A 114,270-nucleotide genomic window follows, 5' to 3' on the forward strand; every position below is an offset into this window, starting at 1 on the left:
GATTCCGCGTTCTCGCCGTCCATGTACTGGAGCGGCAGGACACCCATGCCGAGCAGGTTGGAGCGGTGGATCCGCTCGTACGACTCGGCGATCACCGCCTTGACTCCCAGCAGTGCCGTTCCCTTGGCCGCCCAGTCGCGCGACGACCCGGAGCCGTACTCCTTGCCGCTGAGCACGACCAGCGGGGTCCCGGCGGCCAGGTAGTTCTCGGAGGCCTCGTAGACCGAGGTGACCTTCGCGTCGTCACCCTCACCGGTGGTGAAGTCGCGGGTGAAGCCGCCCTCGGTCCCCGGCGCCAGCTGGTTGCGCAGCCGGATGTTGGCGAACGTGCCCCGGATCATCACCTCGTGGTTGCCGCGCCGCGAGCCGTAGGAGTTGAAGTCCTTACGCTCGACGCCGTGCTCGGCCAGGTACTTCCCGGCCGGCGAGTCCGCCCGGATCGAGCCGGCGGGGCTGATGTGGTCGGTGGTCACCGAGTCGCCGACCTTGACCAGCACCCGGGCGCCGTCGATGTCGGTGACCGGCGCCGGCTCACGCTGCATGCCGTCGAAGTAGGGGGGCTTGCGGACGTAGGTGGACTCGGGGTCCCAGGTGAAGATCTGGCCCTGGGGGGTGGGCAGCGACTGCCAGCGCTCGTCGCCGGCGAAGACGTCGGCGTAGTCGGTCACGAACATCTCGCGGGCGATCGAGCCGCTGACCACTTCTTCGATCTCGGCGGTGCTGGGCCAGATGTCGCGCAAGAAGACGTCCTGGCCCTCGGGGTCCTTGCCCAACGGCTCGTTGAACAGGTCGATGTCCATCGTTCCGGCCAGCGCGTAGGCCACCACCAGGGGCGGTGAGGCGAGGTAGTTCATCTTGATGTCGGGGTTGATCCGGCCCTCGAAGTTCCGGTTGCCCGACAGCACCGCCGTGACGGCCAGGTCGGCGGAGTTCACCGCGGCGCTGACCTCGGGGATCAGCGGTCCGGAGTTGCCGATGCAGGTGGTGCAGCCGTAGCCGACCAGGTTGAAGCCGAGCTTGTCCAGGTACGGGGTCAGGCCGGAGCGGTCGTAGTAGTCGCTGACCACCTTGGAGCCGGGCGCCAGCGAGGTCTTGACCCACGGCTTGCGGGTGAGCCCCTTCTCGACGGCCTTCTTCGCCAGCAGCGCCGCGCCGATCATCACCGACGGGTTCGAGGTGTTGGTGCACGAGGTGATGGAGGCGATCGTCACCGCGCCGTGGTCCAGGTCGAACTCGGCGCCGTCGGCCAGCCGCACGCGGGTCGGCGAGCTCGGCCGCCCGCTGCCCCCCGCTGACCCGGCGCCGGCCGAGATCAGCTGGTTGGGGTCGGGCTCGGAGTCGCCGGAGGTCTGGCTGGGCGGGTCGCTGGCCGGGAAGGACTCCATCGACGCCTCGTCCTGCCCGGCGGCGCCGGCGGCGACCGGGTTGATCGGGTCATCGACGTAGGCGCTGAGCGCGGTCCGGAACGCCGGCTTGGACTCGGTGAGCGACACCCGGTCCTGCGGGCGCTTGGGGCCGGCGATCGAGGGCACCACGGTGCCCAGGTCGAGTTCGAGGTACTCGGAGTACTCGGCCTCGGCGGACGGGTCGTGCCAGAGGCCCTGGGCCTTGGCGTAGGCCTGAACCAGCGCGATCTGCTCGGGACTGCGTCCGGTCAGCTCGAGGTACTTGACCGTCTCGTCGTCGATCGGGAACACCGCGATGGTCGAGCCGTACTCCGGGCTCATGTTGCCGATCGTGGCGCGGTTGGCCAGCGGCACCGCCGCCACCCCCTCGCCGTAGAACTCCACGAACTTGCCCACCACGCCGTGCTTGCGCAGCATCTCGGTGATGGTCAGCACCAGGTCGGTGGCGGTCGTGGCCTCGGGCAGCTCACCGGACAGCTTGAAGCCGACCACGCGCGGGATCAGCATCGAGACCGGCTGGCCGAGCATCGCCGCCCCGGCTTCGATGCCGCCGACGCCCCAGCCGACGATGCCGAGGCCGTTGATCATGGTGGTGTGCGAGTCGGTGCCCACCACGGTGTCGGGGTAGGCCATCAGGACCTCGCCGTCCGCGGTCTCGACCGAGCGGCCGAACACCACCCGGGACAGGTGCTCGATGTTCACCTGGTGCACGATCCCGGTGCCCGGCGGCACCACCTTGAACTCGTCGAAGGCGGTCTGGCCCCAGCGCAGGAACTGGTAGCGCTCGAAGTTGCGCTGGTACTCCAGGTCGACGTTGCCGGCGAAGGCGTCCGGGCCGCCGAACAGGTCGGCGATGACCGAGTGGTCGATGACGAGTTCTGCGGGGGCCAGCGGGTTGATCCGGGCCGGGTCACCGCCCAGCTCGGCGACGGCCTCGCGCATGGTGGCCAGGTCGACCACAGCCGGAACGCCGGTGAAGTCCTGCATCACCACGCGGGCCGGGCTGAACTGGATCTCGGTGTCCGGCTCTGCGTCCGGCTTCCATTGCGCCACCGCCCGCACCTGCTCGGCGGTGACGTTCAGGCCGTCCTCGGTGCGCAGCAGGTTCTCCAGCAGCACCTTCAGGCTGTACGGCAGCTTGTCCGAACCGGGCACCTTGTCAAGCCTGAAATAGGTGTAGTCCGTGTCGCCGACCTGGAGCTGGGCCTTGGCGTCAAAGCTGTTCGGGTGGCCTGCAGGCACGATGTTCTCCCTCGTCCGGTTCTCGGCCGCCATTCTTCCGCACCGCCGGCTAAGCCATGCCATCGGTAGGCCGATAGGTACGAGCTGAGTGCCCCGCAGCCGGTTTCGGCTGCCGTTTTCCGTTTCGCGATGAAACCCATGTGACTGGCGGGACCAGTGGCGCTTATGGGACTCAACTGGCAGTGTGTCCCACAGCACTGGCACAACAGAGGGGTTGACGGTGTTCAGAAAAGCCCAACTGCGTGCCCTGCTGTGCGCCACCGCGGTGACCGGGTCGCTGCTGTGCGCCCCCGGCGCGGTGCTGGCCGCGCCCAAGCCGCCCAACCCCTCCGACGCCCAGCTCAGCGCCGCCCGGTCGGCCAAGGCGTCACTTGCCCACACCGTCGGGGTGCTGTCCGGTCAGATCGCCCAGGCCCAGGCGACGCTGCACTCCCTCGACGCCAAGCTGGAGCTGGCCGAGCAGAAGGTCGCCTTCGCGATCTTCAAGCTCAACAAGGCCAAGTACCAGGCCGCCCAGGCTCAGGCCGAGGTGAACTCGGCCCACCAAGGCGTCCAGACCGCTCGTGCCAAGCTCACCGACTACGTGCACGACAGCTATGTCTCACCCTCGCTGGGCTCCTCGACGGTCGGCCTGCTGAGCGCGAGCGACCCCAGTGCCCTGCTGCAGGGCGGGGACTACCGCAACTACGTCTCCTCCCGGCACCTGGACGCCATGAGCGTCCTGGACCGGGCAACCGTGGCCAGGTCCAACGCCGAGGCCAAAGCCAGGTCGCTGGTGACGCTGCAGCAGCAGCTGACCGTCGCCGCCGCCGCCGCCCAGCGAGCCGCCCAGCAGGCCTACGCCAACCAGCAGGCACAGGCCGCCCAGCTGCGGGCCAGCGAAGCCGGCTATCAGCGGCGACTGCTCGCTGCCCAGACCCAGCTCGCGGTCCTCAACGGCCAGCGCGCCCGGTTCGTCGCCTACCAGCAGGAGCAGGCCCGGATCGCCGCCGAGCGAGCCCGGCAGGAAGCCCTGGCCCGGGCTCGGGCAGCCGCGGCGGCCGCCGCCGCGGCAGCCCAGGCCCGCGAGGAGCAGGAGCGCCAGCAGCGTGCCGAGCGGGAGCGCCAGCAGCGGCAGGAGCAGGAGAACAGCAACAACAGCGGCGGCAACACCAGCGGCGGCGGCAACACCAGCGGCGGCGGCAACACCAGCGGCGGCGGCAACACCAGCGGCGGCAACACCAGCGGCGGCAACACCAGCGGCGGCAACAACAACAGCGGCGGCGGTGGCTACGTCCCGCCGCCACCGGCCGCCACGACCGGAAGCTGGACGGCCAGCAAGGGCCAGGCAGCGGCCAATCGGGCGCTCAGCCGACTGGGCGTCGCCTACGCCTGGGCCGGCGGCGGCTACGACGGCCCGACCTACGGCGTCGACTCGCCCGGCACCGCAGGGGCGCACGACAGCCAGGTGTTCGGCTTCGACTGCTCGGGTCTGACCATGTACGCCTGGGCGCCTCAGGGGCTGTACATGGACCACTTCGCGGCCTCGCAGTACTACGCCGGCTCGGTCCACCCCCAGCCCGGCCAGTTTCTGCCGGGCGACCTGCTCTTCTGGTCCGACGGCGGCATCGGCGCCATCCACCATGTCGCGCTCTACATCGGCGGCGGCAACGTCGTGCACGCGCCCCACTCCGGTGACGTGGTGCGGGTGGCGCCGTGGGATCAGGTGGGATCCGACTTCATCGGGGCCACCCGGCCGTTGACCTGACCTCTTGAGCCCGGCAACGTCTAGGCTGAACTGATGAACCCGGAGATCGAGCCCCCGTCCGGCGCGGTGCTGCTTGACACGTTCGGGCGGCAGGCCGAAGACCTGCGCATCTCCCTCACTGACAAATGCTCGCTGCGCTGCACCTACTGCATGCCCGCCGAGGGGCTGGCCTGGTTGCCGGCAAAGGCGGTGCTCTCCGACGACGAGATCGTGCGGCTGGCGACGGTGTTCCTGGGCTTGGGCGTGCGGACGATCCGGCTGACCGGCGGCGAGCCGTTGGTCCGGGCCGGGGTCGCCGGGCTGATCCGCCGGCTGGCCCAGCTGCAGCCCAGGCCCGAGCTGTCGCTGACCACGAACGCGATCTCGCTGGCCGACAAGGCCGAGGAGCTGGCCCGGTCGGGTCTGGACCGGGTCAATGTCTCACTCGACACCCTGGATCGGGAGAAGTTCCACAGCCTCACCCGACGTGACCGGCACGCCGACGTGCTGGCGGGGCTGGCCGCCGCCCAGAGCGCCGGGTTGAGCCCGGTCAAGGTGAACGCGGTGCTGATGCGCGACCAGAACCTGGCCGAGGCGCCGCAACTGCTGGAATGGGCGCTGCGGGCCGGTTACCAGATGCGCTTCATCGAGCACATGCCACTGGACGCCGAGCACCTGTGGACCCTGGCGGACATGGTGACCGCCGACGAGGTGCTCGAAGTGCTCGGGCAGTCCTTCACGCTGCGGCAGACGGCCAACCGGGGCCACGCTCCGGCCGAGGAGTTCGAGGTGCTGGACGGCCCCGACCGGTCGCACTGGGCACAGGCGCCGGCCGGCGGGCACCGAGTAGGCATCATCGCCTCGGTCAGCCGGCCGTTCTGCCGCGACTGCGACCGGCTGCGGCTCACCGCGGACGGCCAGCTGCGCACCTGCCTGTTCGGGCATCAGGAGACCGACCTGCGGGGGGCGATGCGGCAGGGCGCCACCGACGCCGAGTTGGCCGAGCTGATCCGGGTGGCGGTGCGCGCCAAGCCCGCCGGCCACGGCATCAACGCGCCGGGGTTCCGCCAGCCCGAGCGGCCGATGTCGGCGATCGGCGGCTGAGACCGCTCAGCATGCTCGGTTACCGTTGCGGGTGGCAGCCACCGGCGCCTCGAGGCGCCAGTGCGCGCGAAGACGCAAGACCAGTGCGAGGAGACATATGACCGAGCGGGTTTCCACACCCACCCCGGCCGCCGACGCCACCGCGCTCGAACGGGCGATGTTCGAGGTCAAGCGGGTCATCGTCGGCCAGGAGCGGATGGTCGAGCGGTTGATGGTCAGCCTGCTCGCTCGCGGGCACTGCCTGCTCGAGGGTGTGCCCGGGGTGGCCAAGACCCTGGCCGTGGAGACCCTGGCCCGCACGGTCAGCGGATCCTTCGCGCGGCTGCAGTTCACCCCCGACCTGGTGCCCTCCGACATCGTCGGAACCCGGATCTACCGCCCGGGCCGTGAGCAGTTCGACACCGAGCTCGGCCCCGTGTTCGCCAACTTCGTGCTCGCCGACGAGATCAACCGGGCGCCGGCGAAGGTGCAGTCGGCGTTGCTGGAGGTGATGGCCGAGCGCCAGGTGTCACTGGGCGGCAAGCGCTACCCGCTGCCCGAGCCGTTCCTGGTGCTGGCCACCCAGAACCCGATCGAGAGCGAGGGCGTCTACCCGCTGCCCGAGGCGCAGCGCGACCGCTTCCTGATGAAGATCTCGGTGGACTACCCGTCAGCGGCTGAGGAACGCGAGATCGTCTACCGGATGGGCGTCGAGCCGCCGGTCGCCCAGGCGGTGATCAGCACCGACGAGCTGATCGAGTTGCAGCGCCGCGCCGGCCGGGTCTTCGTGCATCACGCGGTGGTCGACTACGTGGTCCGGCTGGTGGTCGCCACCCGGCAACCGGCCGAGTTCGGCATGGCCGACGTTGCCGGCTGGGTCGCCTACGGCGCCAGCCCGCGAGCCAGCCTGGGGCTGATCGCGGCGGGCCGGGCGCTGGCGTTGCTGCGCGGGCGTGACTACGTCCTGCCGCAGGACGTCCTGGACCTGGCGATCGACGTCCTGCCGCACCGGATGGTGCTGTCCTACGACGCGGTGGCAGACGGCGTGTCAGCGGCCCACGCGGTGTCCCGGGTGCTGCAGACCGTGCCGCTGCCACAGGTCGCCCCGCGGCAGCGGGCCAGCAGCGGCTTCATCCCGGCCGCCGCCACCGCCGCACCCAACGCCAGCACCGCCGGTTACCCCAACGGCGCGCACGCCATGCCCTCCGGCCAACCAGTGAGCCAGCCGTTGAGCCAGCTCCCTGACCAGTCGCGGCAGTCCGGAAACTGGGCGCCGCCGGCGTGAGCAGGCACCGTGGCCCCGCCGGGGACGCGAGCCGTCCCGCGGCTCCCGGCCAGGCGATGCCGTCCGGTCAAGCGGGGCCGTCCGGCCAGGTGGCGCTGTCCGGTCAAGCGGGGCCGTCCGGCCAGGTGGCGCCGTCCGGCCAAGCGGGGCTGTCCGGCCAGCCGGAGGCGGTGCTGCGCCGGCTGGAGTACGCCGTGCGCAACAAGCTGGACGGCCTGCTGCTGGGCAACTACCTCGGCCTGGTCCCCGGCCCTGGCAGTGAGCCGGGGGAGTCGCGGCAGTACTACCCCGGCGACGACGTCCGCCGGATGGACTGGCCGGTCACCGCCCGGACGATGACCCCGCACGTGCGGCAGACGGTCGCCGACCGGGAGCTGGAGACCTGGTTGGTGGTGGACCTGTCGCCGAGCCTGGACTTCGGCACCGTCAACATGGAAAAGCGCGAGCTGGCCTTCGCCGCCGCGACCGCCATCACGCACCTGACCGCCAAAGCCGGCAACCGGATCGGCGCGGTCATCACCACCGGCGAGCAGACCTACCGGATCCCGGCGGTGGCCGGCGCCAACCACGCCCGCTACCTGATGCGCAAGCTGGCCAGCACGCCGCGGGCCGCCGAGGGCCGTCGCGGCGATCTGGCCAGGGCGCTGGAGCAGGTGCGGCGCCCGCCCCGGCGGCGCGGCATGGTGGTGGTGATCTCGGACTTCCTCGGCGACCAGGACTGGGAACGGCCGTTGCGCGGGCTGGGCGACCGCCACGAGCTGCTCGGCATCGAGGTGATCGACCCGCACGAGCTGCAGCTGCCGGCCGCCGGCCTGGTGACCTTCGTCGACCCCGAATCCGGTGAGCAGTTGGAGGTGCAGACCTCTGACCCCCAGCTGCGGCAGCGTTACGCCAGCGCCGCCGTCGAGCAACGCGAGCAGATCGCCTCGATGCTGCGCCGGGCCGGCGCGGACCAGCTGCGGCTGCGCACCGACTCGGACTGGCTGTCCGACATCGTCAAGTTCGTCGTCACCCGTCGCCGGGGGGTAGCGGTGCGACCGCCCTCGCGCGCCGGAATGATCGGGGTGCACTGATGCATTTCAGGTCGCCGTACTGGCTGTTCATCCTGCTGGCCGTCGCCGCCGTCGCGCTGGCCTACCTGCTGGCGCAGCTGCGCCGCCGCAAGTTCACAGCGCGGTTCAGCAACACCCAGCTGCTGGCCAGCGTGGTTCCCCGCCGGCCGGGCTGGCGCCGGCACCTGACCTTCGCGCTGCTGCTGACAGCTCTGACGGTGCTGTCGCTGGGGGTGGCCGGCCCGACCGCCTCGGTCCGGGTGCCGCAGGAGAAGGCCACCGTGATGCTGGCGATCGACGTCTCATTGTCGATGCAGGCCACCGACGTGCTGCCCAGCCGGCTTGAAGCCGCCCAGCAGGCGGCCCAGGAGTTCGCCGACCTGCTTCCCCCGCGGATCAACCTCGGCCTGGTCAAGTTCGGCCGCTCCGGCAACGTTCTGGTGCCGCCCACCCTGGACCGCGAGGTCGTCAAGCGGGCGATCGCCGGCCTGCAGTTGGAGCAGTACACCGCGATCGGCGAGGGAGTCTTCGCCTGCCTGGACGCGCTCAGCACCTTCAGCCGGTCGAGCACCGTGACCAACGACAAGCCGGCGCCGGCGCGGGTGGTGCTGCTCAGCGACGGCTACAACACCGTCGGGCGCAAGGTGTCCGAGGCCGCCGCTGAGGCCAAGAAGGCCAGCACGCCGGTGTCGACGATCGCCTTCGGCACCGACAGCGGAACGGTCGAGGTGCAGGGCACCGTGCAGTCGGTGCCCTCGGACAAGGTCACCCTGCGTGGCCTGGCCCAGTCGACCGGCGGCTCGTTCCACACCGCGGCCTCGGTGCAGGAGCTGAGGACGGTCTATGAGGACATCGGCTCCCAGATCGGCTACACCACCGCGCAGCGCGACATCAGCTGGCGGTTCATGCTGGCCGGCCTGCTGCTGGCCATGGCCGCCGGGGCGAGCTCGTTGCTCTGGTCGGGCCGGCTCAGCTGACGCCGCGCTCGCCCGTTGCCCGGTCCCGGGGCCGGATCTGCTCGGCCATCGGCTAGCGTGAGCCGCGTGAGCCGATCTGTGTTGGTGACTGGTGGTAACCGTGGAATCGGTCTGGCGATAGCCCGGGCGTTCAGCGAGGCGGGTGACAAGGTCGCGGTGACCCACCGCGGCAGCGGCGTCCCGGACGGGCTGTTCGGGGTGCGTTGCGACGTGACCGACGAGGCGTCGGTGGACACGGCCTTCAGCAAGGTCGAGGCCGAGCACGGCCCGGTGCAGGTGCTGGTGGCCAACGCCGGCATCACCGATGACAAGCTGCTGATGCGGATGAGCGAGGACTCCTTCACCCGGGTGCTCGATGCCAACCTGACGGGCGCCTACCGGGTGGCCAAGCGTGCCACCGCGAGCATGCTCAGGGCCAAGGGCGGCCGGATGGTGTTCATCTCCTCGGTCGTGGCGCTGACCGGCGCGCCCGGGCAGGCCAACTACGCCGCCAGCAAGGCCGGCCTGATCGGCCTGGCACGCTCGATCGCCCGCGAGCTGGGCAGTCGCAACATCACCGCCAACGTGGTGGCGCCCGGCTTCATCGAGACCGATATGACCGCGGCGATGACCGAGGCACGCAAGACAGAGGTGCTGGGCAGCGTGCCGCTGCGCCGGTACGGGTCGGTCACCGAGGTCGCCGGGGTGGTCCGGTTCCTGGCCTCCGCCGACGCCGCCTATGTCAACGGAGTGGTCCTTCCGGTCGACGGCGGCCTGGGCATGGGCTTCTAAGCGCGGTCGGCTCGTCATCAGCTGAGAGGAAATTGAGGACATGGGACTTCTGGACGGCAAGCGGCTGTTGATCACCGGCGTCATCACCGAGTCTTCGATCGCCTACGCGGTCGCCAAGGTCGCGCAGGAGCAGGGCGCGGAGGTGGTGCTGACCGGCTTCGGCAGGCTCTCCCTGGTCGAGCGGGTGGCGGGCCGGTTGCCCAAGCCGGCGCCGGTGGTCGAGCTGGACGTCACCTCCTCGGAGCACCTGGCGGCGCTGGAAGGCCGGGTCCGTGAGTATGTCGACGGCCTGGACGGGGTGCTGCACTCGGTCGGGTTCGCTCCCCAGTCCTGCCTCGGCGAGGGCTTTCTGGACGCGCCGTTCGCCGACGTGGCCACCGCGGTCGAGGTGTCGGCCTTCAGCTTCAAGTCACTGGCGGTGGCGACGCTGCCGCTGTTCGGCCCGTCCGGCGGCTCCATCGTGGGAATGGACTTCGACGCCACGGTCGCCTGGCCGGCCTACAACTGGATGGGCGTGGCCAAGGCCGCCCTGGAGTCCACCTCGCGTTACCTGGCCCGGGAGCTGGGCCCGCGTGGGATCCGGGTCAATCTGGTGGCGGCCGGCCCGGTGCGCACGATGGCGGCCAAGAACATCCCTGGCTTCATGCAGTTCGAGCAGGCATGGGAGGGTCGCGCTCCGCTGGGCTGGGACATCAACGACGCCACCCCGGTGGCGATGAGCTGCGCCGCGTTGATGTCGGACTGGTTTCCGGCCACCACCGGCGAGATGATCCACGTCGATGGCGGCTTCCACGCGATGGGCGTGTGACCCAGACGGCCTGGCAAGGACTAGCTTGCTAGGAGTGAGTGAATCACCTGTCGACTCGTTCCTGTTGCTCTCCTTCGGCGGCCCTCAGGGGCCCGATGAGGTCATGCCGTTCCTGCGCAACGTGACCGCCGGGCGCGGGGTGCCCGACGAGAGGCTGGAGGCGGTCGCCGAGCACTACCAGCACTTCGGCGGAGTCTCGCCAATCACGGCGCAGAACCAGGCGCTGCTGGCGGCCCTGGGCACCGAGTTCGGCCGCCGGGGCATCGACCTGCCGCTTTACTTCGGCAACCGCAACTGGCGCCCGTTCCTGACCGACACCGCCCGTCAGATGGCAGCTGAGGGCCGCCGGCACGCGCTGGTGCTGGCCACCAGCGCCACCGGCTCGTACTCCGGCTGCCGGCAGTACCGCGAAGACCTGGCACGCGCCACCGCTGAGCTAGCCGGGTCCGAGGTAGCCGGGCCTGAGCTAGCCGGATCTGAGCCGGCCGGGTCTGAGCTAGCCGGGTCCGAGCCGGCCGGGGCCGAGCTAGCCGGGTCCGAGCCGGCCGGCGGCGCGCCCCGGTTCACCAAGCTGCGGCACTACTTCGACCATCCGGGCTTCATCGCCGCCAATGCCGTGGCGGTGCGCAACGCCCTGGCCGAGCTCTCGCCGGACGCGCGGGCTGCCGCCCGGCTGGTGTTCACCGCGCACTCGATCCCGGTGTCGATGAACGACACCGCCGGGCCGGCCGGCGGGCTCTACTCAGCTCAGCACCGCGAGACGGCCCGGCTGGTGGCCGAGACCGTTCGCGGGCCCGGCGCGGACTTCGACCTGGTGTGGCAATCGCGTTCCGGGCCGCCCCAGACGCCGTGGCTGGAGCCGGACGTCAACGACCACCTGCGGACGCTGGCGGCGGCGGGTGTGCCGGGCGTGGTGGTGGCGCCGACCGGCTTCGTCTCCGACCACCTCGAAGTGCTCTGGGACCTGGATAACGAGGCTAGTGACACCGCCGCGGAACTGGGGCTGGAGTTCGCCCGGGCCAGCACCGCCGGCACCCATCCGGCGTTCGTGGCAGGACTGGCAGACCTAGTGCAGGAGCAGCTGGCCGCCCGCCCGCCGGCCTACCTGGGTGGGCTGGGGTTGTGCGGGCAGGACTGCCCCGCGAGCTGCTGCCCGGCGCCGGCCCGGCGTGGTTCACCGGCCGGCTGAGCCTCGGCGGCGTTGTGTGACGGCCCAGGCCCGGTCACGGTCCGGCTGAGACCTCGGCGGCGGCGTTGTAACCGGCCAGCAGCGCCCGGCGCACCGCCAGCCGTAACGGCGCCAGCGCCAGGTCACGCTCGGCCACGGCCGAGGCGGTGAGCTGGGCGGTGTCGTCGGTGTCGACGACGAGCAGCACCGCCGACAGCCGTTCGGCCTGGGCGATCAGCCGGACCGCCCGGGGCGGATGGCTGGCGGGCAGGTGCAGCCGCTCGCCGGCGCGCCTGGCATTGGACAGAGCCGGTGAGATGTCGGTGAGCCAGCTAGTGACACCACGGCGGGCGAACAGCGACGCCGTCTCACGGATCGACTCGGTCAGCTCGTGCTCGGCGTCGGCCATGCTGATCGGGTCCGGCGGCAACGCGCTGACCTCGGCCCGGTGCCAGATCAACTCCCGGCCGGCGCTGCTGGGGGTCTCACGGCCCGGCAGCAGGGTGAGCCCGAAGTCCCGGCCGTAGACCGCCTCGCCGGCCGCCAGCGCGGTGGCGCGAAACGGCGCGGGGCCAGCCAGCCCGCGGACGTCGCCGGGCACCGGCAGGACCAGCGTCAGGACTGAGGAGCCGGTGCGCTTCCACTCGGCCAGCGCCGCGCCGACCGGGTTGGGGCCGGGCCCGAAGCCGGCGCCGCCGACATGACGGCCCGAGCCCGTGACGGCGTCGAGCACGTCATCGAAGGCTGCGGCGCCTGCCAGCCAGGCAGAGCCCCAGGCGGCGAGCTGGGCACATCGTCGTTCATTCGGCACAGCTGCCTACGGTACCGAACGGGAACGGCCGGCGTGGGCTTCCCCGCTGCTGCCCAGGCAGATCTCTAAGCTGCTCGGCGTGTACCCCGACGACGTGCTGGCATCGCGTTCTACCCATTCGCGTAAGGCTGTTCGGCAGGTCCCCGCCGACCTGGAGCTGGTGGTGGAGACGCTGGACGGTTACTGCGGAGCGGTGGTGGCGCTGGGCCGCACGATCGTGGCCGGCGAGCAACGTGACACCGTCATCCTGGCTGACCGCCTGGAACGGCGTCGGGAGTTCCCGATGCTGCCGGCCAGCTTCCTGCTCGAGGGCGAGCTGGTGACGCTGGTCCGGCCGGTTCGGGCAGCGACCGGTCCCGCCCGGCCCGGCCGCACGGCCTCCGGCTCGGTCGCGGTCGCCGGGGTCAAGGCGCAGGTCGCCAAGGCCAGCCGGATCTGGGTCGAGGGAGCGCACGACGCGGCCCTGGTCGAGCGGATCTGGGGCGATGACCTGCGGATCGAAGGGGTCGTGGTGCAGCCGCTGGGCGGAATCGATGACCTGGCCGAACAGGTTCACCAGTTTCAACCCGGTGCCGGCCGGCGGCTTGGAGTGCTGGTGGACCACCTGGTGCCCGGCTCGAAGGAGACCCGGATCGCCGCGAGCGTCACCTCACCGCATGTGCTGATCAAGGGCCACCCTTACGTCGACATCTGGCAGGCGGTCAAGCCCACCGCGCTGGGCATCAAGGCGTGGCCGGTGATCGGCCGCGACGTCGAGTGGAAGGACGGCATCGCCGCCGCGCTGGGGGTGTCGGACACCCGTGAGATGTGGCGGCGGGTGCTGGCCTCGGTGAACAGCTTCGCCGACGTCGAGGTGCCGCTGCTGCGCTCGGTCGAGGAGCTGATCGACTTCGTGACGGGCTGACTCCGCAGCCTCGGGGTGTCAGGCCGCCGAGCCCGGACGCCGCTCAGAAAGGGGTGGCGTTCCAGGGCTGCTGAGCGGTCCAGAACATCGACTCCAAGCGAGCGGCCGCGCCCGGCGTCTCCTCGTCGACCAAGCCGGCCAGCTGCTGCGAGGCGACGGTGTTGCCGCCGAGGTAGACCCCGGCCAGCGCTCGCTGCGACAGCCGCAGGTCCGCGGTGGCCGCCGGGGTGGCCCGGCACTCGGCATGCGTGGGACCCCCGTCCAGGGTGTAGCGGCCGGCCGCCCAGCCGCCGTCGCGGTCCACCACCTCCAGCACCAGCCGGTCGGTGCTGGCGTAGCGGCGTGCCGACAGGGCCGCGGGCACGTCCAGCAGCCGCAGCCAGTCGTTGTCACCGATCCAGGTGCGTTGCGCGGCCCGGCCGTCGGAGAGCAGCCACTCCAGCGGCTCGTCCACTGCGTAGGCCTGCAGCAGCAGCACGCGGACCAGGTCGAGGTTGAGCAGGTAGTGCCACAGCGCCCGGTAGGCGTCGTCGGTGGCGGCCAGCACCTCGTCGATGGTGACCTGCACCTGGTCGGGGTGCAGTAACAAGTCGCCGTCGTTGGCGCGCCAAAGGGCGTAGCCGTCCACCCGGCCGTCTGCGTTGCGAGCCAGCACGCACACCGGTTCGCGCACCCCCGACGGGCGCAGGCCGCTCAGTCCCAGCCTGCGCTGCCAGTCGGCGGGGGTCCGGTCGATGTGGCCGGCGCGCCGCATCCGGGCCCGGCGGTGCACCTCGGCCGCGGGCGCGGGCAGCAGCTCTGGATCTATGCCGACGAGCTGGTGAGCGGTCGCCGGCGGCAGGACCTGGGGCCGGCGCATGGACAGGATCCGGTAGTTGGCGCCCATCGCGGCCGGCCAGTACCCGAACCGGCCGTAGATCGGCCACTCCGCGGCCCGCAGCAGGCTGGCCGCCTCGCCGCGGTCCTTGGCGTTCTGCAGTGACTGGGTCAGCATCCGGGTGAGCAGTCCCTGACGCCGGTGGGTGCCCGCGACCGTCACCTGGGTGAGCGCGTCGATCGGCAGCTCGGCGCACTCGGCGGGACCGGACGGGACCGTCAAGGTGGTGGGAAACGTCCGCAGGGTGGCCACGCAGCGGCCCTCGGCGTAACCGCCGAATACCCGGTCGGGGTCCCACACCTCCTGCCACCAGGCCAGCGAGCGTTCATTGCCTGCAGCCGGGTTGATCAGCAAGGTGGCTCGCAGGGCGCGCAGCCACGGCGCGATCTCATCCTGCTGAACGTGTCGGATCTCGGCGCTCGACATCATGACCCGACCCTGTCACAGTGCTCGCTGTCCGTCGCGCCAATATGGCTTCTGCGCTGATGAGCTGGGCAGGCAAGTCCTGGCGGAGGCGGCTTGGCTGTGAGGCTCATCGCATAAGGCCGCAGCGTGGTCTGCCTCAGAGCCAGCTGAGCCGGTCGTGCAGCGCGGCGTAGCCGACGAAGCTCACGATGTCGATCACGCTGTGCGCGATGACCAGCGGGAGCACCCGCTTGGTCCGGGCGAACCACCAGCCGAACAGCGCTCCCATGACGAGGTTTCCGACGAAGCCGCCGATGCCCTGGTAGGTGTGGTAGCTGGCGCGGATCAGGGCGCTGACCAGGATGGCCCGCCCGACCGGCCACCTCATCGCCTGCAACCGGGTCAGCAGGTAGCCGACGATCACGATCTCTTCGAGCACGCCGTTCTTGACGCCCTCTGCGATCAGCACCGGGTAGCGGTACCAGATCTCGGCCAGGCCCGAGGCCTGCAGTTCGGCGTTGACCCCGAGGCGCCGGGCCAGGATCACCAGCCCCAGGCCGGGCAGCCCGATCAACGCGGCCATGCCCAGTCCCTGCAGGCTTTCGCGTCTCCACCGCGAGCGGTCCAGTCCGATGCCGAAGCCCGCCAGGCCCGGCAGCCGGCTCAGCAACAGCAGCGCCAGCAGCGCCGGAACGAGGCCGTTGAGCAGTCCGAGCAATTGGTAGGACAAGTCGACCCAGGCACGCGGGCTCTCCGCCGGATTGAGCGTGGCGGTGGCGCCGCGAAAGCCGCCCCGGGTCTGGATGTCGAGGAAGTTGACCCAGGAGTAGAGCGCTGAGATGCCCAGGGACACCCCGAGCACCAGCAGCACCTCAAGGCCCAGCCGATCGGTGCGCCGGGCCTTGGCTGAGGACTCCGAGCCGGCAGGCGGTCGGCCTGAGCCGGCGGCTGAGCTCGAGTCAGATCCGAGATCAGCTTCAGGCACCGGCGAGGCGGAGGTCACCTATCCATTCTGGCCATAGCGCAGCCTGACGTCGTCACAGGCCTGGCAGACGTCGGGCGAGAGAACGCCGGCTCGCATCAACTGGCCGAACAGCACGCAGCCCAGGCACAACGCGAACACCGACTCCAGCAGCGCGGCCAGCACGATGAGGGCCAGCAGCGCCTGGGCCAGCCCGCTCGCGCCGAAGCCGAAGTGGGCCAGCGCGGCGGCGGTGCTGAGGCTCGCGCCGATGGCTTGGGCGAACCGCTTGGGCGGTCCTGGCACCAGCTTCGGCGCTCCCAGCCTCGGCGCGATCAGCCGGGTGGCCAGTAATCCCAACGGACTGAACCGAGGACCAGAGGCCACCCGCAGCGCAAAGCCGACCGCGATCGGCAGCGACAACCAGGTCAGGTCGGGGAGCAAGGCCAGCAGGCTCAGCGAGGCCACACCCGCGGCGACCACCCGAGCCGCCTTCTCATTGACCGGGTTAGGAAAGCTCAGCAGCTCGATCACCGGTTCAGGGTAGCGGTAAAATTCGGACAAGACACCCTGATCAGGCGCCGGTCCGCGGCGGAGACAGGGCACAGTGAATGGCCGTCAATGGCCGCGGGCGATCCATTCGTCCAGATGCGGCGCTTCCGCGCCGACCGACGTCGAGTCGCCGTGGCCGGTGTGCACCACGGTGTCGATCGGCAGGGTGAACAGCCCCGAGCGGATGGTGTCCAGCAGGGTGCCGAAGTTGGAATAGGACCGCCCGGTGGCGCCGGGACCGTCCTTGAACAGCGTGTCGCCGCTGAACACCACCCCCAACTCGGCGACGTAGAAGCAGACCCCGCCGGGGGAGTGCCCCGGTGTGTGCCTGACCTCGATCGAGACCCCGGCGACCTCAAGCTGCTCACCGCCGGCCAGTGGCACGAAGTCGAAGTCCGGATGCGTCTGGCGCCACAGCACCTCGTCAGCCGGATGCAGCCGGACCGGCGCGCCGGTGGCCTCGCTCAACTGCCGTGCCGCCGTCACGTGATCGTCGTGCGCGTGCGTGCACAGGATGGCCCTCAGCTGCCGGTCGCCGATCAGCTCGAGGATCGGCGACAGCTGATGCGGAGCGTCGATGACGACGCACTCGGTGTCGTCTCCCACCAGCCAGACGTTGTTCTCCACCTCCCAGCTGCCGCCGTCGAGGTTGAACGTCCCCGAGGTCGTGGTGTGCTGGACACGCGCGCTCATCGAACCTCCTCGCTCTTCGCGCGAGCGCTCATCGCCTGATGAGGTCCGCTCCTCGGCGCTGCGCGCCTGCGATGCTCCCTCATCGAACCTCCCTCACTCGAAGACAACCACCGAACGCAGCACGTCGCCGTGGTGCATCTTGGTGAAGGCCGCCTCGACGTCGTCGATGCCGATGGTCTCGGTCACGAACTTGTCCAGCGGCAAACGCCCTTGCAGGTAAAGCTCGATCAGCATAGGGAAGTCGCGAGAGGGCAGGCAGTCGCCGTACCACGAGGACTTCAACGCGCCACCGCGGCCGAAGACATTGGCCAATCCCAACTCGACCCTGGCCTCGGGACTGGGCACGCCGACCAGCACCACCGTGCCGGCCAGGTCGCGCGCCAGGAAGGCCTGCTTGTAGGTCTCGGGCGTGCCGACCGCGTCCACCACCACGTCGACGCCGAAGCCACCGGTCGCCTCCCGGATCGCCTCCACCGGATCGGTGGCCTTGGAGTTCACCACGTGGGTGGCGCCGAACTCGCGGGCGGTCACCAGCTTCCGCTCGTCGATGTCGACGCCGACGATGGTGGTGGCGCCGGCCAGCCGCGCCCCGGCGATCGCCGCCATGCCTACCCCGCCGCAGCCGATGACGGCGATCGAGTCGCCCCGGCCGACCCCGCCGGTGTTGATCGCCGCGCCCAAGCCGGCCATCACGCCGCAGCCGAGCAGGCCGGCCACTGTGGCCGAGGCCCGCGGGTCGACCTTGGTGCACTGGCCGGCGGCGACCAGCGTCTTGTCGGCGAACGCGCCGATGCCCAGCGCCGCCGACAGCTCGGTGCCGTCCTCGAGGGTCATCTTCTGGGTGGCGTTGTGGGTGTTGAAGCAGTATTGCGGCCGTCCCCGGCTGCAGGCGCGGCACTGACCGCAGACCGCCCGCCAGTTCAGGATCACGAAGTCGCCGGGCGCGACCTCGGTGACGCCCTCGCCGACGCTCTCGACGACTCCGGCGGCCTCATGGCCCAGCAGGAATGGAAAGTCCGAGCTGATGCCGCCGTTGCGGTAATGCAGGTCGGTGTGGCAGACCCCGCAGGCGCCGATCTTGACCACCGCCTCGCCCGGACCGGGGTCCGGAACGTTGATCGTGACCAGTTCGACCGGCTGGTCCTTGCTGCGGGCGATGACGGCGCGGACTTGTTGGCTCATGCTTACTGTCTACCGGACACCGGCGTTGGACTGCAGCACGGACAGCGCTACGCGCCGGGGTAGTGCCGGCTGGTGGGCCCGGTGTAGAGCTGACGCGGCCGGCCGATCTTGGTGTCCGGGTCGTTGATCATCTCGTGCCACTGGGCGATCCAGCCCGGCAGCCGGCCGATCGCGAACAGCACCGTGAACATCTTGGTCGGAAATCCCATCGCCCGGTACAGCAGGCCGGTGTAGAAGTCGACGTTCGGGTACAGCTTGCGGCTGACGAAGTAGTCATCTGCCAGCGCGTAACCCTCCAGCTCCATCGCGATGTCGAGCAGGTCATCGCGCTTGCCCAGAGCCGAGAGCACCTCGTCGGCGGTCTTCTTGATGATGGTGGCCCGGGGGTCGTAGTTCTTGTACACCCGGTGCCCGAAGCCCATCAGCTTCACGCCGTCTTCCTTGTTCTTCACCCGCTCGACGAACCGCTTCACGTCGCCGCCGTCGTTGCGGATCGACTGCAGCATGTCGAGCACGGCGCTGTTGGCGCCGCCGTGCAGCGGGCCGAACAGCGCGTTGATGCCGGCCGAGACCGAGGCGAACAGGTTCGCGTTCGATGAGCCGACCAGCCGGACGGTCGAGGTCGAGCAGTTCTGCTCGTGATCGGCGTGCAGCATGAACAGCAGGTCCAGGGCGCGGACCACCGCCGGATCGGCCTGGTACGGCTCGGCGGGGAAGCCGAAGGTCATCCGCAGGAAGTTCTCGACCATGCCGAGGGAGTTGTCGGGGTAGAGGAACGGCTGCCCGACCGACTTCTTGTAGGCGTAGGCGGCGATAGTCGGCAGCTTGGCCAGCAGCCGGATGGTGGACAGGTCCACCTGCTCGGGGTTGAACGGGTCCAGGGAGTCCTGGTAGAAGGTCGACAGCGCCGACACCGCCGAGGACAGCACCGGCATCGGGTGCGCGTCGCGGGGGAAGCCGTCGAAGAACCGCTTGAGGTCCTCGTGCAGCAGGGTGTGCCGGTTGAGCCGGGAGGTGAAGGCGGCCAGCTCGTCGGCTGAGGGCAGCTCGCCGTAGATCAGCAGGTAACTGACCTCGGCGAAGTTGGACTTTTCGGCCAGCTCCTCGATCGGGTAGCCGCGGTAGCGCAGGATGCCCGCGTCACCGTCGATGTAGGTGATTCCGGACGCGCATGAGGCGGTGTTGGCGAAGCCGGGGTCATAGGTGACCAGACCGGTGCTGGAGAGCAGCTTGCTCACGTTCACCCCGGCCGATCCCTCGCTCGAAGGAACGACCGGCAGCTGCAGGTCCTCGCTGCCGCCGGCGCGCAGCACCGCGACCTCGGCGCTCGTAGAGGTCTCAGTCATTTGTCAGACTCCCTTGTCCTGGTGTGCCTCAAACCCTACTTCGCGGCCCATTCGGACCCGGAACCGCCAACCCGGAGACGACCATAGGATCGGAGGATGGCCCGAATCCGAACCGAACTGCCCGTCCAGGCCTCCGCTGAGGCGGCCTGGGCGCTGGTCACAGACTGGCCGGCGCAGAGCCGCTGGATCCCGCTGACCACCGTCACCGTCGATCACCACGGCCCGTCCGGCCCGGGACTGGGCACCCGGTTCACCGGCCGCACCCGGCTGGGGCCGATCCGATTCGATGACCCGATGGAGGTCACCGAGTGGCAGCCGCCGGGCGAGGGGGCGCCGGGCCGCTGCCAGGTCCGCAAGCTCGGGCCGTGGCTGACCGGGAGCGCCGAGATCGAGGTGCGGCCCACCGCCGACGGCGCCCGGGTCCTCTGGTCTGAAGACATCCGCCTTCGCTGGACGCCCCGCGTGGCCGACCGGCTGCTGGGCCCGGTGATCGCCGCGTTCGGCTCGGCGCTGTTCGGCCTTTCCCTGCGCAAGATGGGGGCCGAACTCGCAAGAACTCCTGGCAAGTGATGTAGTGAAGCCATGACCGAAACTGATGACACCGCCTTCGGCGACGACGTCTACGCCGCTGGCGACGACGACGCCGAGTACCTGGACCCGGCCGAGACGCTGACCGGCGAGGGCGCCGAACTCGACGAGCCGCTGGACACCAGCTACTCGCCGCCGGACAACAGCCCCGTCGCCACCCGCTTCGGCAACACCGCCGCCGAGCAGGCCGAGGGTGAGAGCCTGGATCAGCGGCTTGCCCAGGAGATCCCCGACATCACCCCCGAGGACGTCACTGAAGAGGCCGCCCCGCGCGCGGGCCGGCTGGTGGCGCCGGACGAAGGCGCCCACTCGGTCACCGAGGAGGTCGCGGCCTTCGACGTGGGCAAGGCAGGAAGCGCCGCCAGCGCCGAAGAGGCAGCCATGCACGTGGTGGGCGAGGACGAGCTGAACCAGCAGGTCAGCAACGAGGACGACGTGACCGCGGACTCGGTGGACGAGTTCCGCTGACCGGCTGCTCGAACGCCGGGCGGCTGCTCCGACGCCGGAGCAGCCGCCCCTCGCGCGCTGCCGGTTGAGCCCCGGCTACGGTCGCGGGCCGTGGCCGCCGCCCTCGGCGGGGCCGATGTCCTCCTCGCCTCCCGGGTACACGAACGAGTCGCGCGGGGCGTAGAAGGACGAGCCCGCCACCACGTCCAGTGGCGAGGCGGGACGCAGCGCGTACACCGGGTGCTGGGGGTCCAGGAACTCGATGGACTGCACGTTGAACGTGCTGACCAGTTCCCCGATATAGGGGTAATTCCCTGCGATCAGCCGGTTTTCCACCCGTGTGACGTAACGCAGGTGCCCGGCCAGGACGATGTCGGCCGTGTCGCCGACCTGGGCGCGGGTGCGGATGATCGGCCGCCCGTCCACCGACGTGGTCGCCGTCGCGATCCCGCCTTCGACCTCCAGGGTGGTGGCGCCCGACCCCGCAGGCACGCCTCGCTCCGCCGCGTACTCCCGCATCACCTCTGAGGAGTTGAAGTAGTGCGTGAAGAAGCGCGCCGGCGTCACGCCGTCCGGCGCGAACAGGTCCAGGTCCAGTCCCAGGTAGGTGAGCGAGTACGCCCCGAAGCCGGTGGTCTGCTCGGCGGAGTCCACCACGTACTGGTTCATGTACACGGCTCGGTTGGCCGCCGGATTCGCCGCGGGCGGCAGGAGCCGCTCGCAGGCCTGCGGGTCTTCGGGAATCCAACTGGTGTAGAGCATTCGGCTGTTCAGCACCAGCTGGGGTGCGGCGAGTTTGCTGGTTGCCACGGCGAGATCCTTTCGGGCTGCAACCTGCGGGAGGGTTCGTCTAACCCGTTCCGACATAGTGTCGTTCCCGCATGTCGTGCCGCAAGCACGTCCGGCGAACCCTTTTCGCGCCGACGGGTCAGCCGACCAACGCCTGCAGAAGATGCCGCAACTGCCGGGCTGGATCATCGGTCACACCGCCGTGAATCGGCCCAGGCTGGACGACGGTGCTGCGTGGAGCGGCCAGCCAGCCGAACCGCTGACCCAGCGTGATCCCGGCGGCTGTCGCCGGCGCCGCCTGGCCGCAGCAGACCGCCTCGATGGCGGCCAGCGCCGAGCGCGTCGCGTCCAGATCGAGGTCTGGCGCCAGCGCCAGCAGCCGGGCCTCCTGCAGCCGGCTGCTCGAGCACAGGTAGTCCGCGCTCTGGCTGTAGAGCACCACGCCGACGTTGACGAACTCCTCGCGGTCCACCCGCGGCACGCAGCGCAACACCACGTACTGGAAACCGTGCCGGCTCATGCGGTCCTCGCTCGCTGGCGCTCGCTGGCGCTCGCTGCGATCCTCACTCATGCCGCGATCCGCTCTTCGCGCGAGCGCTCATCGCACCGATTCGCTCCGGTCCTCGCTCGCTGGCGCTCGCTGCGATCCTCGCTCATGCCGCGACCGCCCGCGGCAGCCAGCCCCGCCCGCCCGACACCCGGGCCAGCAGGTAGTCCAGATAGCGCTCGCGCACCGCCGCCGGCCCCGCGTCGTCGGGCTCCAGCCACTCATCGGGAACCTGGTCCAACACCTCTTCGAGCAGCTGGCGGTCGATTCGCGCCGCCAGAGCCCGGTCGGCTTCGGCCACTCCGGCGACGTAGGAGACGAGCACGTGATCAGAGGCGTCGTAGGGCTGCTGGGCGAAGCGCTGCGGATCGGCGCCCGGCCGGGACCAGCCGTGATGGAAGTACAGCGCGGCGCCGTGGTCGATCAGCCACAGCCGGCGGTGCCAGATCAGCAGGTTCGGGTTGCGCCAGCTGCGGTCCACATTGGCGGTGAACGCGTCCAGCCACAGGATGCGCGCTGCCTCTGCAGGGTCGGCGGGGTGCCCGGCGTCCCAGCCGAAGGAGCCCGGCAGGAAGTCGACCGCCAGATTCAGGCCGACACTGGCGTTGAGCAGGTCCTGCACCTCCTGGTCCGCCTCGTAGCGCGCGATCATCGGGTCCAGTTCCAGAGCCCGCAGTTCGGGGACCCGCAGACCTAGCCGGCGGGCGAGTTCGCCGACCACCACCTCGGCCACCAGCGCCTTCAAACCCTGACCCGCGCCCCGGAACTTCACCACGTAGGTGCCCAGGTCATCGGCCTCGACGATGCCGGGCAACGAGCCGCCTTCGCGCAGCGGGGTCACGTAGCGACTCGCCTGCACAGTGCCGATCACGCCTGCAGCCTAGGCCAGCCCCCGGCGGCCGGGGGCTGCCGGTGTGACCGCACAACTTCACCGCCTCGCCGGGGACCTGGTCGTTGACAGTTGTGACCCAGGTCACTAGTAAGGAATCGAGTAGCCGGCCGACGCCACCCGCGCTGCTGAACTCCACGAAAGGACCATCATGAAAAGAGCAATCTCCGCTGTGCACGCCGGACCCGCCCGAGGCACGGCCAGGGCGCGGCGGCGGATCTGGGCGGCTGTCGCGGTGGCCGCAGGCGCGGTGACCGTGGCCGCGGCGTCGGTGACCGCGGTCGGCGGCGCCACGGCGGGCGCGAGCGCCAGTCAGGCCGCCGGCGCGAGCACGGCCGCTGCCGCGAGCCGGGCCGCAGGCCAGCTCAAGCGCGACGTGATCGCCAACCTGTGGGAGTGGAACTGGGTCTCCATCGCACGCGAATGCAAGACAGTGCTGGGCCCGAAAGGCTTCGGCGGCGTGCAGGTCGCCCCGCCGCAGGACTCGCTGTCCAAGACCGACGGGCCGGTGCACCCCTGGTGGGAGGTCTACCAGCCGGTCCGCTACCAGCTCACCAGCCGGATGGGCAACGAGGCGCAGTTCAAGTCGATGGTGAGCACCTGCCGCAAGGCCGGCGTCAAGGTCTATGTCGACGCGATCATCAATCACATGACGGGGCAGGGCACTCTGTCCTACGGCGGCGTGAGCTACTCCAAGTACGAGTACCAGGGCCTGTACACCAGCGCGAACTTCCATCACGCCCCGGCTGACTGCCCCAGCCCGAGTGGCGACATCGAGGACTTCAACAACTACCTGCAGGTCACCAAGTGCGAGCTGGTGAGCTTGTCTGACCTGCGCACTGAAACCGCCTATGTCCGCAACCGTCTGGCGGCGTACCTGAACAAGCTGATCAGCTATGGCGTGTCGGGTTTCCGGATTGACGCAGCCAAGCACGTTCCGCAGGCCGACCTGGTCGCCATCGAGAAGCTGCTGCGCCGGACCGTGGACGGCGCCCGTCCCTACGTCTTCCTTGAGGTGCCGCCGGGCGGTCCGGGCAAGTTGTCGCCCTGGGCTTTCACCGACAGGAACGACGTGCTCGGGTTCGACTTCGCCGGCCAGGTCCGGGACGCGTTCAAGAGCTACACCACCCCGCCGGGCGGCAACATCACCGACTTGTCAGTCTTCGGCGAGCGGGCCGGCCTGCTGCCCAGCGAGAAGTCAGTGGTGTTCATCCAGAACCACGACACCGAACGCAACGGCTCGACCCTGAACTACAAGGACGGCGCCACCAACATCCTGGCCCACGAGTTCATGCTCGCCTACGGCTACGGCACCCCGCAGGTCTACTCCAGCTTCGCCTGGACCGACCCGGAGGGCTCGCCGCCCGCCGACGCGCGCGGCTTCGTCACCAACACCGACTGCGACGCCGGCTGGATCTGCACCCACCGCGCCAAGGGAGTCGCCAACATGGTCGGCTGGCATAACTACGTCGGCGACGCCAAGCTCGCCAACTGGGCCGACGACGGGGTCAACCTGATCGCCTTCAGCCGTGGCCACCGCGGCTGGATAGCGCTGAACAACGGCGCCGCCGCCAAGACCATGAGGTTCCAGACCGGGCTGCCGCGCGGCACGTACTGCGACATCATCCACGGCAGCCTGACCGCCGGGGACTGCACGGGACGCACCTTCACGGTCGACAAGCACGGTTACGCCAGGGTGCGCGTGCCTGCCAAAGACGCGGTGGCTTTCACCGCTAAGGATCTAGAGCGCCGCTAGCCACAGCGTGGTGTGCAGGCCAACCCAGCTGGCAAGGACACCCGCTACCGGGTGTCCTTGCCAGGAGCGGCCGCGCCAGCGCCTGTCACCGGCTCGCCTGGTCAACCTGGTAGACCGAGCATCCGACGGCCCTCCGCGTCAGAGGCGGCGGTCGATCGGCCGTGGGCCGCGGGATACAGGCTCGCGATGAAGTTCGCGAGCGCGATCGAGTCGTCGGTGGCTGCGCGCACCACTTCAACGCTGCGAAACGGCAGCCCTGCCACAGGGATGGCCACCACCCCGGCATTCTTAGACGCCAGGTCCAGGGTGGCCGGCGCCACCGTGACGCCGAAGCCGTTCAACACCAACTCCACTGCCGCCTCGTAGTCCTGGACTCGCGCCGCCACTCGGGGCTCGAAGCCCGCCGCCGCGCATGTGCGTAGCAGCGCAGTGCTCTCGTCGCTGGTTTCGGGGCCGGTGATCCACCATTCGTGCCGCATGTCGCTGACAGCTGTCCAGGGTCGGGCGAGCGGATGGCTGGCTGGTAGTAGCACCACCAGTGACTCGTTCGCCAGCAGGCTGTTGGCCAGCTGTCCCGGCCAGATGCGTGGCACCAGGTTGTAGCGGCATACGACCGCCACGTCGAGGGCGCCCACCGCGACATCTTCCACCAGCTGAGATGACTCACCGGCAGTCATGGACAAGGCCACCTGTGGGCTGTCTTCGGCCCACTGGCGCAGTGCCGGCCGTATGTAGTGCAGACCGCCTGCGCAGGTGCCCAGCCGCAGCGGCGTGACGTCGTCACCGGTGTCTTCGGCCAGGTCCAGACTTGACAACATGGCCAGCGGCGCTGTCGCGCGCTCTGCGAGCCGAATAGCAGCCGAAGTCGGAATAACTCGGCGTCCATCGCGGGTGAACAGCGGTGCGCCGATACTTCGCTCTAAGCGGCTCATCTGTTGAGAAACCGCTGAGGGCGTATAGCCGAGCTGACGCGCGGCGTCGGCGAACGACCCGAATTCGATCACAGCCTGCAGCGTTTGCAGCCACACAGGGTTCAGCATGTCTGGATAGTAAGCCTGGCGTGGATATCTGGATAGTAAATCCTGGGAACGGGCGCGGACACTTTTGAGGGGTCAATTAGGGCTCGATTACCCGCTATCGGCGGCAGCGGGCAATACGAACCAGGAGGCCCTGATGATCTTTTCCGGCGCCATTGCAGGACCGGTCGGAGCATTCGGTTGCTTACTACTTCGTAAGAAAAACTTACCGGTCGCTTTCGCTGGCTGTCTTGACAGGTCAACCTCGCGCTATGGTACGTTTGCTCCAGATGATCTTTTTGTAATATTTGCCCGAGTTTGACAGGGTTCACAGTTGCAGTCAAGCCCTCAACCTATGCGTTTTTGAGCTCAAGCGCGCAGATCGCGAGCCTTGGAGTCCTATGGCGAGTCACATCATCTCCTGTAAGTAGCACCGGCAAAGATTCCGGGTGGCGCGTGGAGTCTTCTCGTGGAGTGGCGCGCCTTGTGGCTTTTATTTCTGGTCTTCCAGGATGACGGAGCTTGTTTAGTGCTGCAATTTCGCGCCTTTGTCGAGCTGAGTGAACCCGGTGGAATCGATATGACAGGCTCTGGTTATCTGGTGTCCCCTACAACGGCGATTGGGAGCAAGACAACTATTCGTCGATTGCACACTGTCGATGAGTATCGACAGTGCGAAGCGCTTCAGGAGCGCATTTGGGGCCCAGCTGATGTCGCCGGAAACCGCATAGTAGCTATGTTGACTGCGCAGGAGAACGGTGGCCAGGTGCTCGGTGCTTTCACTGAATACGGCGAGCTTGTGGGCTTCGTGTACTCCTTCGTCGGATTGGATTCACGGCGACAACTCAAGCAGTGCTCGGTGATGGCGGGTGTCGATGAGAACTTTCGCGGTCGCGGGCTCGGTTACCAACTTAAGCTCGCGCAGCGCCGCGAGAGCTTGGCGCAGGGCATTGAGTTGGTCACCTGGACCTTTGAACCCTTACAACGAGTGAACGCCGCCTTGAACATCCGGCGGCTGGGCGGTACTGCTCGCGAGTACAAGGTCAACCTCTACGGCACCTGCGATGGCCTGAACTTCGGGTTGGACACCGATCGGCTCATCATCGAGTGGTGGTTGCAAAAACGGCCGCGACCACTCAGCCCAGACGAGTCGTCCCAGGCCGTGCCCGTCAACCGGGTTGTCGCCGACGCACGCACCGGCCTGCCCAGCATCGCGTCGATCGACCGTGACGTGGATAGCGAGAGTCTGTTTCTTGCCATCCCGCCGAACCTGCTTGAACTCAAGCGTCTCGACCTGGCGTTGGCCCAAGAATGGCGGGCGCTGACCAGGAAGCTGTTCCTTGCCTATCTGGGACGTGGATATCGCGTAGTCGATTTCATCAACACCGGGGCCTGGCCGGGGTATGTGCTGCGACGGCTGGCGTGCTGAGCGTCCCCGGGTTGCTGGCTGAGTCATCGAGGCGTTTTCCTGATCGGCCGTTCCTCATCGCCACCGAGCCTTCCGGTCAACGTGCCAGTGTCACCTATGACGAGGTTTACCAGAAGGTCGCAGCACTGACGGCGCTTCTCGCCGCGCGGGAGGTCCGCCGTGGCACCCGGGTCGTCGTGGTGCTGCCCAACAGGTTCGAGCTGGTGTACCTGTGGTTCGCGGTGACTGCGCTCGGCGCGGCGCTGATCCCGCTCGACCCACGGCTGACCGACTGGGAACTTGCTGCCCTGGTAGAGCATGCGCAGCCAGTGTTGCTGGTGTTACCTGCCGGCCGGACTGCGCCTGCCTGTAGTCAACCGATCCTCCGGGTGGACGCGGAGTTCGACGCCGCTGTCGCCAAGGGCGAGCAAGCCGCTATGCCGGCACAGGCTGAGCTGGCGCTGCCCGCCGCCGTCCTTTACACCTCCGGTTCCACCGGAAGGCCTAAGGGTTGCCTGCTGTCCCACCATAGTTTCGTGCTTCCTGCCGAGCATATGGCCGGCCGACTACGCCTGACACCTCAGGATGTAGTGATGCACGTCCTGCCGCTACACCACATGGCGGGGCTGTCGCTTTTGACAACCGCCCTGATCGTAGGCGCCGGTGTGGAACTGGTGCCGCGGTTCAGTGGTATGCAATTCTGGCGGCAAGCCGCTCGCAGCGAGGCGACCGTCTTCCGGCACTTGGGCGAGATGCTGGCAGTCCTCTGCGCCCAGCCGTTCACAGAGGGCGAACGTGACCAACGGTTACGGCTGGCCTACGGCGCCGGGGCGACCCCCGCAGTCGCCGCTGAGTTCACCGCCAGATTCGGTGTGCCGACGCTAGAGGGCTACGGATTGACCGAGACCAACACGGCGTTATGCGGTTCTCTTGAAGATCGGCGTCCCGGCACTCTTGGTCGTCCGCTGCCGCATGTCCGAGTCCGGCTGGTGGGTCCTGCTGGTGAGGTGAGCGGGGCGGGAATCGGCGAACTGCAGGTCCAGAGGAATCCAGCCGTGACGCTCGGCTACCTCGCCGAGCCGGAGCTCACCGCGGGGGCCTTCGACGGCGACTGGTTCCGCACCGGCGACCTGGTGAGCAGGGACTCCCAAGGAGACCTCCGGTTCGTCCGCCGGAGAGACGATGTGATTCGGCGGCGTGGCGAGAACATCGACCCGACGGAGATCGAACGGGTCGCCGAGTCCTGGGTCGGCGTGCGCAGGGCAGCGGCAATCGGAGTGGCCGCCGAACTCGACGGTATCGAGATCAAGCTATACCTGGAGCCGATGCCCGGTCACGTGGTGCGCGCCGATGACGTCCTAGCTCATTGCGCTGAGCAGCTTGCCCCGTTCAAGCTGCCTCGCTACGTCGAAGTCATCAGCCGACTTCCGTTGACCGCGACACAGAAGCTCGACAAAGTCGCGCTGCGCCGATTCGCCCTTTCCTCGGATGGGATGCCACGACCATGAGTGGCCTGGACGACCGCCTGTCGGCCGTGCGCGAACTACGCAGGATCGTGGTCGCGCAGGCCGCGCAGCTGGAAGAGACCGCTCTGGCCATGCTGCCGTTCCCTCGTCAGGTCATTCGGGCCGACATCGCCCTGGCGGCCCGCAGGCTGGCCGCCTTCGACGGGCTGAGCCGCGCCCTCACCGGGCGGGAGGCTGTCGGCACAGTGGCGCTGGCACTTCCGGGCAATGCGATCCTCAGCAACCCGGTCAGCACAATAGGCTCAGCGTATCTGGCCGGCAACCGCGTGCTGGTGCGGTTTCCCCAGCGCCGCAAGCACTGGGCCGACGTCATCATGGAGCTCCTACGAGAAGCGTTCGGCTCGGCAATCGAGGTCTACGACCAACCGGGCCCGGCCTTCATCGAAGGCACGTTTGCCGATCCCGAGGTCGGCGTGCTGATGGTGTTCGGCTCGGACAGTTGGATGCTGCCCTACGAGGAAGCCGCGCGCTGCACCGGCACCAAGCTGATCTTCGAGGGCCCCGGCAAGGACCCGTTCCTGGTGTTGGCCGGGGCGGACGTGCCCGCGGCAGCCAGGGCGGCAGCGGTGAGCGGCACCTACAACACCGGCCAGGCTTGCACGGCGCCGGAACGCGTCTACGTCGAGGAAACCCTGTACGACCACTTCGTGGAGGAGCTGGTGACCGCCGCTGACGCGCTTCCGGTCGGCGACCTTGCCGACGAGGCGACCTGGGTAGGGCCGTTGGCGGCCGCTGACGCGGCGCGGGTGCGTGAGCAGGTGAGTCAAGCAGTCGCCGCTGGCGCGCGAGTGCTCACCAGCCGCGCAATGGAGTCGACGACGATGGTGGCGCCGACTGTGCTGGTTGACGTCGATCACGGCATGGACGTGATGCGGGTGGAAACGTTCGGCCCGGTGCTGCCGGTGTTCGCGGTGAGCTCCGCCGAGCGGGCCGTGGCGCTGGCCGAGGACTCGCCGTACGGGCTCTCGGCCACCGTGTACGGCGGGCCGGCCTGGGTGCCTGCTCGGCTGGCTCGCAGTCACGGCGACGTCTACCTCAACGAGACTTGGCTAGACCGTCGGACCCGTCTGCCGGTCGGACCCTACGGCGGACGCCGCCGGTCCGGCTGGGTCTGGGAATGGCATGCCAACCAGTTCATGCGACGGGACGGCCCTCGGCTGTCTGTCACCGAATTTTCCCTGCCAAGTGCCTAATCCTGTCCTGACTGGAGATTGCTATGCGAGAGAACGAGAATCTGCCGTTCGAACTGGCGGAGTACAGCCAGCGGCTGGCTGCGGTGCGCGAGCGGATGGCCGAGCGAGGGATCGATCTCGCCCTGATCAGCATTCCCGAGAACATCTACTACCTGACCGGCTACACCACACTCGGCTACTACATGTACCAGACGTTGCTGGTGCCCATCGAGGATGAACCGCTGCTGCTGACCTACCGCGAGGAGCGGATCAACATCGAGCGGCTGTCCTGGCTGGAGCGTTACGTCAATTATGACGTGGGTGAAGACCCCATCGAGGTGACCGCACGGACGGTGCTGGCAGCCGGCGCCATCGGCAAGACCCTGTCCATCGAAGAGAGTGGCTACTTCTTCCCGATCCGGACCTACCGGCGACTGGTCGCTGAGCTGCCCGGGGTCACCTGGGTGGATGGCAGCGGCCTGGTCGAAGCCAGCCGGCTGATCAAATCACCGGCCGAGATCGACTACATCCGAGCGGCCGCGGACGCCGCCATGGCCGGAATGGTCGAGGCGTTGCAGACCGCGAAGGTCGGAGCCACCGAGAATCAGGTGGCCGCCGCTGTCTATCGAGCCACGCTGGACAACGGCAGCGAGTATCCCGGCAGCCCGCCATACGTGATCAGCGGCGAGCGGTCCGGGCTGCCGCACGGCACCTGGGAGGGCCGCGAACTGCGTGAGGGCGACATCGTCTTCCTGGAGTTCTCCGGCTGTGTGAAGCGCTACAGCGCGGCCATGATGCGCACCGCGTTCATCGGCGACCCACCGGCCAGCGTGCGTGGCCGCGCCGAGGCGGTCCTCGACGGGCTCCAGCACGCGATCGACGCCATCGGCCCCGACGTCACCTCCGGCGCGGTAGACGAGGCGTGCCGCAAGGCGATCCTCAGCCACGGCTTCGGCGATCACACCCACGAAACCGGTTACTCCATAGGCGTCTGCTATCCGCCGGGCTGGAACGAGAGCCACATCATGAACCTGCACCCCGGTGATGAGACGGTGTTGCGGCCCAACATGGTGTTTCATCTGGTTCCATCGCTGATCGTGCCGGAACTCAACGGCCACGTCGGATTCAGCGAGACGGTCGTCGTCACCGAAACCGGCTGTGAGGTGCTGACTGACAAGAAGATCCCCCGCCAGCTGCAGATCCTGCCCGCCGGACGGCGTTGATGAGCACCGCTGGCCTGGCCGTGCTCGGCGGCCCGCAGTCGGCGCCGAGTGGCGTGGACGAGTCGCTGTGGCCCGACGTGGACGAGACTGACATCGACGCGGTCGTCGCCACGCTGCGTTCCGGCCGGCTGAGCTGGTACAACAACACCGAGGTCCGGGCGCTGGAGGAGCGCTGGGCCGAGTATGTCGGCGTCGCGCACTGTCTCGCGCTCAACAGCGGCACTGCCGCCCTGCACGCTGCGGTGGCCGCGGTCGGCGTTGGCCCTGGTGATGAGGTGATCGTGCCGGCGCTGAGCTTTCTCGCCTCGGCCAGTTGCGTGCTGCACCATCAGGCCATCCCGATCTTTGTCGATGTCGACCCGGTCACCTTCACGCTCGACCCCTCCGATCTGGAGCGAGTGGTCACCCCGCGCACCAAGGCGATCATCGCTGTGCACCTGCACGGCCTGCCCGCCGACATGGACCCAATCATGGCTTTCGCCGATCGACATGGGCTGGCAGTGATCGAGGACGCCGCGCAGGCCCACGGGGCGACCTATCGAGGCCGTCCCGTCGGTTCGATCGGTGTGATCGGCGCGTTCAGCATCATGGCCGGCAAGAACCTCGCCACCGCGGGAGAGGGCGGCCTGCTGACCACCAATGATCCGGAGCTGCGTAATCGGGCGGATGCGGTGAAGATGTTCGGCGAGTCGATCGGGCCGGACAACGAGCGTGAGTACAACGCGCACACCATCGGCTTCAACTACCGGATCGGCCCGGTGCTAGCCGCAATGGCCCGCAGCCAGCTGAGCCGACTGGAGCGCTATACCAAGGAGGTGCAGGTCGGCGCGGAGCGGCTGGCGGGGCGGCTGGCCGAACTGCCGGGCGTGCTCCCGCCGGTGACACCGTCAGACCGCACGCACGTCTACCACCATTTTCGAGTCACCCTCGATCCGGTGGCCGCCGAGGTGGACCTGCCGCCCGGGGTCTTCCGCCAGGCCGTGCAGAACGCGCTCGCCGCCGAAGGCGTGCCGGTTTCCAGCTACCAGAATCGTCCGCTACCCGGTCAGACGCTGTTCCAGGAGCAGACCGGCTATGGCAAGGGCTGCCCGTGGACTTGCGGCCACGCCCGGCCGGTTCAGTACCGTTCCGAAGACTTTCCCAATACCTTGGCGGTTATTCAGCGAACGCTGTTGGTCGGCACCCGGCTGTGCATGGCGTCGCTACGAGATCCAACGTCGGTCGATGCCTACGCCGACGCGTTCACCAAGGTCATCGAGCACCGGCATCAGTTGGTTGACTACGCGCGATCCATTGACTACATCGAGCCGTGGGAAACCACTAGCCGGTTGTGGTGACCACACGCTACGGAGGACACATGATTGCAACAACGGCGGAACCGTTGACGGAAATGGCGCAGCGGATCCGACACCACATCATCGAATTGGCTACCAACAGTCCAGGGGCGCATGTCGGCGGCTCGATGTCTGTGACCGAGATCCTGACCGTGTTGTTCTTCGACGACGTGCTGAAGGTGAATCCGGCCGAGCCGCACTGGGCCGAGCGTGACCGCCTGATCTACAGCAAAGGTCATTCGTCGGCGGCGCTCTACGCCGTCTTGGCCGAGCGCGGCTTCTTCCCGGTGTCCGAGCTGGCTAGCTACAAGCAACCGGGCAGCCGGCTCGCTGGCCATCCGTCCCGGGATATCCCAGGGGTCGAGTGGGCCACCGGATCGCTGGGTCATGGACTGCCGGTGGCGGTCGGCATGTCTTTGGCCAACCGACACGACCACCGCGACAGTCGGACCTTCGTGGTGCTCGGCGACGGCGAATGCCAGGAAGGCTCGATCTGGGAGGCGGCTATGTCAGCGGCGCACTTCCGGCTTGACAACCTGGTGGTGATCGTGGACCGCAACGGTTTTCAGGAGGACGGCGCGACCGAGGACATCATGGCGCTTGAACCGCTGGCGGACAAATGGCGGAGCTTCGGTTGGCAGGTTGTCGAGGTCGACGGCCATGATGTGACCCAGTTGAGCCAGGCGCTGCACCGGGTGCCGTTGGCATCGGGGCAGCCTAGCTGCGTGATCGCCCGGACCGAGAAGGGCCACGGCCTGTCCTTCACGTCCAACACCCACACCTGGCACTACGGAAAGTTCTCCCAACAGCAGTATCAGCAGGCGCTGCAGGAGATGTCGGGCAAGCCCGTCGTCGGGCTGCTGCCATGACCGACACCGTCGCCGTGACCACCACGCCGGCGCCCGGCAGCGTTGAATGGATCGAACGACACGGGCTGTCTGCGGTAGACGGCTGCCGGCTTGCCCAGTTGGAGGCGGCCGGAACCGACGATCGAGTCATCTCGCTCGAGGGCGATCTCGGTGATTTCGGTGGCATTGAGTTCGCCGAGCGGTACCCGGACCGCTACCACGATTTCGGCATCGCAGAAGCGAATCTGGTGGGGGCGGCCGCCGGTTTTGCAGCCGCAGGCAAAATTCCGTTCGTCAACACGTTCGGCAGCTTCGCGCTGATGCGAGCCTGCGAACAGGTTCGCCTCGATGTGGCTTACCACCGGTCGAATGTGAAGATCGCCGGCACGTTCACTGGTATCGCGGCCGGGTTCTCAGGCCCCACCCACCATTGCGGTGAGGACATCGCCATCGCCCGCGTGATGCCGAACATGGTGGTGCTCGCGCCTGCTGATGCGGTGGCTGCCTATCACCTCACGCTATCTGCCGTGCGCTGGCAGGGACCGGTCTACCTGCGGCTGGGCGTCGATCCGACTGCTCAGGTGTATGACGAGAACGCGTCCTTCGTCATCGGCGGCTCCACAGTGCTACGTGAGGGCGAGGACGTGACCATTGTGGCCGCTGGTTTGACCAGCGTCGCGACCGCGGTGAGCGCCGCTGACTCCCTGATGGGGCAAGGCATAAGAGCTCGGGTGGTGGATCTGTACTCGATCAAGCCGGTAGACCGAGCCGTGCTGATCGACTCAGCGCGCCGGACAGGTCTCATCGTCACCGTCGAGGAGCATTCCACGATCGGCGGGCTGGGCAGCACGGTCGCCGAGGTGCTCGCAGCCGAGGCGCCGGTGCCCGTCCGGATGCTCGGTCTGCCCGATGAGTACGCCCACGAAATCTGCTCCTACCAGGCGCACCTGCGCCGGTGCGGGCTTGACATCGACAGTGTAGTGACCGCAGTCGCGGACGAGGTACGGAGGAAGCAACGATGAATGATTCGGCCCCATTGGGCATTTTGATGCTGCAGGGCAAGATGGCTGACGTGCCGGGTTGCATGGCGTGCGAGGACACCTGGCCATACCCGGTCCGGCGGATGGTCGTCGAGGGCTCGTCTACGCCGCGCACGCAAGCTGACGCCGAGGCCATGCTGCCGCTGTACGTGAGCGCGGCGCAGGAGCTGGAGCGGGAAGGCACCAAGGTCATCACGGCTAACTGCGGTCTGATGGCGCTGGTGCAAACCGAAGTGGCGTCCGCCGTCCGGGTGCCGGTCGTGCTGTCCAGCCTCGTCGCGGTGCCGACGGTGGCCAGGATGATCGCGCCGGACCAGCGGGTGGGTGTGCTGACATTCTTCGTCGACGCGGTGGGTGAGCGCAATTTCAATGCCTGCGGCTGGTCCAGTGAAGACTTTCCGGTGAGCGTCGCCGGGGTCGGTGAGCACGAGTCTTGGTTGCGGTTCCTCAAGACCAAGGAGATCGACGAGGAACTGCACGAGGCGCTGCGCGAAGACCTGCGGCAGGTGATCGAGGAGTTCCTGGCGCGGGAACCGGATATCGGCGCGCTGGTCTGCGAGTGCACCATGCTGCCCGCCGTGCTGGACGAGCTGCGGCCAAGCCTGCCAGTGCCCGTCTTCGACCTGTTGAACGTGTTGGACTGGACCGTGAGCGGATTTGGCCGGCCGATGGGCAGCACAAAGGTGGCCAGCGATGTCGGCTGAGCGGCGACAGGTGGAGTTCTTCCATCTGGTACCGCAGATCAGCTACGGGCGGGGCGCGGCGCGACGGGCCGGCGAGGCCCTCCGTGACCTCGGCGTGCGGCGCGTGCTGGTGGTCTCCGACCCTGGTGTCCTGGCCGCCGGCGTGGTCGATCCAGTGCTCAGCTCGCTCAAGCACGCCGGTATCTCCTACGTGACCTTCAGCGAGGTGCGGACCAACCCGTCCGAAAAGCATGTGGACGCCGCGGTGCAGGCTTATCGAGACAATGACTGCGACGGGGTGCTCGGCATCGGTGGCGGCAGCGCGCTGGACGTAGCCAAATCGGCTGCCGTCATCGAGTCCCATGGTGGCAGCATCGCCGATTTCGAGGACGGTGCACGGGCGGTCACGATGCCCACCCCGCCGCTGGTCCTGGTGCCCACCACTGCTGGCACTGGTAGCGAGGCGGTGGCCGGCGCGATCATCACCGACAGCGCGCGAGCCTTCAAGATGCACATCGTGGCCACCCCGGCGCATGTGGCGCTGTGCGACCCGGAACTGACGCTGACCCTGCCGGCCGGTCCTACGGCAGCCGCCGGGGTCGACGCGCTGGCCCATGCGATCGGCGCGTACGTGTCCTCCGAACGCCAGCCGCTCGCCGACGCGATGGCGCTCTATGCCGTCTCGAGCATCTTCCACGCTCTGCCCGACGCGGTCGCGGACGGCGCCGACCTGGATGCGCGGGATCGGATGATGACCGGCAGTCTGGCGGCCGGCATCTCCATGAAGGGCGGCGGCGCAGTCGATCATGCCTTCGCGCACGCGGTGAATGCGATGTTCGACGTTCACCATGGCGTCGGTGTCGCGTTGTTCCTCACCGACGGGATGGAGTTCAACCTGCCACACCTGCCGACGAGGTTCGCCGCACTCGCCGGCGCGCTTGGCGTGGCCAACGGGTCCGACAGCGCATTCCGGCAAGGTGAGGCAGCCATCCGCGCCGTGCGCGACATGGTGGCCGCCTTGCCCATTCCAACGCTGGGTGAGCTGGGCGTCACCGCAGCGCACGTGCCGGAACTGGTCACCAAGGTGATGGCCGACAAGTTCCATCTCGGGCTCAACCCGGTGCCGCTGACCGAGCAAGACGCCGAATCGGTGCTGTCGGCCGCGGTCCGTCGGGGAACCCTGTGATGGCAGATCTCGCCGACTGGCACGCCAGATATGGCTTGTCGAGCCGGGCCGCTTGCCGGCACGCTCAGCTCGAGCTTGCCCGCGTCGATGACCGGATCTTCTCCGTCGAAAACGACCTCGGTATGCCGGAGGTGCCCTTCGACAAGGAGTTCCCCGATAGGTACCTGCAGGTGGGTATCGCCGAGGCCAACCAGGTCGGGATCGCGGCTGGGCTGGCGGTCGGAGGCAAGATCCCGTTCGTCAACACCTTCGCCGTGTTCGGCGTCATGCGCGCATGCGAGCAATTGCGAATCGACGTGGCGTACAACCAGGCCAACGTCAAGGTAATAGGCTATTACACCGGCCTGTCCGGAGGTTATGCCGGCCCGAGCCACCAGTGCGTCGAGGACATCGCGATCACCAGGGCGCTTCCGGGAATGACAGTGCTGTCGCCAGCCGATGCCTACGAGACCTACCTGGCCACGTTCGCCGCGGCCGCGCACCCGGGGCCGGTGTACCTGCGAGCCAGCCGGGGGCCGACCCCGGCCGTCTACACCTCACCCACCGAGTTTCACATCGGCAAGGCCGTCGTGCTGCGCGACGGCGGTGTCACCGGTGACGAGCCGGTTGACGTGAGCATCTTGGCGACCGGGTGCCAGATCGTGCCTATGGCCTTGCAGGCTGCGGACCTTCTCGCCGAGCATGGCGTTCGCTGTCGGGTGCTGAACATACACACCTTGAAGCCACTGGATGAGGCCGCGATCACGGCAGAGGCGCGTCGCAGCCGCCTGCTGGTCACCTACGAGGATCACAGTCAGATCGGAGGGCTCGGCTCCGCGGTCGCATCGGTCGTTCTAGCCCGACATCCAGCTCCGGTGCTGAGTTTCGGTGTCCAGGACCAATACTGCACCCAGACCGCGGAGTACGACCAGATGCTCGTCCGGTATGGCCTGGGTCCGGAACAGGTCAATCTGGCGGTGCGGCGATGGCTCTCCCAACACTGAAGGCTTCATGGACGGCCAAGGACACGCCCGAATTACACGTGGGTCCCGGTGTCCTTGAGGAGGTCGGCGCGTGTGTCGCGGCGTGGGGCATCCGCCGGCCACTGGTGGTCTCCGATCAAGGTGTAGCGGGATCTGGCTGGACCGAGCGGGTGGTGACGTCGCTGCGCAGCGCCGGCTTGGAGCCGGCCGAGTGGCTCGTCTGGCACCCCGACCCGAGCATCGACGTAGTGCGACAGTGCCGTGTCGCGTATGCGGCCAACCAGCACGATGGCTTGGTGGCGGTCGGAGGCGGCAGCGTCATCGACGTGGCGAAGGCATGCTCCGGCCTGGCCGTGCATCCGGGCCAGTTGACCGATTACGAAGGGCTGGGCAGGTTCACCATGCCCGGGCCACCGGTGTTCGCGGTGCTGACAACCCCGGGCAGCGGCGCGGAGCTGTCCCAGCATGCGGTGATCGCCGACGGCGCCGGTCGCAGGTTCGCCGTGAGCGGTCGGTGGTTGGCGCCGAGGATGGTGCTCGCCGACCCGAGCACCTTCACCACCCTGCCGCCTGAGGTAGCCACCGATACGGTGCTGGACGCCATGCTGCACGCGATCGAGGCCTACCTAGGACGGGCTGCGTCGCCGTACACGGACATGTGCGCCCGCATGGGCCTGGGCATCCTGGGCGCCGCGGCCGTGCCGGCCATCCGCGACGGCGATCCAGCAGCGAACCTGGATCTGGTCTCGGGTTGCCTGGCCGCTGGCATCGCGATGGCCAATGCCAGCGCCGGCGTGGTGCACGCGCTCGGCTACCCGCTGACCAGCGAGTACCAGCTTTCCCACGGGCGGGCCAACGCGCTGGTGGCGCCGGCAGCGCTACGGGCTGTCGCTCACGCCGCTCCGGTTCGGTATGCAGAGTTGGGTCGGCTGCTGACTCCGGACACCGGCGCCTCCGACCTCGCCGCTTCGTACACCGCAATGCGCGTCCAGTTGGGTGTGACCGCCTCGCTGGCCGACTACGGCGTGCCGTATGCGGACTTGGCCCGGCTGGCCGCGTTGGCCATCGAATATCGACCAGTGCTGCGCAACACCAGACGGGAATTCAGCCAAGCGGAACTCTGTGATCTCTACCAGCTGGCGTGGAAAGGCCAAGGGTGACACGTGATAGAACTGCTTGAACGGCTTGTTTCGATCGAGTCGCCTTCTGACCATTCGGCCGGATGCCTGCACGTGCAGGAAGTGCTCGGCTCGGAGTTCGCTGCCCTAGGCGCACGTGTCGAGCAGCACACCGCAGCGGATGGCCGCCCTGTCTTGATCGCGCGATGGGGGCCTCAGCAGCGGCCGGTTCTCGTCATCGGTCATGTGGACACCGTTTTCCCGCTCGGAGAACTCGCCCGCAGGCCGTTCACAGTTCGAGACGGATGCGCATACGGACCTGGCGTATTCGACATGAAGGCCGGTCTGGTGCAACTGGTCCACGCGCTGCGACAGCTCGTCTCCAGCGTGCCCCAGCCAGACTTGACCGTGCTGCTCAACGCAGACGAAGAACTGGGCAGCCCCGGCTCGGAGCCATTTCTAACGGCCGAAGCGGGTCGCGCGGGTTGCGCTCTCGTACTCGAGCCAAGCGGTCCCGGCGGCGCCATGAAGACTTCCCGCAAGGGGATCGGCATGTACGAGGTGAAAGTCACCGGCGTGTCGGCTCACCCCGGTCTGGATTTCGCCAAAGGCGTCAATGCCATCGTCGAGTTGGCCGCTCAACTCGGCGAACTCGCTGAGTTGACCGGTCTTGACCACGGCACCACGGTGAACATCGGGACGATCCATGGCGGCACCAGTCCCAACGTGGTAGCCGAGCACGCCGTCGCGGCGGTGGAAAGCCGGTTCTGGACTGTCGAGGCCGGCAAACGAGTCGACGAAGCCATCAGGGCACGCTCACCGCGCCAGCCTGACGCGCAGATCGCGATCACAGGTGGAATCCATCGGCAGCCGATGGCGCGCAGCGTGGCCACAGCCCAGATGGTCGAGCTTGCTCGCGCATGCGCGGCGGCGGAGGGCTGGCAGGTCGGCGAGATGTCGGTTGGGGGAGTCAGCGATGCCAACTTGCTTGCAGCCCTCGGCCTGGCGACCTTGGATGGTGTGGGCGCCGAGGGCGCAGGCGCGCACGGGCCGGCCGAATTCGTGCTGATCGATGCCATGCCGCGGCGAGCGCGCTGGCTTGCTAGGCTCTTGAGCCGGCTCGTTGATCCCAGCTGGGAACCAGGCCCCGCCTCCCAGTCGGAGTAGGTGTCAACGACTCCCGAGCATCAGGACCGTTCCTAGCGAGTTGGAGTGCGAGTGTGAACCAGATCCAAGAGTCCGGTGAAGCGCGGATCCCCTTGTCCTTCAATCAGGAACAGTTGTGGTTTGTCAATAGCTTGGCGCCCGAGAGGGCGACTTACAACGTGTTGATCACTCACCGGTTGACCGGCGCGTTAGACCTCGCCCTGTTGCGAACCAGCCTGACCAGCGTCGTAGGCCGGCACGAGGTCTTGCGCGGTACCGTTCATGAGGCAGACGGCGCGCCTTATCTAGTGGTCAGCCCACCTGCCGAGGTCGAATTGACACTCGTGGATCTGAGCGAGCTTGGCGCTGAAAAGCGCGAGGCCGCTGTGTCCGATGCCCTTGCCAAGAGCATCGGAACGCCGTTTCAGCTTGACACCGGGCCGCTGCACCGGTACACGCTGATTCGACTCGCTCCGACTGAGCACATCTTCAGCCAGGTTTATCACCACATCATCATTGACGGGTGGTCGGCGGACCTGCTGAACGCTGAGCTGGCAGCCACGTACGCCGCGCTGCAAGCTGGGCAGCCTCAGGCATTGCCTGAGCCGTCAAAGCTTCAATACGGCGACTACGTCAGGCGTCAGCGTGAACAATTGGCCGCTGGTGAGCTGGACTCCCAACTGGACTACTGGCACAAGCGTCTGGCCGCGCTGCCACTGCTGGAGCTACCGGCCGATCGAGCTCGAGGAGCCGAGCAAAGTTTCGCCGGGAACCTGCTGTCGGTGGAGCTGCCCGCTGATCTGCTGTCAGCCGCTCGCGGCCTGGCCCAGCAGGCAGGCGTGTCACTGAGCATGGTGCTGTCCGCCGGGCTGGCCGCTGTGCTGGCCAGGTACACCGGTCAGGACGACATCGCGTTCGGGCTCACAACGCTTGGCCGGACTGACCCGGAACTGGAGCAGCTCATCGGCTACTTCACCAATATGGTGGTACTGCGAACCGACCTGGCTGACGACCCCAGTTTCGCCGACCTACTGGACCAGGTCGCCGATAACATGGCGGATGCCTACGACAACGAAGACGTCCCCTTCGAGTTGGTGGTCAACCGGGTCCAGCCGGTGCGTCACCTCGGGCGCAATCCACTATTCGTGGTAGCGATGCAATTGCTTGACCAGCGGGTGTCCGCCAGCGATCTCCCTCTTCCCGGAGTGCAGGCCGAGCCCGTGGCTGCGGCGAGTCCGGTGTCTCGGTTCGACCTCACTTTGAACTTCATCCAGCGGGACGAGGGGCTCTTGCTGAACCTGGAGTACTCAGTGGATCTTTTCGACCCCTGGCGAGTCCAGGCATTCGCCAATCATCTGGTGCGATTGCTCACCGCTGCGTGCGCAGACCCTGGCCGACGTGTCTCGGATTTGCCGCTGTTGAGTGACTCCGAGCGAGACGAGATCCTGACGGCTGGCCGTGGCGAGGAGCTCAGCTACGGCCCGGAGCCGGTGCACGCGATGGTCGCCCGCGTGGCCGCGGCGCAACCTGATCACCTGGCTGCTGTGTTCGAGGACCAGGAATTGACTTACGCCGAGTTGGACCGCAAGGCCGGCGTGCTTGCCCGCTATCTGCGAGCCAATGACATCGGTCATGAGCAGATCGTGGCTGTGGCCATGGAGCGAGACCTGGACGCGCTGGTGGCGCTGCTCGGCGTGCTGAAGGCTGGCGCTGCCTATGCGGTTCTTGACCCCACTAATCCGACCAGCCGCCTGGAGTACATGCTTGGCGACACTGCGACGCCGCTAGTGCTGACACAATCCCGACTGCGCGAGCGGTTGCCTGAGTCTGACGCGCGGCGAATCATCGAACTGGACAGCGAGTGGGCCGCCATCGAGTCGGCGACACCGCCGGAGGAACCACTTGCCGAGTGGGCCGATCGCGACTCCTTGGCCTACGTGCTTTACACCTCAGGGTCGACCGGGCAGCCCAAGGGCGTGCTGATCGATCACCGTGCGCTCGTGTCGTTCACCGAGTCCTATCGACGACTCTTCGACCTCGTGCCCTCGGACAGGATGTTGCAACTGGCCGCGCTGTCGTTCGACATGTCGCAGGGGGAAATCTTCGCGGGGTTGTGCTCCGGCTCCACGTTAGTGCTGGTGGACCGGGAAGCTGGCACCTCGCCGGACGCCTTGGCCGCCCTGATTCGCAGCCAGCGCACCAGCTACATCTGCATGTCACCGGCGATGCTCTCCCTTGTCGAGTCAGGCCCTTATCCCGATCTTCGCAAGATCATGGCCGGCGGTGAGGCCGTGCCCGCCGAGATGGTGAATAAGTGGAACCAGGCCGGCCGCCGCATGATCAACGTGTACGGGCCCACCGAGGCGGCAGTCGGATGCACCTCCTACGAATGCCCGCACGTGCCCTGCCACACCCCGCCGCCGATCGGTAAACCGTTCCCTGATCGTCGAATGTACGTCGTGGACCGGTGGGGCAATCTGCTCCCGAGGGGGGTGCCGGGTGAACTGCTGATCGGTGGCGTGGAAGGGCTTGCGCGCGGCTACCTCAAACTTCCAGAGATCACCGCCGCCCTGTTCACCGAGGATCCGTTCCTGCCCGGCAGCCGTATTTACCGCAGCGGCGACATGGTGTCCTGGAACCAGGAGTACCAACTGGAGTTCCATGGTCGGTTAGACGGTCAGGTCAAGTTACGCGGCCTGCGCATCGAGTTGGAGGAGATCGAAACCGCGCTGTCGGGGCATCGGGATGTGACAATGGCGGCGGTCGCGCTGAGAAAAGACCGGCGCGGCGAGCCTCAACTGGTCGGGTATGTCACCATCGTCGATGGCGCGCCACGGGTGACCGACGAGTTGAAGAGGCATCTGCTCGACCGGTTGCCGGCGTATATGGTGCCCAGCGCCTGGGTCGTGCTGGACCAGATGCCCTTGACCACCGCCCGCAAGGTCAACCGAGCGGCGCTGCCAGACCCCGTGCCAGCCGAGGTGGTCGAGGAGTTCATCACTCCGGCCACCCCGACCGAGCAGGCCGTTGCTGACATCTTCGCCGAGGTCCTGGTCAGTGACCACTTGAGCGTGGAGAGTGATTTCTTCGACAGCGGTGGCAACTCATTGCTGGCGATGCAACTGGTCAGCCGGCTGAACAAGAGATTCGGGATCAAATTCACGGTGCGCAAGCTATTCGGCATCCCGACGGTTCGCGGTGTGGCCTCGGCCGTGGAGGAGCTGCTCGAGGCCGCTGGAAAGCGGGGAACGGAGGCCAACGGTGCTTGAACCACTCGTGCCGCTCCAGCCCACCGGCAGCCTTACCCCCTTGTACTGCGTGCATTCGGCTTCGGGCTCGGCTTATTCCTATCTCCCCCTGTTGCCGTTACTGGACGCTGAACGGCCGTTGTACGGGTTGGAAGCGCCCGGATTCGATGACGACAGCGAAGAGCCGCTCACAGACGTGGCAGACCTCTCCGCGCTCTACCTTCGGGCTATCGCGCAAGACCGGCCCGGCGAACCGATAGGGCTGCTCGGTTGGTCCCTGGGTGGGGTGATCGCGTACGACATGGCGTCACGCTTGCTGGCCGCAGGAACGCCTGCGGTGGCATTGATCGCCGTGGACACCGGGGTGCCGGCGCCAGGTGAGCCTCCCGGACGACGTTCTATGTTGCGGAGGTTTGTCAGCGACCTGACCGGGGCTCCACCGTTGGAATCCCAACTGGAGTTGGATCGAGCACTTGCCGACCAGCCTGAGGAGGTGTCGATCGAGCACACCTTCGGCGCGTTGATCGACGCGGGCCTGATCTCTGACCACCTAGACATTGAGACGCTAGCGCACCGGTTTGCGGTGTTCCGAGCTAATGTCTGCGCGCTCCACCGCTACAGCCCCACCGGGTCTTATCCGGGACCGATGATCACAATCCGCGCCGCCGAGTCATCGCCGGAAGAGATGGATTGGTCCGGCTTGGCGGCCGACTGGGTCGAGCACACCGTGCCCGGCGACCACTACTCGATCTGGCAAGGCGAGGGTCTGCGCGCGCTGGCGGAGATCATCGAGCGCTCCCTCGACGAGTGCATGCCTGCCCGGTAATCGGCGCAAGCTTCTCAGCACGAAGGCATCGACCAGGACTCGCTGCGCGCAGGGTGGACTCCATGGCCGGTCTCCAGCTAACCAGGTGGGGTTGAGCCTCTGGCAATGATCACGGTGTCCGGCTCAGGGCGCCGGGGTCAGCGCACGTCGTCGGGGGACCGGGGCGGGTCATCCTTGGCCAGCCGCTCGTGGTCCTCGATCTCCTGGCGCTCCTCGACCCGCCTCTTGATCCGGCCCAGCCCGGGCAGCGAGCCGAGAATCTCGTTGAGCTCCTTGCTGGTGTCGAGCAGGTCTCGAAGGTCCGGTGCCACCGTGCCCAGGGTCTTCATAATCGGAAGGACGTCGATCTCCATCGCCTCGACCAGTTCGGGCAGCGTGTCGATGAGCCTGATGGCCGCAGTGACCTCTGCCGGGCTGGTGGACTCGGCCAGCTTGTCCAGAACGGGCTCCAGCTGGCGCAGGGACGGCTCGAACAGCTTCAGCAGCTCGTCGGCGCGGCTCATCAGCTCGCCGGTCCGCTCCATCATGGGATCGGTGCCGTCGAGCACCACGCCGGTGCGTTGGATGAGGGGTTCGGTGCCATCGAGCACCATGCCGGTGCGTTGGATGAGGGGTTCGGTGCCATCGAGCACCACGCCGGTGCGTTGGATGAGGGGTTCGGTGCTGTCGAGGACGGCGCCGGTGCGTTGGATCAGGGGTTCGGTGCTGTCGAGGACGGCGCCGGTGCGGTGGATGAGGGGTTCGGTGCTGTCGAGCACCACGCCGGTGCGTTGGATGAGGGGTTCGGTGCTGTCCATGACCGCGCCGGTCCGCTCGATCAGAGCCTCGGTTCGGTCCATGACCAGTTCCGTGCGCGCCATCAGCCGGTCAGTCCGCTCGATGATCCGGCTGGCCTGCCGCTGGGTCTTGTCGACCTCGGTCATCACGCCGTTCACCTTGGCCACCACGGCCTCGATCTGGCCGAGCAGCGTGATGACCCGAGGCACCAGAGCGATGGCCTGCTCGATCGCCTCGTAGCCGCCCTCGGCCAGCCGCAGCAGATCCCGCGGTCCAGGTACTCCAAGCCGCATGCAGACACCTCGTCGCTTTCCAGGCCACGCCGCTCGAAGACCGGACGCCGCGTAGCAGCCGTCGTATGCCGCCAGCCACCTGGCGGTGCTGCCACCCTACGGTGGGCCGGGCGCGCCCGCGGCGTCGTCGCAGTGCCGAACTCGGGCCGGAGCCGTTTACAGTGGTGCCCGTGCAGGATTTTCCGGTGCTGCTGGCCGTCGACGGCAACTCACTCGTCCACCGCAGCTTCCACGCCCAGGCCGGCACCGGACTGCGCTCGGCCGACGGCAGGCCGCTGTGGGCGATCCGGGGGTTGCTGACTCAGCTGGTGGCAGCCGCCGAGCGAATCTGCCCCGCAGCCATCGTGGTCGGCTTCGACGACCCGGCCGCCAGTTCCCGCCGTGACCGATGGCCCCAGTACAAGGCCGGCCGCACCGAGAAGCTGCACACCCTGGTCTCCCAGCTGCACAGCGCCGCTGACGTGCTGAGGACCATGGGTGTGGCGGTGGTGGTGCCACCGGGGCTGGAGGCCGACGACGTGCTGGCCTCGGCTGCCCGGTTCGCCCCGCAGGTGGGCGCCCGAACCGTCATCATGACCTCTGACCGGGACTCCTTCGCTCTGATCGACGAGCACACCCGAGTGCTGCGCATCATCAACGGCGGGGTGGACGCCTCGCCGCTGTTGACTCCTGATCTGCTGGTCACCATGCTCGGCATCCGTCCTGAGCAGTACTGCGACTACGCGGCACTGCGGGGTGACCCCTCAGACAACTTGCCGGGCGTTCGCGGCATCGGCCCCAAGACAGCAGCCAAGCTGCTGTCCACGCTGGGCAGCGCCGCGGCCGTGTTCGATGACCTGGCAGCCGGTGGATCGCAGGTGATAGCCGCGGTGGGGGGCGCTGCGGCGAAGCGGCTCGCCCAACCCGAGGCGCGGGCGGCCTGGGAGTTGAACTGCCAGGTGATGCGAATGCACAGCGATGTCGAGCTGGGCGTGACCGTCGGCGGCGGGGGCCCGGGCATGTTGCCGCTGGACCCCGCTGCGGTGGCCGCTGCCTTTCAAGCCCACGAGCTGACCTGGACGACGCCGGCTGCCCTGCAGTTCCTGGCCTACCAGGACCCGCCGGAGCGCCCGGTCGAGCATGCGTGGTCGTCGGCGACCGCCGGCTTCAGCCACCCCGCCGGGTCACCCCGGCGCCCGGTCGGCTCAGTCGCCCCGTCTGCGGGACCTGCGCGGGCGGCCGAGCACGGCCGACCGGCCGGGCGCCGGTTTGGCAGGCTGGCCAAGCACCCGGCCCAGCCACAGAACGTGGCGGTCCAATTGACGCTGTTCGACTGAGCCGCGCCGTTCGGCTGCGGCCCGCCGTTCGGCTGAGCCCCGCCGGTCGACCGCAGCCCATCGTTGGACGGCTGCCCGCCGCTCGGCTGCAGCCTGCCGCTGCGCTGAGCGAGAAGCCGTGCGGCGATGGCGGCGCAGCAGGAACAGCAGCGCCAGCAGCAGCGCGCCGGCCGCCACCGGCGCCAGCCGCTTGGCGATGGCCGGCCCTGCCGAGCCGAGCAGGTCGATCGGCTCGACGTCGGCGACCGCCGGCCGATGCGCGGGGGGCTGAGCCAGCGTGGGACCAGTGTCCGGTCGGACCGGCCTGCCGGTCGGCTTCGCGGCGGCGGCGGCGTCGCTGAGCCGCTGAGCCGGCGGAGCGGCCTCGGCGGCAGCTGCCGGCTCGATGGCCTGGTCCTGCCCATCCGCCGATGCCGAGGCCAGGCCCGGCCCGGCGACCGCGGAGTCAGGCATCACGGACGGGGCTGTCCGCAGCTCGGCGAGACCCGTCTCGGCGATGCCCGGCTCGTCGATGCCGAGCCGCTCCACGTTGTCGAATTCCACCGCGCCGAGCTGCTGCTCTGCGATCTCAAGTTCGGTGGCGTCAAGCTCACCGGGGTCAAGCGGGCCGGCGGCCGGCTCTGGCAGCGCGCCGGTGGCAGGTTCGGACAGCGCGCCGGTAGCCGGCTCGGGTAGCGCGCCGGCGGCAGGCTCGGACAGCTTGCCGGCCAGGCAGTCAGCGAACTGCCCGATCAGCTTGTTGCCCACATCCACCATCACGCCCCGGCCGAACTGGGCGGGCTTGCCGGTGATGTTGAGGTCGGTGACGACGTTCACCGCGGTGCCGCTGCCCTGCGATGTCAATGTCGCGGTGATGATGGCCTTGGCGGTGCCGTTTCCGCGCGCGTCCTTGCCCTGGGCGTCGATCACCGCGCGGCGTCCGGCGGCGTCCTTCTCGATGAAGCTGGCCTTCCCCTTGTAGGTGAGGCCGATCGGGCCCAGCCGCACCTTGACCGTGCCGGTGAAGTCATCGCCGTCCACGGTCTCAAGAGCGGCGCCCGGCATGCACGGCGCGATCAGCTCGATGTCGAGCAGCACCTCCCAGGCTCGGTCGATGTCGGCCGGCACGGTGAAGTCGTGGGTGAGTCGCATGCCGGTCGCTCAGATTCCGGCCGCGTGCAGCACGGCGCGCCTGGTGAGCACGGTGACCAGGTGCTCCCGGTAATCCGCCTTCGCCGACAGGTCGCTCGGCGCGGAAGTGCCCTCGGCGGCCGAGGCGCTGGCACTGGCCACCGACTCTGCGGTGGCCGGCGCCCCGGCCAGCGCCTGCTCGGTGGCCGAGGCGCGCAGCGGAGTCGCGCCCATGTTGGTCAGGCCGATCCTGGCCTCGGCGATGGCGCCGTCGGAGCGGCGCACCGCCGCCGCGACCGCCACGATCGACCAGGCCTGGGCCACCCGGTTGACCTTCTCGTAATGGGTGGACCAGCCTTCGCCCAGCTTGGGCACCCGGATCGCGGTCAGGATCTCGCCCGGCTCCATCGCGGTGGTCAGGTAGTCGAGAAAGAAGTCCTGAGCTGCGATCGAGCGCTGACCGTTCGGGCCGTGCACCCGCAGCTCGGCGTCCAGGGCCAGCGCCACGGCTGGCAGGTCACCGGCCGGGTCGGCGTGCGCCAGGGAGCCGCCGAAGGTGCCGCGATGGCGGACCTGCCGGTCGGCGACCGTCTCGGTGGCCTGGGCGATCAGCGGCGCGTGCCGCGTGACCAGCTCGTCGGCGATGATGTCGGCGTGGGTGGTCATCGCCCCGATCACGATGCCGTCGCCGTCGTCGGTGACACCGCTCAGCTCGGCGATGCCGCCGAGGTCGATCACCAATTCCGGATAGGCAAGCCGCAGTCGCAGGATCGGCAGCAGGGACTGCCCGCCCGCCAGGATCTTGGCGTCCTCGCCCGCCGCGGCGTAGGCCTGGACCGCCTCTTCGATCGAAGACGGCTTGATGTAGTCGAACGACGCGGGGATCACAGCTGGTCTCCTTCGGCCGCGGTCGAACCGTCGGAAGAAGAGGTGCTGGCGCCGCCCCACGAGACGGTGCCGCCCGGATCGCGGTCGGACTTCTCCGCGCCCTGGGAGATCGCCCGCCACACCCGTTCGGGCGTGCACGGCATCTGCACGTCGGTGACGCCCCAGGGTCGCAGCGCGTCGACGATCGCGTTGACGATCGACGGGGTCGAGGCGATGGTGCCGGCCTCGCCGACCCCCTTGACGCCCAACGGATTGCTCGTCGCCCGGCTGACCGTCCGGTCGGTGGTGAAGCTGGGCAGGTCGGCCGCCGAGGGGAGCAGGTAGTCGACGAAGGAGCCGGTGGTCAGGTTTCCCTCGTCGTCATAGACCGCTTCCTCGTAGAGGGCCTGCGCGATGCCCTGCGCCAGACCGCCGTGCACCTGGCCGTCCACGATCAGCGGGTTGATCACTGTGCCGATGTCATCGACGCAGACGTACTTGCGGATCGTGGAGAACCCGGTCTCGGTGTCGACCTCCACCGCGCACAGGTGGGTGCCGTGCGGGAAGGAGAAGTTCTCCGGGTCGAAGGTGGCGTCGGCGTCCAGGCTGGGCTCCATGCCGTCGGGCAGGTCGTGCGCGGCAAAGGCGGCGAAGGCGATCTCGGACATGGTCTTGCTGTTGCCGGGCGCCCCGCGCACCGAGAAGGCGCCGCCGGCGAACTCCAGGTCGTCCTCGCTGGCCTCGAGCATGTGCGCGGCGATCCGGCGGGCCTTGGCGACCACCTTCTCGGCCGCGTTCACCACCGCGATCCCGCCTACCACCAGCGAGCGTGAGCCATAGGTGTCCAGGCCTTTGGGCGAGGACTGGGTGTCGCCGTGGAGCACCTCGACGTCGGAGAACGGCACTCCCAACTGGTCTGCCACGATCTGGCTCCAGGCGGTCTCGTGCCCCTGCCCGTGCGGGCTGACGCCGGTGACCACCTCGACCTTGCCAGTGGCCAGCACCCTGATCGAGGCGTTCTCCCAGCCGCCGGCGGCGTATCGCAATGAGCCGAGCACCCGCGAGGGCGCCAGCCCGCACATCTCGGTGAAGGTCGAGATGCCCAGCCCCAGTTGCACCGGGTCCTTAGCCGCCCGCCGCTCGGCCTGCTCGGCCACCAGCTCGTCCCAGCCGATCAGCTCCAGCGCCCGGTCGGTGGCGGCCTCGTAGTTGCCGCTGTCATAAGTCATCCCGGCGACCGTGGTGAACGGGAACTCCTCGTGCCTGATCCAGTTCTTGCGGCGCAGCTCCATCCGGTCCATGCCGAGCTCGGTGGCCAGCTCGTCCATGATCCGCTCGATGGCGAAGGTCGCTTCCGGCCGGCCCGCGCCCCGGTAGGCGTCGGTCGGGGTCTTGTTGGTGAACACCCCTTCGCAGACGAAGCGGTAGGCCTCGAACTTGTAGATGCTGTTGAACATGAACGCACCGAGCACCGGGACGCCGGGGGAGACCAGCCGCAGGTAGGCGCCCATGTCGGCGTAGAGGTGAACGTCGAGCCCCGTCACGGCGCCGTCACGGCGGGCGGTGATGGTGATGTCCTGGATCTGGGCGCGACCGTGGTGGCCGCTCATCAGCGACTCCGAGCGGGACTCGGTGTACTTGGCCGGCTTGCCGAGCTTGCGGGCCACCAGCGCGGTGATCACCTCTTCAGGCGTCACCTGCAGCTTGCCGCCGAAGCCGCCGCCGACATCGGGGGCGATCACCCGGACCTTGTGCTCGGGCACATTGAGGGTCAGGGCCAGCATGGTGCGCAGGATGTGCGGCACCTGGGTCGAGGACCACATCGTGAAGCCGTCGCCGTTGGGCTGCACCACCGTGGAGCGGGGTTCCATGAAGGCCGGGATCAGCCGCTGCTGCAGGAACCGCCGGCTGACGGTCACCTCCGCCTGGCCGAGCACCTCATCGATCGGCGCGCCGGTGCCGGCCGCGCCGGACTCGAAGATCCAGGTGAAGGAGCGGTTGGACTCGGTGTGGCCGTGCACCAGCGCGGCGTCCGGCGCCAGCGCCTGCTCCATGTCGAGCACCACCGGCAGCTGCTCGTAGTCGACGTCGATGGCTTCCAGCGCGTCCTGGGCCGAGGCCTTGTCGCGGGCGACCACGACGGCCACCGCCTCGCCGACGTGGTTGACCTGGTCGACCGCCAGGCTCGGGTGGCCGGGGTTGACCATCTCCGGGGTGACCGGCCAGACGCACGGGATGCTGCCCTGGAGCTCGGTGAAGTCCCGGCCGCTGTAGGCGGCTAGCACGCCCGGTCGGCTGAGCGCCGCCGAGACGTCGACCGCGGTGATCCGGGCATGGGCCATCGGGCTGCGCAGGATCGCGATGTGCACCATCCCCGGCAGCGTCATGTTGTCGGTCCAGGTGGTCCGACCGGTGATCAGGTGCGCGTCTTCCTTGCGTTTGCGTGGCTGGCCGATCTCAGGCGGAACCCCGCCCGCGGCGACATCAGGGCGGTCTTCGATCGTGGTCATGCCGAGGCCTCCACTGCCGAGACGGACGCGATTGAATCGGAGACGACAGATTCGGCTGCCGCGCTGGCGGCCGCGGCCGTCATCGCCGCGCCGGCGGCCTGCACGGCGGTCACGATGTTCTGGTAACCGGTGCACCGGCAGAGGTTGCCTTCGATGCCCTCGCGAACCTCGTCCTCGGACGGGTTCGGGTTGTCCCGCAGCAGGTCGCAGGCGGCCAGCATCATGCCGGGGGTGCAGAAGCCGCACTGCAGGGCGTGCGAGTCATGAAACGCCTGCTGCACGGGGTGCAACGTGCCGTCGGCGCCGGCCAGGCCCTCGACCGTGGTGACACTGGCGCCGTCGGCCTGCACCGCGAGCACCGAGCAGCTCTTCACGCTCAGACCGTCGAGCAGCACGGTGCAGGAGCCGCAGTTGCTGGTGTCGCAGCCGACCACCGTGCCGACCTTGCCCAGCTGGTCCCGTAGGTAGTGCACCAGCAGCAGCCTCGGCTCCACCTCGTCGGAATAGGCCGTCCCGTCGACTTTCACATTGACCCTGGTCATAAGACCTCCAACTCGCACTGGACAAGCACCATCAGACAATCCCTGAATCCAGACAATCCCTAAATCCGCAATACCGCAACCCTCGAGATCGCCCGGTTCCTCACCGCGCGAGCTGCTGGGCGACGGCGGCGTGGATCGGCCCGTCGGAGCTCCGCAACGGCTGCCCCGAGCCCCCCCAACGCGCCGCGATGATCTCCGCGGCCACCGAGACGGCTGTCTCCTCCGGCGTGCGGGCGCCGATGTCCAGGCCGATCGGCGCCCGAAGCCGGGCCAGCTCGGTCTCGGTCAGGCCCAGCTCGCGCAGCCGCCGCAGCCGGTCGTCGTTGATCCGCCGCGACCCCATCGCGCCGATGTAGGCCAGCGGCAGCCGCAGGGCAAGTTCCAGCAGCGGCACGTCGAACTTCGGGTCGTGGGTGAGCAGGCAGACCACCGTCCGCTCATCCACCTCGGTGGAGGCCAGGTAGCGGTGCGGCCACTCCACGATCACCTCGTCGGCGTCGGGAAAGCGCCGCCGGGTCGCGAAGATCGGACGGGCGTCGCAGACGGTCACCCGGTACCCCAGGAACGAGCCGATCCTGGCGACCGCCGAGGCGAAGTCGATCGCGCCGAAGACGATCATCCGGGGCCTCGGCGCGTAGGCGGCGACGAAGACGGCGATGTCGTCCACCCGGCGCTCGCCGTCGTGGCCGTAGCGCAGCACCCCGGTCCGGCCCTGGACGAGCAGGCCCAGCGCGTCGTCGCGGATCGCGTCGATCAGCCGCTGCGAGCCGTCGGCCATCAGGTCACCCGCCACCGAGACGCCCGCCACGCCGCCCGCGACGCCACCGCCCGCCACGCCGCCCGTCACGCCGCCCGCGCCGCCCGCCACGCCGCCCGCGCCGCCCGCCGCGCCGCCCGACGAGGCGGCCGGCCGGATCACCAACCGCCGGCCGAGCAGGTCCGCCGGCGCCTCGACCACGGTGGCCACCGCCACGGGCCGGCCGGCCCGGATGTCCTCGGCGACCGCGCCGAACTCCGGAAAGCTGGCCGGGCCGACCCGCTCGAGGAAGATGTCGATGACGCCGCCGCAGGTCAACCCGACCGCGAACGCGTCGGAGTCACTGACCCCGTAACGCTGCAGCACCGGCTCGCGCCCGTCGCGGACCTCGGTGGCCAGCTCGTACACCGCGCCCTCGACGCAGCCGCCGGACACGCTGCCGGCCGCGCTGCCGTCCGGCCCGACCAGCATCGAGGCGCCCGGTTGCCGCGGCGCCGAGCTCCAGGTCGAGACCACGGTGGCCAGTCCCACCTCAGCGCCCCGGGCCCACCAGTCCTGCAGTTGGTCCAGCACGTCACGCATTGGCGATCACCTCGACCAGTTCCTCCAGTGCCGCGAAACTGTGCCCGGCCACCAGCGCGTCGAGGTGCGGCAGGGCCGCCACCATCCCGCCGGTGACCGGTGCGAAACCGTCCTTGCCCTTGTGCGGGTTGACCCACACCACCGCGTGCGCCAGCCGGGCCAAGCGGGCCAGCTGGTTGCCCAACTCGGCCGGGTCACCGCGTTCCCAGCCGTCCGAGCACAGCACCACCACCGCGCCGCGAGCCACCCCGCGCTGACCCCAGCGGTCGGAGAACGCCTTTAAGGCGTCACCGAGCCGGGTGCCGCCCCGCCAGTCCGGAACGGCCCGTCCGGCGGCGGCCAGCGCCCGGTCCGGATCGCGCAGCCGCAGCTCACGGGTCACCCTGGTCAGCCGGGTGCCGACGGTGAACACCTCGGTGCTCAGCGGCGCGCGCCTGGTGGCGGCGTGAGCGAAGCGCAGCAGCCAGTCGGCGTAGGGCGACATCGAACCGCTGACGTCGATCAGCAGGACCAGCCGTCGCGGCTTGCGCCGGCGGCGCTGGCGGATCAGCTCGGTGGGCTCGCCGCCGTCGCGCAACATCTGACGCACCGAGCGGTCAAGGTCCACCCGGCCGCGGTGGGCCCGGACGTAGCGCAACGACCGCCGGCCCGAGGCCCGCGGCGCCAGCAACGCGAACAGCCGTCGCAGTTGCTCGCGCTCGGTCGCGCTGAGCGTCGTGACGTCCTTGTGCCGCAGCAGCTCATGCCGGCTGGCGTGCACCGCGAAGCTGGGGCTGTCGTCGGAGTCCTGCTGCTCACTACCCTGATCGGGCTCGAAGGGCGCCGGCGCCAGCACCGGCGGCGGGTCGGCGGCGGCCCTGGCGCCCTGCCTGCGCCGGCCGCCGAAGTACAGCGCGAAGGCCGCGTCATAGCGGTCGAGGTCCTCGGGGTCGGCGCACAGCGTCAGCCGGCCAGCCCAGTACACCTGCGTCGGGTCCAGCACCTGCAGGTGCCCCAGCGCGCCCAGCATGGCCTGCACCCGGTCCGGGCCGGCCGGCACGCCGGCGTGCCGCAGCGTCCGGGCAAAGCCCAGCACCACATCGGTGAAGTCCCGCCGCGGCTCGGTCAGGGCCTTGGCCGTGAGAGTCGTCGAGCCGGCGGCGCCGGCCCGGGCAGGTCCGCTCATCCGGTCAGCTCCGCCAGCACGGTCTCGCGGATCCGCACCGCGTCCTCCTGGTACTTCAGCACCGCGCCCAGGGTCGCGGCGGCCAGGTCGGCGTCCAGCGCGTCGGCGCCCAGCAGGTGCAGCGCCTGCGCCCAGTCGATCGACTCGGCGACGCCAGGCGGCTTGAGCAGGTCGGCTTCGCGCATCCGGCGCACGGCCGCGGCGACCTCTCGGGCCAGCCGCTCGCTGACCTCGGGCAGCCGGCGGCGCAGGATCGCCACCTCGCGCTCGTAGGACGGGTGCGCCACCCAGTGGTAGAGGCAGCGCCGCTTCAGCGCGTCGTGCACCTCGCGGGTCCGGTTCGAGGTGAGCACGACCAGGGGCGGCACCTCGGCGCGGATCGTGCCGAGCTCGGGGATGGTGACCGCGTTGTCGGCGAGCACCTCCAGCAGGAACGCCTCGAACTCGTCGTCGGCCCGGTCGATCTCGTCGATCAGCAGCACCGACGGGTGGTGCTCCAGCGCGCGCAGGATCGGCCGGGCGATCAGGAACCGCCGGTCATAGAGCGAGCGCTCGAGCTCCTCGGCGTCGCGGTGGCCGTCACTGCCGGCCGCGCCCGCTCCGGCGGCGGCCTCGGCCGCCCGCAGGTGCAGCACCTGGCGCGGAAAGTCCCAGTCATAGAGCGCCTGCGAGGCGTCGATGCCCTCGTAGCACTGCAGCCGGACCAGCTCGGCGCCGAGCACCTCGGCGAGCGCGTGCGCCAGGCTGGTCTTGCCGACGCCGGCATCGCCCTCCAGGAACAGCGGCCGGTGCATGCGCAGCGCCAGAAACGCCGCGGTGCTCAGCCCCTCGTCGGGCAGGTAACCCGCCTGCTCCAAGGCCTGGCCCAGGCCGGCCGGGTCAAGAGTCTGCAGATCCACGGGCGCCATCGACCCAGCATGGCCTCTTACCGACGGACGCGCCACGTCGCCTCCGGCGCTCGCGCTGAGGCCGCTACGGTATGGCAGATGGAGCCGGTGTACTCGTCAGTCATCGCATTCGCCCGGTGCGTCTTCGCCCTGCAGGGTTTGCGCTTCACCGTCAACGGCGCCGAGAACGTGCCCGCCGACGGCGGCGCCGTGATGGCCATCAACCACACCGGCTACATGGACTTCACCTACGCCGGGCTGGCTGCCAGGCCCGCCGGGCGGGTGATCCGGTTCATGGCCAAGGAGCAGGTGTTCCGGCATCCGGTCAGCGGGCCGCTGATGCGCGGCATGCGGCACATCCCGGTCGACCGCGACGCCGGCGCCGCCTCCTACCGGGCCGCCGTCCAGGCGCTGAAAGCCGGCGAGATCGTCGGTGTCTTCCCGGAGGCGACGATCTCGCGGTCCTTCGAGCTGAAGGAGTTCAAGACCGGGGCGGTCCGGATGGCGGCCGCGGCTGGCGTCCCGCTGCTGCCGATGGTCATCTGGGGCTCGCAGCGGGTCTGGACCAAGGACCATCCCAAGCGGCTCGGCCGGACCCGGACGCCGATCATCCTCAGCGTCGGCAAGGCGATCCCGGTCAACCGCAAGGACGCTCCTGAGGTGGCGCTGCACGCGCTGCGCGCAGCGATGACCGAGCTGCTGCACGCGGCTCAGGACGCCTACCCGCCGCTGACCGGAGACGACCTGAAGTTCCTGCCGGCCCGCCTCGGCGGCGCCGCGCCGACTCCGGAGCAGGCCCAGCAGCTCGACCTTGCCGAGTCCGCCGCGCGCGCCGCCAGGCGAGCCGCGCGCGGCTCCGCCTGAGCTGCCCCTGCCGTCGCGGCAGCCGCCGAGAGGGCGCCGCGCGGCGCCGGCCCACTAAACTGACCGGCGATGACCAGTCAGCAGGATCTCGAGCGGGCGGTCCCGCGCGAGGCGTCCCCGGTTGTGATCGACCGGCCGCTGCCCTGGACGGGTCCTGGCCGCAGGTCGCCGGCCGGCCTGGCGCTGTGGGTGCTGGCGGTGCTCGGGCTGGCGCTGACCCCGGTCGCGGCCGGCTTGACAGCCGTGTCCTGGGCGCCGCCTGCCCAGGTGCGCGACATCGGCCTGGACGGGCTTGGCGCTCAGGTGGACCTGCGGATCGGCAGTGACACCGTCCTGATCGACTCGGGCCTGCTGGGCGGCCTGCGCCGGCAGGGCCCGGTGGTGCTGGGCAAGCACGTCGGCCTCGACATCCGCCCCACCAATTTGAACTTGTCGCTGTTCGGGCCCACCGGCGCGCTGGACCGCTCGACGATCGACGTGGCTGGCCACCTGTTCGCCGACGAGCAGGCCCGCCGCGACGAGCTGAACGAGGTCACCGCCGAGGTGCTGCGCCACTACGGCGCCATCGGCTTCGGCGCCGCCTACCTCGTGGCGATGCTGGAGATCCTCGGTTACGCCTACCTCAAGCACCGCCGGCGGGCAGTGGCCCGGCTGGCTCCCCAGCAGCGGGCGGCCGTGCTCGCCGACCGCCGGCCGGAGCGGGCCGCGGCCTGGCTGGTGGCGGGGGCGGTGATGCTGGTCGTGCTGATCCCGGCCGGCTACCTCTGCTCGCCGCTGTCGGACCGGCGCCAGTCGATCAGCCCGGACAGCCAGCTGCGCGGCACCTTCCTGTCCGGCTGGCAGATCACCGGGCCGTTCAAGTACCTGGCCACGCAGGCCGTCACCACCGTCGACTCGCTGAGCAAGAGCGAGCAGGCCTTCTACGACCGGGTGTCGGCCAACCGGGACACCGCCTTCGAGGCCCGCTTCGGCGTGCCCACGCTGCCCGGCAGCCCGGACCTGATCCGGATCGCCGTGCTGGACGACCTGCAGGGCACCAGCGGGATGGCCCGGGTGGTCGGCGAGAGCGCCCAGCACGTCTCGGCGGACGCGATCCTCAACCTCGGTGACCTGACCGCGACCGGGACGTCCCAGGAGGCGTACCTGTCCTATCTCAAGAGCTACACCGTGGACGTGCTGGCCAACTACGCCGGCGACATCCCGGTGCACACCTCACTGGGCAGGCATGACACCCCGGCGGTGAAGGCCTACGCCGAGAAGGTGGGCTTCTCGGTGGCCGAGGGCGCCCCGCAGAAGATCGAAGGCGCTCAGTTCCTCGGCGCCAACAGCCCCTATGTCGCCAACTTCGGCTCGGCGGCCGAGCTGATCGACCCGGCGGTCACGACTGAGACAGTGGCCGAGGGGCTGCGCCAGAGCGCCTGCGCGGACCCGCCGCTGGCGGTCTACGCCCACGACAAGGAGCTGCTGGACCAGGTGGTCGCCGGTGGCTGCGCACCGATCGTGATCGGCGGCCGCGACTACAGCGGCAAGCCGAGCGCCGAGGTGAGCACCCCGAACGGCGTGGTGCGCGTGATCAGCCTGGGCAGCACCGGCGGCCACGGCGCCGGTGACGGCTTCGGCGGGCTGTCCACCCCGCGCAACAACGCCCCGTTCGTGCTGCTCACCGTCGATCGGGTGTCCGGCGCGGTCACCGTCGACACCGTGACCGTCCACCCCGACGCCTCGGTCACCATGGCGACGAGCGAGCTGACGCCACTGAGCGCCGAGCAGCTGGACAAGCTGGATTGACCATCCCGGGCAAGGGCCTGACCACGCTGGACTGATAGGGAACACTGATGCCGACGGCGGGGGCGCCGAGATCCTGGAGGAAGCCATGACGGCAGGACGGACGAGTTCGCCGACGCCGACCACCCGCTCGCGCAACACCCGCCAGGCCGAGGCAGTCGAGTCGATCATGCGCGAGGCCGACGGTTTCCGGACCGCGCAGGACCTGTTCGCCGAGCTGCGACGGCGTGGTGACCGGATCGGCCTGACGACGGTGTACCGGCACCTCAGCACGCTGGCCGAGCAGGGCAGCGCAGATGTCGTGCACACCGCCGACGGCGAGTCCCAGTACCGGCTCTGCGGGGTGCCGGCCGGAGAAGGCGCGCCGGCCGAGGACCATCACCACCACCTGGTCTGCCGGCAGTGCGGCCGCAGCGTCGAGGTGAGCGGGCCGGAGGTCGAGGCGTGGGCCGAACGGGTGGCCGCGGCTGCCGGCTACACCGAGGTCAGCCACACCCTCGAGGTGTTCGGGCTCTGCCCCAAGCACTCAGACAGCTCAGCCGCGGGCTGATCGGACGGGTCTCAGGTCTCACCGACGACGGCAGCTGGCGCGTCATGCTGACCGGGCGTCCCAGCGCGCTGTGAGCATGACGCCGCTGACCGGCGCCCTCGGTTTCAGCTCAGCCGCGGGCTGACCGGGTGGGTCTCAGCCGCCGCTGGTGGCGGCGCTCGTGGCGGCGACCGTCGCCCCGGCCGCGGCCGCGGCCTGCATCTCCGCGATCACCTTCTTCACGACCGGAGCCACCGGGGTCAGCTCGCTTGCCATCTTGACGCGTTGCTTGGCGTGCCGTCGGTCCGCGCGGTCGGGCGCGATGACGTCCAGCAGCCGGGACGGCCCGGTCAGCGCCAGCAGCACCGCGGTGCGCGCCTCCAGGCCGTTGTCGCCGGCCGCGGCCAGTCGCACGCGTTGCAACGGCTCGTCGCGGGCTGCGGGCTCAAGCACCGGATGCCGGGTCACCGTGAACCCCAGCACCCGGTCAGGGCGGCGGCCCAGCACGGCCTGCTCGATCAGGCCGTCGACGAGCCGGGGCCAGAGCCCGCCGACCGCCTTGTCGATCCGCCGCAGCTGCCCGGGGGCCCGGCGGCGGGTCGGTTCGGCGAGCAGCCGGTGCGTCTGGGCCAGCAGCGGGTGCTCCGGCGCTGACCCGGCCGCGACGAAGCGCCCACCGGACAGCTCCACCGCGCCCACCAGCGCGAGCTCGCCGATCAACGCGCCGGCCAGGCCCACCAGCAGTTGCTGCCTGGCGCCGTTGACGACGGTCCCCTTGACGGGGTCGAGTCCCAGCAACAGCAGTTCTTCGGCCAGCAGCAGCATGGGCCTGAGTATGGCAATCCGACGCCGTGCCGGCTGCGCGTTTGGCGATCTCGCGGCCGAGACGCGCAAACGGCTGCCACGATGAGACCGTGGCGCCGGATGCCGAGCAGAGCCGTCCCTTCGTGGTGACGTTGGAGATCGATGACCAGGCCCAGGCGCGCTTCGACGGTGAGCGAGCCGCGCTGTTCGCGCCGGGGCGCACCCAGGTGGCCGCGCACGTGACGCTGTTTCATGCCGTGCCCGCCGCGCAGGAGCCGGCCGTGCTGCAGGCGCTGGCCGCGGCCGCGGCCCGCGAGCCGTTCCCGGTCGAGGTCTTCGAGCTGATGCCGCTGGGTCGCGGGGTGGCCTACCGGCTGCGCTCAGCCGAGCTGCTCGCCCTGCACCGGGAGCTGCAGGACAGGTGGTGGGAGGCGCTGACCCGGCAGGACCGGCAGGGCTTTCGACCGCACGTGACGGTGCAGAACAAGGTGAGCCCCGAGGTCGCCAGCCGTACCCTTGCCCAGCTGCGGCAGGATTTCGCGCCGTTTGCGATCACCGCGCGGGGGTTGCGGTTGTGGCGCTACGACGGAGGGCCCTGGACGTACCGCGAGCGGTTCGCCTTCGGCGCGGCGAGCCGGTCGGAGCCGCGGAACCTGCGGTGACCGGCGGCGAGGACGAACTCGGCGGTGGCGAAAGCGATGATGCAGAAGCTGGGCGGCAGCGCCGGGACCGCGTAGGACAGGCTCAGCCCGGCCCACATCGCGAGCACCGCCAGGGCCGCGGACAGGCCCAGCGCGCGCCACGGATCGGGGGTCAGCCGCTGGGCCGCGGCTGCCGGCGCGGCCAGCAGCCCCAACAGCAACAGCGCGCCGACGGCCTGGCTGGCCTCGCCGACGGCGCCGCCCAGGATCGCCAGGAACAGCGGCCCGAGCAGCCGGACCGGCACGCCGCGAGCCGCGGCCACCGCGGGGTCGACGCTGGCGAACAGCAGCGGGCGGGCGATCAGCAGCAACGCCGCGATCAAGCCGGCCGCGATCCAGGCTGAGGTGACGGCCGTCGCCGAGCTGATGCCGAAGATCGAGCCGAACAGCACGTTGACGTTGGCGGTGCCGTTCTCGGCGCTGCTGTGGGTCGTGTACAGCGTCAGGAACAGCACACCCAGGCCGAGCACCCAGGCGAAGACGGTGCCGATCACCACGTCGTCGGCAACGCCGCGCCCGCCCATCGATCCGAGTAGCAGCCCCACGCCGATGGTGGCGGCGAACAGGCCCAACCGCAGGTCCAGTCCGGCTGCCAGGGCGGCCAGCGCTCCGGCGTAGGCGACGTGGGACAGCGCGTCGCCTGCGAAGACCTGACCGCGCAGCACGACGAAGTAGCCGACCAGGCCCGACAGCGCCGCGATCGCGGTTCCGGCCAGCAAGGCGTTGCGGACGAACGGCTGCGAGAGCATGTTCGCCAGCCCGGTCACCGGGTCGCCGGCCAGCAGCTCGATCACGGGCCGAACCCGCCTGCCGTGCCGCTCACGGCGGCGAGCGGGCTTCGGCTGAGTCGCCGCCGGCCGATCCAGCTGAGCCCGCGGCGGTAGCCGGCCGCCAGCAAGAAGGCGCCGAAGGCCAGGGTGGTGACCCAGAAGCCGATCGGGTACGGCGAGAAGAACGCGATGCCCTCGCCCAGCCAGGTCACCGCCACCGCGATCAGCACCGACAGCAGCAGCCCGAGCGCTGGTTTGGCGGTCAGCCGGCTGGCCGTCGCGGCCGGGGTCACCAGCAGTGCGAACACCAGCAGGCTTCCGGTGATCTGGCTGGCGCCGGCCGCCGCGACGGCAAGCAGCACCAGAAAGGCGACGCCGACCAGTCGCACCGGCACACCGCGGGCCTGGGCGACGTCGGTGTCGATGCTGCTGAACAGCAGCGGGCGTCCCAGTGCCAGCAGCACGAGCAGGCAACCGCAACCGGCTGCCAGCAGCGCCAGCACCTGGCCGTCGGAGACGCCGGTGATGGCGCCGAACAGCAATCCGGTCAACCCGCTGAGAAAACCCTGGTAGAGGCTGACGAAGAGGAACCCGCAGGCCAGCGCGAACGCCTGCACGGTGCCGATGACGGCCGACTCGTCGCCGTAGCCGCCCAGTCCGGAGCTGCGCCGGCCGGCCCTGGGCAAGGCCGCGATCACCAGCGCGCCGGCGATGCAGAACCCGAAGTACCCGAGGCTGGGGCTGAGCCCGAGCCAGGTCGCGCCGGCCGCGCCGGGAAAGCCGATCACCGCCAGGGTGTGCCCGGCGAAGCTCTGCCGGCGCAGCACCATGACATAGCCGATCGCGCCGGACAGCACCGCGACGATGGTGCCGGCCCGCAGCGCGTTGAGCATGAAGTGGTAGCTCAGCAGTTGCTCGATGTTCTCGAGCAGGTTCCAGCTCAGGCCTGTCATGGCCCCGGCCGGTGCTCGGCGTGGCTGTCGGGCTGGCCCACCACCACCAACCGGCCGGTGCGGTCGCGCAGCACGTCGACGGCAGTGCCGTAGAGCATGCTGAGGGTGTCGGCGGTGATCACCTCTTCAGGCGGGCCCATCACCGCGCCGCCGTGCGCCAGGTAGATCACCTGGTCCAGGTAGGGCAAAATCGGGTTCACGTCGTGGGCGACCAGCATCACCGCCACCCCGTGGCTGCGGCAGACCGACTGGATGAGCGCGCTCACCGACGCCTGGTTGGTGACGTCCAGGCTGTCCAGCGGCTCGTCGAGCACCAGCAGCTCCGGGCGGCGGATCAGTGCCTGGGCGATCAGCAGCCGCTGCTGCTCACCACCTGAGCACTGGCCGATCGGTCGGTGGGCGTACTGCTCGGCGCCCACCAGGGCGATCACCTCGCGGACCCGTTCACGAGCCTCGCGCCCGGCCTGTCCGGCCAGCCGGCCCGGGAGCGCGATGCCCCAACGGTCACCGTCCCAGCCCATCCGGACGATGTCGACGCCACGGATCCTGGTCGCGGGGTCGAAGGCCCGCCGTTGCGGCAGGTACCCGATGCGGGAGTTGTGCCGCCCGGGCGGGCCGCCCAGCACCTGGATCTGACCTGCGTTGGTCGGTAGCAGCCCGAGCACCGTCTTGAGCAGCGTGGACTTGCCGACGCCGTTGGGTCCCAGCACCGCCACGAACTCACCGGCCCGCACCCGCAGGCTGACGTCGGAGAAGATCGCCCGGCCGCCGATGGCGCCGGTGACGCCGGTGAGGCTGAGCACCTCGGCCGGCTGCTGCACTGCAGGCCCTGCTGACCCGCCTGGCGCCGACCCGCCTGGCGCCGACCCGCCTGGCGCCGAGTCCTGGGCCGTGGACACTCCCGCCGCGGCTGCGGCGGTGGTCGGGAACGGCTCGGTCATCGCTCGGCCGACTGCTTCAACGCGGCCAGCAACGCGCGCAGCTGGCTGACCTGCCACTGCTGAAAGCTGGCGTCGGGCGGGTTGATCGTCTCGGTGACGGCCACCACCGGCACGCCGGCCCGGCGCGCCGTTGCCAACTGAGCCGCGACGTCCGGTGTGGCGTTCTGGCCGTTGTAGACATAGACCCTGACCGTCCGGCGGCTCAGTTGCGCTTCGCTGGCGGCCTTGTCGGCGGCGCTGGGGTCAGTGCCCTCGCTGATCGCCTGCAGAAATCCGGCAGGGGTCGCCAGCTTCAGGCCGAGCGCCTGGGACATCGGCTCGAAGATGCTCTCGCTGGCGCCGACGGCGACGCCGGGGTAGCGGGCTTTGATGTCGCTGATCAACTGGTGGTACTGGCCCAGGTCTTCGGCCTGGAAGCTGCGCCGCCGGTTGTCGTAGTACTCGGCGTTGGCCGGATCGGCCCGCTTCAGACCGGCGCTGACCGCGTCGATGACCTTGGCGACGTCGGCGGGGGAGTACCAACGGTGCGGGTTGCCGCCGTCGGGCGTCCCGACCAGCTTGCCCACGTCGATGACCGTCCGGTTCTCATCGGGGCTGGCCGCCACGCTTCGTGCCGCCCACGGGTCATAGCCGACCCCGTTCTGGACGAAGACCCGCGAGCCGGCGATCGTCCGGGCGTCGGCCGGAGTCGGCTCGTAGGCGTGCGGGTCCGTCTGCGGATTGGAGATGATCGCGGTGGCACGGACGTGGCTGCCGCCGAGCTGGCTGAGGATGCTTCCCCAGACATTGGTGCTGGCGGCGACCTCGATCGGGCCGCCGGGAGCGGCCGGGGCGCTGGGAGTGGTGGCGCAGCCGGCCACTGCGACGGTCGTCACAACGGCGGCTAGCAATGCACGCCAAGGGGCTTGAGCAGGCATCGAGTCTCTCCTGGCGGTGCGATGAGCGAAGCGCTGTGACGAGCGGAGGCAGTCGCCTTCCCGGTAGCGCTGCCAGCGACCAGCCAACTCTTAATGACATTGATTGTCAATTTCGATAGAACGGGAAGTCATCCCTCGTGATCCCTGCGCACCCGGCCGCGAACCAGGTAGTCCAGTCGGCGCAGCGACTCCCGGTTGCGCGGCGCCAGCGCCAGTTGCCGCAGCGCAGGCAGCACCAGCAGCCCCGGACCGCTGATGGTGTCCTCACGGATCGTCACGGTGCAGGTGCCCAGCCCCGGGCGCTCGGTGAGTTCGATCTCGACCAGCGACTCACCCAACGGCCGGGTACGGGCAAGCAGCCGCAGGATGTGCTCAGGTCGGCAGGTCAGCACCTCGGTGTCGTCGTCGAGCAGCAGCGGCCAGCTGCCGACGGAGTGCGAGATCGTGGCGCCGACGGCCGGCCACCGCGGATCGACTTCGCGGATTCGGGAGGCGCCGACGACCCAACCGGCATACAGCCAGCCGTCGCTGAGCACCGCCCACACCTGCTCGGGAGTCGCCTCGATCGGCCTTGATGTCGAGATCATCGTTCCACCGTAGATGGCCTTGACGCGTCGAGGCGAAGTCGGCCCGGACGGCTCTCGGTTGAACCGAACGGGCCTGGACCGCGATGCCGCTGCAGCGACACACGGCCTGAGCGCCACTGTGCCCGTGCGCCCGGGGTCACCGCAAGCTGGAGTGGATCAGCTATCTCAACGCGCTCCGCCGGGCCCCAAGCCGGTAACCTGCGCGCGCCCGCCCGGCCGACCAGGGCGCGAGCCGGCAGGTTATGGTCGAGAGGGCTAAGCCAGCCAGGTAGCTGTCGCGCAACCGACCGGTGAACACGCCGCATGGAGTCAAGGCCTGATGAGCAGCACAACGCAGGAGCGTCGCCACGGTGAGCCCACCCCGGCGGTGACCGGTGAGTACGACTTCGTCGTCGTGGCCAACCGGTTACCGCTGGACCGCGTCGAGGAGCCGGATGGGCAGGTGTCCTGGCGGCGCAGCCCCGGCGGGCTGGTGACCGCGTTGCAACCGGTGATGCAGCAGGCCGACGGCGCCTGGATCGGCTGGACCGGAGCTCCCGGCCCGGCGCCGGAGCCCTTCGACGAGGCAGGCATGCGGCTGGTCGGCGTCAGCCTGTCGAGTGAGGAGATTCGCGACTATTACGAGGGATTCTCCAACGACACGTTGTGGCCGCTGTATCACGACGTGATCGCCCCGCCGAGATTTCGGCGCGCGTGGTGGGACGCCTATGTCAAGGTCAACCAGCGGTTCGCCCGGGCCGCGGCCGAGCAGGCCGCCGACGCGGCGGTGGTGTGGGTGCAGGACTACCAGTTGCAGCTGGTGCCGGGCATGTTACGAGCCCAGCGCCCGGACCTGCGGATCGGATTCTTCAACCACATTCCCTTTCCCGGCTATGAGATCTTCGCCCAGTTGCCGTGGCGGCGGCAGATCATCGAGGGTCTGCTGGGGGCTGACCTGCTGGGATTCCAGCGTCAGGGCGACGCCACCAACTTCTTGCGGGCCTGCCGCCGGGCCGCCGGGCTGGCCACCCGCGGCCCGTTGGTGCGGGTTCCGCGGGTCTGGTCCGGTGACGCCGCCCGCAGTCCGGCCGGGAACTCCACCGGTCGCCGACGGGCAGGGCCGGCAGCCGCCGAGGACGACCGGACGGTGCGGGCGGCGACCTTTCCGATCTCGATCGACTCGGCCGGCTTCGAGGCTCTCGCACGCCGGCCTGAGGTCAAAGCCCGGGCAGCGGAGATCAGGCAGGCCCTCGGCAATCCCAAGACCCTGCTGCTGGGCGTGGACCGGCTGGACTACACCAAGGGGATCGCGCACCGGCTCAAGGCCTACGGCGAGCTGCTGCAGGAAGGTCGGCTGACCTCACCGCAGGACGTCCTGGTGCTGGTGGCCAGTCCTAGCCGGGAGCGGGTCGAGCAGTACCGCAAGCTGCGCGACGAGGTCGAGGTGACCGTCGGCCGGATCAACGGCGAGTTCGGCGAGGTGGGCAGCGCCCCGGTGCACTACCTGCACCAGTCCTATCCGCAGGAGGAGATGGCCGCGCTCTACCTGGCAGCCGACGTCATGCTGGTCACCTCGCTGCGCGACGGCATGAACCTGGTCGCCAAGGAGTACGTGGCGTGCCGTTATGACGAGTCCGGCGCTCTGGTGCTGAGCGAGTTCACCGGCGCCGCCGACGAGCTCGGCAGCGCCTTCATGGTGAACCCGCACGACATTGCCGGGCTCAAGGACGCGATCGTCCGGGCCGCGCGGATCTCGCCGCAGGAAGCCCGGCGGCGGATGCGCTCGTTGCGGCGGCGGGTGCGCGAGTACGACGTCGCGCACTGGGCCCAGACCTTCTTGGACGCCCTGCACGGCGAGCCCGAGCTCCCGCTTGAGCCTGAGCCGACGTCGATCACGAGTTCGGAGTAGTTCCCGCTGCGAGCTGGTGGCCTGCTCAGCTGCAAATCATGACCCTGGGGCTGTTCGGCCTGCTGCTGGCGAGTGGATCTGCCTGGACTATCCCCTGCTGAGAGAGCGCTCGATCGGCGCGGACGGGGCAACACAGCAATCCGGGTTAGGCTTGTCGGGTTTGCTCGTCACTTGTTCACCCGGTTGGGGATTTTGTGTTCTCTCGTTCGCGCTTTGTGCTCGCCTCCTTCGTCCTGCCGATCTCGCTGCTCACCGCCTGCGGCTCCGGCGATGAGCCCGACGCCCCGCCTGCCAGCTCCGGCGCTGCCTCTGCTTCGACCTCGGGGTCGGCGTCACCGGCTGCCAGCGCGGTGAAGGGCGTGGCCGACGCCTCGGTCAAGGGCGGCTTCGGCGTCAAGCCGGTCGTCACCGTGGCCGACAAGCCGGCGCCCAGCCAGCTCTCCGAGCAGGTCATCACCAGCGGCTCTGGCGACACGGTGGCCAAGGGCGACACCCTGGTGGCCAACTACAGCGGCCAGACCTGGGCGCCCAAGGACGGCAAGGTCAAGGTCTTCGACAGCTCCTTCGACCGGGGCGCCCCGGCCGCGTTCGTGATCGGCGCCGGCGCGGTGATCCCGGGCTGGGACAAGACCCTGGTGGGTAAGCGGCTCGGCAGCCGGGTGCTGCTGTCAATCCCGCCGGCTGACGGCTATGGCGCCCAGGGGCAGCCGCAAGCCGGCATCGCCGGTACCGACACGCTGGTCTTCGTCGTCGACCTGATCGCGACCTACAAGCCGAACGCCTCGGCGCCGGGCACCGCCGTGACCCGCCTGCCGGCCGGGCTGCCCAAGATCACCAATGTCGCTGCCAAGGCGCCGACGGTGATCAGCACAGCCGGGGTCAAGCTCGGCAAGAAGCCCGCCGCCACCCTGCTGGTGACCGGCTCCGGAGCGAAGATCGACCCGGCCAAGACCCTCGTCCTGCAGGTCGTGCAGACCGACGCCGCCACCGGAAAGAACACCCAGTCCACCTGGGGCAAGGCGCCCCAGACGGTGGCCGCGCGCAACGTGCTCACCGTGGCCAGCGTGCTCAACGGGCGCAACATCGGCAGCCGCGCGCTGATCCTGGTGCCCGCGATCGCCGCGAAGCCGGCCTCCGGCGGCCAGCAGGCCCAGCCTGCCTCGCCGGCCCAGATCCTGATCGTGGACGTGGTCGGGCAGTTCTAAGGGCTTCGGCGGGCCGGCCCTGCGGTTTGATTCCCTTTGTCAACGGCCAATGAATGACGTACCGTCAATGACAGGCTGGGAACGCAGCCTTGGCGTCACGTGGTGGCCACGCGGATGACCCGCGTTGGTGCTCGCGCCGGCTGATTCAGCCGGCCCCCGAGGTGGCGATCCCTGCAGAGCGGATTATCCGTGACAGCGTTGTTGCCGTCTCCCGAGCATCTCTCCTCCATCCCGACCCTTCCGGCGTCAGTGACGCTGCCGGCGTCGACGGGCGCCCTGCTGGCAGGCGTCGTCGAGCGGCTCTACCGCGAGCAGGAGTGCTGCCTGCCGCTGAGCACCGTCATCGAGGTGGTCACCGGCTGCCTGGACGACATCCAGGCGACTCCGGTCGAAGCGTTGCCCGAACTGGCCGAGCGGCTGGCTCGACATCGGTTGGCCCAGATCGGCCACCCGGGCCGGCCATGACCCTGGCGGCATCGGTCGAACGCCAGCTCGGCGCCGCGGTCCGGCAACTGCTCGGCGACGTCGAGCTGCGGCCGGGGCAGGCCGAAGCGCTGGAGGCGGTGCTTGAGCGCGACACCCTCGCGGTTCTGGCGACCGGCACCGGAAAGTCGCTGATCTACCGGGTGGCCGGTCAGCTGCTGCCCGGGGCGACGGTGATCGTGTCGCCGACAGTCGCCCTGCAGCAGGATCAGTTGGTGGCGCTGTCCACGGCGGGCCCACCGGCGGCGGCTCTCAACAGCCTGATGACCGCCGCCCAGCAACGCCGCGTGCTGGAGCGGATGGCCACCGGCGAGTTGGAGTTCCTGCTGTTGTCACCGGAGCAACTGGCGCGCGAAGAGGTGCTGCAGGCGCTGACCGCGACGAAGGTGTCCTTGTTCGTCGTGGACGAGGCGCACTGCGTGAGCTCGTGGGGCCACGACTTCCGACCGGACTACCTGGCCCTGCCGACGGTGATCGCGGCCCTGGGCCGGCCCCGGGTGCTGGCGCTGACAGCCACCGCCTCGCCGCGCGTGCGCGGCGAGATCGTCAGCGCCCTGAAGATGACCGAGCCGGCCGTGATCGTGGGGGAGTTCGACCGTCCCAACATCTGGCTGGGCAGCCAGCTGGCCACCGACGCGGCCGCAGCCGACGCCCAGGTGCTGCAGGCACTGCAGGACCAGGTGCGCGACGGAACGGGCACCGCCATCGTCTATGTCGCCAGCCGTCGGCGCAGCGAGGAGCTGGCCGAGGCGGTGGCCGGGCTGGGCCTGGCCGCCGTCCACTACCACGGCTCGATGGCACGCAAGCTGCGCGACGCCGCCCACGCCGCCTTCCTCGACGGCTCGGTGTCGGTCGTGGTGGCCACCAACGCCTTCGGCCTGGGCATCGACAAGCCGGACGTGCGGCTGATCGTGCACGCCGACCCGCCCGAGGACCTCGACGCCTACTACCAGCAGATCGGGCGCGCCGGCCGTGACGGAGAACCGGCCCGAGCGATCCTGCTCAACCGGCCGAACGGCTACGCCCTGGCCCGTTACTTCAGCGCCGGCCAGGGCCCGTCGGCCGGCGACCTGACGGCGCTGCTGGCGGCGCTGGACAGCCGCGCGACCAAGCTCAGCGTGGTGGCCGACCGAGCCGGCCTGTCGGCTGCCCGGGTCCGACGGGCTGCCAACGCCCTGATCGCCGTGGACGCGGTAGCCGAGCGGCGCGGCAGCCTGCGCCGGGTCTGCGAGCCCGACGCCGCCGATCACGCCGTCGAAGACGCCGAGCACTCAGCCCGACAGCGCCGGGCGCAGGCCGAGACCGCGGTCGAGCTGGTGCGGCGCTACGCCGAGACCGGTGACTGCCGTCGGCGGCTCCTGCTGCAACTGCTCGGCGAGGACCGGGTGGATCCCTGTTCCCACTGCGACAACTGTGACGCCGGCACCTCCAGCACCGTCGAGCACCAGCCCTTTGCCTTGAGCCAGCGGGTCGAACACGCCCAGTGGGGGATCGGCGTCGTCCAGCAGTACGAGCCCGGCCGGGTCGTCGTCCTGTTCGACGACGTCGGCTTCCGGACCCTGGCGCTGGATGTCGTCGCCGAGCGCGGGCTGTTGACGCCGGTCGCCGGTTAGCGGCTGTCACAGCCCCAGGATCGCGGTCGCCGACAGCACGCTGATCCCGGCCGCGATCAGCTGGGCCAGCGTCCGCTGGCCGCGGCCGACCACCAGTGAGCCCATCAGCTTCCGGTCGCTGACGAAGGAGATCAGCGGGAACAGCACCATCGGCAGCACCAGGCTGAGCACCACCTGACTCCACACCAGCACGGTGCCCTCGGGCAGGCCGAGGACGCAGACGGCGCCGGCCGGCGCCAGGCAGCTCAACCGGCGGGCTACCGGAGCCAGCCTGAGCGCGGGCACCAGTTCGCGCAGCGACTCAGCCGCGGCCATTCCACCGGTGACCGAGGACGCCAGGCCGGCCGCGATCAGGCTGAGGGCGAACAACACTGACGTCGCCTGCCCCAGCACCGGCGCCAAGTCGCGGTAGGCGGCGCTGATGCCCTCGTTGCCGCCGGTCGGCCCGGCGGCCCGGGCGGTGATCGACATGATCGAGCAGTTCACGACGAAGGCGGCGAGCAGCGCGAGCGCGCTCGTTCTGATCGTGGAGGCGAGCAGGGTGCGGGCATGCGCAGGGTCAGTCGCCCGCGGGTCCTGAGCGCGAAGCTGCTTGGCCAGGCTTGAGTGGAGCAACAGGTTGTGCGGCATCACGATCGCGCCGATGATGCCCAGCGCCACCGGCAGGCCGCCGGGCGGAAGCGGGCGAGGCGCCAAGCCGGCGGCCGTCTCCTGCAGGCCCGAGCGGATCAGGACCGCCAGGTACACCACGGTGACGATCGACAGGCAGCCGTAGACGGCCAGCCGGCCGGCGCCGGCCGGCGCGGCGAGCACCGCGGTGAGCAGCACCGCGGCCACCGCGACTGAGGCGCCGGCCGGCAGGCCGGTCAGCAACCGCACACCGACGATCACCCCGAGCACCTCGACCACTTCGGTGATCGCCAGCGCCAGGAGGATCGGTGGGGTGAGGGACCAGCGCACCAGCGGCGAGCAGCGCTGCCGCAGCAATTGCCCGAAGTCACAGCCGCTGCCCAGACCCAGCCGGGCCGCCAGTTGCTGCAGGAACAGCGCCAGCACGGTGGCGATGGCCACCACCCAGACCAGCCGCATTCCGAAGCGGGCGCCCGCGGCCAGGTCGGTGGCCCAGTTACCGGGATCGAGGTAGCCGGCCGAGATCAGCACCGCGGTGGCGCCGGTCCGCGTCCACAGCCGCGGTGTCCGCACGCCGACGGTGATCGGGGCGGCGATGCCCGGCTTGAGCGGGTCGGCGAAGGCCGTCATCGACCGATCCTCGTCTCGAGGCGCTCAGCCAGGCGCAACCGCAGGACCAGCACGCCCACCAGCGCGGCGGTGACCAGCAGGGACGCGGGCGAGGGCGCCAGCGCCGCGACGACGGCGTAGAGGAGCAGCCACACCAGGGTGGCCGGCCGCCGGCAGCCGAACCTGGCCAAGCGCTGGGCGAGGCCGGCCGCTCGGCAGGAGGCGGTCTGGGCGCTGCTGGACATGCGGGCTCCTTCACATCAGCGGTGACGACGGGTAGTCAGGGGGCCGAGCCGGGGGCAGTGACAGGAGGCAGGGGGCAGGGGGCAGGGGCGCGCTCGCCCCTGCCCCCTGGCCGTCGCTCAGGTCAGGGTGTCCTTGACCTTGTTGACCACGTTCGAGATGCCCTGGGCGGTGGCCGCGCCCGCGGTGCCCGGCTTGCCGGCTCCACGGCTGCCGTCGTAGGTGGCGAACAGCTTCGGGTCCGGCGCCGGCAGCACGCCGGTGTCATCGGTCAACGGGACCGGTTCGGCCAGGTAGACGATCTGCTGCTCGTCGACCAGCGTCTGGCCGCGCGCCCACCGGCCCTCGCCAGCCTGGCTGCCTTCGGAGAAGCTCCAGAAGGTGTGGTCGTGCTCCTTGTTCTCCTCCTCGAAGTTCGAGTCTTCGATGAGATCGGCCAGGCCGTCCTCCTGCAACTGCTCGATGGCCAGCAACCACTGCTGCTGGTGGAAGGTGTCGCGGGCCAGGTTGAACGCCAACATGTCGCGCACGCCGCGGTCATCGGTCATGTTGTAGATGCGGCTGGTCATCAACCGGCTCTGACCCTCGGCTGCGGCGTTGGATCGGAAGTCGGTGAGCATATTGCCGCTGGCGACGATGTAACCGGCGTTCCACGGCACTCCCTGGCTGTCGCGGGGCAGCCCGCCGCCTCCGGAGACGATGGCATGCTGAGGGTTCATCCCTCCGATCACCGCGGCCAGCACCGGATTGGCCGCCACCGCCTTCTCGGTGGTCTCTGCCGGGGCGCCCTCCAGCAGCCGGGCCAGCATCGTCGTGAGCATCTCGACGTGACCGATCTCCTCGGTGCCGATGTCCATGATCATGTCCTTGTACTTACCGGGGATCCGGCAGTTCCAGCCCTGGAACAGGTACTGCATCATCACGGTCATCTCACCGAACTGACCGCCGAGGATCTCCTGGAACTTCATGGCGAACAAGGCGTCAGGCCGTTCCGGTTTGGCTTCGAACTGCAGGTTCTTTACGTGGCGGTACATATGAGGTCATTCCTTTCGCAGACGATGGCGGGGGGCCCGGCCCTGATGGCACGGACGCGCTCCGCGCTGACTGGGCCAGCCTGCGCGGGACTCATCTCATGACCGTGTGCGCCACCGGGCGCCGCGGCGTGCGCGTGGCCGTCACCACGGCGTTGCGCCGTCTCAGTGGCACAAGCCTTCTTCGCCGGGGCATACTCGATTGGTCGGCAGGTCTCCTCAAAGGCGCAGGTACTCCGCTGGCCCCCGCACACTCGCAAGGCTTGCTGCCCTATGACTGATGGACCTGGCTGCGGCGTGCCGCAGCTGCAGTTGCAGTTGCTCGACAGCTTCGAGTTGAGCGACCAGCGAAAGCCGGTTCAGGTGCCGCGTCCGGCGCAGCGTTTGCTGGCGTACCTGGCTCTACGCGCGCGACCGGTGGGCCGCCGGGCCGCCGCTGCGGCGCTGTGGGCCGATCTCGACGAGCAGCAGGGCTTGGCGCGGTTGCGCTCGACCCTGTGGCGGTTGCCGACGGTGGCTGGCAACCAGCTTGTCCTCACGGTGCAATCCCGGTTGAGCCTGGCGTCGGAGGTTCAGGTGGATGTGCAGCAAACCCAGGATGAAAGCCATTTCGACGAGCTCGACCTCGGCCGCCTCAGCTCTGACGTGCTGCCGGACTGGGAAGAGGACTGGGTCGGTGTCGAACGTGAGCGGTTCCGCCAGGTGCGCTTGCACTTGCTGGAGCGACTGGCCCAGCGAGCCAGCGAACGCCGGCACTATGATCGCGCGCTGCAGGCGGCCCTGACGGCGGTGGCCAGTGATCCGCTGCGCGAGAGCGCGCACCGGCAGGTGATGACCATCCATCTGGCTGAGCAGAATCCCGCTGAGGCGCTGCGTCAGTACGAGGCATGCCGCCGGGTGCTGCGGACCGAGCTGGGACTGGCGCCCTCACCGGCCACCCGTGCGGTCGTGGAGGTGCTGCTGGGCAGGCCGCTGGACATGGCGACCGGGGCCTAGGACGTGGCTGTGCGGTGGCCGACCCTCAGCCGACTTGGACCTCCACCTCGTCGCACCTGAGGCACTGACGAAACTCGATGATCACCCGCTGGGTGCTCATCCGGTAGTCCCAGCGGTGACCACACCACCAGCAGCGATCTCGCACGCTCAGGTGCTGGCGGCGATCCAGAGCGGACCCGCGGCGGCGGCCAGGCTGCGGTGGCAGGCCCGGCGGGAGGAACTGAAAGACAGAGATCATGGCCGCATCCCAGACTCGGGCGAACCTGGCTGCCTTTCCAGCTCTATTCGACTTTAACCCTGGAAAGAAGGCGGGTTCAAGCGGTGACTGCCTGTGACGGCAATCAGGGTTCTCAGCCTGCGAGCAGGCTCAGCTGAAAGCTGTACCGGGTCGCGGCATAGACGTGGCTGCCGTACTCGACGGCCACGCCGCGGTCGTCATAGGTGGTGCGTCGCATGGTCAGCAGGGCCGCCGACCTGGATTCGCCGAGCAGCCGGGCCTCGGCCGCGTTGGCACTGCGAGCCCCGATCACCTGGGTGGCCGAGTGCAGGTGGATCCCGGCGGCGCGCAGCAGCTCATACAACCCCCGGGACTCCAGCGCCTCGGCGCTGATCTCAAGCAGGCCGGCAGGCAAGAAGTTCGTCATCTTCGCGATAGGCCGCTCCAGCGCCGACCGGAGCCGGACGATCTGGAGCACCGGGTCGGCGACCGGCAGGCTCATCGCCGTGGCGACCTCGGCCGGCGCCGGGACCTGGCCCAGGGACAGCAGTTTGGTCGAGGGACGCTGGCCTTCACGGGTCAGGTCGTCGTGCAGGCTGGTCAGCTTCAGCGAGCGGCGGACCTTCGGCGACACCACGCGGGTTCCGACACCCCGTCGGCGAACCAGCAGGCCCTGGTCGACCAGATGCTGCATCGCGCGTCGCATGGTGGGCCGGGAAAGTCCCAGTTTCTCTGCCAACTCCAGCTCGTTCTCGAACCGGGTGCCGGGAACCAGCGAGCCGTTCTCAATCGCCTGCTCCAGATGCCGCGCGACCTGGTAGTACAGCGGGACCGGGCTCAACCGATCCAGGACGATCCCCTCGAAGGGTGACACCCCGGAGGAGACGGCGGCCGACATGAGTGAAAGTATGTCAGCTCATAACTACAAAGTCACGGGACCATTTGTCATGACAAAGTCTTGACAGAATAGACGTCCGGACGGTTTCCTGAGGAACGCGGCACGACGGTGTGACAGCCGTCGTGAACGTGGGCGGCACCTCAGTCGCGCAAGCGTGGGCTCGTCGGCGGACGGGCCGCGGCGCAAGCGGCGGTCAACACGGCGAAGGGCAGATGATGGGGACGACGATCGAGCACTGGGTCGGCGGCAAGCGGCTGGCTGAGACGGGAGGCCGCCGGGCGCCGGTGTTCAACCCGGCCACCGGTCAGCAGCAGGCCCAGGTGGCGCTGGCGTCAGCGGCCGAGGTCAGCGACGCGGTGCAGGTGGCGTCCACGGCCTTTATCGACTGGTCCCAGAGCTCGCTGAGCCGGCGCGCCAAGATTCTCTTCAGCTTCCGCGAACTGGTCAACAGCCACATCGACGAGTTGGCCGAGCTGATCACCGACGAGCACGGCAAGGTGCTCAGCGACGCCCGTGGCGAGGTGCAGCGCGGCCTGGAGGTCGTCGAGTTCGCCTGCGGCATCCCGCACCTGCTCAAGGGCGAGTACTCCGACCAGGTCTCGGCCGGCATCGACACCTACTCCTTTCGCGAGCCGCTGGGCGTGGTCGCCGGCATCACCCCGTTCAACTTTCCGGTGATGGTCCCGATGTGGATGCACCCGGTCGCGATCGCCTGCGGCAACACCTTCGTGCTCAAGCCCAGCGAGCGCGACCCGTCGGCGTCGATGCTGGTCGCTGAGCTGTGGCAGCGAGCCGGCCTGCCCGACGGCGTGTTCAATGTCGTGCACGGTGACAAGGAGGCGGTGGACGCGCTGCTGGACTCACCCGACGTGGCAGCGGTGTCCTTCGTCGGCTCCACTCCGATCGCTCGCTACATCCACCAGCGGGCCAGCGCGACGGGCAAGCGGGTGCAGGCGCTCGGCGGCGCCAAGAACCACGCGGTGGTGCTGCCTGACGCGGACCTCGACTTCGCCTCCGACCACCTGGTGGCAGCCGCCTTCGGCTCAGCCGGTGAGCGCTGCATGGCGGTCTCGGCGACCGTGGCGGTGGGCGCGGCGGCCGACCGGTTGGTCGAGGCGGTCTCAGCCAAGGCGCGTGCGGTCAAGGTCGGGCCGGGCCGCCAGAGCGACAGCGAGATGGGCCCGGTGATCACCCAGGCGGCCAAGGACCGCATCGAGGGCCTGATCGGCAGCGGCGCCGAACAGGGCGCCCGGCTCAGCGTCGACGGCCGGGGCCTGCGGGTGGAAGGCGGCCAGGACGGCTTCTTCGTGGGCCCGACCGTGATCGACGAGGTCACCACCTCGATGGATGTCTACCGCGAGGAGATCTTCGGCCCGGTCCTGTCGGTGCTGCGGGTCCAGACGGTTGAAGAGGCGATCGACCTGATCAACGCCAATCCCTACGGAAACGGCACCGCGATCTTCACCTCCAGCGGCGACGCCGCCCGCAGGTTCCAGCGCGGCGTCAAGGTCGGCATGATCGGCGTCAACGTGCCTATCCCGGTTCCGATGGCCTACTACTCCTTCGGTGGCTGGAAGGACTCGTTGTTCGGCGACAAGCACGTGCACGGCGCCGAGGGAGTCTCGTTCTACACCCGCGGCAAGGTCGTGACCTCCCGGTGGCCTGAGCACCAGTCCGGCTCGGCCGCCAGCTACTCCTTCCCGACCGCCACCTAGACACCAGGCGCCAGGCACCAGACCAGCTCAGCACCCGCACCGACTGACAGAAGATGAGGCGATAGGACATGCGCGCAACGAAGTCGAGATGGCTGTTGGCCACCTTGCTCGTGCCGGTGCTGGCCATCTCGGCCTGCAGCAGCGAGAACGCGGTGAACCGGCAGACTGACAAGGCCGAGGGCGGCAGCGGCGGCTACGGCTTCAAGATCGCGGTGGTGACGCACGGCGGCGCCGGCGACGCCTTCTGGAGCATCGTCAAGGCCGGCGCCGTTCAAGCCGGCAAGGACATGGGTGACGCGGTCAGCTACCAGAGCGAGGGCGATCCGACCAACCAGTCCAAGCTGATCGACAATGCCGTCAACCAGAAGCCCGACGGCCTGGTGGTGTCGATGGCCAATCCGCAGGCCGTCAAGGCGGCCGTGCAGCGGGCGGTCGCGGCCGGCATCCCGGTGATCACGATCAACGCCGGCGGCGCTGAGTCCAAGGCCTACGGCGCGCTGTCGCATATCGGCTCGGACGAGAGGGTCGCCGGCGAGGCGGTCGGCAGCAGGCTCAAGACAGAAAAAGTCACCAACGTCATCTGCGTCATCCACGAAGCCGGCAACGTAGGCCTGGAGACCCGCTGCGAGGGTGTCAAGAGCGCCCTCGGCGGCGCGGTCACCAATATCCAGGTCGACAACAACAACCTCCCCGCCGCTCAGGCCACCATCCGGGCCAAGCTGCAGCAGGACAAGTCCATCGACGGCGTCGTGACCCTCGGAGGCCAGGTGGCCTCGACTGCCCTGGGCGCGATCAGCGGGGCAGGCTCCAGCGCAAAGCTGGCCACCTTCGACCTGAACGCCGACGTCGCCAAGGGCGTGCTGGACGGCAAGATCGACTTCGCGGTGGACCAGCAGCCCTACCTGCAGGGCTACCTGGCGGTGCAGATGCTGACTCTCTACAAGACCAACCTCAACGTGCTCGGCGGCGGCCTGCCGGTGCTCACCGGCCCCGACCTGATCACCAAGGAGAACGCCGCGGCGGTTCTCAAGCTCGCGGCCGGCGGCACCCGATGACCGCCGTGACCGTCGCCGGCGACGAGCGGGTGGCCAAGGTCAGCCCGCTGCGCCAGTTGCTGATCAAGCCCGAGTTCGGCTCGCTGATCGGCGCCATCGTCGTCTTCGCCTTCTTCGCCACCCAGTCGGAGGTGTTCCGTTCCACCCGCGGGGTAGCCAACTGGCTCGACACGGCCTCCACGGTGGGGCTGATGGCGATTCCGGTGGCGTTGCTGATGATCGGCGGGCACTTCGACCTGTCGGCCGGCGTCCAGACCGGCACCGCCGGCTTGGCGACCGGCATCATGACCACCTACTGGGGCCTGCAGGTCTACGCCTCGCTGGCGGTGTCGCTGCTGCTGATGCTGGCCATCGGATTCCTCAACGGCTACCTGGTGGTCAGGACCGGTCTGCCCAGTTTCATCATCACCCTGGGGACATTCCTGGGCCTGCAGGGCATCAACCTCGGCGTCACCAAGCAGGTCACCAACACCGTGCAGGTCTCCAACCTCGACCTGGTGCCTGGTTACCAACCGTTGAAGGACGTCTTCGGCTCCACCATCTCCATCGCCGGCAGCGGTTTTCAGATCGCGATCCTGTGGTGGTTGCTGCTCACCGCGCTCGGCTCGTACCTGCTGCTCAAGACCCGGTTCGGCAACTGGATCTTCGCCACCGGCGGTGACCCCGACGCCAGCAAGAACGTCGGCGTGCCGACGGGCCGCACCACCATCACCCTGTTCATGCTCACCTCGGCCTTCGCCTGGTTCGTGGGCAACACCCAGATCATTCGGTTCGGCACCATCCAGGCGCAGGTGGGCATCGGCCAGGAGCTGATCTTCATCGTGGCCGCCGTGATCGGCGGCTGCCTGCTGACCGGCGGTTACGGCTCGGTCATCGGCGCGGCGGTGGGTGCGTTGATCTTTGGCATGACCCAGCAGGGCATTGTCTACGCGGGCTGGAATTCGGACTGGTTCAAGCTGTTCGTCGGGGCGATGCTGCTGCTGGCGGTGCTGGCCAACCAGATCGTGCGGCGCTATGCCGAACAGAGCAGGAGGTAGGCCCATGACCGACGCCGAGATCACGTTCGACAGCGCGCGGCAGGTTCGCCAGGGGGCCCCGGACTCCGGCGCGCCGCTGCTGGAGATCCAGAACATCACCAAGACCTTCGGCAGCGTCATCTCGCTGTTCGACATCTCCACCACGGTGCGGGCCGGCCAGGTGACCTCCGTGCTGGGTGACAACGGCGCCGGCAAGTCCACGTTCATCAAGACGCTGGCCGGCGTCTACCAGCCCGATCAGGGCCAACTGCTGATCGACGGCAAGCCGGTCACGCTGTCCTCTCCGCGGGACTCCCTCGACGCCGGGATCGCCACTGTCTACCAGGACCTGGCGATGGTTCCGCTGATGGCCATCTGGCGCAACTTCTTCCTGGGCTCCGAGCCGACCAAGGGCTGGGGGCCGTTCCGCCGCTTCGACGCCGACAAGGCCAAGGCCATCACCCGCAAGGAGCTGGCCGACATGGGAATCGACATCCGCGATCCCGACCAGCCGGTCGGCACGCTGTCCGGCGGCGAGCGGCAGTCGGTGGCGATCGCCCGGGCCGTCTACTTCGGCGCCCGGCTGCTGATCTTGGACGAGCCGACGTCCGCGCTCGGGGTCAAGCAGGCGGGTGTGGTGCTCAAATACATCGTGCAGGCCCGCGACCGAGGCCTGGGCGTCATCTTCATCACCCACAATCCGCATCACGCCTACCCGGTGGGGGACCGGTTCCTGCTGCTCAAGCGGGGCCGCAGCCTGGGTGACTTCGCCAAGTCCGAGATCTCGCTGGCCGAGCTGACCGGCCTGATGGCCGGCGGCGCGGAGTTGGAGCAACTGGCGCATGAGCTGCAGCGCCCGGATCAGGCCGGCTCTGATGACCACCATTCCTCCGCCACCGCCGCTGAGGAGCCTGGGCGCGGCATGCTGCGCGACAGCTCCCATCTGGGCCAGTGAGCCGGACCGCTCGGGCGAGCGGCGCAGCCGCCGGGCCGGGCCGCGCGTGAGGCGAGAGGAAGTCCGCAGATGACGGTGGGCGTCGCGATCATCGGCACCGGGGTGATGGGCGCCGAGCACGCCCGGCTGCTGGACCGTGAGGTCTCCGCGGCACAGGTGCGCGGGGTGTTCGACCTCGACGCCGAGCGCGCTGCGGCCACGGTCGCCCGGGTGCCCTCGGCCCGGGCCTTCGACGACCCGTTCGAGCTGATCGCCGACAGCGCGGTCGACGCCGTGGTGGTGGCCTCGGCGGACCCGACCCATGAGCGATTCGTGCTGGCCGCGCTCGCCGGCCGCAAGCCGGTGCTGTGCGAGAAGCCGCTGGCGCCGGACGTGGCCGGTTGCGAGCGGATCATCGCCGCGGAGCTGGCGGTCGGCCGACGGTTGGTCAGCGTCGGCTTCATGCGCCGGTTCGACCCCGGGTACTTGCGGCTCAAGCAGGCGGTCGACGCCGGCGGGCTGGGTTTGCCGCTGATGCTGCACTGCACGCACCGCAACCAGCAGGCGCCAGCGGGCCTGCCGAGCGAGTCGCTGATCTCAGGCTCGGCCGTTCACGAGCTCGACATCGCTCGCTGGTTGCTGGGGGAGGAGCTGAGCCGGATCACCGTGCACCGTCCGCGCAGCTCGCGGGCGTCGCTGCCGACCGAGGATCCGCTGTTCCTGGTGGTGGAATCGAGCAGCGGCGTGATCATCGACATCGAGGTCTTCGTCAACTCCGGCTACGGTTACGAGGTCCGCTGTGAGCTGGTCGCCGAGCGGGGCACCGTCTCGCTGGACGCCCCGGCGCCGGTCGTCGAGCGGCGCGCCGGAGCAGTGCTGCGGGCGGTGCCGGCGGACTGGCGGCCGCGCTTCGCGGCGGCGTACCGGAGCGAGCTGCAGAATTGGGTCGACTCGATCGAGTACGGCGCGCCCTGTGACGCGGCCACCAGCTGGGACGGCTACGCGGCCACGGTCACCGCTCAGGCCGGCATCCTGGCGCTGCGGACCGGCCTCGCCCAGCCCGTCAGCCACCTGGACCGGCCCGAGCTGTACCCGGCGCCGACCGGCGGCGCGCGACCGGCTCAGAGCACGGCGCCCGGGTGAGCGGCGTGGAGGCGATGGCCGAGGTGCTGACGGTCGGCCGGGTGGGCGTCGACCTGTACCCGCAGCAGTCCGGCGTGCCGCTGGCGCAGGTGAGCACCTTCGCCAGGTCCTTGGGAGGAACCGCCACTAATGTCGCGGTCGGCGCGGCCCGTCTGGGCCGGCGCAGCGCGGTGCTGACCAAGGTGGGGCCAGACGGTTTCGGAAGTTACGTGCGCCAGGCGCTGGCCGACTTCGGGGTCGACAACCGGTTCGTCGGCACCGCGCCCGAGCTGTTGACGCCGGTGGTGTTCTGCGCGCTGGACCCGCCGGAGGATCCTCCGCTGCTGTTCTACCGGCTTCCCACCGCTCCGGACCTGACCCTGACGGCGCAGGACGTGCCCTGGGATCTGGTCGCCGAGGTGCCGCTGTTGTGGGTCACCGGGACTGGCGTGTCGGCAGAGCCGGCCCGCTCGACCCAGCTGGAGATGCTGAGCAGGCGGGGCCGGCCGGATTCGGCCGCCGGCCGCTGGACAGTGCTCGACCTGGACTGGCGTCCGATGTTCTGGCAGTCACCGGCCCAAGCGCGTGAGCAGTACCAGCGGATGCTGCCCCATGTCAGCGTGGCGGTCGGCAACCGTCGCGAGGTCGAGGTGGCGGTGGGAACCAGCGACCCGCGGCTGGCCGCTCGCCGGCTGCTCGAGTGCGGCGTCGAGCTCGCCCTGGTGAAGCTGGGCGCCGACGGGGTGCTGGTGGCCACAGCCGATTCGATGACCGTCGTCGCGCCGCTGGGCGTCGAGGTGGTCTGCGGGCTCGGCGCCGGTGACGCCTTCGGCGCCGCCGTCGTGCACGGCCTGCTGTCGGGCTGGTCGCCGGTCAGCATCGCCGAGCACGCCAACGCGGCCGGAGCGATCGTGGCCTCCCGGCTGGCCTGCGCCGACGCCATGCCGAGCCTGGCCGAGCTGGCCGAGCTGCTCGGCCGGCGTCGGGAAAGCGAAGGCGGCAGCTGATGCCGGACCGGATCTCCGACGAGCGGTACCAGCGGTTGCTGGATCTGCGCGCTGAGCGCCCGCAGGCGATCGCCGAGGCCTACGCCGCGCGCAAGCGCCCACCGCGATTGCTCAACGACCGGGGCACGATATTCCTGGTGGCCGCTGACCACCCGGCCCGCGGCGCGCTGGCGACCGGGGGCGACCCGCTGGCGATGGCTGACCGGCGGAGTCTGCTGCGTCGATTGGTGACGGCCCTGGCGCATCCTGACGTCGATGGCGTGCTCGGATCACCTGATGTCATCGAGGAGTTGCTGCTGCTGGGCGCCCTGGAGGGCAAGGTCGTGATCGGCTCGATGAACCGCGGTGGCCTCGACGGCGCGAGCTGGACGATGGATGACCGGTTCACCGGCTATGACGCCGCGAGCATCGCCGCCTGCAATCTCGAGGGCGGCAAGATGCTGCTGCGCCTCGATGACCATGACGCAGGCACCGCCACCACCCTTGAAGGATGCGCTCAGGCTGTCAGCGAGCTCGCGGCCCACCGCCTGATGGCGATGGTGGAGCCATTGCCCTACCACCGTGACGACAGCGGCGCCCTGGTGCTGCGGACCGACGTCGGCTCGCTGTGCCGGGCGATGACGGTGGCCTCGGCCCTGGGGACGACCAGCGCCTACACCTGGCTGAAGATGCCTGCCTGCGAGGACCCCGACACGGTCTACGCCTGCACCACGCTTCCGTGCGTGGTGCTCGGCGGCGTCGCCGAAGCCGACCAGGCGGCGCAGGTCGCCTTCTGGGCCCGGACCCTGCGCCAGCCCGTGGTGCGCGGCCTGGTGGTGGGCCGGACAGTGCTGTATCCCGCCGACGGCGACGTCGCCACCGCGGTGGACGCCGCCGCTCAGGTGCTGCGCGCCGCCAGCGCGACAGGCTTGCGATGACCGGCATCATCCCGGCCGGCGCCGGCCCGGCCGAACAGGCCCGCGCCGAAGGGCTGGGTCAGTCGCAGCTGCTGCTGGATCTCAGGCCAGAGGACGCGGGCTGGAGCTACGCCGGCCTGCGGGTCCTCGAACTGGCGCCCGACATCCCGGTGCGGCTGAGCACCGGGGACAGCGAGCTGTTCGTCCTGCCGCTGTCCGGCGGCGCGACAGTCGAGGTCTACGGGCCGGACGGCGCCGTCGAACGCCGGCTCACCTTGACCGGCCGGCCCTCGGTGTTCACCCACGTCAGTGATTTCGCCTATGTGGGCAGGGACAGCGAGGTGAGCCTTTCCAGCGCGGCGCCGGCGGTTCTGGCGCTGCCCTCGGCACGCTGCGAGCAGCGCCGGCCGCCGGCGTACGGCCCGGCGACAGGCGTTCCGGTCGAGGTCCGCGGCGCCGGGGCGGCGACCCGGCAGGTCAACAACTTCGGCGTCCCGGGCGTCTGGGAGCACGCCGAACGGCTCATCTGCTGCGAGTTGCTCACCCCGCCGGGCAACTGGTCGAGCTATCCGCCGCACAAGCACGATGCCAGCGCGCCGTGCCCGGTGGTCAACGAGGAGATCTACTACTACCGGATCGCCGGCGCCGACCAGGTCACCCCGAGCCGGCAGGGCTTCGGCGTGCATCGCAGCTACACCGGACCGGAGCACGAGGCGGCCGGCCTTGCCCCGATCGATGACCTGATCGAGGTGCGTGACGGTGATGTGGCGCTGATCCGGCATGGCTATCACGGCCCGTGCGTGGCTGCGCCGGGGTATCCGATGTATTACCTCAATGTCCTGGCCGGGCCGGGTCCGCAGCGCTCGATGGCGTTCTGCGACGACCCGGCGCATGGTTGGGTGCGAGACAGCTGGGCCGGGCAGCCGACGGATCCGCGGTGCCCGATGACCTCGGCGGCCGGACCGGCGGGGCCCGGCGTCGAACCGGCGTCCGACATCATCCCAGGGAGCTGCCGATGACCGAGGACGACCAGCCCACCGTCCGGCTGAGCACTGCCCAGGCGCTGGTGCGCTGGATGCTCGCGCAGCGCTCGGAGCTCCTCGACGGCGCCGAAGCGCCTTTGTTCGGCGGGGTGTTCGCCATTTTCGGCCATGGCAACGTGCTGGGACTGGGAACCGCGCTTGCCGAGGCGCGCGAGCAACTGCCGGTCTGGCGCGGCCAGACCGAAGAGGGCATGGCACTGGCCGCGGTGGCCTACGCGCGTGCCACCGACCGGCGGCAGGTGATGGCCGCGACGTCCTCGATCGGACCGGGCGCCCTCAACATGGTGACGGCCGCCGGCGTGGCGCACGCCAACCGGTTGCCGGTGCTGCTGCTGCCCGGTGACACCTTCGCCGGCCGCGCGCCTGACCCGGTGCTGCAGCAGGTCGAGCACTTCGGTGACCCGACGATCAGCGTCAACGACGCGTTCCGGCCGGTCGCCCGCTACTTCGACCGGATCACCCGGCCGGAGCAGCTGCTGGCCACCCTGCCCCAGGTCGCTCGGGTGCTGACCGATCCGGCTGACACCGGACCGGTCGTGCTGGCCCTGCCGCAGGACGTCCAGGTCGAGGAGTTCGACTTTCCGGCGCGGATGTTTCAGCCCAGGCTGCACCGGGTGCCCCGGCAGCGGCCCGATGCCCGCGACCTGGCCGATGCGGCGGGCATCCTGCGCGCCGCCGAGCGGCCGTTGATAGTCGCCGGCGGCGGCGTCCGCTACTCCGGCGCGGCTGGGCAGTTGCTCGCATTCGCCCAAGCCCATCAGATCCCGGTCGCCGAGACCTCGGCCGGCAGGACCCTGATGCCCGACCCGCACCCGCTCAACGCCGGTGGCCTGGGCACGATCGGGTCAGCGTCAGCCAACGCGCTGGCAGCCGTCGCCGACGTCGTGCTCGCGGTGGGCACCAGGCTGCAGGACTTCACGACGTCGTCCTGGAGCGTGTTCGCGGCGGACGTTCGGATCGTCTCGGTCAACGCGGCCCGCTTCGACGCGGTCAAGCACGCGGGTTCGGCCGTGGTCGGCGACGCTCAGGCGACGCTGGCCGAACTGGACCGCGCCCTTGCCGGCTGGCACGCGCCGCCGGCCTGGGCCGAGCGGGCTGTCACCGAGCGGGCCGCCTGGGACGCCCACATCGACACGCTGCGCGCTGGCGCCTCCGACGGCTCGCTGAGCTACGCCCAGGTGGTGGGGGTGGTGAACGAGGCCAGCACCGCCGAGGATTACGTGCTGGGCAGCTCCGGGGGCATACCGGGTGAGCTCAACGGCGGCTGGCGGGCCACAGCGGTGGCCAGCATGGATCTGGAATACGGCTTCTCATGCATGGGATACGAGATCGCCGGGCCCTGGGGCGCCTCGATCGCCTGGGCCGCCAGCCACCCCAACGGGATAGTGACGGCTCTGCTCGGCGACGGCTCGTACCTGATGCTGAACTCGGAGCTGTTCTCGGCGGCTTTCGCCGGACACCGGTTCGTGGCCGTGCTCTGCGACAACGGCGGCTACGCCGTCATCCATCGGTTGCAGACCGGTCAGGGCGCCGCCGGCTTCAACAACCTGCTCGCAGACTGCGCCGGTCCCGGCGCCGAGCCGGGTGGCGTGCGAGTGGACTTCGCCGCTCACGCCGCGTCACTGGGCTGCGCGGTGGTCGACGTGCCAGCCGGCGCCGACGTCGCCCAGCTGCGGGCCGGCTATGCCAGGGCGCGTGAGCTGGCAGTCGCCGAGAACCGCCCGGCGGTGCTGGTCTGCCGGACCGATCCGTCGGCCTGGACGGAGTCAGGCGCCTGGTGGGAGGTCGGGGTGCCGCGCTCGTTGCCCGGATTCGACGCCCACCAGCAGGGCAAGGCCGGCCAGCTCAGATGGAGCCGGTGAGCGCGACCCACTCTCCGCGGCTGACCGAGTCAGCCATCGCGTGCAGGGCTGTCGCGCTGTGCACGGCGTCCTCGACGCTCGCGCCGTGCGGTGTGCCCGATTCGATGGACCGCAGGAAGCGAGCCGCCTCGATGACCTTGAGGTCGTCATAGCTCATCGCGATGCCGGCGCCGGGTTGGAACCGCGCGAAGTCACCGCTGCCGGGACCGACATGCTCGACCGCGCTGGGCTCGTTCTGGTAGTCCTGCCCGTGCGCCAGCCGCAGCTCGCCCATCCTGCGGAAGTCCCAGGAGATCGCGCCGCGGCTGCCGGAGATGGTGAAGCCGTAGTTGTTCTGCTGGCCGACCGCGGTCCGGCTGGCTTCCAGCGTCCCGTGCGCGCCGCTGGCAAAGCGCAGCAGGCAGTTGAGGTAGTCCTCGTTCTCCACCGCGCCCGACTCGCCGCCCTCGGCTGTGGCGAAGTGACTCGCCGCGCCGACGGGTCTGGGCCGGGCGCCGATGAAGATCGCGCTGTCGGCCATCACCGAGGCGATGTCGCCGAGCAGGTGCCGGGCCAGGTCCACACCGTGCGAGGCCAGGTCGCCCAGCACTCCCGAGCCCCCCTGAGCTCGCTCGAAACGCCAGGACAGGGCACCCTGCGGGTGGGCGGCGTAGTCACTGAGCAGCCGGAACCGGGCGTTGGTGACCTCGCCGATGGCGCCGTGCCGCAGCAGCTCCCGAGCCCGGTCGACAGCCGGCGCGTAGCGGTAGTTGAAGCCCACCGTGGCCTGCACGCCGCCGGCCCGCACCGCCTCGGCCACCGCGCGCGCGTCATCCAGGGTCAGCCCTACCGGCTTTTCGATCCACAGGTGCTTGCCGGCCCCAGCCAGCGCCACCGCGATCTCACGGTGCAAGAAGTTCGGCGCCGTGACGCTGACCGCCTCCACCCGGTCGTCGTGGAGGACCGCACGCCAGTCCGGCGTCGAGTCGCTGAATCCGTACCGCCGGATGGCGTCCTCGCGGCGGTCGGGCTCGGGATCGGCGACCGTGACCAGGTGCGCGAGAAGGCCCAGCTCGGGGTAGTGGTGGGGGAGCCGGAGGTACCCGCGACTGTGCGCGTGGCCCATCCACCCGCAGCCGATGACGGCGACCCCCAGGCGTCGTCGGCCACCGGCAGGCAGGCTCATCATGCGGGCCCAGTCATCGGGCGCTGGTCGCCACGCCGAGCAGGTAGTCGATGCTGCGGCCGACGTCGGCGATCGGGCCCTGCCCGGCGGCGGGCTCGCCTTCCAGCGCGCTGTCCTGCTCAAGCACGTACCAGCCTTGATAGCCGGCAGCCTCCAGGGCGGCCACGATCGCGGGGATGTCGAGGTCCCCGGCGCCCAGCGGGGCGTACAACCCGGCTCGCACCGCTTCCAGGTAACTCATCCGGCCGGCGGCCACCGGCTGGGCGACGGCGGAGCGGACGTCCTTGAGGTGGACGTGAGCGATCCGGCCGGCGAAGCGTCGCAGCAACTCCAGCGGCTGCATGCCGCCGATCAGCAGGTGGCCGGTGTCCAGGCACAGTCCGATGTCGCTTGACTCCAGCAGCCGCAGCACCGACTCGGGGCTCTCGATGGCGGTGCCGACATGCGGATGCAACGTCGCGCGCATGCCGTGGTCGGCCACCAGCCTCTCCAACCGGTCGAGATTGGCGAGCAGGATCGGCCACTGGGCATCGCTGGGCGCGAGCTTGTGGTCATAGCCGCCGTCAGCCGACCTCGCGGCCAGCACCACCACCTCGGCGCCGGCCGCGCCCAGAGTGGCGATGGCGTGCTCGGCTTGTGACAAGTCCAGGCAGGCCTGGATGTGCAGCGGCACCGGCAGGAAGCCGCCGATCAGCCGCAGGCCGTGCTCATCGAGGCGGGCCCGCACCTCGGCTCCGCCGGCGCCCAGGTAGCCCGTCGGTCCCAGCTCGGTCGCGCCCAGGCCCAGCGTCGCCATCTCGGCGAGCACCCGGTCAGCGGCTAGCTCATGGCCCCAGCCCGGCGCCTCGCAGACTCCCCACGAGATCGGCGCTCCGGCGATCCGATCACGCAGCGACAAGCTTGGCATGCTGCTCCTCTCGGCAGGCGGCGTCACCATGCGGCCACTTCTAGAGCGCTCTAGGACCCAATGAGTATTCTCACCCCGAGCTGCGGCGGTGTCAACGTCGCGGTGTCGACGAGGAAGGGGCGTGACCAGCATGTCGAACCCTCATCCCAGGCGGGCCCGACCGCCGACTCTGCAGGACGTCGCGACGCGCGCGGGGGTCTCACGCGCCCTGGTCTCGATTGTGATCCGCGGGGTTCCGGGCGCCAGCGAGGCGACCAGGCAGCGGGTGCTGGGCGTCGCCGAGGAACTCGGCTACCGCCCGGACGGCCGGGCCAGGCTGCTGGCGGCCGGCCGCAGCAAGCTGATCGGCGTCACCCTGACCCTGAACAATCCGTTTCACTCAGACGTGGCCGAGGGAATCTATGCCGCCGCCGAGTCGAGCGGCTACCAAGTCGTGCTCAGCGCGGTGACCGGGCGCCGCGCGCCTGAGCGGGCGGTCGAGACGCTGCTGGACTACCGGTGCGAGGCAGCGATCCTGCTGGGGCCGCTGGTCGCCAGGCGCGCCCTGCAAGAGCTGGCCGAGCGGCTTCCCGTCGTGGTGGTCGGCCAACCGTCGAGCGCGCCGGCGGCTGACGTGGTCAGGGTCTCCGACGCCGATGGCGTCGGCCTGGCCGTCGAGCACCTGGTGGGCCTGGGACACCGGTTGATCGCCCACGTCGACGGCGGCCGCTCAGCCGGCGCGGCGCAGCGCCGCGCCGCCTTCCGGGCGGCTCACCGCCGGCACGGGTTGCCCGGTCCGGCCCGCGTCATCACCGGCGGGCCGGGGGAGGAGGACGGCGCGGCGGCCGCCAGGCGACTGGTTGACCAGGGCCTGCCGACCGCGGTGCTGGCCTACAACGACGCCTGCGCCGTGGGCCTGCTCGACATGCTCCTTCGGCTGGGAGTGCCGGTTCCCGGGCGGGTCTCGGTGGTCGGCTATGACGACAGCCCGGTGGCCAGGCTGTCCTACCTGCGTCTGACCACGGTCAGCCAGGACGGCCGTCAACTGGCGACGGTGGCGGTGGAGCGCCTGGTGAGCCGGCTGTCCGGGTCGGCGGTGGCGCAGCGGCAGGTGCTGTTGCGACCGGCCCTGGTGCTGCGGGCGACGACTGAGCAGTGCGCGAGCACTCAGCTCTGAGGAACCTCAGCGGCGCTCCCGGCGCCCGCTTGGCACAATGACGGGCATGGCAGGTGAATCACGGCACCTCGGTGTCTGGATCGGTCGGCCGGCCGCCGAGGTCTATGACTACGTCTCACAGCCGGCCAACCTGCCGGAGTGGGCCGCCGGTCTGGGCAGCTCGATCGAGTGGATCGACGGTCAGTGGGTCGCCCAGTCACCGCTGGGGCCGGTCGTGGTGGCGATGGCCGAGCCCAACCCGTACGGGGTCGCAGACCACTGGGTCACCCTGGCCACCGGGGAGCGCTTCTACAACCCGATGCGGGTGATCGCCGACGGCGACGGCTGCGAGCTGGTGTTCACGTTGCGCCGGCAGCCGGGCATGAGCGACGCCGATTTCGAGCGGGACGCCGCGGCGGTGAGCGCGGACCTGGCCGCCGTGCGGCGCTTGCTCCAGACCCGCTGAGCCGGCCGGCGACGGGCGCCCCGCTCAGCGCCCGTCGCGGCTGGGCCACCCGCGGTGGGCCGGTCGGCCGCCCGCGGTGTGAGTCAGGCGTCCTCGCGCGGGCCGGTCGGAGATCGGTCGCCGGCCAGTTCCTCCGCGGAGGCCTTGGCGGCCTCGACATCGGTCGTGGCGCCCTCGGACTCCCGCTCGAAGACGTCGCTGTACTTGAGGTCGCTGGCGGTCTGACCCGCCACCTGCTGGACCATCTCCTCATCGCTGAGGCCTTCACCAGCCGGGTGCACGTTCGGCTCGTCGCTCATCTGCACTTCCCTTCTCGATGTCCGGTCTCCGAGGCTAACCGTGGCAGCGGCGGCGCCGTCGACCAGGCCCGAGGAAGACGTTCTCCGGCCGCCGGCTGCGCGCCGCGAGGAAGGATCAGGGCCATCGGCGGGCGTCAGCCCGCCTGAGCCGAGCCGGTTCAGGCGGTGCGGCGCTCTGACCACAAGGGCGTGGCTCAGGCCGGCAGGACGAATGCCCCGAATCTCAGCGCGCCACCCGCAAGTGCGGTCGGCGCCGTGGCGGTCCGGGCCTCGGGCAGTGCTCCAGCAGCTCGACGCCGCCGGGCCGCTCCAGCGCGCCGGTCTCGATCACATCCGCCGCGATGGACGCGATCTTGACGTGCGCGCGTTGGCTGGTCCGACGCAACAGGTCGAAGGCCTGGTCGCTGGTCAGCTTGTGCATGGCCATCAGGATTCCCATGGCCGCGCCGATCTCACGGTTGCTGTGGAGCGCGCGTTGCAGGTTGTCGATCTTGGCTGCCAGCTGTTCGCGTTGCACCAGTGCGATCGCGCGCTCGACCAGCAGGTGTCCTAAGAGCACGTCGGTCAGGGTGGGCCGTGATCCGTGAAAGCTCATCGTGAACGCGCCCCGGTAGGGGAGCTGCCCCTCGGTGAACGACGGGTTGATCGGAATGACGACGGTGTCTTCGCGGGCGAGGACACCGTCGGCCTCAGCGGGGGTCGGGCTGCCTGCCTTGGCGCTCTGGCAAGCCCGCTGGTCGCACCCGTCGCTGTCGGTCACCCGGAAAGTGACCTGGCTGGGCTGCTCTCCCGCTGTGCAGATCCAGACACTGCTGGAAGCGCAGAGCAGCGGCACCACTATCCGAGTCAGACTCTTGAAGACCTCTGCCGGCTCCGACGCCGGTTCAAGCCGGCGCATCAACTCCGACAGCTCCGCCGATGACGAGGTGATCGACGGCCGAGTCGTGGCAGACAGCAATTCGGTGAGAGGAGTCGAGAAGACTGACATGGTCACCTCCGGTGCCTGGTCCGTGCCTGGACGCACGTGAGCTCAACGCTGAGTCATGCGCTGTCCGGTTTGGACGCGGAGTCAGTCTAAATCGCTTCCGGTAAGCAGACTGTAAGTAGTCGCAATGTAACCGGCTGACAAGTAGTCCGGTCGGGTGCGCACCGTGATTCTCCCGGGTTGACGTGATTTTCCCGGTTGCCGTCCGGCGCCCGCGAGCCGCGGTGGCGGCCCCACCGCAACCGATTACTGACAGTGTCCGGAGACGCACGCGCTGGAGCCATGAGGCCCGACCGGGGCTCAGGCATCGAGGCGCCCGCGAGACTGCGCCCGCGAGACTGCGCCCGCGCCGGCTGGTCGCGTGTCCACTCGCGGGCGCCGGTCAGTGGCTCGCATCGAGCGACGGCGCCCGAAAGGCCCAGCAGGCCTCCGGCTGCGCATCGGCTCCAGAGGCTAACGGGCATACTGCTTGTGCCGGTCCGACCCGTAAACCTCGGGGGCTGTCCGGTCCAGTCGATCTTCGAGGCCGTAACAGATGATCTTGGAAGAACCAGGTCAGCCCGTCGCGCCGACCTACCTGGATTCTGAGGGAGTGCCGCACAGCATCGCAGCGGAGACGATCCAGCGATTGAGCCGGACGCTGGGCGGCCCGCCCGCCGGCGCCGAGGACAGCGCTCCGATCGTCGTGCGCCGCGGCCAGCCGACGCCGGTGACCGGCCGGGTGCTGTTAGAGGGCGGCGGCTCGCTGGAGGTCGACGGCGTTCTTCCTGCCGACTGCCCACTCGGCTACCACAGCCTCATCGGACCAACCGGTCAGCAGCGACGGTTGATCGTGGGCCCCGGCCGCTGTCACCTGCCCGCCGAGCGCCTCTGGGGCTGGACCGTGCAGCTCTATGCCGCCCGTTCCCGGCTCAGCTGGGGGATCGGAGACCTCGGGGACCTCCGCACGCTGACCCAGTGGGCTGCCGAGCAGGGCGCCGGCTTCGTCCTGATCAACCCGCTGCACGCCGTCGCGCCCACCTTTCCGCAACAGGCCAGCCCGTACTCACCGACCAGCAGGGCATTCCGCAATCCGATCTACCTGCGGGTCGAGGACGTGCCCGGCGCTGACCAGGTGGACCTGCGCGACTTGCAGCAAGCCGGCCGGGCCGCCAACGCCGAAACCTTGATCGACCGGGACAGGGTGTGGCACATCAAGCGCTCGGCGCTGCTGCAGATCTTCACCCACACGGGCTCGGACGACCGCTTCACGACCTGGCGAGCGGGCCAGGGGCACACTCTGGAGCGGTTTGCGACCTGGTGCGCGCTGGCAGAGCTGCATGGGACCAGCTGGCGGGACTGGCCGGCCGAGCTGCGCCGTCCCGACAGCGCCGCGGTGCTGCGCTTCCAGGACCAGGCGAGCGCCGCGATCAGCTTTCACGCCTGGTTGCAGTGGTCGCTCACCCTTCAGCTCGCCGACCTGGCGCCGGGTGTGGCAGTCATCCAGGACCTGCCGATCGGCGTCGACCCTGACGGCGCGGACACCTGGTCCTGGCAGGAGGTGATGGCCGAGGGCGTCTCGGTGGGCGCCCCGCCGGACACGTTCAACGTCAGCGGGCAGGATTGGGGACTGCACCCGTTCGTGCCGTGGCGGTTACGGCAAGCCGACTACCAGCCGTTCATCGAGGCCCTCCGATCCACGCTGGCCCACCACGGCGGGTTGCGCATCGATCACGTGATGGGCCTGCTCAGGTTGTGGTGGATCCCGCAGGGCTGCTCGCCGGCCGACGGCGGTTACGTCCACTACCCCGTGCACGACCTGCTTGAGATCGTGGCGCTGGAGAGCCACCGGTTCCAGGCTGTGGTGGTCGGCGAGGACCTCGGAACGGTGGCGCCGGGGCTGCGTGAGGAGATGGAAGCCCGCGGCCTCCTCTCCTACCGGCTGTTGTGGTTCGAGGAGGAGCCGGCCCGGACCTGGCCGGTCACGGCGCTGGCAGCGGTGAGCACCCACGACCTGCCCACCGTGGCCGGCCTGTGGACGGGTGCTGACTTGGCCGACCAGCGCGCCCACGGCCTGGACGCCAACGCGGTCAGCACCGAGCGACTGCGCGATCACCTGGCGGAGGTGACCGGCCTGGCAGACGGCGCCGACGTCCACGACGTGATCGGCGCGGCGTACCGAGCTTTGGCTCAGGCGCCGTCACGGTTGCTGGCCGCGACCCTGGAGGACGCCGTCGGCGTCGAGCTCAGGCCGAACCTGCCGGGCACCGTGAGGCAGCAGAACTGGTCGGTGCCGTTGCCCCTCACCTTGGAGGAGCTGCGAACGGCGCCGGGGCCGGCGGCCATCGCCCGCACGCTGGACCAAGCCTGCCGCGACGGCGCCCTCGGCGCGGCGCCGGCGCGAGTGCGCCCGGCCGGCGCCGGCAGTCAGCCGGGCCGCTCGGAATCGAACCGGCAGCCGGTCGATTACGGTGGCAGGAGAGCTGGGAACGAGTGAGGGGGAGCCCATGACGGAGTTCAGCGAGCCGCCGGCGACCATCACTGCCTATCCCGACGGGCCGCTGATCGTGCGAGGCGCCTTCGAGCTGTGCGAGCTCGACGGCACTCCCATCCCGCGCAGCGGCAGGACGGTCGCGCTGTGCCGGTGCGGACGCTCGGCGCTCAAGCCGTTCTGTGACGGCAGCCACAAACTGGCGGCCGGCGCCCGTTCCAGGACCGACTGATCCGTCCCGACCGAGCTGACTGACCCCTGCCTGACCGAACTCAGCCCGAATTCTGCTGACGGCTGCTCTGGCGTAACTCAGCAGCCGTGTGCGCCGCGCGCCAGATCCGACCGCCCGAATAACGCACTCCGCCGAACAGCACCCGGGTGGCCACCGCCAGCCATGAGCAGATCGAACGCTCGGCCAGCCAGGCCGGAGTGAACCAGACCGAGCCGGGCGCGAAGACGGCTTGACCCTGCCCCCGGCGCCGGCCGATCTCGGCCAGGCCCACCGCCGCGCCCAGTAACGCGCCCAGGCCAAGCGGGCGCCGCCGGAGCAGGACGAAGGCCGGCAGCAGCGCCAGTTCCAGCGTCATCCGACCAGGTTGGGCGAAACTGTCATAGGCCTGTCTGACCCGCTGCCGGACGAAGTGCCGGGTGCTGGGCGGCAACCGCCGCACGTACAGGTCAAGCATCAGCCGTTCCCGGCCTCCGGCGGCGCGGACCGTGCGGATCAATTCCAGATTCTCAAAGAGCACGTCACCGTCGTAGCCGGTCGCTCGCAGTTGCGGGCTCAGCCGCAGCGCCAGGGTTCCGGGGAAGTCGCCGCCGGCCACCGCGCGGTTGAGCAGCGAGCGAGCGGTGTCCCAACGGGCATGCCAGGGCAGCGGCCTGAAGTAGTTCTGCGGGCGCACCAGCTCGGCGGTGTCCAGGGCCAGTTCCAAGCGGTGCAGCTGGGCCGGCTCGTAGCGAACGTCGTCGTCGGCGATGACCACCTTGTCCGAGCCGCACAGCCGGAAGCCGGTGAGGACGCCATTGACTTTGCCGTTGCGAAAGCACACGTCCTCAGCCGGGCGGACATGGGTGACGGCCGAACTCAGCAGCGCTCGGTGGGCGTCGAAGACCTCCGGCGGCGAGCCGTCGACCACGATCACCTGCGCGGACTCGCTCAGCCCGTTGAGATAATGGGCGAGCTCGCCGATGTCCCGGCCCTGGTCGCTCTTGATGGGCAGGACGTAGTTCAAGGCCATCACGGCGTGTTCACCCGACCACGGCGCCAGAGTCGGTCTCGCTCGCCCGGTAGCCGGTGAGGCGCTCGGTCTCGACGACGCGCAGCGAGGACCTTCCCGAGGCCCAGCAGCGCAACAAGTGAGCGGCGAACAAGTTGTCCAGGTGTAGCGCGCAGGCGGCGCCGAACAGGACGTCATCGGCCAGGTCCGGCTCATCGGCCACCACTGAGCCGCACAGGTCGTGAGCTGCCAGCTGCTCGTGCAGGGCGTCGGCGGTCACGTGCTCGTCGTAGAACCGGGTGGCCGCGGCGTCGCCCCCGAGCCGCCTCAGGCCTTTGCCGTAACGGCGATTGGGCATCGAGGAGGTCATCTCGAAGGCAGCCAGGTGCCCTACCAGCGCGCCGCGGTTCTCCCGGTGCAGGCCGAAATAGGACATCAGGTTGCTGATCGCCAGCGTCACACCCGGCGCCTGGTCGAGATAGCAGCCGTAGCTGTCGTCGAGGCCGAGACTGCGCATGGTCGTTCGGAACAACTCCGAGTGCATCCGGCTCAGCGAGCCGGCGCCGTACTCGTCGAACTGGATCTCAATCAACGCGGCCTTGGCCTTGCCCCGCAGCCGCGGGATCGCCCAGCTGTGCGGATCGGCCTCCTTGAGGTGGTAGAGCGAGCGATGCGTGACGAACTCCCGGAACTCCTCGACAGTGGCGCTGGACTGCAGATGACGAGACAGCGCAGGGCCGTCGTCGGCGTCGACCAGGGCTCGCAGCCGGTCGGCGATCGAATCTCCGCCCGGCGTCGGGGCGGGGGAGACGCAGCTGCGCAGCGCGGAGCCGAACAGGCCCTCCAGGGCCCTGGTCCAGGACATCAACTCCGGCTCCCACTCCCAGCCGGGCTCGGCGTCGGTGAAACCGGCGTAATGCAGCTCGTAACAGATCCAGAGCCCGAGCTGCAGGTCGTCGTCGGACAGCGCGGCCGCCGGCGAATCGAGGGCCAGGCCTGCGCCGAACAGCTGCACCGAGCCGGCCGGCTGGCGCAGGGCGGCGATCAACTCGTCGGTCAGCGGACCGCGAGCAGCGGGCAACCTCACTGCGGACCCTCGGCGGAGGCCAGGCGGTCGTCTGACAAGAGAACTGACATGGGCGGGATCCTGACGCAAGACCCGCGAGGACTCGATGAGGCAATGTCAGGCGCGGGGCCGTTCAACGCTCTGTTTCGAGCGGTTCTCATGCTAGCCCACCGGCCAGTCGACTGGCAGCGTGCGCGTGGCCATCCAGCCGGAACGTCCTGAAGCCGGTAGCCTCACCCGAATATGACCGATTTGCCCCTGATATCGGCACCCCCAAGGAGAACAATGTCGCTGACGCTGGCGTTTCCGAGGACCCCTCGGTCACTGCGCCCGATGCTGGCCGCTGCCGGCAGTCTCTGCCTGTTGACCGCGGTGACCACGGCGCAGCCGGGCGCGTCGGCCGAAGCGGCCGGTCTGTCCACTGCCGGCGTGAGCACGTCGAACCTGGCGACCAGCGCTGCCAGCAGCGTGTTGGCCAGCATGTCGCAGGCGCAACGGGTCGGCCAGCTGTTCATGGTGGGCACCCCGGCGGCTTCGGTGAGCAGCCAGACCGTCACCGACATCCAGACCTATCACGCCGGCAGCGTGATGCTGACCGGGCGAAGCTCCGCCGGGGTGGCGGCGACCGCGTCGGTCAGCGCGTCCCTGCAGTCCAAGGCAGACATCGCCGCCACTGCCGGGGTGCCGCTCTACATCGCCACCGATCAGGAGGGTGGACAGGTGCAGGTGCTGTCCGGCGCCGGCTTCTCCAGCATTCCCAGCGCGCTCACCCAAGGCAGCTCGTCGGTGGCTACCCTGCGCGCCAACGCCAAGGTGTGGGGCGGCCAGCTCAAAGCCGCCGGCGTGCACATGAACCTGGCGCCGGTGCTCGACACCGTTCCCAGCGCGGCATTCGCCCCGTACAACCTGCCGATCGGCTATTACGACCGCGAATACGGCTTCGACCCGGTGACCGTGGGCGCCAAGGGAACCGCCTTCGCCCAAGGCATGGCCGACGCCGGCGTCGACGCCTCGATCAAGCACTTCCCAGGCCTGGGACGGGTGCGCGCCAATCCCGACGTCAGCTCAGGGGTCACCGACTCCCAGACCACCAGGACCGACAGCTACCTCCAGCCCTTCGCCCAGGCGGTGAACGCCGGCGCGCCGGTGCTGATGATGTCGACGGCCTACTACAGCATGATCGATGCGGCGAACCCCGCTGCCTTCTCCTCGACCATCGTCACCGGAATGGTGCGCGGGGACCTGGGGTTCAACGGGGTCATCGTCAGCGACGACCTCGGTCAGGCGGCTCAAGTCCAGGCCTGGACCCCCGGCGCCCGCGCGATCAACTTCCTCAATGCCGGCGGTGACATGGTGCTCACCGTCGACCCGTCGGTGATGCCCGCGATGTACAACGCGGTGCTGCAGAAGGCCAACGCCGACTCGGCCTTCCGCGCCAAGGTGGACGCCTCGGTGCTGCGGATCCTCACGGCCAAGGACAACCGCGGTCTGATCAGCCGGGGGATGGACGTCTCCAGCGCGCAGGGCAACGTCGGATGGCAGGCCGCCTACAACAACGGCGCCCGGTTCGCCTACGTCAAGGCGACCGAAGGCGCCTCCTACGTAAACCCGTACTTCGCCCAGCAGTACAACGGCTCCTACAACGTGGGCATGGTCCGCGGCGCCTACCACTACGCGACCCCGAGCAGCTCGACCGGCCTCACCCAGGCCGACTACTTCATCGCCCACGGCGGTGGCTGGTCCGGCGACGGCAGGACCCTGCCGCCGGCCTTGGTGTTGCAGCCGGGCGCCAGCGCCACCTGCCACGGGTTGTCCCAGGCCTCGATGGTGAGCTGGATCCGGGCCTTCTCCGACCGGATGCACTCCCGTACTGCCAAGTACCCGATGATCTACACGAATTTCGACTGGTGGAACACCTGCACCGGCAACACCAGCGTGTTCGCCGCCACCAACCCGTTCTGGATCGCGCGCTACGGCGCCAGCCCGCCGGTGTCGATTCCTGCGGGCAGCGCCACCTGGACGATGTGGCAGAGCGCCTCCTCCGGGCTGCTGCCCGGCGGCCAGGACCGGTTCAACGGCAGCTACCTGCAACTGCGCGCGCTGGCCACGAACCCGGACTAGGCGGATGTGGCTCGTCCAGGACCGCTGGCATACTGCTGGCGCGACAGCCGGTTTTCCTGATGCCAGCGCATCGATGACGAAGGAGAGACGCTTTCATGCCCAAGGTTTTTCGCTTTCGAGAGTACGGCGGTCCGCAGACCCAGGAGTTCGCCGAGGTCGACAAGCCTGAGCCTGGACCCGGTCAGCTGCTGCTCCAGGTGCGGGCGGCCGGGGTGAACCCCTATGACCACAAAGTGCGCAGCGGCCTGTTCAAGGACGGTCGTGAGCTGCCCTCCGAGTTCGGCGGCGAGGTCTCGGGCGTTATCGAGCAAATCGGCGCGGGCGTCGAGGGTTTCTCTGTGGGCGATGCGGTGTTCGGCTGGCCGGCGCCCGGCTATGGCGCGTTCTCTGAGTACACGATCGTGGCCCAGGACGGGGTGGTGGCCAAGCCGCCGCAGGTCAGCTTTGTCGACGCCGCGGCGCTGCCGGTGGCCTCAGCCACCGCCTACGACGGCCTGGCGCAACTGGGCCTGTCCGCTGGGCAGACGCTGCTGATCACCGGCATCGGCGGCGGGGTCGGCGTCGCCGCGGTTCAACTGGCCCGCAACGCAGGCATCCGCGTCGTCGGAACCGGCAGCCAGAGCAAGCGGGCACTGGTCGAGTCCCTGGGCGCGGAGCTGGTCGACTACGGCGACGGGGTCTCCGAGCGGCTCAGCGAGTTGCTGCCCGACGGTGTCGACGGCGTCTTTGACCTTGTCAGCGGGCCGGCGCTGTCTGCGGTGGCCGGGTTGGTCAAGGACCCAGGCAAGCTGATCAGCGCGGTCAGCCCCGAGACCGTGACCGAGCTGGGCGGCGCGTTCATCCGCCGGGACAGCGGCCTGCGGGGGCTGGCCGAGGTCGCGAGACTGGCCGCAGAGGGCGTGTTGAACCCTCAGGTCACCAGCGTGGTGGCGTTTTCCGACGCGCCGAAGGCCATCGCAGCGGTCGAGTCCGGGCATCCGCTGGGCAAGGTCGTGCTACAGGTCAGCTGATCGGCACACCGATCGGCGTGGGCCGGCCGACGGCTCACCAGTCCTCGTAGTCATCCCGTGGCACCTCAAGGTGCTGCTCGATCACATCGGCGGGGTTGGCGGCGCCGGTGTCCAGGACGGGCGGGTCGTACTGGGCCTCTTCGGCCCCGGTGTCCGGCCCTGCGTCCTGCAACTGCTCCAACCGGTCTGCCTCGGGGACCTCGATGCCGAATTCCAAGTCTGGCACGTTCCAACATCCTTCCTATGCGATCCTGACCGGCGTCGAACGGCGCCCGGGCCACAGACAACGTAATTCGCGGGTGGGCTCTCTGACGAGGGGCGGTCGACAGCTCAGCCGGTCCAGACGCCGGTGAGCGGCGCAGCCTGCGCAGCGGCTCCGAACGGCGTCAGCCGGTGGCTGGCCAGCAAGGTCGCCAGCAAGCCGTAATGGTCGATCCGAGTGCTGTACCGCCCTGGCTTCACGTGCGCCCCGACGATGATGGTGGCGATCCGGTTCCCGTGGTCCTTGTCATCCTCGTCTGCGGTGACGATCAGCAGGCTGTTATGGGTGATGCTCCAGTCCGCGTACTCGCCCAGATGCTCCTGCAGCCATCGATCACCCTGGGCGACGCTGCCGTCGTGCATGTCGTTCTCCAGGTTGGGGACCACGAACGAGACGTGCGGCAGGCGGTTGAAGTCACTCGGAAACGCCGTCATCGGCTGGTTGACGCTGCCGGGCAGGTTGGTGAAATTCACCCAGGGGTTGTGCTTGCGGACGTAATCACCGCTATCGCAACCGGTGAAGCCGGCCGCGGGCAGGTCCTCGGAGTAACCGATGAAAGTCAGGCCCGCTGCCATCAGCGCGCTGGCCAGGTTCGGCGCGGTGAAGCTGTGCGGGCAGGAGTTGCTGGTCACGCCCTGGGTGGAGCCGGAGAACATGGCCAGGTAGTTGGGCTGGCTGGGGTAGGTGACCCCGTAAGACTGGGTCAGCAGCGCGCCACGAGCGGCGAGTGAGTTCAGGAACGGCGCTCGCGAGCGACCGATTATGTCGGTGTAGGCGTGATTTTCCTCCACCACCACCACGATGTGATCGAAGCGGGGGACCCCTGCTGCCGGCCTGGCCGCCGGACTGCTGGCCTCCGTCGGGGAGTTGGCCGGCGCCGAAGCCGAAGGTGGCCGCTGACTGCCCTCAGCCTGGTCGCCGGAAGCCTGCCCCGACCCTCCGCCGCCGCAGGCCGAACTCGCCAGCACGGCGGTGAGCAGGACGGCAAGCCCTCTCGTTCGCGCCGTGATCGCCCCGCCGGTGCGGGCACGTGATGGGACCACCTCGTGCGCCGGGGCTGCCGAGGCTGCCGTTAGGATGAGGTTCCGTTCGGCCACGAGCGACAGTTGTCCCGCAGTGGCCGCTTCCGGCCTGCTGCGCCTGAAAAGAAGGCATTGCAGAGAAGCCATCGATGAACCCCTCCCTTGAGCCAGCTGCCGACCCCCGTACCGGCGGCGCCCGATGATCGCTCTCCTGGCGCTCGCGGTCAGCGTGTCGATCGTCGCCGCCAACGTGGCGATGGTCGCGGTCTTCGTCCTGCGGTGGGACCGGCGTGCCGCCGACCCGGACGCTGCAGACGGCCGGGCCGCCGCTTCACACAACGCCGAGCCGCCGACCGGTGCGTTGGCTAGCTGATCGCGGGCCAGCGGCCGGTCGTTCGACAGTCAGTTGTTCGGGGCGGCGGCGCTGATGTCGGCCAGCGCTGAGTTCTCGTCCAACACCATCGCGAGGTCACCCAGGCTGAGGATGCCCACCGCGTGGTCGTTCTCCACCACCGGCAGCCGGCGCACGGCGTTGCCGCGCATCAGCTGAACCGCCTGCGCCAGCGAGGTGTCCGGCCCGACGGTCTGCAGGTCGGTGGTAGAGCAGACCTGCCGCACCGGCGTCGATGAGTCCTTGCCCTCAGCCACGACTCGGACGGCGATGTCACGGTCAGTGAGGATGCCCACGACCCGGCCGTTGTCGAGCACGATCACGTCACCGCTGTCGGCGTCACGCATCCGACGGGCAGCCTCGAGGACCGGCTCGTCGGCTTCGATGGTCTCGGGGTCTCTTGTCATCACATCGGACACGGTTGCAGCCATCATGACCTCCTCGTTGAGCCGGCATCGCCTCACAGCAGGCCCGAACGCGGGGTGGCGCGGCGCTGGTGAGGGATCGGCGGGCACTGGATCGCTTCTGACCAGACCCCGTCACGGTAGTCCGAAGCCACGTGATCGCACCAGCAGTCAGGCAGGGCCGTCATGCGCCGGGCGCCGGGGCCGCTGGGTCGTTCAGAGCCGTGCCGGCGAACCGGGGAGCGTCAGGGGCGTCCTACGGCGCAGCGACCGCCCCATTCGCGGTGATCGCCAGTGGCGCGCCCTTTGCCCGCATGAACGCACACTCACCAGCCATCAAGCCGGCCGAATAGCTGTGGCATGCAGTCAGCAAACAGATATAACGCTTTACTTCTCTGGCGCGCCGGTCATACTATGAACCGCCAACGCGGGCTTTGCGGAGAATGCGAAATTCGCGTGATGTATCTAGACAGCTCACCTTATCCGGCGATAGCAGAGATCGCGTCGATTCAACCCCCGTGCCCTGACCGAACTCGCCTAGACTCATCGAGGAGCTTCTAGCATTGAACGCCAACGGTGTGACTCATGCTTCTGACACGCAGGCGTCGTTGCTGCGCCATCCCCATGACATCCCAGTCGACGGCTGGCAACACGAGGCCGCCGCAGCCTTCTCCGCACGCATGCTGAGCGAGGAGTCCCTATTTCCGTGCATTTTCGGCGTCACCGCGGTGCGAAAAGGAACAGTACGGTACAGCTTCATCCCCGCGGGTGAGGCGCGGGTCGCCACGTTAGCGGCCGCGCTCACCGAATTCACATCCATCGCGGCCACGCTCGGCAACCGCACCTCCTTGATCTGCTTCTTCGACTTCCAGGCCGGCGTGGAGACACTCGACGAGCACCGTGACCATTTCTGGGCACTGTTGAGCGATCTTTCTGCGATTGACCCCAGTGAATGGCCTCCTGGCATCTCGCAGAATCCCGAGGACTCGACCTGGGAATTCTCCTTCAACTCCACGCCTATGTTCGTCGTCGCGAACACGCCCCGACATGTGGCTCGCCGCAGTCGCAAGTCCCGGTACCTCACGATCACGTTCCAACCACGATTCGTCTTCGACGACCTGAAGGCCGGCACGCCGACAGGGGACAAGGCGCGCGCCGTCATCCGCAGGCGGCTTGACTCCTACGACTCGGTGGAGCGGACCCCGCTGCTGGGTAGTTTCGGCGAACCGGGCAATGTGGAGTGGAGCCAGTACTTTCTCAATGACGACAACGCGCCTGCCGACCTGGCCGCCGGCTGCCCGATGAGGCACGCTCGGTCAGCAGGCGCTGGCTGACGTCCCGGCCGAAATCGAACAACGACATCTCGAGGAGTCCTCATGGGATCGCCGATCATCACCACCGAGCCGGAGCTGCCGCTGGCCGAGCGACTGGCCCAGTTCGTCCCGGAGCAGGGCAGCTTCGAGTACCAGCATGACGGCGCCGGCAAGACGCACAACTGGCACAAGCACAGCCTGAACGAGACCCTCTTCGTGCTGCAGGGCGGCATGGAGGTGTTCTGGTTCCAGGACGGCGCGGTGCGGCGGCAGAGCTGCGGCGTCGGCACCAGGATCGCCTTGCCTGCCGAGACGGTGCACGGATCGACAGCGGGACCCGCTGGTTGCACCTATATCATCGCCCCTGAGAACGGCGTCACCGCTAAGACCACCTTTCTTCCGATGGAGGAGCATCCCAAGGAATGAGTGCGCCACAGGGTGCTGAGTCGCCAGTGCCCGCCCCGGTAGGCCAGCGATCATGACCGCCTCGTCACCGGCCACCGTCCCAGAGAGCACTCCGACGCCCCAGGGCCGGCTCAGCGCGCATCTGGGCCTGCCCGGCGCCACCGCACTGGCCATCACCGTCGTGGTGGGCAGCGGTGCGCTGGTGCTGCCGGGGATCGCCTACCGGCAGGCAGGCCAGGACGCCGTCTTCGCCTGGATGGTCGCCGCGGCCGTCACCGTTCCGCTTCTGATCGTGTTCGCGCGCCTGGGAGCGCGCTACCCCGGCGCAGGCGGCGTCGCGGGCTTCGTCCACGCGGGCTTCGGCCGAACCGCCGCCGCCGCCGTCGAGGTGCTCCTGCTCGGCACATTCGCCCTGGGCATCCCCGCCATCGCGCTCACCGGCGGCAACTACGTGGTGCGCGCGCTGGGGCTGTCTGTGCGGCCCGGTCCGGCGGCCGCGGTCCTGGTCATCGGCGCGGGAGTCGTCGTGGCCATCGGGGTCCGGTTGTCCGGACGGCTGCAGACGGTGCTGGCCTTGATGCTCACCATCGGCCTGTTCTGCGCGGCGTTCCTGGCCCTCCGAAACCCGGTCACCTCAGTGACCGTGCACGTTCCCACCGACACCGAGCACCTGCTCATCGTCGCCGCCACGGTCGGCACGGTGTTCTTCGCCTTCACCGGCTGGGAGATGATCTCGTTCACCACCGAGGAATACCGCAATCCGCGACGTGACTTCCCCCGAGTGCTGGTGCTCAGCTTCGTTCTGGTCACCGTCATGTACGTCCTGCTCGCGATGGGGTTACAGGCCCAGCTGCCCTCGAATCATCCCGGCCTGAGCGGTGCGCCGGTCGGCGAGATGGTCGAGCAGGCAGCCGGCAACGGCGCGGCTCAGGCCACCACCGTGCTGGGAGTCACGGCGATCGCGGCGAATCTGGTAGGCGCGTTCTGGGGGGTGTCGCGGCTGGTGATGTCCAGTGCCCGAGCCGGCCTGCTGCCTCGTCCACTGGCCCACGTGCACGCCAAGAGCTCCTCGCCTCGCCGCGCGGTCGCGGCGTGCGTGGCGACCTGTCTGGTGATCATCGGCCTCCAGACGGCCGGCCTGTTCTCCCTCGACATCATGTTGAGCCTGGCTGGCCGCAATTTCTACGTGGTCTACCTGTTGAGCGCCCTGGCCTACGCGCGCCTGTTCACCGGTCGGGCGCGGGTTTTCGGCGTCATCGTGGCCGTAGCCCTGGCAACGCTGACTCTCGGCTTCGGGCTCACCTCGTGGGCTTACCTGCTGACGCTGCTGGCAGTGGGCGCCCTGGCGCACCGGCAGCGCGGCCGGCGAGCCGCCCAGGCGGGCACGCTCACCTGAGACGCTCGCCCCGCTAGACCTTTCACGCTGCCGACGCCCGATTAGTCCCTGGCAGCGTCAATACGAAGGTCGACCTATTTTGTCCAGTGCAAAGGGAAGTTCGCAGTCGGTGAGCTAGTGAAATCGCGTATGCAGGTGACTACAAGCGCAATGACATGAAGGTGCGAAGAGCGTAAGGTCTGCGGCGTCCGTTAGGACTGCCCACCCATCGGAATCGCTCGCATTCCTCAGCACTGCGCCCGCATCGATAGAAGTCTTGGAGCCCTCGCATGACCATGGAGCAGCGGGCGGATCCGTCGTGGGCGACCGATGCCGGCTGGGTGGAGGAGATCCTGCTGGCCGGGCGCGATGACCAGGTCTGCTTTCGCCTGCACGACATCATCGACCGCGCCACGTTGCGCAGGCTGGTGGCCGATCGCCGGGACCGGCTCAGTGCCGCCGGCCTGCGGCCAGGCGGCGCGGCCGCGTTGCGGCTGCCGCCGTCGATCGCCTACGTGGCCAACCTGCTCGCGGTCTGGCAGCTGGGCGCCCAGGCGATCCTGCTCGATTACCGGCTCACCGACCACGAGGTGGAGCAGGCCCGGCAACGGCTGTCGCCACAGGTGAGCGTCGCACCGGTGCGGGTGGCCGGCGGGCTGCGGGTCTTCTTCGACGTCGAGGACGCCATCACCCGGCACGGCGACGAGCCGGCTGGCAGCGAGCACGCGGTCGTGCAGCTGAGCTCGGGCTCGACCGGGCCGTCCAAGGTGATCGGCCGGACTGCCGCGGACCTGATCGCCGAGGTCCGGCGCTACACCCAGATCGAGGGGGTGGCGTTGCCGGGTGAGCGGATCATCCTGCTGCCCTCGATGACGCATGTGCTGGGATTGGTCGGCGGCCTGCTGTACGGCCTGCACGCAGGTGTCGAGCTGGTCCCGCCGCAGCGGCTCACCGGCGACAGCATCCTGGACGCGATCGAGAGCGCCGACAGCCCCGCGACGGTGCTGGGAGTGCCGTTTCACATCACCCTGCTCAACGCCACGGCTGCGCAGCGGCGGCCCCGGCAGCTGCGCCGGATGATCACCGGCGGCGAGCTGGTGCCAGCTGCGACGGTGGCCGGTTTTCTCGACCGGTACCAGGCGCCGCTGGGAAACATGTACGGGATGACCGAGGTCGGCGTGATCGGGACAGACCTGGACGGCAGTCACCGGCCGGCGGTTCGTCCCGCGCCAGGCATCACGGTCCGGGCCCAGGACGGTGAGTTGCAGATCGCGCGGGCCGCCACCCCCTACCTGGGAGAGGCTGTGCCTGGGCGTTGGTCCGAGGGCTGGTTGCGGACTCGGGACGCGGGCGTCGTGGATCCCGCCACCGGGTTGGTCACCATCCTCGGACGGCTGGACTCCCAGGTCACCATCGGCGGGATGCAGGTCGACCTGGCCGAGGTGGAGAGCAGCATCGGCGCCCTGCCCGGCGTGGTGGCGGCGGTGGTGCTGTTCGACGAGGCGATCGTCGCCTATCTGCAGCTGGAGCAGCGGCATCGGATCGAAGACGTCGAAGCGCGGCTGGCCACCCAGCTAGCCCGCTTCAAGCAGCCGCGGGTCTTTCGGGTCTTCGATCAATTCCCCCGGACCGCGACCGGCAAGCTGGTCCGCGACCCTGCCGCGCTGCGTGCGGGCGCGGCATGACCGAGGTCGTGCTCGACAGCGTCCGGGCCGGCGCCGGGACCGATCGCGTTCACGGAGAGAAGGTGTCTCATGCGGGATGAGGTTCGCCGGTTCATCGTCTCCTCATTGGCGGAGATGAACTATGACGTCACAGCCCTCGATGACGCCACGACGCTCGGGCCGGCTGGCCTGGACCTGGAATCCCTCGCCCTGGCCGATCTGCTGATGCGAGCCGAGGAGCGCTATAGCATCACCTTCACCGAAGCTGAGTGCAAGGAGCTTTCCCTGATGAACGTCGGCGATTTAACCGAGGCAGTCGTCGATCGGATCGGCCAGACCGCCGGCAGCCGGCAGTCCTGATGCCTGATCACTCAGCCCTGCAAAGGGCGGACGTTCTCGCGATGCTGGCCGAGCTCGGAACCCGTGGCCCGGATGCGGTGTGGGAGCGGCTGAGCTCGATGGAGGTCGCCTGGCTGGTGCATCAGGTCGAGCAGCGCTATGACGTCGAACTGGACCTCGACGACGACGAGCTGACGCGACTACGCACGATCTCGGACGCGGTGAGCCTGCTGGACGAGTCCGTCCGGGCCAGACGTGGCTGAGGCCAGGCCGGTCGGCATCGCGGGCCTGGCGGTGCTCAGCGCGCTCGGCCGTGGCGCCGAGCCGCAGCTGGCCGCCGCCCTCTCCGGCGTCGCGGCGTTCGGACCGGTGGACCGCTTCGATGTCAGCGGCCGGCGAGTCGGGGTGGCGGCCACCCTGGGGCAGGTCGACACGCTGACCGCCGAGCTGGCCGAGGTCATCGAAGCCGCCTGCGCCGACGCCGGCCTCAACGCCGCGCAGCGAGCCGGCAGCCTGCTGTTGCTTGCGCTGCATGGATATCCCGGGGCCACCGCGTGCGCCCTCGACCTGGCCGAGCGCGCCGGACTGGCCGGCGTCGGCCGGGTCTACATCGGCGCCTGCGTGTCTGCCAGCACCGCGGTCGCCGATGCGGCCGCGATGATCGGCCGAGGGGTGGACCGGGTAGTGGTCGCCGCTGGCTATCTGGTGGAGTCCGATCAGTTTGCCCTGTTTGACTCTGGCCAAGCGCTGTCGACCGACGGCGCGGTCCGTCCTTTCAGCGCCGGCCGGCAGGGCTCGCTGCTCGGCGACGGAGTCGCGGCGGTGGTGCTCGAATCCGGTGCGGCCGCCGCCGGTAGAGGCCATCAGCCGGCGGTCGAGCTGGTGGGCTGGGGTCGAGCCGGAGACGCCTACCACCCGTGCCAGCCGGCGCGGGACGGCCGAGGCCTGGCCCGGGCGATCGAGGCGGCGTTGCGACGGGCTGACGTCTCGGCGCACGCGATCGGTTACGTCAACGCCAACGCCACCGGGACCCTGCTCAGCGACACCGCCGAGGCCGCAGCGCTGCACCGCGCGCTGGGCAGCGCCGCGGCTCGGGTGCCGATCAGCTCGACCAAGGCGGTGCACGGCCATGCGCTGGAGGCCTCCGGCCTGCTGGAACTGGTGATCACAGTGCTGTCCTTGCAGGCGGGGAAGCTGCCGGTCAACGCCGGTTACCTCGGGCCGGACGACAGCTGTGAGCTCGACGTCATCCTGGCTTCACCTCGAACGGTGGCCAGCCCCTACGCGTTGAGCCTGAATTCGGCTTTCGGCGGCGCCAACACCGCCCTCCTGGTGCGTGTCGCATGAGCGCTCCTGGCGCGTGCGAGGTCAGGACAGCCAGCCCGCTGGTGGTCCTGAGCGAGTGCCGGTGGCCAAGCGGGCCGGACGAGCAGCCGCCGCCTCCGCTTCCCGGCTACGTGCTGTCATCGTTCAGCCCGCTGGTCGCAGCGGTCGCTGACGGCTGCCTGACCGAGCACTACGCCCAACCCTCGGCCTCAGCAGCGTCCCGGCAGCGCACCGCCGTGCTGCTGGTCAGCCGCGGCAATGACGTGGTCAGCGCCGAGCACGTGCGCGACAAGGTCGCCAGCGGCCGGCGGGTCGGCCCGTTGTTCTTCTTCCAAGCCGCCCCCAACAGCGTGGTGGGCCAGGTCACCGCGCACTGGGGCCTGGGCGGTCCGGTGGTGTGCATCAGCCCGGTCGGCGACCCGCTCGCCGACGGGATGGCCGAGGCGGCGCTGCTGCTGGAGGACGGTGACGCCGACGAGGTGCTGCTGATCCTGGTCGAGCAGGGCGGCGATGCCGCGGACTCGGCTGACCGAGCCCACGCGCTCCTGCTCTCCACGACGGAAATCTCCACGACGGAAATCTCCACGACGGAGGTCGGGCCGGCCAGCCGCGGCTCGAGTCCGCCTGACCCGCCGGTCGCCGCGGGCGTCGCTGACCATCACCAACCCGAGGGGATCACCCAATGACCATCTTCGGAATAGACCACCTGGAGCTGTTCGTCGGCGACGCTCAGCAGGCGGCTTACTACTTCGGAGCGGCCTTCGGCCTGGAGGTGGCCGGCCGGGGCGGGCCCGAGACCGGGCTGTTCGGCCAGCGGTCGGTGCTGATGGCGCACGACCAGGTGCAGATAATGCTGACCTCGGGCCTGTACGCCGACCATTCGGCCAACCACTACGTCCACCAGCACGGCGACGGCGTGGCGGTGGTGGCGATGCGGGTCGATGACGTGGCCGACTGCTTCGCCGAGCTGGTGAGCCGCGGCGCGGAGCCGATGTCGCCGCCGAGGTCATTCTCCGATGGCGTCACGAGCGTGGCCTTCGCCGACGTCAGGGGCTTCGGCGACGTGGTGCACCGGCTGGTGCAGCGCGATGGCGAGGGCGACAGCTTTCTGCCGGGCCCGATCGAGATGCTCGAACGCGAGCCCACCGAGCACCCGATGTTCCACAAGATCGACCACCTGGCGATCTGTGTGCCGGCCGGCCAGCTTCAAGCGACCTCGCGGTTCTACCAGCAGGTGTACGGCTTCGCCGAGATCTTCACCGAGTACATCGAGGTGGCCGGCCAGGGGATGAACTCGGTGGTCGTGCAGAGCCCGTCCGGAGGGGTCACCTTCACCCTGATCGAGCCGGACACCGAGCGGCGGGCCGGCCAGATCGATGACTTCCTGCAGTGGCACGCCGGCGCCGGCGTGCAACACGTGGCTCTGATCACCGACGACATCGTCTCCACGGTGGATCGGCTCGGCAGCCGCGGCGTCCGGTTCCTCAGCACCCCGGCCGCCTACTACCAGAGCCTGGAGGCCCGGGTCGGCGCCGTGGACGCGCCGATCGCCGAGCTGAGCCGGCTCGGCATCCTGGTCGACCGCGACCATTGGGGTCAGTTGCTGCAGATCTTCACCGAGTCCACCCATGTCCGGCGCACCTTGTTCATCGAGGTGATCGAGCGGCGCGGCGCCCGCACCTTCGGCAGCGGCAACATCAAAGCGCTGTACGAGGCCAAGGAACGTGAGATGGTGCACGCGCCGACACCGATGGCTGCCGATCCCGACCCCGAGCCGATGGAAGTGTGATGATGTCCAGCAGCGAGTTCAGCCTCACCGCCGAGGAAGCGTCGCTCCTGCCTTCTGAGGAGGACGTCCGGTTCTACGCCGAGCACGGCTGGTACCTGTCCGACAAGCTGTTCAGCGACGACGAGATCGACGCGCTGGTGGCGGCCAGTGACGATTACTACGACGGTGTCCGCGACCACCGGCTGCCGACCCGGCCGGCGAAGTTGGCCTACTGGCGACCCGAGCACGGTGAGGTGCAACGGCACAACGACTACGTGCACTACGAAAGCGACGCGATCGCCAAGATCCTGCGCAAGCCGTTGCTGGGCGCGGTCGCGGCCAGGCTCGCGCAGGCGCCCGAAATCCGGATCTTCCAGTCCACCATGATCTACAAACCACCGGTCGCGGCTGAGCCGACCAATGTGGTTCCCTGGCACTTCGACAAGCATTACTGGGCTTCCTCGACCTCGGAGCGGATGCTCACGGCCTTCTTGCCGTTTCACGACTGCCCTCCGGAGATGGGCACCATCACCATGGTCGACGGCAGCCATCGGTGGCGCGAGATCGGCAACGACGACAGCACGGTGCGGCACTTCGCCGAGCGAGACAAAGCCCAACTGGACGACATGTTGGCCAAGAACGCCGCCTACAACGGCGTCGAGGTGGTCAAGGTCCCGATCACGATTCCCAAGGGGCATATGAGCTTTCACCACTGCCGCACCTACCACGGCAGCGGTCCCAACCTGAGCGACCGCCCGCGCCGGGCGATCTCGCTGCATCTGCAGGACGGCGCCAACGCCTACCGGGAATTCCGGCTCTCCAACGGGACGCTGGCCGGTTACAACCACGACAGCCTGGTGCGGCGCACCGCCGACGGCCGACCTGACTACGCCGACCCGGCCTACTGCCCGACTCTCTGGCGCGACTAGGCCCGGGAAGAAGAATGCCGCTGGACCCGCAGGCACAGCAATGGCGCGAGCGCCGGATCGCCGATCAGGTGCGCCCGCTGTACACCCTGACCCTTGCCGAGGCGCGGGCTGCCGACCTCGCTGAGATCCGGGCCGGCGGCGGTGACCCTGAGCCGGTCCACGAGGTCCTGGATCTGCGGCTGCCCGCCAGTGGTGGTGAGCTGCCGCTGCGGCTGTACCGGCCCTCCGGTCAGGCTGAGCTGCCCGCGCTGGTCTACTTCTTCGGCGGCGGCTGGACTCTGGGCCAGATCGACACCTGCGACGGCATCTGCCGCACGCTGGCCAACGCCGTCGGGTGCGTGGTGATCGCCGCCGGCTACCGGTTGGCGCCGGAGCACAAGTTTCCGAGCGCGGTGCAGGACTGCTATGACGCCGTCAGCTGGATCGCCGAGCACGCCGGGGAACTCGGCGTCGATCCGAGCCGACTGGCTGTCGGCGGTGACAGCGCCGGCGGCAACCTGGCCGCGGCCGTCACGCTGCTGGCCAGGCAGCAGGCCGGCCCGCCGCTGGCCGCGCAACTGCTGGTCTATCCCAACACCTGCTTCGACGCCGACACCCCGTCGATGCGGCAGAACGACGACCCGAGCATGTTCAACCGGCGCTCGGTGGACTGGTACTGGGAGCACTACCTGCCCTCGGCCGCCGAGGGCAAGAATCCGCTGGCCTCGCCGCTGCTGGCCTCTGATCACGCCGGGCTGCCGGCCGCGCTGGTGATCACCGCTGAGTACGACCCGCTGCGTGATGAGGCCGAGGAGTACGCCTCCCGGTTGCGGGCGGCCGGCGTGCCCACCGAGTTGAGCCGTTACGACGGCATGATGCACGGCTTCTTCCTGATGTATCCCCTGTTGAAGAGCGGCCGCCGGGCAGTGGACCAGGCCGTTGACTTTCTGCGAGCCCGGTTGGGGCTGAGCCGGTGACCGAGCCGGCGATGGTGTCGCTGCTCGACTTCGAGGCCCGCGCGAAGGCCTTGCTGCCGGCCGACGTCTGGGACTTCATCGACGGCGGCAGCGGCTGCGAGATCACCATGCGGGCCAACCGGCAGGCGCTGGACTCGGTCTCGGTCTATCCCCGAGTGCTGGGCGGCGCCCTGAGCGGCACCGAGGTGAGTCTGCTCGGCGCCTCGATGGCGATGCCGGTCGCGGTGGCGCCGATGGCCTATCAGCGCCTGGTGCACCCGGCTGGCGAGATCGCGATGGCCGAGGCTGCCTGCCAGGCAGGGATACCGCTGATGCTCAGCGCGCTGAGCAGTTGCGCGGTCGAAGAGGTCGCGCGAACCGGCGCCACGATCTGGTTCCAGCTGTACTGGCTGCGCGAACGACCCAGGTTGGAGCAGTTGATCGAGCGAGCGCAGGCTGCCGGCAGCACCGCTCTGGTGGTCACCCTGGACGTGCCGATCATGGGCCGGCGACTGCGTGATGTCCGGAACCAGTTCGCGTTGCCTGCCGGGGTGACGGCCGCCAACCTCGCCGACGGCCCGGCCAGCAGAGCGCATCTGAGCAGTGTGGGGGAATCGGCGGTCGCGGCGCACACCAGCGAGTTGTTCGGGTCAGCGCTGACCTGGTCGGACCTGCAATGGTTGCGCAGTCGATCGAGTTTGCCGCTCGTGGTCAAGGGTATTCTCGATCCACGCGACGCGGTGCGAGCTGTCGAGGTCGGCGCCGACGCGGTTGTGGTGTCCAATCACGGTGGTCGCCAGCTTGACGGGGCGCCGGCCAGCGTCATCGCGTTGAGCGCCGTCGTGGCCGAGGTCGGCCAGCAGTGCCCCGTGCTTGTGGACAGCGGCATCCGCAGCGGGATGGACGTGCTTCGCGCGCTGGCGCTGGGCGCGTCCGGGGTGCTGGTCGGCCGGCCGCTGCTGTGGGCGCTGGCAGCCGGCGGGGCAGCCGGCGCGGCGCAGGCCTTGTCGCTGCTGGGCGCGGAGTTCCGGGAGTCGCTGATCCTGGCCGGTTGCGCCGATCCGGCGGCCGCTGGACAGCTGCGCACCGACCTGAGCAGTCATCGGTGAGCACCCCTGCCGACCGCCCGCGCAGCGGCGCGCTGCGCACCGAGGAGTTGTTCGGCGCGCTGCGCACCGAGGAGTTGTTCGGCGCGCTGGAGGACCCGGCGCTGAACTCGATGAACTTTCTCAACGAGATCTCTCACCGGTACCCGGATGCGATCTCTCTGGCCGCCGGCCGGCCGGCCGAGCAGTTCTTCCAGACCGACTCGATCGAGCGCTACCTGCGCAGGTTCTGCCTGCACCTGGAACAAGACCTGGGGTACTCCGAGGAGGAGGTGCGCCGCACCCTCTTCCAGTACGGGCGCACCAAGGGGATCGTGCACCACCTGATCGCGGCGAACCTGGCGCTGGACGAAGGCGTCTTCATCGACCCCGAGTCGATCGTGGTCACCGTCGGCTGCCAGGAGGCGATGTACCTGGTGCTGCGGGCGTTGCGCACCGCCGCCTCGGACGTGCTGTTGACGGTGGCCCCGACCTACGTCGGTCTGACCGGCGCGGCCCGGCTGGTCGAGATGCCGGTGCTGCCGGTCGCCTCCAGCAGGGGAGGGGTCGACCTTGACGACCTCCTGCGCCAGATCCGGCAGGCCCGAGCCGCGGGCCTGCGTCCCCGTGCCTGCTACGTGATGCCTGACTTCGCCAACCCGTCCGGCGTCAGCATGGACCTCGCCGACCGCCGGCGGCTGCTGGCCATCGCGGCCGCCGAAGGCATCCTGCTGCTGGAGGACAACCCGTACGGGCTGTTCCCCCACACCGACAGCCAGCGCCAGCCGACCCTCAAATCCCTCGACGAGCAGCGGACGGTGGTCTACCTCGGCTCGTTCGCCAAGACAGCGATGCCCGGCGCCCGGGTGGGCTACGTGGTCGCCGACCAGTCGGTGGTCGATTCCAGCGGCAGGACAGGCCTGCTCGCCGACCAGTTGTCCAAGATCAAGAGCATGTTGACGGTGAACACCTCACCGATCGCCCAGGCTGTCGTGGGCGGCAAGCTGCTGGAGAACGGCTGCAGCCTGCTGGCGGCAACCGAGGGCGAGCGGGCCGTCTACACCGACAACATGCGCGTGATGGTGGAGGGACTGGCGGCGCGGTTTCCCGATGTTGAAGGCGGCGTTGGGCACAATGCGCCGACCGGCGGCTTCTTCGTCGTGGTGACGGTGCCGTTTCGGGTCGACGACGCGCTGCTGGAGCGCTCGGCAGCCGACTACGGCGTGCTGTGGACCTCGATGCACCACTTCTACGAGCCGGGCATGCCGGTGAACGCGATACGGCTCAGCTGCAGCACCGTGACCCCGCAGCAGATCGAGACCGGGCTCGACCGGCTGGCGCGGCTGATCAACGACCAGTTGCGCGGCCGCTGAGGGTGGGGCTCAGCGGATCGGGTCGCCGTCGGTGCGCTCGCTCTGCGCCGTGCGGTCCTCGCGCAGGCGCGGGTCCAGGGTGCTGGCGCGCTCCTGCAGTCGCTGGGCCTCGGCCCGCTCGCGCTCAGCCTCAGCCATCCGCTGCTGGGCGTCACGCTCGTTGTCACTGGCGCGCAACTCGGCTTCGGCGCGTTCCCGCCGGGCCCGTGCGGCCTGCTCCTCGGCCGCTGCCTGGGCCGACTCCGCTCGGGCGGAGCGCTCGTTGGCTTCTTCTAGGTGGTGCTGAGCCTCGACCCGCTTGCGCTCGGTGGCCCGGCCTCGCATCCGGGGCAGCATGACCAGGGCGATCACGGCGAGCACTACGACGATGACGATGACGATGACGAGCGTTTCCATGACAACGTCCCTTCTTGTTGGAAAAGACGTTAACGTCCCGCGCCGTCAGACGCCACCATGAAGGGCCAGAAGCGCTGGCGACCGCCGCCAGGACGGGGTCTAGCCCGCGAGGCCTAAGCGGTCGGCAGCACTCCGGTGCGGCACAGCTGGTCGCTGACGTCGCGGAGCTTGGTGTGGGTGTGCTGGGACGCCTTCACCAGCAGCGCGAACGCCGCGTCCGGGGTCACCCGGTAGCGCTCCATCAGGATGCCCTTGGCCTGGCCGATGACATCGCGGCTGGACAGCGCGGCCGTCATGTTGCGCCGCCACTCATCGCCGGCCAGCGCGAGGGTGATGTTGGCGGCGAAGACGGCGGCCATCGCCTGGGACTCCTCGTCGAAAGCGTCAGGGGTTGCCGAAGCCAGGCTCAGCGAGCCGTAGATCCGGTCCTGGATCATCAAGGGGGTGCACATCATGCTGCCGACCCCTAAAGGAATGGCCCCGGCGGCGAACTGAGGCCAGCGTGTCTCGGTCGCCAGGTTCGCAACCCACACCACGCCCAGCTGCTTGACCGCGTCCAGGCACGGACCTTCACCCACCTCGTTCTGCAGCGCGATGATCTGCGGCGGCAGCGGGCCGGTGACCGCGCAGGCCTCCAGCCGGCTAGGACCAGTGAGAATGACCAGAGCCGCCAATTCGGCGCCCGGGACGATGTCGATCGCGCCCTGAGTGATCACCGTCAGCGGATCGGCGCCGTTGTGGACGGTCAGCGCCAACTCGGTGAGCGCTGCTCCGAACCGGGCGGCGCCACTCTTGCTTTCCTTGCTGACCAGCTGCTGTCCGGCTCGGATGACGGGCGGAGGCTCCGGGGAGGATTGTGACATCTCTACCTGCTCAAGCAGCTCTGACATAGTTCCTCCCGCTCTGGACACACCCGATCGACGCGACTGTCCGTGAAAGCGATGCACATCGACCTGTCACATGTGGCGCCGTCACCGGAGTGTAACCGGAAGCGATTGCGGAAACGAGTGACGCGCTGCGGCCGCCCACCGCTCAGGGGCCGGCTTCGATGCGCTCGCGCATGGCCGTCAACGGCCAGGGGCGACCCTCCTGCCAGCCATAGCGCCAGGGATGCACCGCCTCCACCCACCAGGTGGCCCCGGCGTCGCGATGCTCGGCGTGACGCTCGATCCGTCCGGGGTCATCGCCCTGGGTCTCGCCAGGGACGGCGATGTCATAGGGCGTGTCCGTCCCGGGCGAGGAGGCCGCGCGTAACGAGGCCATCCGGGCCGCGACAGCCGCGGTGTCGGCGACCTCCCAGCCTCCGTCCAGGCGCATCGGCGCCACCCCGTCCCAGCGAGCGGCCCGGCGGAACGGACGCGTCCCGGGCCAGGTGCCACCGACCCAGATCGGAATGCGTGGCTGCTGCAGTGGAGGCGGATAGCAGACAGCCGACCAGTCGGGGCCGGCCGTGCGGTAATGCCGGCCCTGGTGATGGACGGGTTCGCCGGTCCACAGCCGCTCCAACAACTCCAGATGCTCATCGAGCATCTCGCCGCGGATCACCGCCTCGGTTTGCTCGCCGCAGTAATCCCATTCGAAGGGGCCGCCGCCGATGCCGACCCCCAGCACCAGCCGGCCCTGGCTGAGCCGGTCAAGAGTGACGGTCTGACGCGCCACCACGATTGGGCGGCGCCGCGGCAACGGCGTGACCATGGTGCCCAGCCGGATGCGCCGGGTGGCGCAGGCGGCCGCGGTCAGCGCGATCCAGGGGTCGACGACGTCGACCGGGCCGGGAGCGAAGGCGAACAGGTGATCCCAGAGGAAGAAGCCGTCCCAGCCGGCAGCCTCCGCCGAGGCCGCCCAGTCCGCCACCAGAGCAGCATCCAACCCGGTTCCGAAACAGGGGACCGAGACCGCGTGACGCATCCGGCGAACCTACCGCGTGGGCCTGGGTTTCGCGGCGCGGACGGCGTGCGAGTCAGGAGTCGCTGTCGTCGGGTGAGACGTCGTTCTGCCGCTGCTGGAAGTCACAGGAGCCGGGATGCCGCTCGGGAAGCAGGCAGATCCGGCCGGTGGCCAGGTGGGTCATGCCGCAACGGTGCGCCTGAGCCGCCGCGGTGTTGATCTGGCTGTTGTGGCTCTCGGCGCGTATCTCCTCGGACGAGGAGACGATCTTGTCAGGAGAGGTCATGTCGATGCCGTTCTGCCGCTTGTCGGACTACACGGAAGGCCCTCTGGCCAAACGCGGTAGTTGGCACGGGAGGCGCCTGCGCGGCGGTCAGCCTAACCTGCGACCGGTTTCGGCAAGGTGAGCAACAGGTTTCGAGATTGGCGCCTCAGCGGGGCGGTGGCGCGGATCGGTTGATCCGGGTCTTTTCCAGGTGAGCGCTGCGACGAGTCGGCCGAGGTTCACCGCCTCGGCCACTGGGCATTGCTCATCGGCAGACGCCGACCGCGGTCGGCTGTGAGGCATGAGTGGGGGAGGACAAGCAGGAAAACAAGGAGGAAACCATGCGTCGTCGACCTAATGGGCACGCTGACACGCAGGCAGCGCCGCACCGCCAGGCTAACGGTGGTCACCGCTAGCCTGGCGGCCGAGCAGAGCGAGCGGTGAAGCCCGCTCAGGTCAGCGCAGCGGCTGGCTGACTACATGCTGAGCCTGCGGGCCAGCCCGCCCAGCACCGCGTGCGGGCGCTGCTGCTCGCCCGCGTACGCGGTGATGATGACCAACGCGCCGGTCAGGGCCGGTATCGCCCACTGCAGAGCGGTGAGTTGCTTCTGGGCAGCGGCCACCTCGGCCGGGGTTCCGGCGGTCGGCGTCGTGGCGTCAGCGGCCGGAACCGCGTGGTGCTGGGAGACCTTGCGGCCCAGCACCCGGGAGTAACCGGTGGCTGCCAGCGCCGCGGCGGTGACTCCGGTCTTGACCACCGCCATGGTGGCGACGCCGTGCTGGCTTGCCAGCCGATCGCGGTTGTCCAGCAGCTGGCCGACGCTGCCGATCAGGTGCGCGCCGATCGCCGCGGCGTTCACCGGCGTCCAGCGGTCCCATCCGGCGTTGGCCACCGCGCCGGTCGAGCTGGCGTCGCCGGCCTCTGCGGCGGCGGCGTTGAGCGCCACCGCGTTGGCCAGCGTGCCACCGAACCAGGTGGCCAGGCCGACGTCATGCATCGAGCGCGTAACAACATTGAAAAGCACAGGAACTCCAAAAAGGAGAAGCGATGCGCACCTCGCGGCGCACGCAGGATCGCTGCTGATCCGCGGGGCCCAGAGGCCCGTGATCCCACCGTAACCTCCGGGGGCTACCCCGACAACGCCCCTCCACTCACCGGTGGCCGC

At 69.4% G+C, this 114,270-nt stretch carries 108 protein-coding genes and 1 pseudogene; 65 read left to right on the forward strand and 44 right to left on the reverse strand.

Annotation, left to right across the window (positions count from 1 at the left end; all coding sequences use genetic code 11):
• A partial coding sequence (locus VGB75_05155) for an aconitate hydratase (GenBank protein HEY0166412.1) occupies positions 1 to 2,648 on the reverse strand: 2,648 nt, incomplete at its 3' end.
• A 220-nt stretch (positions 2,649 to 2,868) separates the two neighbouring features.
• Here VGB75_05155 and VGB75_05160 point away from each other — a divergent pair.
• The 8 genes from VGB75_05160 (at position 2,869) to VGB75_05195 (ending at position 11,539) form a co-directional block, all read left to right on the forward strand.
• Entirely contained in the window at positions 2,869 to 4,395 is a 1,527-nt protein-coding gene (locus VGB75_05160) for an NlpC/P60 family protein (protein HEY0166413.1), read from the forward strand.
• Between the two features lie 33 nt (positions 4,396 to 4,428).
• A complete protein-coding gene (gene moaA, locus VGB75_05165; GenBank protein ID HEY0166414.1) occupies positions 4,429 to 5,478 on the forward strand; it encodes a GTP 3',8-cyclase MoaA in 1,050 nt (349 codons plus the stop codon).
• A 97-nt stretch (positions 5,479 to 5,575) separates the two neighbouring features.
• Positions 5,576 to 6,742: a MoxR family ATPase gene (locus tag VGB75_05170; protein ID HEY0166415.1), complete on the forward strand. Its 1,167-nt coding sequence runs from the start codon at positions 5,576 to 5,578 to the stop codon at positions 6,740 to 6,742.
• A complete protein-coding gene (locus tag VGB75_05175; GenBank protein HEY0166416.1) occupies positions 6,739 to 7,815 on the forward strand; it encodes a DUF58 domain-containing protein in 1,077 nt (358 codons plus the stop codon). The genes VGB75_05170 and VGB75_05175 overlap by 4 nt, the downstream gene beginning before the upstream one ends.
• Complete coding sequence (locus VGB75_05180) at positions 7,815 to 8,771, forward strand: VWA domain-containing protein (protein ID HEY0166417.1); 957 nt, start codon at positions 7,815 to 7,817, stop codon at positions 8,769 to 8,771. The genes VGB75_05175 and VGB75_05180 overlap by 1 nt, the downstream gene beginning before the upstream one ends.
• 66 nt (positions 8,772 to 8,837) lie before the next feature.
• Positions 8,838 to 9,542 (forward strand): 3-oxoacyl-ACP reductase FabG, encoded by a 705-nt coding sequence (gene fabG, locus VGB75_05185; protein ID HEY0166418.1) that lies wholly within the window; start codon positions 8,838 to 8,840, stop codon positions 9,540 to 9,542.
• 40 nt (positions 9,543 to 9,582) lie between these two features.
• Positions 9,583 to 10,350: an enoyl-ACP reductase FabI gene (gene fabI / locus VGB75_05190; protein HEY0166419.1), complete on the forward strand. Its 768-nt coding sequence runs from the start codon at positions 9,583 to 9,585 to the stop codon at positions 10,348 to 10,350.
• A gap of 34 nt (positions 10,351 to 10,384) precedes the next feature.
• Positions 10,385 to 11,539 (forward strand): ferrochelatase, encoded by a 1,155-nt coding sequence (locus VGB75_05195; protein ID HEY0166420.1) that lies wholly within the window; start codon positions 10,385 to 10,387, stop codon positions 11,537 to 11,539.
• A 34-nt stretch (positions 11,540 to 11,573) separates the two neighbouring features.
• On the opposite strand, the gene VGB75_05200 is transcribed toward VGB75_05195, so the two are convergent.
• On the reverse strand, positions 11,574 to 12,329 hold the full coding sequence (locus tag VGB75_05200) for a hypothetical protein (GenBank protein ID HEY0166421.1): 756 nt from the start codon (positions 12,327 to 12,329) through the stop codon (positions 11,574 to 11,576).
• Between the two features lie 79 nt (positions 12,330 to 12,408).
• Between VGB75_05200 and VGB75_05205 the strand changes: the two genes are divergently transcribed.
• Positions 12,409 to 13,233 carry a DUF3097 domain-containing protein gene (locus tag VGB75_05205; GenBank protein HEY0166422.1) on the forward strand — a complete coding sequence of 275 codons (825 nt, stop codon included), beginning with the start codon at positions 12,409 to 12,411 and terminating at the stop codon, positions 13,231 to 13,233.
• 43 nt (positions 13,234 to 13,276) lie between these two features.
• Here the strand turns inward: VGB75_05205 and VGB75_05210 are convergent, their stop codons facing one another.
• The 6 genes from VGB75_05210 to VGB75_05235 form a co-directional block, all read right to left on the reverse strand.
• A complete protein-coding gene (locus VGB75_05210) occupies positions 13,277 to 14,539 on the reverse strand; it encodes a GNAT family N-acetyltransferase (protein ID HEY0166423.1) in 1,263 nt (420 codons plus the stop codon).
• A 133-nt stretch (positions 14,540 to 14,672) separates the two neighbouring features.
• Positions 14,673 to 15,518, reverse strand: coding sequence for a CPBP family intramembrane glutamic endopeptidase (locus VGB75_05215; GenBank protein ID HEY0166424.1), 846 nt, complete (start codon positions 15,516 to 15,518; stop codon positions 14,673 to 14,675).
• Positions 15,519 to 16,010: a DUF4395 domain-containing protein gene (locus VGB75_05220; GenBank protein ID HEY0166425.1), complete on the reverse strand. Its 492-nt coding sequence runs from the start codon at positions 16,008 to 16,010 to the stop codon at positions 15,519 to 15,521.
• An 84-nt stretch (positions 16,011 to 16,094) separates the two neighbouring features.
• Positions 16,095 to 16,721 (reverse strand): MBL fold metallo-hydrolase, encoded by a 627-nt coding sequence (locus VGB75_05225; protein HEY0166426.1) that lies wholly within the window; start codon positions 16,719 to 16,721, stop codon positions 16,095 to 16,097.
• A 93-nt stretch (positions 16,722 to 16,814) separates the two neighbouring features.
• Positions 16,815 to 17,903, reverse strand: a complete 1,089-nt coding sequence (locus VGB75_05230; protein HEY0166427.1) for an S-(hydroxymethyl)mycothiol dehydrogenase — start codon at positions 17,901 to 17,903, stop codon at positions 16,815 to 16,817.
• A gap of 47 nt (positions 17,904 to 17,950) precedes the next feature.
• Complete coding sequence (locus VGB75_05235; protein ID HEY0166428.1) at positions 17,951 to 19,249, reverse strand: citrate synthase; 1,299 nt, start codon at positions 19,247 to 19,249, stop codon at positions 17,951 to 17,953.
• Between the two features lie 96 nt (positions 19,250 to 19,345).
• On the opposite strand from VGB75_05235, the gene VGB75_05240 reads away from it, so the two are divergent.
• Together VGB75_05240 and VGB75_05245 are read left to right on the forward strand one after the other, a co-directional pair.
• Entirely contained in the window at positions 19,346 to 19,819 is a 474-nt protein-coding gene (locus VGB75_05240) for an SRPBCC family protein (GenBank protein ID HEY0166429.1), read from the forward strand.
• Between the two features lie 12 nt (positions 19,820 to 19,831).
• On the forward strand, positions 19,832 to 20,305 hold the full coding sequence (locus tag VGB75_05245; GenBank protein HEY0166430.1) for a DUF5709 domain-containing protein: 474 nt from the start codon (positions 19,832 to 19,834) through the stop codon (positions 20,303 to 20,305).
• Between the two features lie 75 nt (positions 20,306 to 20,380).
• On the opposite strand, the gene VGB75_05250 is transcribed toward VGB75_05245, so the two are convergent.
• The 3 genes from VGB75_05250 to VGB75_05260 form a co-directional block, all read right to left on the reverse strand.
• On the reverse strand, positions 20,381 to 21,094 hold the full coding sequence (locus VGB75_05250) for a hypothetical protein (protein ID HEY0166431.1): 714 nt from the start codon (positions 21,092 to 21,094) through the stop codon (positions 20,381 to 20,383).
• Positions 21,095 to 21,212: 118 nt separating this feature from the next.
• Positions 21,213 to 21,644, reverse strand: a complete 432-nt coding sequence (locus tag VGB75_05255; GenBank protein HEY0166432.1) for a DUF3037 domain-containing protein — start codon at positions 21,642 to 21,644, stop codon at positions 21,213 to 21,215.
• A gap of 82 nt (positions 21,645 to 21,726) precedes the next feature.
• Positions 21,727 to 22,491 (reverse strand): HipA family kinase, encoded by a 765-nt coding sequence (locus VGB75_05260; protein HEY0166433.1) that lies wholly within the window; start codon positions 22,489 to 22,491, stop codon positions 21,727 to 21,729.
• Between the two features lie 169 nt (positions 22,492 to 22,660).
• Here VGB75_05260 and VGB75_05265 point away from each other — a divergent pair, with 169 nt between their 5' ends.
• Positions 22,661 to 24,265, forward strand: a complete 1,605-nt coding sequence (locus tag VGB75_05265; GenBank protein HEY0166434.1) for an alpha-amylase family protein — start codon at positions 22,661 to 22,663, stop codon at positions 24,263 to 24,265.
• Positions 24,266 to 24,366: 101 nt separating this feature from the next.
• On the opposite strand, the gene VGB75_05270 is transcribed toward VGB75_05265, so the two are convergent.
• The gene (locus VGB75_05270; protein ID HEY0166435.1) at positions 24,367 to 25,305 is read right to left on the reverse strand and encodes a LysR family transcriptional regulator; all 939 of its coding nucleotides are present in this window, start codon (positions 25,303 to 25,305) and stop codon (positions 24,367 to 24,369) included.
• A gap of 445 nt (positions 25,306 to 25,750) precedes the next feature.
• Here VGB75_05270 and VGB75_05275 point away from each other — a divergent pair, with 445 nt between their 5' ends.
• The 14 genes from VGB75_05275 (at position 25,751) to VGB75_05340 (ending at position 43,001) form a co-directional block, all read left to right on the forward strand.
• A complete protein-coding gene (locus VGB75_05275) occupies positions 25,751 to 26,710 on the forward strand; it encodes a hypothetical protein (GenBank protein HEY0166436.1) in 960 nt (319 codons plus the stop codon).
• Positions 26,704 to 28,197 carry an AMP-binding protein gene (locus VGB75_05280; protein HEY0166437.1) on the forward strand — a complete coding sequence of 498 codons (1,494 nt, stop codon included), beginning with the start codon at positions 26,704 to 26,706 and terminating at the stop codon, positions 28,195 to 28,197. Before VGB75_05275 ends, VGB75_05280 begins: the two co-directional genes overlap by 7 nt.
• Positions 28,194 to 29,408: an aldehyde dehydrogenase family protein gene (locus tag VGB75_05285; GenBank protein ID HEY0166438.1), complete on the forward strand. Its 1,215-nt coding sequence runs from the start codon at positions 28,194 to 28,196 to the stop codon at positions 29,406 to 29,408. The genes VGB75_05280 and VGB75_05285 overlap by 4 nt, the downstream gene beginning before the upstream one ends.
• A gap of 23 nt (positions 29,409 to 29,431) precedes the next feature.
• Positions 29,432 to 30,610, forward strand: a complete 1,179-nt coding sequence (locus VGB75_05290; protein ID HEY0166439.1) for a Xaa-Pro peptidase family protein — start codon at positions 29,432 to 29,434, stop codon at positions 30,608 to 30,610.
• A complete protein-coding gene (locus VGB75_05295) occupies positions 30,610 to 31,947 on the forward strand; it encodes a DegT/DnrJ/EryC1/StrS family aminotransferase (protein HEY0166440.1) in 1,338 nt (445 codons plus the stop codon). Before VGB75_05290 ends, VGB75_05295 begins: the two co-directional genes overlap by 1 nt.
• Entirely contained in the window at positions 31,944 to 32,813 is an 870-nt protein-coding gene (locus VGB75_05300) for a transketolase (protein HEY0166441.1), read from the forward strand. The genes VGB75_05295 and VGB75_05300 overlap by 4 nt, the downstream gene beginning before the upstream one ends.
• Positions 32,810 to 33,814 carry a transketolase C-terminal domain-containing protein gene (locus VGB75_05305; protein HEY0166442.1) on the forward strand — a complete coding sequence of 335 codons (1,005 nt, stop codon included), beginning with the start codon at positions 32,810 to 32,812 and terminating at the stop codon, positions 33,812 to 33,814. The genes VGB75_05300 and VGB75_05305 overlap by 4 nt, the downstream gene beginning before the upstream one ends.
• Positions 33,815 to 33,915: 101 nt before the next feature.
• A complete protein-coding gene (locus VGB75_05310) occupies positions 33,916 to 34,536 on the forward strand; it encodes a hypothetical protein (GenBank protein ID HEY0166443.1) in 621 nt (206 codons plus the stop codon).
• Entirely contained in the window at positions 34,526 to 35,701 is a 1,176-nt protein-coding gene (locus VGB75_05315; GenBank protein ID HEY0166444.1) for an iron-containing alcohol dehydrogenase, read from the forward strand. The genes VGB75_05310 and VGB75_05315 overlap by 11 nt, the downstream gene beginning before the upstream one ends.
• On the forward strand, positions 35,701 to 36,684 hold the full coding sequence (locus VGB75_05320) for a transketolase C-terminal domain-containing protein (GenBank protein ID HEY0166445.1): 984 nt from the start codon (positions 35,701 to 35,703) through the stop codon (positions 36,682 to 36,684). The genes VGB75_05315 and VGB75_05320 overlap by 1 nt, the downstream gene beginning before the upstream one ends.
• 38 nt (positions 36,685 to 36,722) lie before the next feature.
• Entirely contained in the window at positions 36,723 to 37,823 is a 1,101-nt protein-coding gene (locus tag VGB75_05325; protein HEY0166446.1) for an iron-containing alcohol dehydrogenase, read from the forward strand.
• 3 nt (positions 37,824 to 37,826) lie between these two features.
• On the forward strand, positions 37,827 to 38,948 hold the full coding sequence (locus tag VGB75_05330; protein ID HEY0166447.1) for a M20 family metallopeptidase: 1,122 nt from the start codon (positions 37,827 to 37,829) through the stop codon (positions 38,946 to 38,948).
• Positions 38,949 to 39,001: 53 nt separating this feature from the next.
• Positions 39,002 to 42,196, forward strand: coding sequence for an amino acid adenylation domain-containing protein (locus VGB75_05335; protein HEY0166448.1), 3,195 nt, complete (start codon positions 39,002 to 39,004; stop codon positions 42,194 to 42,196).
• Positions 42,189 to 43,001 carry an alpha/beta fold hydrolase gene (locus VGB75_05340; protein HEY0166449.1) on the forward strand — a complete coding sequence of 271 codons (813 nt, stop codon included), beginning with the start codon at positions 42,189 to 42,191 and terminating at the stop codon, positions 42,999 to 43,001. The genes VGB75_05335 and VGB75_05340 overlap by 8 nt, the downstream gene beginning before the upstream one ends.
• A 137-nt stretch (positions 43,002 to 43,138) precedes the next feature.
• Here the strand turns inward: VGB75_05340 and VGB75_05345 are convergent, their stop codons facing one another.
• Positions 43,139 to 44,071, reverse strand: a complete 933-nt coding sequence (locus tag VGB75_05345; protein ID HEY0166450.1) for a hypothetical protein — start codon at positions 44,069 to 44,071, stop codon at positions 43,139 to 43,141.
• A gap of 65 nt (positions 44,072 to 44,136) precedes the next feature.
• On the opposite strand from VGB75_05345, the pseudogene VGB75_05350 reads away from it, so the two are divergent.
• Positions 44,137 to 45,036, forward strand: a pseudogene (locus VGB75_05350) (5'-3' exonuclease H3TH domain-containing protein).
• 219 nt (positions 45,037 to 45,255) lie between these two features.
• Here VGB75_05350 and VGB75_05355 read toward each other — a convergent pair.
• From VGB75_05355 to VGB75_05385, 7 genes are all read right to left on the reverse strand, one after another.
• Positions 45,256 to 46,518, reverse strand: coding sequence for an SRPBCC family protein (locus tag VGB75_05355; protein ID HEY0166451.1), 1,263 nt, complete (start codon positions 46,516 to 46,518; stop codon positions 45,256 to 45,258).
• Between the two features lie 9 nt (positions 46,519 to 46,527).
• Complete coding sequence (locus VGB75_05360) at positions 46,528 to 47,385, reverse strand: xanthine dehydrogenase family protein subunit M (GenBank protein HEY0166452.1); 858 nt, start codon at positions 47,383 to 47,385, stop codon at positions 46,528 to 46,530.
• Positions 47,382 to 49,874, reverse strand: coding sequence for a xanthine dehydrogenase family protein molybdopterin-binding subunit (locus VGB75_05365; protein HEY0166453.1), 2,493 nt, complete (start codon positions 49,872 to 49,874; stop codon positions 47,382 to 47,384). The genes VGB75_05360 and VGB75_05365 overlap by 4 nt, the downstream gene beginning before the upstream one ends.
• Complete coding sequence (locus tag VGB75_05370; protein HEY0166454.1) at positions 49,871 to 50,416, reverse strand: (2Fe-2S)-binding protein; 546 nt, start codon at positions 50,414 to 50,416, stop codon at positions 49,871 to 49,873. Before VGB75_05370 ends, VGB75_05365 begins: the two co-directional genes overlap by 4 nt.
• Positions 50,417 to 50,516: 100 nt before the next feature.
• Positions 50,517 to 51,755, reverse strand: a complete 1,239-nt coding sequence (locus VGB75_05375) for an XdhC/CoxI family protein (protein ID HEY0166455.1) — start codon at positions 51,753 to 51,755, stop codon at positions 50,517 to 50,519.
• Positions 51,748 to 52,920, reverse strand: coding sequence for a VWA domain-containing protein (locus VGB75_05380; protein HEY0166456.1), 1,173 nt, complete (start codon positions 52,918 to 52,920; stop codon positions 51,748 to 51,750). Before VGB75_05380 ends, VGB75_05375 begins: the two co-directional genes overlap by 8 nt.
• Positions 52,917 to 53,828 (reverse strand): MoxR family ATPase, encoded by a 912-nt coding sequence (locus VGB75_05385; protein ID HEY0166457.1) that lies wholly within the window; start codon positions 53,826 to 53,828, stop codon positions 52,917 to 52,919. Before VGB75_05385 ends, VGB75_05380 begins: the two co-directional genes overlap by 4 nt.
• 78 nt (positions 53,829 to 53,906) lie before the next feature.
• Between VGB75_05385 and VGB75_05390 the strand changes: the two genes are divergently transcribed.
• From VGB75_05390 to VGB75_05400, 3 genes are all read left to right on the forward strand, one after another.
• Positions 53,907 to 54,671, forward strand: coding sequence for a lysophospholipid acyltransferase family protein (locus VGB75_05390; protein ID HEY0166458.1), 765 nt, complete (start codon positions 53,907 to 53,909; stop codon positions 54,669 to 54,671).
• A 69-nt stretch (positions 54,672 to 54,740) separates the two neighbouring features.
• Positions 54,741 to 56,459 carry a hypothetical protein gene (locus VGB75_05395; GenBank protein ID HEY0166459.1) on the forward strand — a complete coding sequence of 573 codons (1,719 nt, stop codon included), beginning with the start codon at positions 54,741 to 54,743 and terminating at the stop codon, positions 56,457 to 56,459.
• A gap of 85 nt (positions 56,460 to 56,544) precedes the next feature.
• Positions 56,545 to 57,006 carry a transcriptional repressor gene (locus tag VGB75_05400; GenBank protein ID HEY0166460.1) on the forward strand — a complete coding sequence of 154 codons (462 nt, stop codon included), beginning with the start codon at positions 56,545 to 56,547 and terminating at the stop codon, positions 57,004 to 57,006.
• Between the two features lie 135 nt (positions 57,007 to 57,141).
• On the opposite strand, the gene VGB75_05405 is transcribed toward VGB75_05400, so the two are convergent.
• Positions 57,142 to 57,810 (reverse strand): GPP34 family phosphoprotein, encoded by a 669-nt coding sequence (locus tag VGB75_05405; GenBank protein ID HEY0166461.1) that lies wholly within the window; start codon positions 57,808 to 57,810, stop codon positions 57,142 to 57,144.
• A gap of 89 nt (positions 57,811 to 57,899) precedes the next feature.
• Here VGB75_05405 and VGB75_05410 point away from each other — a divergent pair, with 89 nt between their 5' ends.
• Positions 57,900 to 58,451, forward strand: a complete 552-nt coding sequence (locus VGB75_05410) for a 2'-5' RNA ligase family protein (GenBank protein ID HEY0166462.1) — start codon at positions 57,900 to 57,902, stop codon at positions 58,449 to 58,451.
• On the opposite strand, the gene VGB75_05415 is transcribed toward VGB75_05410, so the two are convergent.
• The 5 genes from VGB75_05415 to VGB75_05435 form a co-directional block, all read right to left on the reverse strand.
• The gene (locus VGB75_05415; protein HEY0166463.1) at positions 58,370 to 59,284 is read right to left on the reverse strand and encodes a metal ABC transporter permease; all 915 of its coding nucleotides are present in this window, start codon (positions 59,282 to 59,284) and stop codon (positions 58,370 to 58,372) included. The two genes, VGB75_05410 and VGB75_05415, sit on opposite strands and share 82 nt — an antisense overlap.
• Positions 59,281 to 60,213, reverse strand: a complete 933-nt coding sequence (locus tag VGB75_05420; GenBank protein HEY0166464.1) for a metal ABC transporter permease — start codon at positions 60,211 to 60,213, stop codon at positions 59,281 to 59,283. The genes VGB75_05415 and VGB75_05420 overlap by 4 nt, the downstream gene beginning before the upstream one ends.
• Positions 60,210 to 61,154 (reverse strand): ABC transporter ATP-binding protein, encoded by a 945-nt coding sequence (locus VGB75_05425; protein ID HEY0166465.1) that lies wholly within the window; start codon positions 61,152 to 61,154, stop codon positions 60,210 to 60,212. Before VGB75_05425 ends, VGB75_05420 begins: the two co-directional genes overlap by 4 nt.
• Entirely contained in the window at positions 61,151 to 62,029 is an 879-nt protein-coding gene (locus VGB75_05430; GenBank protein ID HEY0166466.1) for a zinc ABC transporter substrate-binding protein, read from the reverse strand. The genes VGB75_05425 and VGB75_05430 overlap by 4 nt, the downstream gene beginning before the upstream one ends.
• Positions 62,030 to 62,199: 170 nt before the next feature.
• Entirely contained in the window at positions 62,200 to 62,658 is a 459-nt protein-coding gene (locus VGB75_05435) for an SRPBCC family protein (GenBank protein HEY0166467.1), read from the reverse strand.
• Between the two features lie 319 nt (positions 62,659 to 62,977).
• On the opposite strand from VGB75_05435, the gene VGB75_05440 reads away from it, so the two are divergent.
• The 4 genes from VGB75_05440 to VGB75_05455 all read left to right on the forward strand — a co-directional run bounded on the left by VGB75_05440 (position 62,978) and on the right by VGB75_05455 (position 67,847).
• Positions 62,978 to 64,546 (forward strand): trehalose-6-phosphate synthase, encoded by a 1,569-nt coding sequence (locus VGB75_05440; GenBank protein ID HEY0166468.1) that lies wholly within the window; start codon positions 62,978 to 62,980, stop codon positions 64,544 to 64,546.
• Between the two features lie 194 nt (positions 64,547 to 64,740).
• Positions 64,741 to 65,751: an FKBP-type peptidyl-prolyl cis-trans isomerase gene (locus VGB75_05445; protein ID HEY0166469.1), complete on the forward strand. Its 1,011-nt coding sequence runs from the start codon at positions 64,741 to 64,743 to the stop codon at positions 65,749 to 65,751.
• A 189-nt stretch (positions 65,752 to 65,940) separates the two neighbouring features.
• Positions 65,941 to 66,216, forward strand: a complete 276-nt coding sequence (locus VGB75_05450) for a hypothetical protein (protein ID HEY0166470.1) — start codon at positions 65,941 to 65,943, stop codon at positions 66,214 to 66,216.
• Positions 66,213 to 67,847 (forward strand): RecQ family ATP-dependent DNA helicase, encoded by a 1,635-nt coding sequence (locus tag VGB75_05455; GenBank protein ID HEY0166471.1) that lies wholly within the window; start codon positions 66,213 to 66,215, stop codon positions 67,845 to 67,847. The genes VGB75_05450 and VGB75_05455 overlap by 4 nt, the downstream gene beginning before the upstream one ends.
• A 6-nt stretch (positions 67,848 to 67,853) precedes the next feature.
• On the opposite strand, the gene VGB75_05460 is transcribed toward VGB75_05455, so the two are convergent.
• From VGB75_05460 to VGB75_05470, 3 genes are all read right to left on the reverse strand, one after another.
• Entirely contained in the window at positions 67,854 to 69,107 is a 1,254-nt protein-coding gene (locus VGB75_05460; protein HEY0166472.1) for an Nramp family divalent metal transporter, read from the reverse strand.
• Entirely contained in the window at positions 69,104 to 69,331 is a 228-nt protein-coding gene (locus VGB75_05465; GenBank protein ID HEY0166473.1) for a hypothetical protein, read from the reverse strand. Before VGB75_05465 ends, VGB75_05460 begins: the two co-directional genes overlap by 4 nt.
• 117 nt (positions 69,332 to 69,448) lie before the next feature.
• Positions 69,449 to 70,363: a manganese catalase family protein gene (locus tag VGB75_05470; GenBank protein ID HEY0166474.1), complete on the reverse strand. Its 915-nt coding sequence runs from the start codon at positions 70,361 to 70,363 to the stop codon at positions 69,449 to 69,451.
• 270 nt (positions 70,364 to 70,633) lie between these two features.
• Between VGB75_05470 and VGB75_05475 the strand changes: the two genes are divergently transcribed.
• Positions 70,634 to 71,356: a bacterial transcriptional activator domain-containing protein gene (locus VGB75_05475; protein ID HEY0166475.1), complete on the forward strand. Its 723-nt coding sequence runs from the start codon at positions 70,634 to 70,636 to the stop codon at positions 71,354 to 71,356.
• A 350-nt stretch (positions 71,357 to 71,706) separates the two neighbouring features.
• Here the strand turns inward: VGB75_05475 and VGB75_05480 are convergent, their stop codons facing one another.
• Entirely contained in the window at positions 71,707 to 72,471 is a 765-nt protein-coding gene (locus VGB75_05480) for a GntR family transcriptional regulator (protein HEY0166476.1), read from the reverse strand.
• Between the two features lie 212 nt (positions 72,472 to 72,683).
• On the opposite strand from VGB75_05480, the gene VGB75_05485 reads away from it, so the two are divergent.
• From VGB75_05485 to iolD, 9 genes are all read left to right on the forward strand, one after another.
• Complete coding sequence (locus VGB75_05485) at positions 72,684 to 74,186, forward strand: CoA-acylating methylmalonate-semialdehyde dehydrogenase (GenBank protein ID HEY0166477.1); 1,503 nt, start codon at positions 72,684 to 72,686, stop codon at positions 74,184 to 74,186.
• A gap of 68 nt (positions 74,187 to 74,254) precedes the next feature.
• Complete coding sequence (locus tag VGB75_05490) at positions 74,255 to 75,241, forward strand: sugar ABC transporter substrate-binding protein (GenBank protein ID HEY0166478.1); 987 nt, start codon at positions 74,255 to 74,257, stop codon at positions 75,239 to 75,241.
• Positions 75,238 to 76,278, forward strand: coding sequence for an ABC transporter permease (locus VGB75_05495; GenBank protein HEY0166479.1), 1,041 nt, complete (start codon positions 75,238 to 75,240; stop codon positions 76,276 to 76,278). Before VGB75_05490 ends, VGB75_05495 begins: the two co-directional genes overlap by 4 nt.
• 4 nt (positions 76,279 to 76,282) lie before the next feature.
• Positions 76,283 to 77,212 (forward strand): ATP-binding cassette domain-containing protein, encoded by a 930-nt coding sequence (locus VGB75_05500; GenBank protein HEY0166480.1) that lies wholly within the window; start codon positions 76,283 to 76,285, stop codon positions 77,210 to 77,212.
• Positions 77,213 to 77,281: 69 nt separating this feature from the next.
• Positions 77,282 to 78,334 (forward strand): Gfo/Idh/MocA family oxidoreductase, encoded by a 1,053-nt coding sequence (locus tag VGB75_05505; protein ID HEY0166481.1) that lies wholly within the window; start codon positions 77,282 to 77,284, stop codon positions 78,332 to 78,334.
• Positions 78,331 to 79,320 (forward strand): 5-dehydro-2-deoxygluconokinase, encoded by a 990-nt coding sequence (iolC, locus tag VGB75_05510; protein HEY0166482.1) that lies wholly within the window; start codon positions 78,331 to 78,333, stop codon positions 79,318 to 79,320. The genes VGB75_05505 and iolC overlap by 4 nt, the downstream gene beginning before the upstream one ends.
• Positions 79,320 to 80,237: a deoxyribose-phosphate aldolase gene (locus VGB75_05515; protein HEY0166483.1), complete on the forward strand. Its 918-nt coding sequence runs from the start codon at positions 79,320 to 79,322 to the stop codon at positions 80,235 to 80,237. The genes iolC and VGB75_05515 overlap by 1 nt, the downstream gene beginning before the upstream one ends.
• Entirely contained in the window at positions 80,234 to 81,235 is a 1,002-nt protein-coding gene (gene iolB / locus VGB75_05520; protein HEY0166484.1) for a 5-deoxy-glucuronate isomerase, read from the forward strand. The genes VGB75_05515 and iolB overlap by 4 nt, the downstream gene beginning before the upstream one ends.
• Positions 81,232 to 83,121, forward strand: coding sequence for a 3D-(3,5/4)-trihydroxycyclohexane-1,2-dione acylhydrolase (decyclizing) (gene iolD / locus VGB75_05525; protein ID HEY0166485.1), 1,890 nt, complete (start codon positions 81,232 to 81,234; stop codon positions 83,119 to 83,121). The genes iolB and iolD overlap by 4 nt, the downstream gene beginning before the upstream one ends.
• On the opposite strand, the gene VGB75_05530 is transcribed toward iolD, so the two are convergent.
• Both VGB75_05530 and VGB75_05535 read right to left on the reverse strand, forming a co-directional pair.
• Positions 83,105 to 84,289 (reverse strand): Gfo/Idh/MocA family oxidoreductase, encoded by a 1,185-nt coding sequence (locus VGB75_05530; protein HEY0166486.1) that lies wholly within the window; start codon positions 84,287 to 84,289, stop codon positions 83,105 to 83,107. The two genes, iolD and VGB75_05530, sit on opposite strands and share 17 nt — an antisense overlap.
• 10 nt (positions 84,290 to 84,299) lie before the next feature.
• Complete coding sequence (locus VGB75_05535) at positions 84,300 to 85,193, reverse strand: TIM barrel protein (GenBank protein HEY0166487.1); 894 nt, start codon at positions 85,191 to 85,193, stop codon at positions 84,300 to 84,302.
• A gap of 130 nt (positions 85,194 to 85,323) precedes the next feature.
• Between VGB75_05535 and VGB75_05540 the strand changes: the two genes are divergently transcribed.
• Together VGB75_05540 and VGB75_05545 are read left to right on the forward strand one after the other, a co-directional pair.
• The gene (locus VGB75_05540; GenBank protein ID HEY0166488.1) at positions 85,324 to 86,349 is read left to right on the forward strand and encodes a LacI family DNA-binding transcriptional regulator; all 1,026 of its coding nucleotides are present in this window, start codon (positions 85,324 to 85,326) and stop codon (positions 86,347 to 86,349) included.
• A 46-nt stretch (positions 86,350 to 86,395) separates the two neighbouring features.
• Entirely contained in the window at positions 86,396 to 86,794 is a 399-nt protein-coding gene (locus VGB75_05545; protein HEY0166489.1) for a hypothetical protein, read from the forward strand.
• Between the two features lie 83 nt (positions 86,795 to 86,877).
• On the opposite strand, the gene VGB75_05550 is transcribed toward VGB75_05545, so the two are convergent.
• Together VGB75_05550 and VGB75_05555 are read right to left on the reverse strand one after the other, a co-directional pair.
• Entirely contained in the window at positions 86,878 to 87,093 is a 216-nt protein-coding gene (locus VGB75_05550; GenBank protein ID HEY0166490.1) for a hypothetical protein, read from the reverse strand.
• A 223-nt stretch (positions 87,094 to 87,316) separates the two neighbouring features.
• Positions 87,317 to 88,081, reverse strand: coding sequence for an ANTAR domain-containing protein (locus tag VGB75_05555; protein ID HEY0166491.1), 765 nt, complete (start codon positions 88,079 to 88,081; stop codon positions 87,317 to 87,319).
• A 532-nt stretch (positions 88,082 to 88,613) separates the two neighbouring features.
• Here VGB75_05555 and malQ point away from each other — a divergent pair.
• Positions 88,614 to 90,554 (forward strand): 4-alpha-glucanotransferase, encoded by a 1,941-nt coding sequence (malQ, locus tag VGB75_05560; protein ID HEY0166492.1) that lies wholly within the window; start codon positions 88,614 to 88,616, stop codon positions 90,552 to 90,554.
• A 10-nt stretch (positions 90,555 to 90,564) separates the two neighbouring features.
• Positions 90,565 to 90,780: a CDGSH iron-sulfur domain-containing protein gene (locus tag VGB75_05565; protein HEY0166493.1), complete on the forward strand. Its 216-nt coding sequence runs from the start codon at positions 90,565 to 90,567 to the stop codon at positions 90,778 to 90,780.
• Positions 90,781 to 90,820: 40 nt separating this feature from the next.
• Here VGB75_05565 and VGB75_05570 read toward each other — a convergent pair whose 3' ends face one another.
• Positions 90,821 to 91,792: a hypothetical protein gene (locus VGB75_05570; protein ID HEY0166494.1), complete on the reverse strand. Its 972-nt coding sequence runs from the start codon at positions 91,790 to 91,792 to the stop codon at positions 90,821 to 90,823.
• A 7-nt stretch (positions 91,793 to 91,799) separates the two neighbouring features.
• Entirely contained in the window at positions 91,800 to 92,855 is a 1,056-nt protein-coding gene (locus VGB75_05575; protein ID HEY0166495.1) for an iron-containing redox enzyme family protein, read from the reverse strand.
• A gap of 264 nt (positions 92,856 to 93,119) precedes the next feature.
• On the opposite strand from VGB75_05575, the gene VGB75_05580 reads away from it, so the two are divergent.
• Both VGB75_05580 and VGB75_05585 read left to right on the forward strand, forming a co-directional pair.
• Positions 93,120 to 94,955, forward strand: a complete 1,836-nt coding sequence (locus VGB75_05580) for a GH25 family lysozyme (GenBank protein HEY0166496.1) — start codon at positions 93,120 to 93,122, stop codon at positions 94,953 to 94,955.
• A gap of 95 nt (positions 94,956 to 95,050) precedes the next feature.
• Positions 95,051 to 95,965 carry an NADP-dependent oxidoreductase gene (locus VGB75_05585; GenBank protein ID HEY0166497.1) on the forward strand — a complete coding sequence of 305 codons (915 nt, stop codon included), beginning with the start codon at positions 95,051 to 95,053 and terminating at the stop codon, positions 95,963 to 95,965.
• Between the two features lie 34 nt (positions 95,966 to 95,999).
• On the opposite strand, the gene VGB75_05590 is transcribed toward VGB75_05585, so the two are convergent.
• Entirely contained in the window at positions 96,000 to 96,191 is a 192-nt protein-coding gene (locus VGB75_05590) for a hypothetical protein (GenBank protein HEY0166498.1), read from the reverse strand.
• A gap of 104 nt (positions 96,192 to 96,295) precedes the next feature.
• Positions 96,296 to 97,270 carry an alkaline phosphatase family protein gene (locus VGB75_05595; protein ID HEY0166499.1) on the reverse strand — a complete coding sequence of 325 codons (975 nt, stop codon included), beginning with the start codon at positions 97,268 to 97,270 and terminating at the stop codon, positions 96,296 to 96,298.
• A gap of 178 nt (positions 97,271 to 97,448) precedes the next feature.
• On the opposite strand from VGB75_05595, the gene VGB75_05600 reads away from it, so the two are divergent.
• Entirely contained in the window at positions 97,449 to 97,622 is a 174-nt protein-coding gene (locus VGB75_05600; GenBank protein ID HEY0166500.1) for a hypothetical protein, read from the forward strand.
• A gap of 29 nt (positions 97,623 to 97,651) precedes the next feature.
• On the opposite strand, the gene VGB75_05605 is transcribed toward VGB75_05600, so the two are convergent.
• Positions 97,652 to 98,071 carry a CBS domain-containing protein gene (locus VGB75_05605; GenBank protein ID HEY0166501.1) on the reverse strand — a complete coding sequence of 140 codons (420 nt, stop codon included), beginning with the start codon at positions 98,069 to 98,071 and terminating at the stop codon, positions 97,652 to 97,654.
• A gap of 536 nt (positions 98,072 to 98,607) precedes the next feature.
• Here VGB75_05605 and VGB75_05610 point away from each other — a divergent pair.
• The 13 genes from VGB75_05610 (at position 98,608) to VGB75_05670 (ending at position 110,556) form a co-directional block, all read left to right on the forward strand.
• Positions 98,608 to 99,378, forward strand: coding sequence for a YqcI/YcgG family protein (locus VGB75_05610; protein HEY0166502.1), 771 nt, complete (start codon positions 98,608 to 98,610; stop codon positions 99,376 to 99,378).
• A 42-nt stretch (positions 99,379 to 99,420) separates the two neighbouring features.
• A complete protein-coding gene (locus VGB75_05615) occupies positions 99,421 to 99,783 on the forward strand; it encodes a hypothetical protein (GenBank protein HEY0166503.1) in 363 nt (120 codons plus the stop codon).
• A gap of 52 nt (positions 99,784 to 99,835) precedes the next feature.
• Complete coding sequence (locus tag VGB75_05620; protein ID HEY0166504.1) at positions 99,836 to 101,158, forward strand: amino acid permease; 1,323 nt, start codon at positions 99,836 to 99,838, stop codon at positions 101,156 to 101,158.
• A gap of 269 nt (positions 101,159 to 101,427) precedes the next feature.
• On the forward strand, positions 101,428 to 102,822 hold the full coding sequence (locus VGB75_05625; GenBank protein ID HEY0166505.1) for a long-chain fatty acid--CoA ligase: 1,395 nt from the start codon (positions 101,428 to 101,430) through the stop codon (positions 102,820 to 102,822).
• A 69-nt stretch (positions 102,823 to 102,891) separates the two neighbouring features.
• Positions 102,892 to 103,161, forward strand: coding sequence for an acyl carrier protein (locus VGB75_05630; protein HEY0166506.1), 270 nt, complete (start codon positions 102,892 to 102,894; stop codon positions 103,159 to 103,161).
• Positions 103,161 to 103,403 (forward strand): hypothetical protein, encoded by a 243-nt coding sequence (locus VGB75_05635; protein HEY0166507.1) that lies wholly within the window; start codon positions 103,161 to 103,163, stop codon positions 103,401 to 103,403. The genes VGB75_05630 and VGB75_05635 overlap by 1 nt, the downstream gene beginning before the upstream one ends.
• A complete protein-coding gene (locus tag VGB75_05640; GenBank protein ID HEY0166508.1) occupies positions 103,396 to 104,487 on the forward strand; it encodes a beta-ketoacyl synthase N-terminal-like domain-containing protein in 1,092 nt (363 codons plus the stop codon). Before VGB75_05635 ends, VGB75_05640 begins: the two co-directional genes overlap by 8 nt.
• Positions 104,484 to 105,152, forward strand: coding sequence for a beta-ketoacyl synthase chain length factor (locus VGB75_05645; protein ID HEY0166509.1), 669 nt, complete (start codon positions 104,484 to 104,486; stop codon positions 105,150 to 105,152). The genes VGB75_05640 and VGB75_05645 overlap by 4 nt, the downstream gene beginning before the upstream one ends.
• Positions 105,149 to 106,255, forward strand: a complete 1,107-nt coding sequence (hppD, locus tag VGB75_05650; GenBank protein HEY0166510.1) for a 4-hydroxyphenylpyruvate dioxygenase — start codon at positions 105,149 to 105,151, stop codon at positions 106,253 to 106,255. Before VGB75_05645 ends, hppD begins: the two co-directional genes overlap by 4 nt.
• The gene (locus tag VGB75_05655; GenBank protein HEY0166511.1) at positions 106,255 to 107,163 is read left to right on the forward strand and encodes a phytanoyl-CoA dioxygenase family protein; all 909 of its coding nucleotides are present in this window, start codon (positions 106,255 to 106,257) and stop codon (positions 107,161 to 107,163) included. Before hppD ends, VGB75_05655 begins: the two co-directional genes overlap by 1 nt.
• Positions 107,164 to 107,177: 14 nt before the next feature.
• Entirely contained in the window at positions 107,178 to 108,119 is a 942-nt protein-coding gene (locus VGB75_05660) for an alpha/beta hydrolase (GenBank protein ID HEY0166512.1), read from the forward strand.
• Entirely contained in the window at positions 108,116 to 109,207 is a 1,092-nt protein-coding gene (locus VGB75_05665) for an alpha-hydroxy acid oxidase (protein HEY0166513.1), read from the forward strand. The genes VGB75_05660 and VGB75_05665 overlap by 4 nt, the downstream gene beginning before the upstream one ends.
• Entirely contained in the window at positions 109,204 to 110,556 is a 1,353-nt protein-coding gene (locus tag VGB75_05670; protein ID HEY0166514.1) for a PLP-dependent aminotransferase family protein, read from the forward strand. Before VGB75_05665 ends, VGB75_05670 begins: the two co-directional genes overlap by 4 nt.
• Before the next feature lie 9 nt (positions 110,557 to 110,565).
• Here the strand turns inward: VGB75_05670 and VGB75_05675 are convergent, their stop codons facing one another.
• The 5 genes from VGB75_05675 to VGB75_05695 all read right to left on the reverse strand — a co-directional run bounded on the left by VGB75_05675 (position 110,566) and on the right by VGB75_05695 (position 114,102).
• Positions 110,566 to 110,952: a hypothetical protein gene (locus VGB75_05675; GenBank protein ID HEY0166515.1), complete on the reverse strand. Its 387-nt coding sequence runs from the start codon at positions 110,950 to 110,952 to the stop codon at positions 110,566 to 110,568.
• A gap of 113 nt (positions 110,953 to 111,065) precedes the next feature.
• Positions 111,066 to 111,842, reverse strand: coding sequence for a GAF and ANTAR domain-containing protein (locus VGB75_05680; GenBank protein ID HEY0166516.1), 777 nt, complete (start codon positions 111,840 to 111,842; stop codon positions 111,066 to 111,068).
• 142 nt (positions 111,843 to 111,984) lie between these two features.
• Entirely contained in the window at positions 111,985 to 112,860 is an 876-nt protein-coding gene (locus VGB75_05685; GenBank protein HEY0166517.1) for an LLM class flavin-dependent oxidoreductase, read from the reverse strand.
• Positions 112,861 to 112,912: 52 nt separating this feature from the next.
• The gene (locus VGB75_05690; protein ID HEY0166518.1) at positions 112,913 to 113,125 is read right to left on the reverse strand and encodes a hypothetical protein; all 213 of its coding nucleotides are present in this window, start codon (positions 113,123 to 113,125) and stop codon (positions 112,913 to 112,915) included.
• Positions 113,126 to 113,580: 455 nt separating this feature from the next.
• Positions 113,581 to 114,102, reverse strand: coding sequence for a hypothetical protein (locus VGB75_05695; GenBank protein HEY0166519.1), 522 nt, complete (start codon positions 114,100 to 114,102; stop codon positions 113,581 to 113,583).
• Positions 114,103 to 114,270: the final 168 nt, after the last annotated feature.

This window comes from Jatrophihabitans sp. (assembly GCA_036399055.1).
Lineage (GTDB): Bacteria > Actinomycetota > Actinomycetes > Mycobacteriales > Jatrophihabitantaceae > Jatrophihabitans_A.

Coding starts and splice junctions, on each gene's coding strand:
- moaA (HEY0166414.1), top strand. CDS start 4,429: ATGAACCCGGAGATCGAGCCCCCGTCCGGCGCGGTGCTGCTTGACACG.
- VGB75_05170 (HEY0166415.1), top strand. CDS start 5,576: ATGACCGAGCGGGTTTCCACACCCACCCCGGCCGCCGACGCCACCGCG.
- VGB75_05180 (HEY0166417.1), top strand. CDS start 7,815: ATGCATTTCAGGTCGCCGTACTGGCTGTTCATCCTGCTGGCCGTCGCC.
- fabI (HEY0166419.1), top strand. CDS start 9,583: ATGGGACTTCTGGACGGCAAGCGGCTGTTGATCACCGGCGTCATCACC.
- VGB75_05210 (HEY0166423.1), bottom strand. CDS start 14,539: ATGATGTCGAGCGCCGAGATCCGACACGTTCAGCAGGATGAGATCGCG.
- VGB75_05225 (HEY0166426.1), bottom strand. CDS start 16,721: ATGAGCGCGCGTGTCCAGCACACCACGACCTCGGGGACGTTCAACCTC.
- VGB75_05230 (HEY0166427.1), bottom strand. CDS start 17,903: ATGAGCCAACAAGTCCGCGCCGTCATCGCCCGCAGCAAGGACCAGCCG.
- VGB75_05235 (HEY0166428.1), bottom strand. CDS start 19,249: ATGACTGAGACCTCTACGAGCGCCGAGGTCGCGGTGCTGCGCGCCGGC.
- VGB75_05240 (HEY0166429.1), top strand. CDS start 19,346: ATGGCCCGAATCCGAACCGAACTGCCCGTCCAGGCCTCCGCTGAGGCG.
- VGB75_05245 (HEY0166430.1), top strand. CDS start 19,832: ATGACCGAAACTGATGACACCGCCTTCGGCGACGACGTCTACGCCGCT.
- VGB75_05255 (HEY0166432.1), bottom strand. CDS start 21,644: ATGAGTGAGGATCGCAGCGAGCGCCAGCGAGCGCCAGCGAGCGAGGAC.
- VGB75_05265 (HEY0166434.1), top strand. CDS start 22,661: ATGAAAAGAGCAATCTCCGCTGTGCACGCCGGACCCGCCCGAGGCACG.
- VGB75_05270 (HEY0166435.1), bottom strand. CDS start 25,305: ATGCTGAACCCTGTGTGGCTGCAAACGCTGCAGGCTGTGATCGAATTC.
- VGB75_05285 (HEY0166438.1), top strand. CDS start 28,194: ATGAGTGGCCTGGACGACCGCCTGTCGGCCGTGCGCGAACTACGCAGG.
- VGB75_05290 (HEY0166439.1), top strand. CDS start 29,432: ATGCGAGAGAACGAGAATCTGCCGTTCGAACTGGCGGAGTACAGCCAG.
- VGB75_05295 (HEY0166440.1), top strand. CDS start 30,610: ATGAGCACCGCTGGCCTGGCCGTGCTCGGCGGCCCGCAGTCGGCGCCG.
- VGB75_05305 (HEY0166442.1), top strand. CDS start 32,810: ATGACCGACACCGTCGCCGTGACCACCACGCCGGCGCCCGGCAGCGTT.
- VGB75_05310 (HEY0166443.1), top strand. CDS start 33,916: ATGGTCGTCGAGGGCTCGTCTACGCCGCGCACGCAAGCTGACGCCGAG.
- VGB75_05315 (HEY0166444.1), top strand. CDS start 34,526: ATGTCGGCTGAGCGGCGACAGGTGGAGTTCTTCCATCTGGTACCGCAG.
- VGB75_05320 (HEY0166445.1), top strand. CDS start 35,701: ATGGCAGATCTCGCCGACTGGCACGCCAGATATGGCTTGTCGAGCCGG.
- VGB75_05345 (HEY0166450.1), bottom strand. CDS start 44,071: ATGCGGCTTGGAGTACCTGGACCGCGGGATCTGCTGCGGCTGGCCGAG.
- VGB75_05355 (HEY0166451.1), bottom strand. CDS start 46,518: ATGCGACTCACCCACGACTTCACCGTGCCGGCCGACATCGACCGAGCC.
- VGB75_05365 (HEY0166453.1), bottom strand. CDS start 49,874: ATGACCACGATCGAAGACCGCCCTGATGTCGCCGCGGGCGGGGTTCCG.
- VGB75_05370 (HEY0166454.1), bottom strand. CDS start 50,416: ATGACCAGGGTCAATGTGAAAGTCGACGGGACGGCCTATTCCGACGAG.
- VGB75_05375 (HEY0166455.1), bottom strand. CDS start 51,755: ATGCGTGACGTGCTGGACCAACTGCAGGACTGGTGGGCCCGGGGCGCT.
- VGB75_05380 (HEY0166456.1), bottom strand. CDS start 52,920: ATGAGCGGACCTGCCCGGGCCGGCGCCGCCGGCTCGACGACTCTCACG.
- VGB75_05385 (HEY0166457.1), bottom strand. CDS start 53,828: ATGGCGCCCGTGGATCTGCAGACTCTTGACCCGGCCGGCCTGGGCCAG.
- VGB75_05390 (HEY0166458.1), top strand. CDS start 53,907: ATGGAGCCGGTGTACTCGTCAGTCATCGCATTCGCCCGGTGCGTCTTC.
- VGB75_05395 (HEY0166459.1), top strand. CDS start 54,741: ATGACCAGTCAGCAGGATCTCGAGCGGGCGGTCCCGCGCGAGGCGTCC.
- VGB75_05400 (HEY0166460.1), top strand. CDS start 56,545: ATGACGGCAGGACGGACGAGTTCGCCGACGCCGACCACCCGCTCGCGC.
- VGB75_05405 (HEY0166461.1), bottom strand. CDS start 57,810: ATGCTGCTGCTGGCCGAAGAACTGCTGTTGCTGGGACTCGACCCCGTC.
- VGB75_05420 (HEY0166464.1), bottom strand. CDS start 60,213: ATGACAGGCCTGAGCTGGAACCTGCTCGAGAACATCGAGCAACTGCTG.
- VGB75_05425 (HEY0166465.1), bottom strand. CDS start 61,154: ATGACCGAGCCGTTCCCGACCACCGCCGCAGCCGCGGCGGGAGTGTCC.
- VGB75_05435 (HEY0166467.1), bottom strand. CDS start 62,658: ATGATCTCGACATCAAGGCCGATCGAGGCGACTCCCGAGCAGGTGTGG.
- VGB75_05440 (HEY0166468.1), top strand. CDS start 62,978: ATGAGCAGCACAACGCAGGAGCGTCGCCACGGTGAGCCCACCCCGGCG.
- VGB75_05455 (HEY0166471.1), top strand. CDS start 66,213: ATGACCCTGGCGGCATCGGTCGAACGCCAGCTCGGCGCCGCGGTCCGG.
- VGB75_05460 (HEY0166472.1), bottom strand. CDS start 69,107: ATGACGGCCTTCGCCGACCCGCTCAAGCCGGGCATCGCCGCCCCGATC.
- VGB75_05465 (HEY0166473.1), bottom strand. CDS start 69,331: ATGTCCAGCAGCGCCCAGACCGCCTCCTGCCGAGCGGCCGGCCTCGCC.
- VGB75_05470 (HEY0166474.1), bottom strand. CDS start 70,363: ATGTACCGCCACGTAAAGAACCTGCAGTTCGAAGCCAAACCGGAACGG.
- VGB75_05475 (HEY0166475.1), top strand. CDS start 70,634: ATGACTGATGGACCTGGCTGCGGCGTGCCGCAGCTGCAGTTGCAGTTG.
- VGB75_05480 (HEY0166476.1), bottom strand. CDS start 72,471: ATGTCGGCCGCCGTCTCCTCCGGGGTGTCACCCTTCGAGGGGATCGTC.
- VGB75_05485 (HEY0166477.1), top strand. CDS start 72,684: ATGATGGGGACGACGATCGAGCACTGGGTCGGCGGCAAGCGGCTGGCT.
- VGB75_05490 (HEY0166478.1), top strand. CDS start 74,255: ATGCGCGCAACGAAGTCGAGATGGCTGTTGGCCACCTTGCTCGTGCCG.
- VGB75_05495 (HEY0166479.1), top strand. CDS start 75,238: ATGACCGCCGTGACCGTCGCCGGCGACGAGCGGGTGGCCAAGGTCAGC.
- VGB75_05500 (HEY0166480.1), top strand. CDS start 76,283: ATGACCGACGCCGAGATCACGTTCGACAGCGCGCGGCAGGTTCGCCAG.
- VGB75_05505 (HEY0166481.1), top strand. CDS start 77,282: ATGACGGTGGGCGTCGCGATCATCGGCACCGGGGTGATGGGCGCCGAG.
- VGB75_05515 (HEY0166483.1), top strand. CDS start 79,320: ATGCCGGACCGGATCTCCGACGAGCGGTACCAGCGGTTGCTGGATCTG.
- iolB (HEY0166484.1), top strand. CDS start 80,234: ATGACCGGCATCATCCCGGCCGGCGCCGGCCCGGCCGAACAGGCCCGC.
- iolD (HEY0166485.1), top strand. CDS start 81,232: ATGACCGAGGACGACCAGCCCACCGTCCGGCTGAGCACTGCCCAGGCG.
- VGB75_05530 (HEY0166486.1), bottom strand. CDS start 84,289: ATGATGAGCCTGCCTGCCGGTGGCCGACGACGCCTGGGGGTCGCCGTC.
- VGB75_05535 (HEY0166487.1), bottom strand. CDS start 85,193: ATGCCAAGCTTGTCGCTGCGTGATCGGATCGCCGGAGCGCCGATCTCG.
- VGB75_05540 (HEY0166488.1), top strand. CDS start 85,324: ATGTCGAACCCTCATCCCAGGCGGGCCCGACCGCCGACTCTGCAGGAC.
- VGB75_05545 (HEY0166489.1), top strand. CDS start 86,396: ATGGCAGGTGAATCACGGCACCTCGGTGTCTGGATCGGTCGGCCGGCC.
- VGB75_05550 (HEY0166490.1), bottom strand. CDS start 87,093: ATGAGCGACGAGCCGAACGTGCACCCGGCTGGTGAAGGCCTCAGCGAT.
- VGB75_05555 (HEY0166491.1), bottom strand. CDS start 88,081: ATGTCAGTCTTCTCGACTCCTCTCACCGAATTGCTGTCTGCCACGACT.
- malQ (HEY0166492.1), top strand. CDS start 88,614: ATGATCTTGGAAGAACCAGGTCAGCCCGTCGCGCCGACCTACCTGGAT.
- VGB75_05565 (HEY0166493.1), top strand. CDS start 90,565: ATGACGGAGTTCAGCGAGCCGCCGGCGACCATCACTGCCTATCCCGAC.
- VGB75_05580 (HEY0166496.1), top strand. CDS start 93,120: ATGTCGCTGACGCTGGCGTTTCCGAGGACCCCTCGGTCACTGCGCCCG.
- VGB75_05585 (HEY0166497.1), top strand. CDS start 95,051: ATGCCCAAGGTTTTTCGCTTTCGAGAGTACGGCGGTCCGCAGACCCAG.
- VGB75_05600 (HEY0166500.1), top strand. CDS start 97,449: ATGATCGCTCTCCTGGCGCTCGCGGTCAGCGTGTCGATCGTCGCCGCC.
- VGB75_05605 (HEY0166501.1), bottom strand. CDS start 98,071: ATGGCTGCAACCGTGTCCGATGTGATGACAAGAGACCCCGAGACCATC.
- VGB75_05615 (HEY0166503.1), top strand. CDS start 99,421: ATGGGATCGCCGATCATCACCACCGAGCCGGAGCTGCCGCTGGCCGAG.
- VGB75_05620 (HEY0166504.1), top strand. CDS start 99,836: ATGACCGCCTCGTCACCGGCCACCGTCCCAGAGAGCACTCCGACGCCC.
- VGB75_05625 (HEY0166505.1), top strand. CDS start 101,428: ATGACCATGGAGCAGCGGGCGGATCCGTCGTGGGCGACCGATGCCGGC.
- VGB75_05630 (HEY0166506.1), top strand. CDS start 102,892: ATGCGGGATGAGGTTCGCCGGTTCATCGTCTCCTCATTGGCGGAGATG.
- VGB75_05635 (HEY0166507.1), top strand. CDS start 103,161: ATGCCTGATCACTCAGCCCTGCAAAGGGCGGACGTTCTCGCGATGCTG.
- VGB75_05645 (HEY0166509.1), top strand. CDS start 104,484: ATGAGCGCTCCTGGCGCGTGCGAGGTCAGGACAGCCAGCCCGCTGGTG.
- hppD (HEY0166510.1), top strand. CDS start 105,149: ATGACCATCTTCGGAATAGACCACCTGGAGCTGTTCGTCGGCGACGCT.
- VGB75_05655 (HEY0166511.1), top strand. CDS start 106,255: ATGATGTCCAGCAGCGAGTTCAGCCTCACCGCCGAGGAAGCGTCGCTC.
- VGB75_05660 (HEY0166512.1), top strand. CDS start 107,178: ATGCCGCTGGACCCGCAGGCACAGCAATGGCGCGAGCGCCGGATCGCC.
- VGB75_05675 (HEY0166515.1), bottom strand. CDS start 110,952: ATGGAAACGCTCGTCATCGTCATCGTCATCGTCGTAGTGCTCGCCGTG.
- VGB75_05680 (HEY0166516.1), bottom strand. CDS start 111,842: ATGTCAGAGCTGCTTGAGCAGGTAGAGATGTCACAATCCTCCCCGGAG.
- VGB75_05685 (HEY0166517.1), bottom strand. CDS start 112,860: ATGCGTCACGCGGTCTCGGTCCCCTGTTTCGGAACCGGGTTGGATGCT.
- VGB75_05690 (HEY0166518.1), bottom strand. CDS start 113,125: ATGACCTCTCCTGACAAGATCGTCTCCTCGTCCGAGGAGATACGCGCC.
- VGB75_05695 (HEY0166519.1), bottom strand. CDS start 114,102: ATGCATGACGTCGGCCTGGCCACCTGGTTCGGTGGCACGCTGGCCAAC.